Here is a 115,343-nt window from a genome sequence, read left to right as displayed (position 1 = left end):
CATGATGCCGGAGGACTGGAGGTGAAGGTGAACAAGATTATCGTGAAAAGCATACCTACGGCGGTAAATGTTCCGCTGGCTACGGGCGAGGCTGTCTTCTCCGGTTCCTCGGAAGTGATCCTTGAGCCTGCCGGCAACGCCACGGTAGGGGCATCAAATGTCGGTCCCATCGATCTGGGCTGCCTGTATCTGCCGCCTACACCCGATCCGGGCAATGTGAAAATAACGGTCGAGACTTCGATCGGTACCTTTACCGACGTATCCGTGAAGTTGGGTGATGAAATATCTGAGGATAATTTCAAGCCCGGTTTCTCTCACGTGATCACGTTGGATATCTACGATGCCTCTTTAGGTATCTCCTCCGTGGAGGTAGCCGAATGGACTCCCTCGTATGTCGATGGTAACCTAGACTTGATCCACTGACTGACTAAACGAATTGAACAATTAATAGAACGAATCAAAAAAAGTAATCATGAGAAAACTGATAAACTATAAACTACTCTTTCTTTCTCCCTTCTTCTTGGCTGCCTGTAGCAACGAGGACAATATCCCCTCCATCCTCCCTTCCAACCAGCCGGATGCCGTAGAGCTGGGGATTACGGCGGGGGTGACGCTTACGAAAAGCGTGATAAATTCGGGTACCCAAGCTAACGCTAGCAAAGATGATGTCATGAAAAGCGTGGCGGTGTACGCACGCTTAAAGGGGACAGTCGTATCGGGTGAAGATCCTTATACGAATGCGAAAAGCAATAATTACGCATTATATACTTATTCGACGACAGGAACCGCAGGTTGGAAAAGCGGAGATAAAAAGATCTATCTGACCTCCGAAGTGGCAAAGATATACGCTTATTATCCGGCTTATCAGCCCGGAACAAATCAAGAGTTAGCCACAACCACAGCTCTAGTATTATCTGATAATACCGCTACGGATAACTCCACGATCCCGGTAACGGTCTTTTTGGGAGAGACTGATGATGCGCATAGGGATTATCCCTCGACATTAATAGACAACTCTGAAACGACAAATACCAATAAGGCAAAGATTAATTCAGCGAAAGGTGAAATCGATTATATGTGGGCGGACCAAGGTAGCTCTGAGACGAATTGGATAACTGCCAGCAACACGAAAAAGGAAACCTCTATAGATGCCTCTGTTGATCTAACCATGAAGCATGCCTTGACTTTGGTTAGTTTCCGCATTTACAATGATGGAACTTATAAGAATAAAGGTGTGCTATCGAAGATACAGTTGAAGGATGTACCTAATCAAAAGGTAAGCGGTAATAGCAATCCTCTTGCTACGATGAATATTGATAAGGGAACCTTGGCTAATAATAGTTCCTTGACAACGGGATCTTATATCCGTGAGTTTGCTACTGGCGCTACTTATACCTTGAAAAAGAAAGGAGACTCTGGTTTATCAGACGATAATGCAGCTAAAGGGGCTTCATACCGATTCAGCATCTTGGCTTTGCCGATAACTAACCAAGCCCTAAATAATACCAAAGCCATCTTTACGATTGATGGAGCGGATTATGAGGTAGCGTTAGCTGATAATGCGACAGGAGTTACTTGGGAGCAGGGGAAAGAAAACATCTATACCGTAAAACTTAGCGGTAAGGAATTATCCATAGGCACCGTAACCGTAGCCGATTGGGGCACAGGAACCGGCAATGATGATTTGAAAGTTAATTAACCTACAGTCTAGGGTTGTAGAGACGGGGCGTGCCCCGTCTCTACAACAAAACACGAAACACGGAATACGAAACCCGTGTAGTAACAATCAGACCGGGTGGCAAATAATAAAACCGGGTGGCAAATAAACGAACAATATAAACAACGATAAATATGAAACCGTATAGATACCTATTATTAACAACAGTATCGCTTTCCCTTTTCGCCTGCGGCGGCGAGAATGGCGAAGACCCCATCGTACCCCCGGTTGATCCGGATACCCCTGTCGCCCTGTCCCCGCAGATCGCCAGCGTAGCCCTCACCAAGGCCACTGCCACATCCAGCGATATAGCGGCTATCGGCCTATACGCCGTAAATAACGTGGCAAGTGAAAACCATTACGGCATATTCCCCCAAGGTACATACGGCCAATACACTCTCCAAGAGGGTTTCTTAAAACCCGCTACGATAAACGGTAAGGATCAAACGATCTGGCTAAGCACCCAGCAAGCCATAGTCTACTCTTGCTATCCAGTCACGGATGCCACCACGATAACCGCGGCCGGAAATGCCTCTTCCCCAGTCTATACCATCCCGGTACGGGCTAATGCCATAGTCTATTCGAATACGGTAACGAATGCCTCCTCCTTGGATTTCACAGTTCCCGGTAACGATTATATGTATGGCGTAGCCTATAACATTACCGCAAAAACCTTTGGAACAACTCAACCCATAGCCGATAACGGCCACAGAGCCTCCGATTCAAAAGGCGAGAAGATAAACCTCGGCCTTAAGCACGCCTTTTGCTTGGTAAGCCTAAAGTTCAAGAAACACACGGACTACGTCGGTCCTTGCAACCTGACAAAAATAACCTATAGTCGCCCCATCCCGACACTACAAACGAATGGTACCACCACCATGAGCCTAAAGGACGGAGCCCTCGGCAACCTAACCGGAGCGAAGGCGGGTACACCGGTAAAGTACGAGTACACGGTAAATGGCGGCGTAACCGTTGCCGCTACCACAGACGGAATCGAGTTCATCAATTACGGCGTACCATTCCCCTCCGGCACTGCAAATGTTACCGCCGCTACCTTGACCGTCGTAGTAGATGGCAAGGAAATGAAACTAGACACCATTACCGACGGTGGCGAATGGTCCGCCGGAAATAAATATACATACACCATCTCCATCCACGGTACCGGCCTCAAGCTGGACGGCTTCAATGTGGTAGGGTGGACGAATGAATCATCCGACAATACAAGTACGACTATCTAAAAAAACTATACGACCTATGATACAGGATATTTACAAAAACGCACGTCCGCTACACCTCGGTGTAGGCCTGTTGGCGATACTGGCGCTCTTATCCGGCTGCTCCTCCGACGACTCCTTGCCGGAAGACACGACAGGGGCATTCTTACAACCCGTATTCCACATGAGCGGTGTCGAGACCCGCTCCATCATAAGCGGAACCTCCACGACGGAGGGTGAGGGAAGGATTAACGAGGTAAAACTCTTCGTTACTAAAGCAGAGGACGGCTATACTCCCTATGGCGGGGTTGGTACGGCGGGAAATGCTGGCCTTTCCACCTTCACCTATCAGTCGGTAGGTAGCGGCGGAAACGATTGGGTAGGCGATCCCACTGTGAATTTATCGAGTGTAAAGGCCCGGATCTATGCCTATAGCCCGGCGAATGCCATCTTGACAAAATCATCGACTAACACGGCGCATACTATAGCGACCACCCTTCCCGTTCACCAGAATTTCTATGGCGGCAAGGGATGGGATTCTGACGCTACCGATTATATGTACGGTTCCGCCAGCAACACGGTAGGAGAGGCTATCGCTATTACGGCCAGCAATACCACGCCGTCCGGCGGTTCCCCCTCAAGCGGTACTTATCAGCCGGAAATCTACTTGCAACATGCGCTGGCCCGCCTTTCCTTCACGATGCAATCCGCCACGGGACGTTCCGTGAATGCGACCTATGATTACGTGAAGAAGATAACGTTGAAAACATCCTCCAATGCGTTCACTACCGGCACGGGAACGATGCAGATCGCGGATGGAGCGCTTGGTGGAGGAACAAAGGTAGCCGAACTCACTTTTACCCCTAAAAACGATGCGTCGAGTAATACCACCGCCATACTTTGCGGTGCCGTGGGTGTTCCGGTGGAGGTAGGTTATGGGCTGGTGGCTCCTTTGGCATCGGTTGATATGACCCTTACGGTAGTGGTCGGCAAGCGGGATGACACTACGGATGACCGGACGTTATCCGCCAACCTAAGTCAGATCACTTGGAAAAGAGGACATACCCACAAAATACAAATAACCTTATCCAACCGGGCGATTACAGTGAACGCCGATATCCGCCCTTGGACAGAGAGCGGTTCAGCGGGAACGGGAGACGTTAAGCCCGGCGGCTATTAATTACGGCATAAAAAGAAAAATATGAATATGAATTACATGAACCTCAGTTTAGCATGGATGGGAGCCTTAAACATGGCGCTGGCTCTCTCCGGTTGCACGAACGGGATAGAGACGGGGCTTTCCGCTCCGGAGGAAATCCCGGTGACGGTACTTGCCGAGATCAGCCCTGTTACCAAAAGCGGCGAGGCGGTTAGCTCGGATAATAGTTTCGATAGGACATCCTTCCTTTCCGGCGATCAGATAAAGGTGACAAGGACAAAAAAGGCAAGTGGGACGGCGGCTCCCCAATCGGCCAGCTATCGGTATGACGGGACTTCCGCATGGACTGTGGTGGGAACCTCGCCTGTGACCTTGGAGCCTGCCGTTACGTATTCGGCGCAGTTTCCGGCGGATTACTCGGCCATCAACCAGTTTCAAACCACGAGCGCTGCTTATTTGGCCAGTAACCTGCTGAAAACGGGTGATGCCACATCCAGCGACGGTACGTTGGACTTTACGTCGAGCGGCAAGCCCTTTACGCACGTCAATTCGAAGTTGACCTTGATGTTTACCGTGAAGCGTGAGACCTCTATCGCCAATGATGCCGTTACGGTAGCGGCGACGGGGATACGTACGGCTGTATCTACGAACCAGACGATCACGCTATATCGGCCTTACCCGGGCGATGCATCCCGGAAATATGAATGGTGTGGTATCCTAAGGGCTGTAGGTGGTAGCGCGGGAACCTCCGCTACGGATCTAACGGTCTCTCTCACTTGCGATGGTGTTACCTACAAGGCTACCTTAACGGGTTGTGCCTTGCGGACCGGTTACCACTATACATATAATTTGACCTTGCATAACGACATGCTGATCCCGGAAAGTTGTACCATCGGCAAATGGACGGATGAGATCATGGCTGGAGGAAATTTAACTTAACAACTATATAGCATTATGATACATTATACTATGAATATACGACAAACCATGCTCCACCTGTCCGGAGGCTTATTGCTATTGCTCGCCCCCGCCTGTACCTCAGAGGTGGATCTGGAAGGTGGACAGCCCTTGGAGGTGACGGCGGAGATCGTTTCTTCTCTGTCTACCCGTGCGGTCGACGCTACGAACTATGATAAGAGTAGCTTTAGTACGGACGATGAGATACAGATTAATGGTGGGAGCCAGACCGTGACTTACCGAAAGGATGCCACGAACGGGTGGATTCCGAAAACGGCGGGAAGCTCGTTGACGGTTTCCGGATCATCTACGGCTTTTTCATTCTCGGCCTCATATCCGGCAGCTTTCACCGCTATTCTGCAAGACCAGAAATCATATCAGAATTTCTGGCAAAGTAATAAACTGGAGGCGAAAGGCGGCTCTAACGTTACCTTGAGTAGCAATAAGGTAAACTTTACCTTCATGCCGGTAGCGGCGAAGATCACGATCTCAATTAATTATGCCTCATCAGGGGGGACTACTACAAAATATAAGTATGTGACGGCTACCTTGGCAGGCAATGGCATCCGGACTGGTGCCTCTTCTTCTGAAACGATCGAGATGTTGCATACAGGGGATAATGCCGCAGCTAGCGATAAGCATACTTTCGTCTGTATCTTAAGACCGGGAGCGAATATGAGTTTCAAGCTAAGCGTTTCCCGTACGCTTGACGGTGCTTCAGGTCCAGAGGCTACACAACAAACATTTACTCAGCCGGCATACACATTTGGGGCTAGTAAGAACTATGTATATAACTTCACGTCATCCGATGAATTGATATTGACTTCTGTGGAAGTAATGGGGTTTACGGAGACAACGGTTCCCGACAATCCTATTAGCGCCACTTGATCCATTTAAAATCTATAAAGAATGAAGAATATGAGAAATTTATATAATCTAGGTTGGGGATTGGCCCTCTGTTCCCTGTTGGGAGCTTGCCAGTCAGACGGGATACCGGAGGTGGAGGCAGGTTCCACCCTTGAGCTGCGATCGGTCTCTTTGGCTGACGACGCTGTTACGAAGGCTGTGACTACCTCTGTGGATAACGTGAAATTGTATTTGAAGAACTCCAGTGATACATGGGTGAATCCGGTGTATTCCAAATCCGGAGTAACATGGGGATGTGAATCCGCGCCACTGCTGGGTAGTACCGCTACGGATGTGTATGCTTATTATCCTACGGAAGAAGAAGGTAAGGCCATTAACGTAACAGCCTCCTCCGGCGTGTACTCTGTCGAGGTCACGGTCCGGGATGCGGATACATTCGATGGTAAACAGATCGATTACCTTTATGCTACGCCGGTTCAGGCTTCCAAAACCTCAAAAATAATCAGCCTTCAATTGTTCCATGCCTTGACAAAGGTGAGTTTCTATATCTATAAGTCTGCGAATGCCAGCGATGAGATCTTAACGCTGAAAAAAATAGATATACGTAGTAACACCGGACGTCTGCAAATCGGTAAGGCGGACATGCGATTGAACGGGACAGGGGAGGAACTAGGGCGTCTGAATGGCCTAGCGGGGACATCCTCGATAGAGTTGACCGGTTCGAAAATATTGGAAACCTCGTTGACGCAACCGAACATATCTTGTCTCGTAGCCCCGATGGACGCTGCCGAGCAAGTATTGTCGTTCCGTTTGACAGTGGATGTAGATGGGGTGGAACGTGAGTTTGAAACTGCCTCTATTTCTTCCGAAAGCGGGGTGAAATGGTTGGCGGGTTATCATTATGTCTATAAGATACGTATTGATAAGATGGAAGGTACATTCGAGGGCGTAACCGTATACGATTGGCAAAATAGTACGGATCAGAATACGAGTGTGGGTATTTAAATAAGAAGGGAGGAGATATGAGATATGTATTAAGTTTTGTAAGTCTATGGCTTCTGGTCACGTTGGTGGGTTGCCAAAAGGAATCTTTTTTGGAAGAAGGGGAAGGTGATAAGGTTGCCTTGGAGTTCGATCTTTATCAAGCGAACGTAACCAAGGCTGCGGCCGTTTCAGCCTTGAATGATAAAGCGTTGATTAAAGTCTATGCTTTCAAGGTGGAGACTAAGACTGAGACCGGTACTAAGACTGGGACTGGTGAAACTGGTACTCCTTCGGCGGAAGGTACTTATGTGGTGGGTGCGGATGGAAAGGTCACCGCCCAATCGGGCAAGGCCCTATTTTTGTATCGCGGTGTATATAACCTTTATTTCACTTCCTACAATGAAGAGAATGCGCCGGAATTGGGTGATGGAAATCTGGTGACCGTGCAAAATGGGCAAGATTTTATGTATACGTTCATGAACGATATAACTGTCCAGCCCCAGAAAGCGGGACAAAACACGATGTCGGTTACCTTGACGAATCCGTTCACGCGGCTTTGCTCGCAAGTAGAGGTGTCGGTAAAAGCGGCTAGTGTATCTCCTGTTACTGTAAAAGGCTTGCGTGTAAACTTTATAACGATGAAAAACTTATCTGATTCAAGAACTTATCGGCTAGGGGATAATGCATGGTATTCGGATGGAGTTGCGAATGAAAACAACGGAGTGGATTTTAGCTCTTTCAATAATTCCGTAGCTGTAGGCCTGCCTCATACCTCAGATCCACGTAAAATCGTATTGCCTTTAAGCGGGTCGGAATTACAGTTTGTAATTGATTTAACGGTAGATTATGATAAAAATGGAAATGGTGGATCTGTGCCTGGTCATTTTGTATTCAATGCTACCGCTCGTAAGACTTTCTTGCCCGGTATGTCCTATAGCTTTGAATTTACCTTGAAGTTCTTTGGGGATTTTAAAGAAACAGAACTGACATTGGGTATATTGGAATTCACGGAAATAAAAAATGTGACGGATCCCGTTGGAGGGGAATAAGGAGGAACTGAAAATGAGAATAAGTTTATTTTGTATACTATGCTTGCTGCTAGGGGCGTGTAGTAATGAGGAAATGATACCATCAACATCCGAAGGAGGGGAGGAATGTGCTTTCCAGTTCCTGTTAAGGGTACCGGGTACGATTGATGTAGAGACGAAAGCGGGAACGGAAATTCTTAAATTGGGAGATACTAATATATATAACGTCTGGATTTTACAGTTTAAAGAGGATGGAACCGAGTTGTTGAAAGCTGTCTTTGCCGATAGGAATAGCATAACGGCTGTACCGGGAAGTGGTAGTACTGACTATAGCCAGTTATTGATTCAATTAACAAAGGATGATATGCGTTTCAAGAACGAGACTAGTGAGTTTTATATTATCGTAAATGCGGAGGAAATGAATGCGACGGAGGCAACCGCCAGTTTATTTGGTAATGATGGTACCAGTGGTATTCCTAAGACCCTTTCTGTAACAGATTTGATGGCTAAAACGAAAAATATTACTTATTCATCAGATGGTGCTCCAACAGGTACTAATATACTATCTTCGGGACCGACCGACTATACGAAGGATCCCTCTAGCTCAGAGGCTGACATGAGGTTGGTCGTATTATCCCGTATGTACAGGGCGTTCGCGAAAGTGACCGTGACCGTGAACTCTTCAGTGGCCTCTGGCAATTTTAAGTTAATTGATACGAAACCGGTTATTATGTCAAATGTACCTAAAGTAACCCGGCTATATGATGACGACTCGACATATCCAACGATTTCAAGTCCTTTATCTACTAATTTCTATACGGAGGAGATACCTGTATCAGGAATAACACTCGGTGATAAAGAAGGAGTTTTCTATATGGCGGAAAATATCCGGGGTACAGGTTTAGCTACCACGGCGCAAGAGAAGAATAAGAAGGATATGGGGCCGGGGACTGGCGGATCTTTGGAAGGATGCACTTATCTATTGGTAAGAGGGCAATATCAGTATCCTTTGGGTGGAGGAGCATACTCTTCGCCGATCGATGTAGAGTATAAATTCTATCTTGGGGGTGACTTGGTGACCGATTACAATATCTATCGGGATTATCATTATAAGCTGACGGTGAATATCGCCGGCCCTAATAGTGCCGACCTCCGTGTAACGATAACAAACGGCAACGTGGCTGTCTTTGATGATGTGGACAATGTCGAGAATACCGTTAATTTTGGTGAAGAGAAATAGTATCCATTCTAAGGGCTGTGCAGGAATGCCTTGACGAATCTACCCTTTGGCATTCCTGCATGAACTATCTTAAATAAATGAGAATAACTTAGAGGCAATCGAGGAAATGAGCTTCTTGCATTTCTTGCCGATTGTCTCTTTTATTTGTATAGGAGGATTGTCTCTTAAAGCCATCACCTTATTTTTACTTCTTTGCCGGGAGGAAGAGCCGCGAACCAAATTATTCAACATATTATCGGAGGCCCTGTCTATTTTAGATACTGATATCCGGCCAAGATAGATCTCGGTAGTCCGTAGGGACATATGTCCTAAGGATTGGCTGATAATGCCGATTTCCGAATTCGCCTCCAGCATCATGGAAGCCCAGCTATGCCGCATCACATAGGTAGTGAATGGCTGTTCGAAGTGTAATTGCTCTCCCATTTTCTTTAAGTGGCGGTTCACTCTCCGAAGCGCGGACTGGGCCGTGACTTCTCCCTCTCCGCTGATTTTCTCGTGTAAGAAAGGGAATATCCACGGATTATTGAAACGCCGATAAGAGAATATGATGTTCTTCATCTCGGGGGTGATCTTTACTTGCATCGCTACGCCAGTCTTGCTACGTACGTAGTGGATATAATCATCGTTTATATTGCTGTGTCGCAAATTAAAGACATCCACGAAGCACATACCTCTAGCGTAAAATAAGAAAAGAGCCAAGTGAAGGGCCGTACAGGCGTGTGGGTTCTTGGGCCGCTCAAGAGTCGCCAGATTTTGTAGGTCGAGGCTTGGCAAAGCCCTTTTCCGGGTGGGTGGGACCTTTATCTGCAGGCCGGAGAATGGGCTTTCTCTCGGAACATCCATTTGTTTATCTTGAGCGATCTTGTTGTACATTGTCTTTAGATTACGAATGTAGAAGTCCAAACTACCCGGTTTCAAGGGAGCCTGTTTCCCATCTTCCCCTTGCATCAACCATAAAAGATAGTGATGAAGAAAATCGGTCGTTAAGTCGACAAATGTAAACTCCGTTACTCTCGGACCTAAAAAGGTGGATAATTTATTCCATGCGCTTCGGTAATTCCCAGCGGTTCTTCCTTTCCCCTCATCGATTTTACTACTGATCAATTCTTCTATACATTCCTGTAGCAAAGGGGAGTTGTCTGTTGTTTCTATATTCATATGATTACTATTTATGGATATAGAATAACAAAAATAGAAAAGATTGGTTTTATCAAAACCTCCCCTTACCAATTGTGGTAGAGGAGGTTTTGTTTTATTTATAGTTTATTTGAAAGCTTTCTCACTAATTCCGTCTCCATCGAGCCTCAATCGCTCCATATAATCCGGAACGGTACGGCCTAACGCTTTATCTACGTATAGTTTAGCCAAGTATTGAGCGAGCATGAAGCCGTGACCTTGCAAACCGACGAATAGTCCGTTATCCGGATCGATAATGTAGCGAGGCTCTACATAATAACCGGACCATGTGGCTTGTACGGGTACTGTGGCTAACGATGGAATCCAATCGCAGAACACCTCGGAGATGATCTCCATGAAACGACGGGTATTAAACTTCAACTCATCAAAGTTGCTGATCTCCGCTTTAGCGTCGACAGCGGGGGAGGCGCAAGCGATAATCTGTCCGGTCTCGGCGAATTGCTGACCGTAGACAGCGGAGAAGTCGTTACGTTTCCGGCGGTCTATCAACATATCGAGGATATCCCCGTCTTTACCCAGATTCGGCAGGCGATGGGTAATCAACGCTTGGTGCTTGACCGGATAGAGGCCGGTGTAAAGGCCTAGCATGCGGGCGAAACGCTCGGCGCTATAACCGAGGGCGTTCACGAAATGATCGCATTCGTATTCGATGTATCGCTTATCATGCGTATATAATAAGACGTGATATTTTCCACCGTTTTTGTGTACTTCCACTAGGTGTGTGTCTTCCAAAACCTCACCTTGCCGCTCTTTGCCTTTGTTTCGTATAAAGTCTATCACACGCCCCGGGGTAGCTTGCCAACAATGCTGGGAGATTTGTGCGGCGAAATAGGTGTTTTGGTTCGTGTTGAAGTAGGGGGACACCTCTTTCTGGAAGTCTTTCTTGTCGATCAAATAAGCGTTGGACCAACCGCAGGAACGTTCCAGATCATTGTAGGTAGCCTCGTCGTGGGCGAACGTGATATAGCGTATCTCACGGTAATGGATATCGTATTCTTTTTGTGTCTCCTCGAATATCGTTTGGTTATTACGGGCGATCTCCGCTAATTCGGGGATCGAGAACGCTGGACGACCACCACCGATATTACGCCATGATGATCCTCGATCCGCATTAATAAGCACGGTCTTTTTACCGGCTTCCGCAAAATAACGGAATAATGCGCTACCACCTATACCTCCGCCGGCGATTAAGACTTCCGTCTTACGAACCTGCTTTCCGGAATCTACTTTATAGGTATCCGCTATCTGACGCTGCGGATACATTTCCCCTAGGACGAAGCGGGTAGATAGGGGAGCACGGGGGGTAGCGTCGCCTACCAGTTCGATACCTTTTTCCCTTAGTTTCATGCGTAGGCGGGGTATGCAGCGTTTTCCCCGGCATGGCCCCATTCCTAGGCGGGTGATATGTTTTACCTCGTCGACGGAGATATATTTACGATCCCCAATGGCGGAAAGTAGCTCGTCCAAAGATACGTCCTCGCAATGGCAAACATAGGTCTCCGACTCACACTCCGGCTCTTGCTTGAAGTCGATCTCCTCCGGATAGTTTTCTTTTACGATGAATCCTGTGATATTCAATAAGGCATCGTTTTCCATTCCTGCCGCTTTCACACGGGCCACGTTTGTTTTTGTCGGCTTCTTTAATACTTTCTCAATGATACCTTCGCCTTGTTTCTTCCCGTTATCATCAACGAGCCACACCTCAGCACCTTCTTCTACCTCGTATTCTACCGGTAAGAATAAGTTTTGCTTCCGGGTATCGTAGCCGAAAATAGCCAGCCCCGGACAATGGGATACGCATTGCATACAGCCGGTACATTTTTCGTAATCGATCTCGGGCGTTACGCTGGTGGAGCTTTTGGTGATCGCCTTTTGAGGACAAGCGAAAGAGCAAGGGTTACAAGCGAAACCGTATAGGCAATCCAAGCGAACGAAAGGGCGTTGGGCTTGACGCTCGGGAGTGGGCCTTGGGGACTCTTCCTTAATGCGGATCGGATGTTGCTGGGAGTCGATGTATTCCTTAGATATTTGTAAGTAATCGTTGTAGTTGAAACGTACGCCTAGCTCTTGGGCGATCTCATAAGCGGCTTGCTTTCCTCTTAGTACGGCGGTAGTACCTTCTCCGATTCGTACGGCATCACCTACGCCGGCACAACGTTTTCCAAATGTATATTGGCCTTTGGTTAGCAATTGGTTGTCGGGAATCAATCCTGTACATATATTAATAACATCAATACCATCAATCACTTTCTCTGTTCCCGGGATTGGCTTGAAGTTCTCGCATTCGCAGACAACCGCGCCGGTGATACCTGTCCGATCCTGGTTTGGAATGGCTTTCAAAAGCATATGAGAGGTATAAATAGGTATGCCAAGGCGGCGAATTCGATTCGCTTGTACCGGAAATCCACCTTCATGGGGCATCGCCTCTAAAATAGCCTTGACTTTCGCTCCGGCTTGCATCAATTGGTAAGACGTTAGGTAACCTATATTACCGGCGCCTACTGTCAATATGTTTTTGCCGAGTAACGTGAATTCAGCGTTCATCATTTTCTGTACGACTGCCGCTGTATAAACTCCGGGCACATCATCATTCTCGAAGGTCGGCATAAAAGGAACCGCACCAGTAGCGACTATCAAGGCTTGAGCTTCTACATAGAAATTTTTATGGTTAAGCATGTCTTTTACGGCGATACGCTTATTTTGTAGGATATCCCAGACCGTAGAATGTAAGAAAATACCAGAGTGGTCGTCTCCAGCTAAAGTTTTCGCTATATCGAAACCACGCATACCGCCAAAGCGCCACTCTTTCTCGAAAAAGAAAAATGCATGGGTTTGCATCAAGAATTGACCGCCAATCTTATCATTGCTATCGATTACGATGCTGTTCAAGCCTAGCTCTTTTAAGGTTTCCCTACAAGCTAATCCAGCGGGGCCGGCACCAATGATGGCCACATCGGTTCGATAGATCTCTACCGGTTCTTCTCTGGGTTCTATTTGGGAATCTGTCGTATAATTCTGTACTGTTATTTCCGATACTTCCTTTACATTGTCTACTTTCGTAATACAGATACGCTTTACTTCTCCGTCTACCAGCATTTCGCAGGCGCCACATTTACCGATACCGCAATTCAACGAACGGTTGCGGCCATTTACGCTATGACTGTGTACTGGATAGCCGGCCTGATGTAAGGCGGCGGCGATGGTAAAACCCTTCATTCCCGTTACGGGTTTGCCATTGAATAAAAAAGTGTGTTCTCCCTCTTGTGGAATTGTTAAAATAGGATGATTAACGATTCTTTCCATAATTGCTATTGATTTAATTGGGCTAAAATTACGGATATAATTGGATAAATGTCCTAATTTTACTTGAAATCTATTCATAAAAAAGCGATTATCCCTAAATATTTAGGAGTAATCGCCGTGTTTTACTTGAAATTTGTCGTTTTGGGTAACCGCTCCACCAACCATAGCGTCGGAAGCGCTTTCATTTAATGTTAATCCTAGTGCGCTAACGATAGGAACCGTTAGAAAAGTGTTCCTCATCCGCTTCCGCATTCATCCGGAAGGCAAAGAGCATTATCATAAACAATAATATAGAAAGTAACTTCTTAATCATGCCTCAAACCGATCAATCATCATTTTTATCTTTGTTTGTAAAACAATTTGCAGCTTGAAATGTTTTATATTCAAACAGTCGATAAAAAGAAAAGCTCTCAGCCTAAAAGAAATTACTGGTGAACCTTTTCAAACAATCTTCTGTTATACTATAAAATGACTCAGAAGTCACCTTGATAGTAGTCATCGTATAATAATTTGTTAGTAGTATTTGTTTTTTCATATAAGTAGAGTTTGTTATTTGTTTGGTCCGCATGTAGCTGTGAAGCTGGATGCGGATTTTTATTTGTTTCCGCATGGAATCCATATGTTAATGCTAAAATATAAGATGTTGTGTGTCATGATTATCTGTAGATAGGCGAAATTCGGCATATCCGTTGTTCTATATCTATTGATTACGTTAATATGAATAGATTGTTTAATTAAAAATCTTATCCGGGTTCAGCGATCCAAGAGGTATATGTTGCGGAAAAGACTGAAGGGAAACTCTTTAAGGTGATTTTGGTAATCGAGGGCAAGGAGGCTATCGCTATCTTTAATGAAAAGGGAGAAGAGATGAAGTAGTTATTAATGAATAGGATAATCCAAGATAGAAATAAACTCTATATTTGTCCCAATAACCGTATGCAATGAGCGTCTACCACTTTTCAGGTAGGCGTTTTTTTTTCTTCTATTCCCATTCTCCCTTCCAAATGGGAGATCATTGTACTTCGACACTACACTGGCGATTCAAGTCCAGATTTTTTTATTAGCTTGAGAAAGAGACTGTTTTTTGAATTTCGCTATTCATTTATTGTTTATCAATAAATATTTATTACATTTGCAACGTCGTTTAAAATTAACATCATACGTCATGAAAAGAATTTCAACAGCATTTCTTCAAACAGTTATTGTTCTTATCGGTATTGTGGCACTTATTATTTTGATTTGGTTTCCCTTAACTGAGGGACGAGCCACACACCTAGATTTATTTAGTACTTACGCTGATCCATTTATCTTATATGGATATGGAGCGTCAATCGCTTTTTTTGTTGCGTTGTACAATGCTTTTAGGTTGCTCGGTTATATTGGGCAAAATAAAGTGTTTTCAACAAACTCTGTAAAGACTTTGAAGAACATAAAGCATTGTGCGATCTTACTAAGTATTTTAATCGTGCTGGCAGGACTATTTATAAGGTTGACCCATAATACAGAAGATGACCCCGCAGGTTTTCTTGCCATTTGTATCGTAACTACTTTTGTCGCTATCGTAGTTGCGACAGCCGTGGCTGTATTTGAAAAATTATTGCAAAATGCGATAGATATGAAATCAGAGAATGACTTAACAGTTTAATTATGCCTATTATTGTAAACTTAGATGTAATGATGGCAAAGCGGAAGATTTCTTTGAACGAACTTTCTGAAAGAGTTGGTTTGACATTATCTAACCTTTCTATCTTAAAAACGGGAAAGGCGAAAGCAATTCGTTTTAGTACCCTAGAGGCAATTTGTAGAGCATTAGACTGTCAGCCAAGCGACATTTTGGAATATGTAAATGATGAGAAAAAAACAACATAAGGAATCAACACTTTGATGCGGTTCAGTCTGCTTATTAGTATAATACAACTTTATGTAGTGCCTAACTCTTGTAAGAGTTTGTTATTTTTGATCCGCATGTAGCAGTGACACTGGATGCGGATTTTTATTTTCTGTTTTATTTTGGCTATTGAAATTCATCAAAAGCATAAACATTATGATCTTTAATCTGGTTATAATAATATAAGGTATTAGTTTAAGGCAATATATCCACTTCCGCTTCACCTGTGAAGGCCGAGCGGTTTGGTTTTCTAACTTTACTTCATGGCGTTTAAATCCTGTTCATGCAAGACTTAAGCGCCATTTTTCTGTACTTTCCCTTGAAAACTTTATGGGATCTACTCGGTATCTTTATTTTCAGTCTCTAGTTCCTTGATCTCTTTATTCAGAAAGACAGACAGAACTGTTCTTAGCACGACTATTCCACCTAAAATGGCCAATTCATTAAGTGTTGGTTCCAATACTGTTTTTAAGATATCTGACGCTATCAAAAATTCTAGTCCGAGAAGTAAGTATGTACCGAATGCAGCTCTTAGTTTTCTTATGTTAGTAATGGAATAATTACCAATAAGTCGCTTAAGTTCATTTCTGAAAAATGAGATGACTCCGATTAATGCACCATAGGTGACGATCAGAAGGCTTGTCACACTTATTATTGTCGCTAAGGTATTTAAAAAACCAGTAAGCATAAATAGACCATTTTACAACCATAACATAAAAGGCCTATAGAATGTTTGTTGGAAGGCTCGCAGGTATGGTAGGTTTTCGGACTCACACTTTTACACGTATAGGATCAATCATGGATAAAAAACAACCCGGTAGTACAAAACTTGCCGGGTTGCTGTCTGTGTTATTCCAGAACGTCAAAAAATCCCCAATATTTTCACTTGCAACAAAATGCGCATCAAACATAATCTTTATTATTTGAATATCAAAACAAATCTATTAAATATTTTTCTTTTAAGCCTATTTTTATTGTTGTAGGACCATCTGATTTCTTTTTAAGGAAACTACTTCCTATCTAATGGCAATGAACTTCAATGATCTCATTTAGATTAGTGGTATATAATTTAGAGATGTGTTCATTTTCCATTTTTGCTATTTTATGTAAAAGAATTAAAGATGAAAATCTGTCTATATGATTTGTTTATTTGATTAAATATATTATATTTGTAGTAATAAAAATAAAGATTATGGAAGACCTTGAATTAATATCATTGTTGAATGAGTGTAATAAGATGAGTGTTCTTGAAGTGAGTAATTATCTTTTAGGAAAAATGGATTATTTGTCACGTATAAAAAGTGATAAGTCAAATAAGATACTAAAGTATATAGAGTCTTTTGTCTGGATGATAAATCACGCGGGTAACCGTAGGCCAAGTTATGTCTCTGATAAAGATTATGAATTGATGCAAAAATCATTTGCGATTATTTATAGGAATAGTATTATCCATTGAGTAGAATCGAAAGTCTTTTTTAACTTTAGGCAAATGACTCTAGGCTAAATTCTTTTGATTTAGCCTAGAGTCATTGATAGTGTCGTAGAATCTTTAATGATTACAAACCTTTGTAATATCTACCGTGAAACCATTTTCGACAGGCATGAATTTCCCCTTTTGTTTCAGAAATACGATTAACTCATCCGCATCCATATTTTCTGCCGAACAAGTATAGAAACGCTGATCCTCACCAAAAGTCTTAACGATCGCTTCTTTTAAAGAAGCTTCTGAATAACTATTACCCTCCATCATATGAAGGACTTCGTGTGCATGTAACTGTTCCATAAATCAAATTACTTAATTATCGGATACAAAAATAAGGGGTTTATCCGTATAAAGGTGTAACAAATGTGACATCCTTTCAACTTTAGGCTTTTCTAAACAAAAATTAATCAAACCTGTTTAAATGATAGGACGTCTTATTTTTTAATAACTAAAATATATCACAATATGAAACGTATATTCTTCATGACATTGTTTGTCGCATTAACGACAATCACATATAGTCAAACGGATGATAAAGGATATGAGGAAGGCAAATGGGTACTGAAAGGTGTGACAGGTTTGAACTTGTCGCAAACGGCGATGTCGAATTGGTCGGCTGGCGGTGAGAACTCTGTTGCCGGAAATGCGTATCTGAATGGGGCATTAACACATAAAAGCGGTGACTGGTTATGGGTAACCAATCTCGCTCTCGATTACGGATTATCAAAGACTAAATCGCAGGGAATGAGGAAAAGTACCGATAATATAACCCTGTCTACCCAATTAGGATATTCCACCAATAATGTATGGTATTATACGTTGATGGGAGATTTAAACACCCAGTTTGCCAAAGGATATAATTATCCGGATAAGACACATTATATATCGAACTTCTTTGCGCCGGCGTATTCGAATATCTCCGTAGGTATGGAATATCGTCCCAAAAGCAATTATTCGGTTTATCTTTCTCCGGCTTCCACGAAGATGACTTTCGTGGAGGATGATTACCTTTCCGAGTTAGGAGCTTTCGGGGTCGATCCGGGAGATCGCTTCAGAATGGAATGGGGAGCTTACCTGAAAGCTCGTGCGGAATTAACCGTGATGGAAAACGTGAACTTGATTACTACAGCTGACTTTTTTACTCCTTATAGCGATCAATTCGGAAATATCGATGTCAATTGGGATGTATTGATAAGCATGAAGATTAATAAATTCCTGTCCGCTACACTTAATACGACACTTAAATACGATAACGACGTGAAAACTTTTGAGGATAATGGAGAGAAACGGGGGGCGAAGGTCCAGTTCAAGGAAATATTAGGCATAGGTGTCGCCTATAATTTTTAAGTGGCATTTACTTGCAGAAAATTCATAGTTATGACTACTTTCACTCATAGCTATGAATTTTTTTATAACTATGACTTTTTCTTGTAGTAATGATAACGCTCCAACACTTCCCGCACGTAATTATATGTTTCTGAGCCACGCAAGTATCCATGCTTGCAAACAGGATCGTTATAATACTCGGGATCATTTTTCAAACGAATATATTCCGCTACATTATTATCCCATTTATTGGGATCTTTTCCATATTTTCGGGCCAATCGCTGCGCATCGTAAATATGTCCGATCCCAGCGTTGTAAGCCGCTAGGGTAAACTTGACTTTTTCTTCAGGATCCGTAATCTCAGAAAAACCTTGACGGAAGCGCCGTAAACAATCTACTCCCGTACGGATTCCCGTATCCGGATCTTTCAATTCATGCGGGGTGACACCTAATGCCTTCGCCGTATTTGGCATGATTCCCATAAGCCCCTCGGCACCGGCCCACGATACAACCGTAGGATTGAAATGAGACTCTTGATAGGAAATAGACGCCAGCAGCTGCCAATCCCATCCGATGTTTTTCGCATGTTTCTTGAATAAAGGGTCATACGGGGAAATATGTCCATTCTTTACCTCCGGAATATCTGCGGTAAAAGGTCGCTTGCTTAATTCAAAGTACCGCTTAGTAACTGCCTTGAAAGAATGTTTACCCGTTTTATCAGAAGCCCATTCATCGATGGCCTTCGCCAAGTCCGGACTACTTTTCCTTACCACCCATGAAGAGCGTTGGGGAAAACTAACCTTTAGGTCGACATTGATATTCCAATAATAAGTCTTGTTTAGGCGGGCGGTGTTATCATCGCTGATCGTATAGGGAATTTCGCCCAAGGAGACCATCTCGATAAGATCTTCGGTAGCAATGGAGTCATTTTCCACTTTTTGGATATGGATTCCTCCGCCGAGTTCCTCATCCAAGTTCTTCAGTCGTTCGGAGTATTTGGTGTTAGGCTTTACGTAAACATTCTTATCGATTAATTGAGTGACATCGGTAAGAAGCTTATCGCCTTTATTGGCCCGTTGTATCAATACTTGACTGGAGATATCTTCCCGGCCGCAATAAATGACCTCTTGTTTCAGCTTGTTATTGATTGGGATAGGGTAGGCTACAACATCGGCCTCACCGGCTTCAAGCATCTCGATCAGGCGGGCAGGATTCTCGGCGACCTTGATGTTTAATTTCAAACCTTGGCTCTTGGCAAAATCGTTTATCAGATCGTATTCGTAACCCATGGGTTGCATCTTATATTGGAAGTAGGAGGTAGAACTGTATAAAGTCACCGCCGTGATCTCGCCTTCCGCTTTCAGTTGCGGTAAATCCACGAAAACGGAAACGTCCTCTTTCTCCTCTTGTTTGTTACCGTTGCAACCATACAAGAAGAACAAAAAGAGCAGAAAGGGGACGTATTTCCTATACATTATATTATATGTTTATTTTTTCTCAAGCAAAACCACGTTCTCCACATGATGTGTATGAGGAAACATATCGACCGGACGGACTTTCTTGACGGAGTATTTCACGCTCAACAAACTCAAATCGCGGGCTTGCGTAGCAGGATTGCAGCTAACGTAAACGATACGTTCCGGCTCGGCGAAGAGAATAGTGTTGATCACATCATCATGCATACCGGCACGTGGTGGATCGGTAATAATAACATCCGGACGTCCGTGTTGGTTTATGAAATCCTGCGTAAGGATATCTTTCATATCACCGGCATAAAAAAGCGTGTTCTCTATATGGTTCAAGGCGGAATTCACTTTTGCGTCCTCGATAGCCTCCGGTACGTATTCGATGCCGATAACCTTCTTTGCTTGACGAGAGACGAAATTAGCGATCGTACCTGTCCCGGTATATAAATCGTACACCATCTCATTTCCGGTAAGACCCGCAAATTCTCTAGCCACTTTATATAGATTATAAGCCTGTTCACTGTTTGTCTGATAGAAAGACTTAGGACCTACCTTGAATTGAAGCCCCTCCATCTCCTCGATGATATGATCTTTTCCCTTGAATACGAGAACTTCTTGGTCGGTGATCGTGTCATTACATTTGCCGTTGATGACGTACATCAAGGACGTGATTTCCGGGAATCGTTCCGCCAGATGAGATAATAACGCTTCCCTGCGCTCTACATCCTCATGGAAGAAAACCAATACGACCATCAAATCCCCAGTGGATGCCGTACGGATCATCAACGTACGAACGAATCCCTCTTGGTTCCGTAAATCGAAGAAAGGATATCCCTCATGAGATAGGCAATATTCCTTGACGCAAAGACGGATCTTGTTCGATATATCATCTTGCAACCAACATTTATGGATGTCCAATACCTTATCGAACATCCCCGGTATATGAAACCCGACACCATTCATGCAATCGAAAGAAGCACCGGACTGGATCTCTTCCTCCGTAAGCCATTTCTTGTTTGAGAAAGTAAACTCAAGCTTGTTCCGGTAGAAAGTCGTGCGCTCGGAACCTAAGATCGGAAGTTTCTCTTCCATTTCGACTTTCCCGATGCGGGTAAGATTATCGTAGACCTGTTTTTGCTTATAGTAAAGTTGTTCCTCATAGGGAAGATGTTGCCACTTGCAACCTCCACAGACACCGAAGTGCTCACAAAACGGCTCCGCACGTTTGGCCGAGTACTCATGGAAATATACAGGTTTCCCCTCCGCATAACTATTCTTCTTACGGGTCAGTTGAATATCAACCACGTCTCCCGGAGCGACGAAGGGTACAAATACCACCATATCGTTCACTCTTGCGATAGCCTTGCCCTCGGCGGCTACGTCCGTAATGGTTACCTTTTCTAATATAGGCAACTGTTTCTTCTTTCTTGCCAATGTCGTTAAGTTTTAAATTCGCTTCGCGAAAATACTTACAATTCCGCTAAGAACAAAGAGCTTCGTTCTATATACTTAAATGAGTCCGGCAAACAGTTCTCGTTATTCTATCAAGATTGATGAAGATATGATTATGGACAGAAAGGGATGTATAGTATGTGTTTATAAATCAATATATTGCAGTTTCTTAAAATTTCTTATAAGGAAAACTTTTGTTTTTTCCTGTGAAACCAAGTATTTTTGAAAGATGTGCAAAGATAACGCAACTATGCTAAAAATCAAATAGTTATAAAACATATTTTTTAGTAAGGTCGGAAAAGAAAGTAAAGAAAAGCATATTTGGAAGGGAGTTACGTTACCAAATCGTAACTCACCTCCAAAAACTTTTAAATGGGACATAATATATTAATTTTCAATCGGTTGCCCGCTTTTGCATAACCTCAAATAACTCAACAGTAATTAAATTTGTAACTAAAAAAAGTTGAGTTATGAGAAGTACATTCAAAGTGTTATTTTACACAAAAAAGCAGTCAGTAAAAAACGGTAAGGCACCTGTGATGGGCCGTATCACCATTAACGGAACCCAGGCAGGTTTCAGTTGTAAGAAAGAAGTGTCCCTTACGTTGTGGGACGTCAAAGCGAACCGGGCAAAAGGTAAATCCGAAGAAGCCCGTACTCTCAATCAGGAACTTGATAATATCAAGGCCCAAATTACCAAGCACTATCAGTATATTTGCGACCATGACAGTTTTGTCACGGCTAAGAAGGTCTATAACCGTTACGTCGGTTTTGGAGAGGACTATCACACGCTTATGGCACTTTTCAAGGAACAACTTGAATCATATAAGGAAAAGATAGGTAAAGGAAAGGCGGAAAGCACTTACCGTGGACTGGTTGCCGACTATAAAAGTCTCCTGCTTTTCATGAAAACCAAAAAGGACATCGAAGATATAGCTATTGATGAACTTGAAAAACCGTTCATTGAAGATTATTACACATGGATGCTCGGAACGGCTGGAAATGCAAACGCTACGGCTTTTAACCGTGTCAACACCCTGAAATGGTTATTGTACATCGCACAGGAAAGAGGCTGGATAAGAGTCCATCCGTTTGTATCCTTCGAATGTGTGCCCGAATACAAAAGACGTTCCTTTCTTTCCGAAGAGGAACTGCAAAGAATAATTCATGTAGAACTGAAATACAAGCGTCAGCGTGCCATGCGCGATATGTTCCTATTCATGTGCTTCACCGGTCTTGCCTATGCCGACCTGAAAGCCATAACCTATGACAATATTCATACCGATTCCGATGGCGGCACATGGCTGATGGGAAACCGTATAAAGACAGGAGTTGCATACGTCGTAAAATTATTGCCGATTGCTATCGAACTGATTGAAAAATACAGAGGTGTGGATGAAAAGAAAGATTCCCCCGATTGTGTTTTCCCGGTAGGTGAATATAACACTATGTTCCTCAGTCTCAAAATCATAGGCAAGAAATGCGATTGCCGAACTGAAGTCACCCCACATATCGGACGCCACACATTTGCTGTTTTGGCCATCCTCAAAGGGATGCCACTGGAAACCCTGCAAAAGGTTTTAGGGCATAATTCCATTCTCTCCACCCAGATATATGCCGAACTTATTAACCCGAAAGTCAGTGAGGATACTGACAAACTGTGTGAGAAAATCGGCCACGTTTATAAACTTGCCATGTAACATGACAATAAAAAGAAACGTCCCCCCAAGCAATTGCCGGAAGGACGTTTCTTTTCTCTCTTTATTTCCTGAACCGTCTGAAATCTCTGTAGTTCTTGCTCAGCACTTCATATAGCTTGCTTTCGGGATAAAGCAACTTTCCGCCAATAGAGGTATAGGGCACCGCCTTTTCATCTCTCAGCGTTTGCAGCGTGCGCCGGGAGATGTGCAGCATGGCGCATACATCGTCCCCGGTCAGGTAATGTTCATCCGCAATCGTCGGGCGTATTCGTGCCGTGGCATCCTCCACCGCTTTTCCCGTTCTCCTGATCCATCCGGTCAAATCCTTAAACTCTTCCGAATCTTTTGTGATAATCTCTGCCATACCTTTATTTTCTTCTGGTTAGTCCACTTTCCAAAATCTCCTGAATATCCACTTCCCGGTAGAAGAACTTTCCTCCTACATTCGAGTAAGGGATAAGTCCGTTATCCCGATAGTTTTGCAGGCATCTTTTCGATATGCCCAATGCCAGACATACGTCCTGCGCATCCATTCATTTGTCCGGTGCGGACGGGGCAATCTTTTTTTGAAAGTCACCCATTTGTGCGGCCAGTGTACTGACCAGCTTTCTCAGCTCTTGATACGCGCTTGTTTCAATAATCGTCAGTTCCATACTAAAATCATTTTTAAGTTTCTGAATATGCGGCAAAATAAGGCACATCTTACATACCTTCCAAACCGCCGAAATCAAAGTCACCCGTTGGCGTGCATTGGCCTGATAAAACAAAAGCCCGTCCCTGCATCCACGCAGCAACGGGCCTTCCATCCTTTTACTTGTCTTTTGTTATTCTACATCTTTCTACCTTTACTCTTTTTCGGTATTTCTTTTTCAACCTTCATTTTCGGAATGGCATCTTCTTTCTGCCGTGTATCGGGAAAATGCTCATACAACAGTTTTCCGGCCAGTTTCTTCGCCTTCTCCTGCATCTCGTCATACACATCCCATCTGTCCCGACTCAGCAGCTTGTTTTCAATTCTTTCAAATTTCTCATGAAAACTGAAATTGTCCGGATACTCGTCTATCAGTCCGTCCCTCGGATAACCCTTGTCCATGATATACAGCAATGTCATCCGGTCATAGTTATCCACGCTTCGGGCTAAACCAAGCCCCTTCTCATTATCCGTCAGCCGGGCATAATTCTCCCATGTGGGTGAAAGGTCATACTCCTCTTTGTCCGTAACACTTTTCAAAGCCGATTTATCCAGAAAGGCATCTGCCGGAATCTTTTCCATTGGTAGCAGACTGTCATAATTATCATAACAGCGGTTTATTTTCCCCGCCATCAGCGAAGGCCATCCCCGAAGCTCATATACCGTCAGCGACTTGCCTTCAAAGTCCGGCTCAAAGAAACGCCTCTCGATATTCGCCTCCATAAAGGCTCCATATTGGTGGTTTCCCTTATAATCCCGGCTGAAAAGCAATACCCCCTTGTCTGTTTCAACACCCGTATAAAATTTGTTCCCGTGTTCCAAGTCATCCAACATATCCGCCACCGCTACGGGTGATGACTTTATTTCTTTCCACATTTTCGGCGTGAGCCAGCGGGTATAAGTCTCATCCTTCGAAAACGGGTCTATTTCATTTCACAGGCAATACACTACTTCCGACAGACGTTGGCATCTCTGTAAAATGATTCCATGCTCGTCCATCGCCTTTTCCAGCCTTTTCAGGTAATCCTCATTGTTTCCTTCCTGCAAGGGAGGTACGATACCCATATCGGGCACATTATAATACATCAGGCCCATAGCCGGCATTTCCTCGCTTTTCAATGCCTTTTCCACATCCTTCTGCATGAACTCTTGAAAACCTTCCTCACCCGTACCTTTCATGCTGATATGTACGGGGTTGAAAAATTTGTCCACAGTTATATATACGCTGCCGCCTTTTATCGTTCCGTTCTGTTCATTTTCCATATATTAAAGAATTAAATGTTTATACCCTGTCCTTTCTTTTTAAACGGTATCCTTGTTTTCACTTCCGTCTCCGGGAACCTTGCATTATCCGGTCGTGTAACCGGCAGCGAGACAATCCGTTCCTGTTCCTTTGAGAGTGGCGCACGCATCAGTTGCAAGTTTCTCAGCCGGTTAAAGTTTCTTAGTGTAGGTGCCATGTCGCACCGTTTCGTGCAAATCCCGTATCGGAGTATATCCGGCGAAGCTGTCTTGCAGTCCCCGATTTCCGCCCGAAATTCCGCATCCAACGGTGCCACCTCATGGAACCTCAATTCCTCCGGCTTTCGTTTCCCGTCGAAAAAGTATCCGGCCAAATCGTTCAGAAACTCTTCCAATGCCTTGTCCCCTTTGTCCGTTTTTCCCAGTAGCAACACCTTCTGTCCGTATTCTACTGCCGTACAAGTAGGAAAAACGGCCAGTCCGTTCCTTATCACGTCCCCGTTCATTCCAAAACGGTGCCCCAACCGCCTGTAGTCATCATTCTCCAATAAGACCGTATGTTCCGCCGATGACGACAGTTGTACGATACCCCTTTCCTCACAGAATGCCGCATCCCGCAGTCTTACCACACCCGAAGGATGAATCCTTTCCCGTTCCAATACCGGCGTGAGCCGTTCCAGATAATTCGCATTATCCGTTCCGAGTATGGGGGGAATCAGACTTTTGTCTCTGAAGTCGAAACGGAACATTCAGTGGTCGGGTACAAATTCCCTGCTTGCAGTATGAAACCGTACGTTGTTGCTGATATATCGGGAGAATCCTTCTTCTCCCTGTCCCCGCATACTTAAATAAACGGGGCGGTAAAAAGCATCCAGCGTCATATACAGACTGCCGCTTTCCACCGCTTGCATTTTCTTTTCTTCCATAAATTCTATATGATTAGTTGTTTCTTTTCCTTTTTATCCGGAGTAATGGAGGCTACATGCTTTGCCTGCCGTTGACCGTTACCCCGTTTCTGCGCAGGAACTTCCCGTATGGGGGCTGTATCGAATGATTTACCTGTCTTTTGTTCTTTAGAACGCTGATAAGAAGCTGTTTGCATTCTTTCTGTTTTTTCCGTCCGGTTGATACTTCCGCCCAACTTAAATTCCCCGTCCGTTATATGAAACTCCGATTGCAGAATATCCCTTGCCATTACCTTCGCTTCCGTCTGCAAGGCCGCATAGCCGAAATCATGTGACGACATTGGCGCCGATTGTCGTGCCTTGATGCTGTCACCCAACTTTTCAGCCAAATCTCGGAACTCATACTCATAACTGAACGGATGAAAATAGTCTGCCGTCACATGACCGGCATACCCGTTTTCCGAAATATAAAGCAGAGAGGCCACGTCATAATTACGTGGCGAAATACCCAGATTGAAGTCCTTCGTCAACTGGTCAAAGTTACTGTAATCCGGTCTTAAATCGTATTTGTCCGTGCAGACGGCACCTTCCAGCATTTCTTTTCCTGCCAGTTTCTCAGAAGTAAAGCTGAACTCCGATTTACGCAGTTGCGTATCGGCACTGCGCAAATCGCTTTTCGCCAGTTTGTCGATGCAGTTGTCCGCCAGTTCCGCCACTTGTCGGGAAGGTGTCTCTATCTCATACAGTTTCAATGTCTCCGCCCCTTTGGTCATATTGAAAAATCCGTCCGCCAGATATTGCAGATAGCTGTTGCGAGCTTTCATACCCTTTTCGTTGTCCGAGAAGAACAATACGCCCTCATCCGTCGCCACGGCATACACTCGCCACTTTTCGCCCGACAGTTTTTCATTGTTCCAGCCTTCCGCCTCGTTATGCCGGATAAACTCTTTATATTGCCTGTCTTTTTGCAGTGCTGTGGATGATGCCCGGCGGCTGAACAGTTTCAACCCTGTTTTCAGCGTATAGGCTGCATCCCTCAAAGGAATCCGCCTTCCCGTCACTGCCTTGTGTCTATGGATAGTCGGAACCAGAGTATGAAAATACCAGTTCGCCAGTTCTCCCCGTCGGGAAGGTATCTTCCCTTTATCTGCGAAATCCGCTTTTAGAATCGTTCATCCGGGTAGGTAGCCCCGTTTGTCGAAGCTCTTCACCATCTTCCCGATATAATCCTCATACGCTTTCGGTGTGGCATCACCCGTGTGTACATCCACCGGGGTATTTTTTTCGTCCAGCGTGATGAACACGCTCCCTGACCCTTCCGCTGTCCGCCCCGATAAACGGGTTATCCAGCGGGTCGTCCAATCTTTCAGTAATCCCATAATCTTGATTTGTTTACAGAAGTTTTATAGATGCAAAGAAAGCGCTTTGACCGTCAATCTGCAATACGGCGGACACACAAGTCACCTTTTGGCGGCTGTTGGCGTGCAAACTTTACGCCAGCCGTTCGTCCAACATCTTGATATAGCTTTTGCGAATAGAGTCAATAAAAGGAGTGGAAACCGTACAGCGGTCAAACACCTTTCCCCGCTTGGTGTATAAGGCATTTATTTTCAGGTTAAAAGCATCCTCGAATACTCTGATGACATCTACAACAGTAAGTTTCTTCCCTTCCGCGCAGTCCACAACCCTGGCGGCCATCAATGCGGCCACTAATTCTATCAGGTCATTATCCGTACCGTTCCAGCGAAGTGTTGATTTCCGTTTATTACCCTGCCGGTGAATTTCCATTTTCATACTGGTGCCACCTGCATGATAACGGAAATAATCTTTCGTTATTTCTATCTCCGTTTCCAATAATGAAAGAGTCTTGCTGATAAACACATCGTAGAGTATATGTCGTCCTCCTTCCATGACGTTACAAGTCTGTTGCATAAAAAGAAGTTCTATTTTTGTGTAGTTCAACCGTCTTAATAGTTTCATTCTATCCTCATCTTGCGATAGTTCGGCAAGCTGATTTGCGAAATCGTCATAGGCGGCAGGTAAATCTTCCGACATAAGTTCAGAGCCTGTCATGTAAGAGGTGAACATATTGAATAGAAGAGTATTTGTCAATGTTCTCATAGCGTTAAAATTTAAAGTTTAAAACTGTCTGGTTTTCACCGTCACTTGTCATAACCATAAAGGACAAGTGATATGCCACAGAAAAGCTAATATATTAATATATTGATAACTAATACATTAAAATTTGTCATTCCCAAAACGTGTCTGCATTTATTATCCCCATCAGACACAATGTGTTCAGAATTATGGACACATTCAGTTTAAACCGTATTTTTTCAGTTTCAAATAAAGCGTACTTCGGGATATGCCCAGCAACCGGGCGGCTGCTTTCTGGTCATTACCTGTAGTTTCCAATGCTTTCACTATCGCTTCCAATTCCGTACGCTCCATATCCAGCCGGTAATCATCCGATGGTTTTATCTTTACCGGAAGGTTGATGTCTTTAAGTGTAATCCATTCATCCTGCGCCAATACACACGCACGCCTCACCACGCTTTTCAGTTCACGGATATTGCCCGGCCATGAATAAGCCTTGAAAGCCTTTTTCACGTCCCGGTCAAATTCCTTTATCTCCTTGCCAAGTTCCTCATTTGCGAAGGAAAGAAAGAATCCGGCCAACGGAATAATATCATCCGTACACTCTCTCAATGACGGAACATGAAGCGGAAATTCGTTCAACCGATGGAACAAGTCTTCCCTGAACCGCCCCTCACTTATAGCCCGTTCTAAATCCTCATTGGTGGCTGTAAGCAGTCGTATGTCCGCTTGTATTTCTTTCTTTCCACCAAGAGGTCTATAACGTTTCTCTTGCAAGGCACGTAATAGTAATACCTGAGTTTCCATGTTCAGATTACCAATTTCATCCAGGAACAATGTCCCATGATTGGCGGCAGTAAACATACCGGTTTTATCTTCAGTTGCTCCCGTAAAAGTACCTTTTTTATGTCCAAACAATTCCGATGCGGCCAGCTCCCGTGGTAATGCCCCGCAATCCACCGCTACAAAGGGAGCGTCCGAACGTCTGCCAAGTGCATGTATCCGTCGCGCCACCCATTCCTTACCTGTGCCCGATGCGCCACGTATCAATACGGATAAGCTGTCTGCGGGAGCTATCAAACGAACCATCTCCTGAAGTTTTACTGCCAATGGACTTTTACAGACATAAAAAGCCTGCTCCGGATTTCTCCTTTTCTCCCTGCGTTCCAACAGTTCACGGATGACGTCAAGTACTTTTTCTGTTTGTACGGGTTTGGGGAGATAATTGTCGGCCCCTTTCTTTACAGCTTCGACAGCACCAGGTATATCTCCATATCCTGTCATGATTAGAAAAGGCATACGATACCCATGTGCCCTCATCCATTCAAGCAGTTCCACACCATTACAGTCACCAAGGCGGAAATCCGACAAGACCAGATCCACTTCGTGATCGCTAAGAAATTCTTTTGCGGAATTTACTGACAGCACGTAACGGGCATCCATCCCGTTTTTTACCAGCCAGTTGGCGGTAGTACGTGCATATATCCGGTCATCTTCTACTACCAATATGGTTTTCATCCGGTTCATACTTTAATTCTTTCGCTTTTTTTACGGCCAGTTCCACTGCTTCCATCAGTCTTTTAATACGGGCATCCAATTCCTTACACCATTTTTCACAGGATAGTGAAGCCATCTCTTCCAGTTCATTCAAGGGTACATTGATACGAATCATCCCCCATAATGGAGCAGCTTTATGTATGATATGCCTCAATTGCATATAATTTGCCGTTCCCAAAGCGTCCTGCATCTCAGAGAGTTCCTTTTCCGTGTCCTCTATGAACATATCCAACAGTTCCCTCGCATTTTCTTCCCCTTCCATGATAGTTGTAAAATTCGTCCTGTCTATACATGAAGTAACCGAAACTAATTCTCTTTGCGAGAAAGGCTTATACAGGCAGTCCGCAAAACCTGCATTCCTAAAATACTCCGGATTTTTGTCCGCTTGTGCGGTTACCGCCAATACGGGAAGTGTCTTTGCTTGTCCGATGTTGCTACTCCGGAGCAAGGTCAGTACCCCGTAACCGTCCATTTCTGACATTCTCATATCCGTCAACACCAGGTCATAACGATTGCGGCGTAATGCCTCAATCAGTTCACTTACATTCAGGCAACAATCACATTTCACCCCATGACGTACATACATCTTTTGGATTACTTCAAGTTGCATCCGGTCATCATCTATTGCCAGTATTCTCATTCCTGAAAGAACGCCACATGCCAAAGAAATCTTTGTAGTGCCGGTCTTTCCGTTTGTCTCACGCAAAGGCAGACATACCTCGAATGTGCTTCCATGTCCCGGCGTGCTTTGGACATGGATAGTTCCCTTCAGCAATGTCACCAATTTATATGTTATTGCCAGTCCCAGTCCGAAGCCTTCTTCCGCATTTGGCGCTTTACCTCGTTCAAAAGCGGTGAATATCTGTTCCTGACTTTCCTTATCAATGCCTATGCCCGTATCTCTAATGAAGAAGGATAGCTTTCCGACCCGGTATTGTGCGCCTACTTGTATATATCCGGCACTGGTAAACTTTACTGCATTTGAGATCAGATTATTGAGTATTTGCACCAACCGCCCGCAATCCCCCTCAACAAGTATATCAGAATCTATCACTTTTATTGCCAAGTCCAACCCTTTCTTTTCCGCTATCGGTAGGAATGAGCGGGCAGTATCTTCAATTATTCGCCCCAAATGAAAGATTTCTTTTTCCGGCTGTTCCTTTTCCGCTTCCAGCCTGTAATAATACAGCAGGTTATTTGCCAACCCAATGACATGGCGTGAGGCATGCAGGATATTCATTGCATACCCTTTGCTCTGTTCCGGACTTTTTTCATCTTGTAATAATTCTGCATATTCGCTGATAGTACCGAGCGGTACACGGAGGTCATGGCTTACTGTCAATATGAGGTTACGGCGCGCGGCCAGCAGTTCACGATTCCGGCAGTCAGACGCTTCCAGTTTCAGCCGATATTCCTGCCTCTTTCTTATGTCCTGATGGATAAAAAGGTAAAATATCACTATTAGCAGGATGGCGATAGCGGCTATAAACAGAATGATACGAAATGATTGCTTCCTTAATGCGGTAATTTCTTCTATTTCTTTTTCCGCTTGCTTGATAACTACTTGTTCAAACTCACCAATAAGTGTGTTTATTTGTGAGTTCAGTTCAGTGTTACGCCATTGCAAACTGTCGGAGTAAGTGGTCAGCTTATTCCAGTAGTCGGTATATTGTATAGACATTTCTTTTTGTAGGGAATAAAGTTCCTTGGTTATTTGCTGGGATGCGGACGGCTGTTTCGTTTTTTCCTTTTGGCGTGCATAGGCCGATTTTTCTTCTTTCTTTTTAAACAAACCAAGGAAACCGCTCCGTTTTTTCTTCTCCTTTTCTGATTTGCCCGGTAGCAATGGAATATGCATTTGTAAAGCGACAGCAGGTATTCTCCGTTGGAACAGACTGTCAGAGCGCAGTAAATCCGAAAGTGTATTCATCACTCCGAGCAACAGTGCCTCTTTTTCTTGTAAGAGCGAAGATATTGTGTCGATTTGTGCATGTTGTATGTCGGATGGATAGTATCGTTTCAGTTCGTTCAAAGCGGTGGTAGCCATTTCACGCTTCATCCGGTATTCATTGAATTTGTCCCTGTCACGTAATAGCAGGAAATCATCAGAAAAGGAGAAGTCAAGCAGTTTTTCAAAAGTTCGGTTCACGGCTTCTCTTTTTTGCCTGATAAGTAATTCGCCACTGTTCAACATTTCCATCTTCTGATGTTCCAGCCACACAAGAGAAACAATGATAGTAAGGAATATGAGTAACAACACATATCCGACAATAATTTTTAACCGGAGAGATACCGACGAGTTATTTATTTGCATTTGTTCTGTTTTCATTCTAATTATGCCATGATATGCGTTTTGTTTAAAGTAAAATCTGTGATTTTGACTATAGTTCCATTCTGGTATCAGATAAAATCAATACTCAAAGCGGAAAAATATTCTTTTTGGACAGCAAGGTCTTAGTACCATAGTTTGTATCCCTACATCAATTTTTATATTCTTATTTCCCTCCTAATGCATGATATAATTTAATCACTCCTTGTATCTTACCAAATATATTCTGCACTTGAGTCTGTTCGGCATCAAGAAGTGATTGCTGAACAGTAAGCACTTCCAAATAGGTTGCGCCGGAATGACACATCAGCAGTTCTGTCTTCCGTACAGCTTCGTTCAAAACAGAAACGTGACTTTCACCAATTTCAATTTGCGATTTTGCCGTCTGCCATGCGGTCAAAGCATCGTTTACCTCTTTTCCTGCATTCAGCAATGATTGCTGAAACAACAGTTTGGCTTCTTCCTGACGGCTTTTGGCTATCTTCAAGTTGGCGATATTCGCACCCCGGTTGAATAACGGCTGTGTCAGGGAACCGATGGCATTGAGCAACCATTGTCCGGGATTTACGATTACACCACCGCCATTATTAGTCCATCCAAGAGTCCCCGAGAGGGTAATATTGGGATAGAAGGCGGTACGGGCCGCATTGGTGGCGTAGAATGCCTGCACCAGTTCCATTTCAGCCTGACGCACGTCGGGACGGTTGGAAAGCAGTTGCAAAGGGACTCCGATAGAGACTGTATCGGGGCAAACTGCCTCGGCCAGATTACTTCGTCCAATCGAGTGTGACGGCATGGCAAGTATCGCAGACAGGGCGTTTTCTGTTTCGGAAATACTCTTGCGTATGGATAACAGGGATGCTTCGATTCGCATCACGTTCGCCTTTGCCTGCAATACGCCGGCTTCGTTTGATTTCCCCACTTTTTTCAACGCTTCAAGAGTACGTACGGTAGTCCGCCAGTTCTCCAAAGTCCGGTTACTTATTGCCATTTGTGCGTCAAGCATGGCAAGGGTGAAGTAACTGTCTGCAATAGTGGCGACAAGCTGTGTCTGTACGGCCTGCCGGTAGGCACGGCTTCCTTGTAATGCGGCGGCTGCGCCATGCTTTGCCGCCGTAAGTTTGCCGAAGATGTCCAGTTCCCAGCTTGCCGACGCTCCCACATTATATGTTTTTGCCGTTGCCCCGTCATGTTTATTGGCATTACCTTCGGCAGTCAGTCCCAGTGATGGAAGATATGATAGTCTGGCAGTCATCAGGACGGCTTCTGCCGCTTCCACGCGTAACCGTGCCACATTGAGGTCTGTGTTCCGTTCAAGTCCAGTTTCAATCAAGGACTGGAGTTTCGGGTCGGTAAACATTTCCCGCCACGACAGGGACGCGATGGTCGTTGTATCAATGTCCGCTGGTACGTCCCGATACAGATTCTCCGTTGAGAGGTCAGGACGATGATACCGGCTGTATGTGCCACAACCGGCAAACATCCATCCCGACAATATGATATATATTACTGTCTTCTTCATTTAACGTCTCTTCGGCCGGAAAGTCCGCTTCATTTCCCGGTATGCCTGCCCAATAGAGAGCCGGAAGGTCGGTCGTGTTATGGTGCGGAGTACATTCCATCAATGCCAGTGCGCTTCCCACATCGTTCTTCACCCTGCGGAGTTCGTCCCCGTTTTCCGCCCATGCGACGATGTTGCAATGGCAGCGCACGGATTGCAGTCCGTTGCTATGCGCCTCATTCAGGTATTCGTCCAGCCACTCCTTGTTGATCTGGTTGCTGCGGCTGTACCGGGAAAGCGACTGCATGTTCTTTGTCGCCTTCTCGAAACGGGAAAGGTTTTCGTTGCTGTCATCTATGAATATCCACTGGTTGTAGATATGGTCGCAGGGCAGCATCACGCCCACGGGGGCGGCATAGCTCAAACGGCAGTCCGAGCGGTCTGTCGAGAGGCGTTCGTACCGCCCGTCCGTCCTCACTTTTCCCGGCAGATAGTCAAGGTCGGAGAGCGTGTGCAGGCAGAGCCGCTTATCTCCGATACGCATCCCGTCCGGATTCAATTGCATGTCCTGCAACATGGTAGTTCCGTCTGCCGAGAGCGTAAGGTACCGTTCGATAATGCCCGGTTCGTTTTCCGTTCCCGTAATCTCTTCCGTGGTCAGCCGTTCCAGCCTGACAAGCCCGCTGTCATTGACGATACTTTCAAACTGTCCCACCGCTTCCATGAATCGCTCCACCGTTTCCTTGTCCCTGATTTCCTTCGGCACCAGAAAACCACGGCAGAGCGTGTTCCAGTTGCTTTGTTGCCGGGAGCGCTCTTTGGTGGTCTTGGTGAGGAACAGGTAGCAGGCGTGGTGCAGGTAGGGACGTTCGTTGAAGTGGCGTTCAAAACTGCGGGAGAGAAAGCTGAGTTCGTCCCGGCGGATGTCCGGCTCGTATTTCTCCGTGATGAAAATATTTCTTTAATTGGTGGTTGCTTTCCATCAATGCTTCATCGGGTGTCTGTGCGGTACTATATACCACGACTTTAACCGGAGGTTTCTTTTCTCTGTTGGCATCCGGCTTATGGATAAGTCGTTTGCTTAAAGGTAATCTGTTGGAGGATGTTTTCAACCGTGAGAACGAATCGTTCATGCAGGAAACCAAGTTAATGGAAAACGAGTATTCCGTTAATCTGCCGACTAAATTCTGGTATAGGGGAAAGGAATGGAAAGGCTGGATAAACGTAGTGAATCCTTTTAGGGCCAGTATGATTTTAGGTACACCGGGTAGTGGTAAATCGTATGCCGTGGTAAACAATTATATAAAACAGGCAATCGAGAAGTCTTATGCGCTTTACATATACGATTTTAAGTTTGACGACCTATCGGTCATCGCTTACAATCATCTGATCAAGTATCGGCATCGCTACAAGATACCGCCCAAGTTCTATGTGATAAACTTCGACAACCCACGCAAGAGCCATCGCTGTAATCCGCTGGCTCCGGAACTGATGACGGACATTTCGGATGCTTACGAATCAAGCTATACAATCATGCTTAACTTGAATAAAAGTTGGGTGCAAAAGCAGGGGGACTTTTTTGTAGAATCTCCTATAGTCTTATTTACTGCGATAATTTGGTTTTTGAAAATCTATGAAGGCGGCAAGTACTGTACGTTCCCACATGCTATTGAATTACTTAATAAAAGGTATGAAGATGTCTTTACTATCCTGACAAGTTATCCTGATTTGGAGAACTATCTAAGTCCGTTTATTGACGCATGGAAAGGAGGGGCGAGCGAGCAGCTCCAGGGCCAGATTGCAAGTGCTAAAATCCCACTGTCCAGACTGATAAGTCCTCAACTCTATTGGGTAATGTCCGGCAGTGACTTTACGCTGGATATTAATAATCCCAAAGAACCGAAAGTCTTATGTGTGGGTAACAACCCGGACAGAATTTCCATTTATGGCGCGGCATTGGGACTTTATAACTCCCGTATCGTTAAACTGATAAACAAGAAGAAACAACTGAAAAGTTGTGTGATTATTGACGAGCTACCAACCATCTTCTTTAAAGGGCTGGATAATCTGATTGCCACGGCACGAAGCAACAAAGTAGCGGTCGTCTTAGGTTTTCAGGATTTCAGTCAGTTAAAACGCGACTACGGAGACAAAGAGGCTGCTGTAATCATGTCAACTGTCGGCAATGTATTCAGCGGACAAGTAGTAGGCGAGACGGCTAAAACACTATCGGAAAGGTTCGGGAAAATCCTACAAAAACGGGAATCCATGAGCATCAATCGCAATGATACATCTACTTCTATCAACACCCAACTCGACAGTCTGATACCTGCCAGCAAAATAAGTACGTTATCGCAAGGTATGTTTGTTGGAGCCGTAGCTGACAATTTTGGTGAAACGATAGACCAAAAGATTTTCCATGCACAAATTGTAGTAGATAATGAAGCGGTCCAAAGGGAAACGGCGACCTATCAACCCATTCCTGAAATCAGCAGCTTTCTGGACGAGAACGACAATGATACAATGGAGCTGCAGATACAAGTGAACTACCGGCAAATCAAGCAGGATATTGTAGAACTAGTGGAAAATGAATTGATACGCATTGAGAATGATCCTGCACTCAAACATCTGTTAGAAAATAACGAAGAGGATTAAGTATAATTCTCAAAAATATTATACTATTGATTCCTTTAATATACTGCTATACTCTGTAGAAATCTACAACAAAGAGGCATTTTTGTAAACTTCAGGATTCAAGTATAAAAAACGAATCTTGAAGTTTACAAATTTATACAGAACACCGAACAGTGCCTTTTCAATATTGCTGCCCCAATAAAAAGATACTGTTTCCTTTCATGAACTATTTCCCAAAAGTTTTTATCCAACTTTTTTTGGGGGGGGCAGTTTATAATGTAGATTGTCTCCTTATATCTAAAACCAACTGGTTTAATCGAATTTCTCTGTTTGAACTGTTTTGTATCTCGCACTGCCATATAATAATAACCTTCCAACCTAAGTCTTGCAATTTTTGAACCACATCTTCATCTCTGCTTATATTTTGAGAAATTTTGCTTTCCCAGAATTGTCTATTTGAACTTGGCAAGTTACCTCTTCTACAAGAATGTCCATGCCAAAAACAGCCATGAATAAAAATCGCAATTTTATATTTAGGTAAAACAATATCTGGCTTACCAGGAAGTTCTTTGACATTCTTTCTGAATCTAAATCCTTTTGAAAATAAATACTTTCGCACTAAAATTTCCGGTTGTGTTCCTTTACTGGGAATTTTAGACATAATATCAGATCGTTTAGATTTTGAATATATATCAGACATTATTTTTTTCTTTAAATGAGACTTTTACCCTCCCTAACATCGTATTAGGATATCTGTTATAAAATGCAGAACAACCAAAAAGAAGTAGTAATAAATTCAATATTGAGTATCCTAACATATTCATTATTATTTTTATACAAAACTAAGACGAAAAGTATATAGTATATTTATTAGCAAGTTATGTAATATTCCATAAAATCCTCTATTACTTAGTAAAACATAAATATTATTTTATTCATTTTTAATATGTCTACATGTGTTGTTCTGAAATTTTTTACATGATTCAGATGCCTCCTTCTTAACAAAGGATATACCAACTCTAATAGGATTAGAAAAGGATTTATTGGTAATTCGCTGGCAATAATTCTCTTTCAAAGTACAACAATATCTAAAATCTACAACTTTATCTCCAAATACAATTGCTGTAGAAGTCGAAATATTACGTTGTTTCTCGCATACATGAAGAGTGAATGGTTTTAAATCCCATTCAATACAAATAATTTCTTCTTGACGATTTTGAATAAAAGAAATAAATCCACTATCAGCTAACTCTAGTCCTCTGTTTATTTTAGTTGTTTGTCCACAAACAAAATAATAAAATCCTTTTATTTTATTTGGTCTTAAACAGTCGCAGTGTGGAGTAATGCACAATATATATTGTTCTTTACTATCATCGCCTTGATCTATAATAAAGATATCTCCAAAACCAATATTCCTTTGAGACATTAGGATAGTATGATCAATGTTATAATAATAATTGAGCCTAGCCAAATCTTCATCTGATGGTTTAGCTTCTGCTTTATCTTTTTGGTAATCATCAATTGCTGCTAATAGACTGGATTTTTCTTTATATAGCCATGCCGTATTGTAATTCTCCCATAATTCAATCAAAAATTCGTCAAAAGCTTCATTGGGAACAATTGTTTGTTTATGATGAAAAAATGCGCTTTCATTAATTCGGCTTAATCCTTTACCTATCAGAGAGGACTTACTCATTAACTTATTTCGCATTTCCATACTCAGAAAGGTTAAGAATGCTTCATTTGCAGATGAAATTGCTTCTGAAAAATCATTATATAAATCATCTGGGTTTGTAGTCCCTTTTTTGAATACTGCAAAAAATGTATTGTTTATTTGCAAATAATTCCCCTTGCAATTTACATAAACTTTTTTAGGTTCACACCTATATATTTCGGTTTTTGCTAAATCAAATGCTAATTTAATAAAATAGTTAGACTGTTTTTCAGATGAATATTTACTCTTAACTAATGCTTCAAATTCATCATATCGTTCCTTAAATTCATTTCTTAGAAATGTTTTATAATCTTTTCTTGATATAACATTTAAAGTAAATTCTTTTGTCTTAGAAATTATTTTATTTATGATATCAATTGAATCTCCCCATCCATCTTCTTCTATAAAATCAATAATATCTTGATTGTTTTTCTCTAAAAGCTCAAGACTATTTCCTGAATAATATGCCAATATTTTATAAAATATATCTTCTCTATTGTCACCTTTGTGAGAGTAAATACATACAAAATGAAGATTATCTGTTTTTACAGCTTTATCTATTATTTCAAGAGTAGATTTGTATTTGGGTTCTACAAGATCTAGTTCCCAATCTAAAATTAGTAAATCTTTTCTATCAAATAGTAACTTATCTCTAATGCTTTCAAGATTACTAAATTTAGAAAAATCTACAGAACAATCTTTCATTTGAAAAGATTCGTACAAAGGTTTACATATCCCAGTTTTATCATCTTCTCCACTAAATAGCATAGGAATTTCATCATCAATAAATACTGCTGATTTTATTGACTCATTGATTATATTTTGAGCTACGCTCTTAAATGTATTATCCATAGTTATTCTTTTTTTAATGAGTTTCTTGGCATTGTGTCTATGACGAAACATGCACCTTGTAATCTGTTGTAGTCAGACTTATTACTGGCAGCAAATAAATCATAGCCAACCTCCATTAAAGTTTCCTTCGCAATATAAAGCCCAATTCCACGTCCATTTGGTTTTTGGGAATAAAAGAGCTTAAAAATATCTTCCAAATAAAAGTCATCAATAGGCTTTCCTGAATTAATAATCAATATTTTCGTGCCTTCAACAAAGTCTAATACAATCTGCTTATTTTCTGAAGACTTTAACCAATATATGGCATTATGAATGATATTCACAAAAGCTGGCAAAAGAATAGACTCATATGTTGTGAACGAAGCATTGTCAAACTCAAAAGTGCTTTGAAGAACGATACTTAACTCGTCAAATTGACGATAAAAAAATGAGCACAGATATTCTTTTATAAATTTTCCACTAATATTTTTTCTTATTTTACCTGTTGTACGATACAGTGGAGACATTAATTTATATTTGTCTTCTAGATGCTCAAAAGATGTCTTTAACGACTGATAATGTCGAAGCGTTTTCTCATCATTGGGTAGGTAATTTTTTATCTGCATAATAGCATATGCCACCTGAGAATACAAAGCATTAAACTGATGGTCAATAATTTCAATTGCTATCCCCATTTGGGCTAACTCTTTAGTTTGAGTCCACCTTTTTTCTATTTCTTCATATCTAATTTTGTAATAGCCAGTTAAAGCTTCTTCATCAACATCAAGGCTTATCCTGTCTAAATGCTGTAGAAATGGAGAAATTCTTTTATGAGCTTTATCAATCAGATCCTGATAAATATTATCAAGCAATGTTAATCCCGATAATATATCCAGTCTATTAATATTTCGCGGCTTTATTGAGGTATATTTTTCATCAATCTCTTTTAAAAAAACAGAAGATTTTTCTTCGGATATTTTTTCTTTCAATTTATTTACAGATAGGCTTAATGAAGATATTGCTTCATCAAAAATATTCGATATATGTACTCTGTATTGATGATATTTAGCTTCCAACTCCTTAAAGAGTTCAAAGTCCTCCATTTTTGTCCGAGCATTATTTATTACACTTTGAGACTCAGAAATTCCTTTTTCTGTAAATGAGTGAAATTTCTCCTGATAAGTGTATAAACTTTTCTTTTGATTTTCAGTTAAAGAAAAGCGTACAGGTTTATCAAGACTTAATTTACGAATCTTTAGTTTACACTCTTCTATTTGTTTTAAAATAAAATCAATATCTTCATAAAGCAAGACAGAGTCTTGCTGCTTCATTTTTAGTTCATCAATTAACTTTTGATAATTATGGATTGTAGCATCCAATAATTCAGGGTATTCTTTCAGTTTTTTAGCAAACTCTTTTCTTAAGGCCTTTTCTTTTTCATGTTCCTCTTTAGCACTTTTTGAAGCCTTTTCAATATCTGATTTTTGATTTTCTTTATAATTAAATTCAGCATCTGTCCCAAAAAATTTCTTTGCCAAATCTATGAAAAAAGCCTCTAAATCTGCTTTAAACTCTTTATATGCAACGTTATTTATAAAACCCTCTCGCCCTGCTTTATCTACCAATTTTTTATTATTAGTTCTTGATATCTCAATATATCCCAACATTCGTCTATGACTAAAGAAGTAGGAGCCTGCATGTTTGGATCGACGATTCTCAAATCGTAAAAAATCGGTCTCAGTTCTACCGTATGGAAGTACCCTAAAACCATCTCTATAAATATATAATCCACCAAAAAGTTTCAATTTCTCATCATATGCCCTAAATTGCTCTTCATTAAGCATAGATTCATTCTGATTGCCGACAATAACACCAACTTTTAAGTTAAAAGCTCCGTAAGCTGTATTACCTGGTTTACGAGAATTTCTAAAAGTATGATTGATATCATCTTTCTTATAAACCCTTATCTTTCCAGAAAATTGTCCGGAATCATCAAATCTTCCATCAATTAAATGATCGCAATTAATAAAGTCATGATAAGAAAAGAACTCCCTGCTAGAAATAAGATCACGTTCACCTTCATTAGTGACAACTATAAATTTAGTTGCAACCGCAATATTCTCTTTTTTGAAGACATTAAACAATCCATTAAGGCTACTTCTTATTTCGTTAACAGAATCTTCGTAATCAGTATTTATATCTTTTTGGTATGATTGAGATAATATAATGAGTTGTTCGTCTGGTTCAAAAATAACAAATTTTGTTCCGTGTATATCTGTTGATGTAGAGCACAATGGAACAATCATTTCTTGAGTGAAAAAAGAAGGCAATTTGATATTTTCTACACTTTTAATGATTTGTATTGCTAAAGTATATTGCTCATACCACTCATCTGCTAAATTCGATTCTGAAATGTGGCGTTCCAAATAAATCGGTTTATTTTTATCTTTTTTGAAATTATCTATAAATTCCTTTTTTAAGCTATCAAATATGTCAACAAAATTATTTGGTTCTGTAATGGATAGTAACGGAATATTGATGTTCTCAATATATAAATTGTAATTTTCCAAAATACGCCAATCAATAAATAGAGCTTGAAGAGGAGAACCTATTTTTTTTGTTAACATCAACATTGGGCTTCCCAAGTATGCAACAGATAACCGTCCTATACCTTTTTCTCCCATTTTAATACGAGGCTTTTTCCAAAGAGTATCTTCGCCTTCTACATCAAGCTCACATCTAGTTTTAGAATCGGTTCCCAATACAATCCACTTTTCAAGAATATCTTGACGTGACATTCCTTTTCCATCATCTGAAATAACAAAAAAAGGATGATTTACATCTACATAACTATCCATATAAAGATAAGCTTCAAGATTATCTCCATATGCATCATATCCATTTTTCCACAATTCAGATATTGCAGTAGGGAGATCTGATATTTGTCCTTTTCCTAATAAATCAATTGCTCTTGCTTTAGCTCTAAACTGTGGCATATGACTAGTTTTTTATTATTATTTCTCCTAATCTTCTTGCATATTCACAAGGGACAGCATTCCCTATTAGCTTTGCTGTAGCGGCAATACTGTTAGTTTTAAAAATATAGTTCTTAGGAAAGGTTTGAAGTGTTGCTCCTTCCCGTAAGGATATACCACGATCTTCTTCAGGATGTGCAAATCGACCGTTTGATATACTATAAAATTTAGTTGTAATAGTTGGAGCAGGACGATTCCACCACATTCTTCCGAATGTATCTTTAAAACTTTCGTCTTTATCTTTGAAACAGTTTAACTGTAATGTAGGATCGTCTTTCCAATCCAAGCGATTACCTCCGTCTTTCTTGGTTTTTGCCAGTCTTCTAAGATTGATGTCACTAAGTCCAGCTGTTGTATGATTTAAATCTGTAGAGTCTTTGTAACCAGCACTAATTTTTGCAAACCCATTCCATACCCCTATATAATCTGCTAGAATAGCCTGCTTTTTTTCTTTTACAGGAAGTGAAACGGTTCTAACACGTGAAGCTATCAAAGAAAATCGACGTCTACTCTGCGGGACACCATAATAACTCATATCGATTATATCTTTTTTAATATAAATATAACCATAATCTTTTAGAAACGAAAGAAATTCAGGCAGTACACTATATTTGTTTGTTATAATTCCTGGAACATTTTCAACGAGTACATATCCTGGATTATAATACTTAATAAATCTTTGGAATTCAAGCAATAAATCCTTGGAAGCTTTGGATTTCTCTCTTGATGTGTTAATAATACTATAAAATTGGCAAGGACTACATCCAACCAAAATAAGATTGTCATCATTTCTTTGAACTGATAATCTTTTTTCAAAATATTCCTCTTCCAGTTCTCTTATATTGGCTTCTACAAAAATACTTCCTGGATTATTAATCTCATAAGTATATTTTGCCTCTTTATCAAAATCAACTCCTGCAATAACATCAATTCCTGCTTGGCGAAGACCACATGTCATACCACCTCCACCACAAAAGAAATCAATAGCTGTATATTTATTATATTTCATTTTTACACTTTTCTTCTTGTTGGATTCAATAGTTGTCCCACATCTACATAAAATGTTCATACTATTATAACCAATGCTTCCAGAGATGGTTAAGACTCATTTTATACACCATCAAAAAAATGTAGTTTCATTCTTGCACAAGAATTGAACCAAGCATTTTCCCATTCTTAGCCTTTCGATAAGAATAACTTTGAGTCACTTATTTGTTTCCTTCTCGGAATAATTGATGTAATATGCAAAATTACAGATTTATAATAATATAACCAAGACAAATTGTATTTAGTTATCTTGCAATTTTGCATATTACACATTTGCAATTCTCTTATCATCTCGTTTCTCCTAGAAATACAAAAAATGACATACAAGATAGAATTGTGCATTACTTTCCTTGTCCAATAGATAAAGCAATCCGTACCGACCCGCCTTTCATATGCTTATCTAACAGTCTAATTACTTTCTATATTATAATATTGTTCACAAAATGAGAAAAATAATGTAAGGTCTTAGTACAGGCTACATCGTCATTTAACGCCATCTCCCGCCATCCATTCCCCATGTATTCACTCTTGTAACATATTATCAACTAATATCCTACATTCGCACTGACGGGCTAAAGTTTACCCGGTAATAATCATTATTGTATCATTTTAATTTTAGATTTTATGGCAAAGAAAAAGCAAGAACAAGAGCAGCAAGGTCAGGAAGAGCACGTAATGGCAGTCCTTGACAAAAGAACGAACAAGACCGCAGTCGTTTCCAAAATGAACGAGCAGGACGGCAGTCTCGAAATCGTACCACCCGACAAGAAGAACAACAACAGCTTTCTGAAGCTGGACCGCACATCACCGTTGGAACTCTTCTTTACTAATTTCAAGAACCAGTACAACAATCCCACAAGTTTCAGTTTCTTCCTTATTCCTCTCGCTGTATTGGAAAAGACCCTGAACGCCGTCATCCAGATCCGAAAGGGAGAAGACCCCGGACCGGAAGGCAAAAAACTGGTAGAGAACAGTGAACTGAACGATGAAGGGCGTATCGCCAAACTCGCCAGACGCTACAAGTTCGACGAGCACCAGCTTCCCTGGAAGGAACTCAGTGCGCTGGGAGTGGACAAGCAACTGTTGTTTGAAAACCATTGCATGGGTGAAATGCTCAAGGGCAGAATCACTTCTACCGCCTTCCCCATCAGCAAGGAAGTCAACGGCGTCAAGCAGGACATGGGTGAGGCCTGTTTCCTCTGTGTCAAGGGTGAGGACGGCAAGGTACAGCTGAAAACACTGAGCAGGCTTGACAAGCCGCAATATGACCTGCCCACCTATAAAGGCGTATTCACGGACGAGGAAAAGCAGAAACTCCAGGATACCGGAACACTGGAAGGAATAAAGGAGATGAAGGATACCTACACAGGAAAAGTATGCAACTGTTACGTGGCTTTCCATGAACCGAGCAACCGTATCATCACGATGCCCGTGGACGCCATCAAGATACCGGACTACATCTACGGGAAAAGACTGGACGACAAGCAGAAGCAGGTCCTCGCATCAGGCGGGCAACTTTCCATCAATGACATACAGCGCAAGAACGACACGCTTCTTTCTGGCGTGGCCTTTGTCGATCCGAGAATCATGGACATTGCATTCAAGCAGGCCGGAGAACAGCTGAAAGTAAACGACACCATCATGGGAGCCAGAATCACCCCCGAACAGAAAAAGATGCTGGAAAACCATGAAATGGTATATATCGAGAATATGCGCTACAAGGGCAGGACATTCTCCGATGACGTGCGCTTCAGCAACAAGAGCAACAACCTTCTCATAGGAAAGAACGCGAGGGAGTACAAGCCGAATCTTGAAAACCGGAAACAGGACCAGAAAAAGGAAAGCAAGCAGACGGCACGTCACGCCACATCCTTCACGCCCAAACCCAAGAAAAACAGCTTTTCCGTGGCATAGTCTTACGGAAACGGCCACACTTCACATATATACCCGATTACCACACCGATGGCTGTCGGGTATATATTTAATGAATACATGGAATCATCCAACGTAAAAACAAACCGATTATGCAACATAACAATACACCAGAGGGAGAACTGTCATACTTTGAAACGACTTTCCTTCTTCATTTACGAGAAAGCCATCCCCACATGGCCGGGAATCTGGATTTTATCAGGTCAAGAGCCGATGAAGCAGCCAATGTCTATGAACATTCCATACGTGACGATCTGACTGTCACGCAGGCATTGGAACAGTCGGATGCCGTGCTCTACTGGGACTTGCAGTTTTCCAAGTTCGACACCCTTTTTGAAGTGGTGTCGGAATGGTTCCCGGAAGTACCCCCTGAAAAGCGGAAGGATCTCTGCCTGGGATTACTGCCGTCCGCAGAAGACGTATTCAACAAATATCCCATAGACGACAGGTTTGAGGCTTCCCCTTCCTACCGTATCCTCACCATCGAACTGACAGGTTTCATCCAATCAAATATAGAACAATATGGCATATAACAAGCGACAACATCTGGCGGACAACATGGCCGCACTTGAATACCTGTTCATGCGCCCGGAGTTTTGTCTCACCGAAGAAGGGCGCAAAGTATTGAACGGCTACACCGGTTTCGGGGGACTGAAATGTATCCTCAATCCGGCAGAAAAAGACACAGACATCGGAAAGTGAACAACTGACAGGGAACTGTTCCCTCAGGTGAGGCTGCTACATGAACTGCTTCGGGAGTATTCCACGGACGAGAAACAGTACAAGGAGTATATACAAAGCCTTAAAAATTCCGTACTTACCGCATTCTATACCCCCGAAGCGGTGGCATCCGTCATACAGAGGACGTTGCAGGCGTCGGGGGTCGTCCCCGGACATTTTCTCGACCCTTCCGCAGGTACTGGAGTTTTCATCAGCCCTCTGAAGGACGTGCCTGAAATAACCTGCTTTGAGAAGGACAAGCTCACCGGAAGGATTCTCTCCGCGCTCTATCCGGACAGCAAGGTCATTATAGACGGCTTCCAGACCATACAACCTTATTATAATGGTTATTTCGATGTGGTATCCTCCAATATCCCGTTCGGAGATACCAGAGTATATGACCGTGACTTTGACCGCAGTGGCGATCCGGTACGCAAAGGGGCACTCAACGCCGTACACAACTATTTCTTTTTGAAAGGCATGGATACGCTGCGGGAAGGCGGCATAATGGCCTTCGTTACGACTTCGGGAGTCATGGACTCGCCCGGCAATCGTCCCATACGGGAATGGCTGGTGAACCACGCCGGACTGGTTTCCGCTGTCCGCCTGCCCAGCAACCTTTTCACCGATGCCGGAACCAAAGTGAGCAGCGACCTGATCGTATTGCAGAAGAATAGCCGGAAAAACGGACTGACCGAAGCGGAACGGAACTTCATCGAGACCCGCACACTGCCCGGAAACATCACCATCAACAACTGCTACAAGGAGCCGGACCACATTATCCATACCGCTGTCAAGACCGGTAAGAACATGTACGGGCAGCCCGCCATGAACTTCATCCATGACGGTAGCGTGGAGACCATTTCCGAAGAACTCGGTGAGTTGCTCTTGCGGGACATCGAAAGCCGTCTGAACCGGGAACTCTACACGGAGAACCTGTCCCGGCAGTCCGTTCCGTCCACAGCCATCCAACCGACAATCACCATAACGGAAGAGGACGAACGGCCACAAAAAAGCGAGCAGGTGAAACTGATCCTTTCCACCAGACCGTATGAACCCATGCTCAACCTTTTCGACACTTATGCCGAAGAAGAGACGGAAGTAGCGGAAAGCAGGATGCCGGAAAGAAAAGTTGTGACGGCATCCCGTAAAAAGAAGGACAACACGCCCGAAATGTTCAATCTTTTCTCGCAGGAGAACGCTTATGACGAAGCGGTCCCGGAAGAGGACCTTTCCCTAGCGCAGGCCGAGGCAGAAGCGGCATGGCAGGAACGCAGGAGGAAGATGGAGGAGGAACGCAAAAAAGAAATGGAACCAAGAGCGTTTGACGGGGAATTGAAGCCGGAATACAAGAACGGCTCCATTGTAAAATCGGGTGAACAATACGGCCACCTTCGGGGCATGAACACCCCTGAAGTACAATTCCACCCGCTCAGACTGACAGTAACCCAGCAATACCGGGCCTCTTATTATATCCCCCTTCGTGAGGCATACCATGAGCTTTACAGGACTGAAGCCGAGACGGAAACCGAACAGCCTGGCCTGCGTGAGGAACTCAACAGGCAGTATGACCGTTTCAGACGCATGTTCCGGGAACTCAACCACAAGGACAACGCCAAGTTCCTGCTGATGGATGCGGGAGGCAGGGAAATGCTCTCACTGGAAAGAAGTATCCGGGGCAAGATACAGAAAGCGGACATATTCACCGTCCCCGTATCATTCAATGCCAACGAGGTCAAACATGCGGACACCGCCCAGGAAGCGCTCGCGGCCTCACTGAACAAGTTCGGGGAGGTGAATCTGGAATATATGGAGAGCCTGAGCGACATCGGTAGGCGGGAACTGCTTGAACAGCTTGAAAGCCGTATCTTCTACAACCCCATGATGAAAAAATACGAGATAAGGGACCGTTTCATTGCGGGGAACGTCATCGCCAAAACGGAATGGATAGAGAAGCATCTCAAGGAATACCCCGATGACAAGGAAAGCGGGAGGTCGCTGGAAGCGCTGAAGGACGCCGCACCAGAACCCATCGGCTTCGAGCTGCTTGACTTCAACCTGGGTGAACGGTGGATACCCACATCCGTATATGAAGAGTTTGCGGAATACCTTTTCGGGGTAAAGACCCGCATCAGCTATACGGAAAGCATCGACGAGTTCGGCATAACCCTTGAAGGAAGCAACGCGAACATCACCGACAAATACTTCGTGAAAGGAGAAAAAAGGGGATATTACGGGAATGACCTGCTGAAACATGCCCTGCACAACACCGTGCCCGACATCACAAAAACCGTACAGGACAAGGACGGAAAAGACATAAAGGTGTGCGATGCCGACGCCATCCAGCTTGCCGACGCCAAAATCAACGAGATACGCAAGGAGTTCGTGAACTGGCTGAACGAGCAGCTCCCGCAGTTCAAGCAGGACCTTGCCGGCATGTACAACCGCAAGTTCAACTGTTATGTACGGCCAGACTACGACGGCTCCTGCCAGAACTTCCCTTTCCTTGACCTGAAAGGTCTTGATATCCCCGGCTTGTATGACAGCCAGAAAAATGCGGTATGGATGCTGAAACTCAACGGCGGGGGGATAATTGACCACGAGGTGGGCACCGGAAAGACGCTCATCATGTGTGTGGCCGCCTTCGAGATGAAGCGTCTCGGACTGGCGGACAAGCCCATGATTATAGGGTTGAAGAGCAACGTGCACGACATCGCCGACACATTCAAAAGGGCATATCCGAACGCGAAGGTACTGTATCCAGGAAAGGAGGATTTCACCCCCGAAAAACGTGTCGGGATATTCCATGACATCAAGAACAACAACTGGGACTGCATCATACTCACGCACGACCAGTTCGGAAAAATACCCCAGTCACCGGAGATACAGCAGGAGATATACAATAAGGAGATAGAAAGCATAGAGGAGAGCCTTGCCGTATTCGAGCAACAGGGAAACGAGGTCAGCGGCTGGATTATACGCGGGCTGGAAAAGAGGAAGGAGAATCTTCAGGCGAAACTTGAAAAACTGGAGGATATCATCAAGAGGCGGACGGATGATGTGGTTGATTTCAAACAGATGGGCATCGACCACTTGTTCGTGGACGAATCGCATAACTTCAAGAACCTGATGTTCAACACCCGCCACACAAGGGTTTCGGGACTTGGAAACCCGGAAGGAAGCATAAAGGCGATGAACCTGCTTTTTGCCATCCGTACCATTCAGGAACGCTCCGGCAGGGATCTGGGGGCCACCTTCCTGTCGGGTACGACCATCTCCAACAGTCTGACCGAGCTTTACCTGCTTTTCAAATATCTTCGCCCCAAAGAGATGGAAAGGCAGGGAATCACCTGCTTTGACGGTTGGGCCGCCGTATATGCCAAGAAAAGCACGGACTTTGAGTTCTCTGTGACCAACCAGATCGTGCAGAAGGAACGGTTCAGGTACTTTATCAAAGTGCCCGAACTTGCCAACTTCTACGCAGAGATAACCGACTACAAGACTGCGGAGGACGTGGGTGTGGACAGGCCGAGGCTCAACCAGCAGCTGTACCATCTACCGCCCACGCCCGACTAGGAGATGTTCATAGAGAAGCTGATAAAGTTTGCGGAGAGCGGGGACGCCACCCATATAGACCGCCTTCCGCTGTCCGATGCGGAAGAGAAGGCGAAAATGCTGATAGCCACCAACTACTCGAACAAGATGTCGCTTGACATGCGCCTCATCGACATGAAATATGGGGACAATCCGGGAAACAAGGCATCCCACTGTGCGGCTAGGATTGCGGAATACTACTACAAGTATCTCGACCAGAAGGGCACGCAATTCGTGTTTTCCGATCTGAGCACGTACAAGCCGGACGAATGGAACATTTACAGCGAAATCAGGCGCAAGCTTGTGGAAGACCACGACATTCCGGAAAAGCAGATCCGTTTCATTCAGGAGGCGAACAGCGACAACGCGCGTAAGGAACTGTTTGACGACATGAACTCCGGACGCATCCGCTTCCTTTTCGGCTCCACCCAGAAATTGGGAACGGGAGTCAACGCCCAACAGAGGGCCGTGGCCATCCATCACCTGGACATACCCTGAAGGCCTTCCGACCTTGAACAACGTAACGGAAGAGCGGTAAGAAAAGGGAATATCGTGGCCAAGGAACATGCTGGCAATACGGTGGACTGCTATATCTATGCGGTGGAAAAATCATTGGACAGTTACAAGTTCAACCTGCTTCATAACAAGCAGGTGTTCATCAACCAGTTAAAAAGCCATAATCTCGCTACACGGACCATTGATGAGGGAGCGATGGATGAAAACGGCGGGGTGAGTTTCAGTGAGTACGTGGCCATTCTTTCAGACAACAACGACCTGCTGGAAAAGGCTAAGCTGGAAAAGAAACTGGCGGTCCTTGAGAGCGAAAGACTGGCATACCACAGGAACAAGGGGAACGCCAAAGGGAAGCTGCACGAGAAGGTTTCAGTAATTGAAACGAACGGAACTTTCATAGAGCGTTTCACTCGGGATTGGGAATACCTGAACTGGGTTGCCCCTACGGATACGGCCACTGGATTGAGACCCAATCCGCTCAAACTGGACGGGGTGGAGTCCGACAACATCGAGATTCTGGCCGACAGGTTGTCCGCAATCAACCGGAATGCCCGGACTGAGGATGACTATATGAAAATAGGAACGCTGTTCGACTTCCGTATTCTGGTGCGTTCCGAAAAGGTCTGGGACGGAAACACGGAATCCTTGCAGAACAAGTTTATGGTCGAGGGACTGGACGGCATCAAATACACCTATAATAACGGGTATATCGCCAAAGACCCGAAGCTGGCCGTAATGAACTTCATCAATGCGCTGGAGCGTATTCCAGGTATGATAGAGAAACGGAAAAAGGACAATACGGAGTTGGAGAAAGACCTGCCGGTCCTGCGTGAGATAGTCTCCACGCTCTGGCCCAAAGAGGGGGAGATAAAGGAACTGACAGAGGAACTCGCCACGTTGAACCGGAGGATACAACTCACATTGAAACAGCCCGAACAGTACGGAAACGATGATATGACTGGGCAGGAAAAGGTCAGACCGGTCAGCGGCAGTGACATTGCACCCGACCAGCCACAACAGGCAAGGCATGTACCGTCCATGAAAATTATAATGCCGGCAAAGGAAAACCGAAAAATATCGTAATGTTTCCCACGGCACATTGCGGCAAACTGCAGAAGCTGCGCAGGCTCCACTTCCGCAGTTTGCCGCAAAGAGCCGTTTTCAGGAAAGGACAAAGGCACGGACGGCACCTGGATAAATCCGATTTGCCGTCCGTACCCTTGTCTGAAACGGGGATGTGCCACATCAGTCCGTTTCCTCGAATGAAAGTTCCTCTACCTGCCTGTTTATTCTCCTGCTGTCAATCGAATCCTTCAGGTTGATTATATCCACGATTGAGTAATGCCTTGTGCCGTTTTCCTCTTCCGCAAAGCGCAGACGTCCGTTCAGACGCTGTTTCTCTATCTCTGCCGGTTCAAGCCCTATCAGTTCACATACCTCATCCGGCAGCATGGATAATTCGACACTGTTGTCCTCGCATATATGTTGCAGTACGGCCAGCATATTGAGGGACTTCTTGTAACTTCTCACGAGCGCAGCGAATGAACTGCTTTCAATCTTGATCATCTTTCTCATAACCTTTTATTTTTAGAGTGTTCTTCCTTTTCCAGTAACATGGCACGCAGCACGTCCGAACGGCGGTAGTAAATCTTTCCCTTGTCGCGGTGAAAGGGCAGCGTGCCGTCATTTCGACGTCTCAAAAGTGTCCTGTCGGACATCTTAGTCAGCAGGCGGACTCCTTTTGAATCCAGAATCTCGCTGTCCGGCAGGTTTTCAATATTGGGTGAAAGCAACTGCTCAATCCTATTCACTTTGGCAAGGATGGTACTTAACATATGGGTAACTCCGACACCTGGTACGACTTTTCTGTTATTCATATTGACCTTGTTTTTATCGTTTATGGTGCAATATTACAAAGTTATTATGGGGCCATTGGTTACTCAACCGTTGAGCAATCGACAAAAAGGCACAAAAATAGCCAGAGGGTAATTCCAGCTATTCCAATGGGAAGAAATTCATGCATCGATATAAGTCAAGATGCTAATATCCAATATTATACACAAAATATATCTGAATAAATTTGGCTATATTGCAACTATTATCTATATTTGTACATAGTTATTTGAAATTATGCAAAGCAGTGTAACTGAAAGCAAGACTTTTGCAACCAAATCGTTACCTATATCTTTGAATACTTCTATAAATAAATAAAATTCAAGAAGTTACATTAAAATACTTTGTTTCGCTATAGAAAAACTTTAGTTCTTGCTGGGAGAAACTTTAGTTTCATGCTGTAGAAACTAAAGTTTCTTCAGCAAAAAACTCCTGAGTCTTCCTATTGGAAATAAATAGACAAATAAAAGAAAAAGATCATATATTATATGTAAGGGGCAAAGAGATAGGCGGGAAATCCGATGGGAAATGGAAGCGTCAACAAACTTCCGCACGCAAATGTAAGCATTTGCTGGATATAAATGGTAAAGAATAGTTGTAAAACATGTAAAAATCTTTAACGCTATTCGTGCTTGCAAAGTAGAAATAGCATATATTTGCAGCATTGCAAAGTTGAGATAGCAATATAACAGTTGAAATCAACAAAACTAGAATCTAAATTCAATACTGTCGAATATGGAAAGAAAAAGAGTTTACACGTTCGGAAATGGAAAAGCCGAAGGTAAGGCAGATATGAGAAATCTGCTGGGTGGTAAAGGCGCTAACCTTGCCGAGATGAATCTGATTGGTGTACCGGTTCCTCCGGGATTCACGATTACAACAGAAGTTTGTATAGAGTATTACGAGTTAGGCAAAGATAAAGTCGTAGAGTTGCTGAAAGCGGATGTTGAGAAGGCGATCGCTAATATCGAAACGTTAATGAACTCTAAGTTCGGTGATGTTGCCAATCCTCTGTTAGTTTCAGTTCGCTCCGGTGCCCGTGCGTCCATGCCGGGTATGATGGATACGATATTGAACCTTGGCTTGAACGACGAGGTAGTGGAAGGATTGTCTCGTAAGACGGGCAACGCTCGTTTCGCTTGGGACTCCTATCGTCGTTTTGTTCAAATGTACGGAGATGTCGTATTAGGCATGAAACCGACAAGCAAAGAGGATATCGATCCGTTTGAGGCGATCATCGAGGAAGTAAAGAAAGCGAAAGGCGTTAAGTTAGATAACGAGCTTGACGTTGAAGACTTGAAAACATTGGTCTCTAAATTTAAGGCAGCCGTTAAGGCCCAGACCGGACAGGATTTCCCGACTTGCGCTTATGAGCAATTGTGGGGCGCTATCTGTGCCGTGTTCAATAGCTGGATGAATGAGCGTGCTATCCTGTATCGTAAGATGGAAGGTATTCCAGACGAGTGGGGAACGGCGGTTAGCGTACAAGCCATGGTATTCGGTAATATGGGCGATACTTCCGCTACAGGCGTTTGTTTCTCTCGTGACGCGGGTAATGGTGAGGACTTGTTTAATGGCGAGTACTTGATTAACGCTCAAGGTGAGGATGTTGTAGCCGGTATCCGTACCCCGCAACAGATCACGAAGATCGGTTCACAACGTTGGGCTGAACGTGCCGGAATCTCAGAAGAAGAACGTATCGCTAAATATCCGTCCATGGAAGAAGCCATGCCGGAAATCTATAAGCAATTAGACGCTATCCAAGAGAAATTGGAAGATCATTATCGGGATATGCAAGATATGGAATTTACCGTACAAGAGGGTAAACTTTGGTTCTTGCAAACCCGTAACGGTAAACGTACCGGTGCCGCTATGGTGAAAATCGCAATCGACTTATTGCATCAAGGTATGATCGATGAGAAAACAGCGTTGAACCGTATCGAGCCGAATAAATTAGATGAGTTGCTTCACCCTGTATTCGATAAAAAAGCCGAGAAACTGGCGAAAGTGTGGGTAAAAGGTTTGCCGGCTTCACCGGGTGCCGCTACTGGACAGATCGTATTCTTCGCTGATGATGCCGCTAAATGGCATGCCGATGGCAAAAAGGTTGTCATGGTCCGTATCGAGACTTCTCCGGAAGACTTGGCCGGTATGGCTGTCGCCGAAGGTATCCTTACCGCTCGTGGAGGTATGACATCTCATGCCGCTGTTGTAGCTCGTGGTATGGGGAAGTGCTGCGTATCCGGTGCTGGTGCCTTGAACATCGATTATAAGAATAAGACTGTAGACGTTGATGGCGTGACTTTGAAAGAAGGTGATTATATCTCTATCAATGGTACGACCGGAGAAGTCTATGTCGGGCAGGTTGAGACAAAAGCCGCTGAGTTATCGGGTGATTTCGAGGAGTTAATGGCTTTAGCCGATAAATATACAAAATTGCAAGTTCGTACAAACGCTGATACGCCTCACGACGCTTCGATCGCTCGTAGCTTCGGTGCCGTTGGTATTGGCCTTTGCCGTACGGAGCATATGTTCTTCGAGGGTGAGAAGATCAAAGCTATGCGTGAGATGATCTTGGCCGAGGACGCTGAAGGTCGTAAGAAAGCGTTGGCGAAGATCCTTCCTTATCAGAAAGAGGACTTTAAGGGTATCTTCAAGGCTATGGCCGGATGTCCTGTTACCGTTCGTTTGCTCGATCCTCCTTTGCATGAGTTCGTTCCTCACGATTTGAAAGGTCAAGAGGAAATGGCTGAGACTATGGGCGTGTCCGTTAAGGAGATCCAAAAACGTGTGGAATCTCTTTGCGAGCATAACCCGATGTTGGGTCACCGTGGTTGCCGTCTAGGTAATACATATCCGGAAATTACGGAAATGCAGACTCGGGCCATTTTAGGTGCCGCTTTGGATTTGAAGAAAGAAGGTATTGAGGCTAAACCGGAAATCATGGTACCATTAACAGGTATCTTATATGAATTCAAGGAACAAGAGAAGGTGATCCGTACCGCGGCCGAAGAGCTATTCAAGGAAGTTGGCGATCGTATCGAATTCAAGGTAGGTACGATGATCGAGATTCCTCGTGCGGCATTGACAGCGGATCGTATCGCTTCCAGCGCTGAATTCTTCTCATTCGGAACGAATGACTTGACTCAGATGACATTTGGTTACTCTCGTGACGATATCGCTTCCTTCTTACCGGTTTACTTAGAGAAGAAGATTTTGAAGGTCGATCCGTTCCAAGTACTAGACCAAAATGGTGTAGGACAGCTGGTTCGTATGGCAACTGAGAAAGGTCGTGCCATCCGTCCGGATTTGAAATGTGGTATTTGCGGCGAGCATGGTGGTGAGCCTTCTTCCGTTAAGTTCTGCCATAAAGTTGGCTTGAATTACGTATCATGTTCACCTTTTAGAGTGCCCATCGCTCGTATCGCGGCGGCGCAAGCAGCTATAGAAGGATAGGCTGTTAAAAACTGCAAGTCTTAAATATCAATATATAAGGCTGATAGACGGGTTGAGTCTTGTTTATTAGCCTTATATTTTTATGTCATTATTAGCGTAAAATGATCTGAATGATATGTGATGTTTACACTTTGTTTGCTATATTTGCACATGGCGTTTACACCGTGTTTACACCATAAATTTAATGTATAAAGTGTTGATATATGGCAACTTTTAAGATTTGTGTTAGAAAGCAGCGTTCTGATGGCTTCTATCCTGTTTACATCAGAGTAACCCATAACCGTAAATCCTCTTATATAAAAATGGATAAAATGGTTGATAAAAAAGGGTTGACTCGCACGGGGGAGGTGAAAGATCCTTTTGTCGTATCCTTCTGTTCAGATGTAATCATGCGATATGTGGAGAGAGCAAACAAAGAGGATATATCGCAATGGGATGTAAAAACCCTAGTGGAATATCTGGAAAAAGCGGATGAGGATATCTGTTTTTCTGATTATGCGAGAAAGTATAAACGGGAAATGGAAACAGTTAGAGGCATGGCCCGTAACGCCAAGAATTATGAGTTGGCCTATTGTCATCTTGAGAGATTTGCGGGAACTAGCAAGTTGATGTTTTCCCGGTTTACCACGAAATTCATAAATGACTGGATAAAAACCTTATTACCAACGGCAAGGGCGAAAGAAATGTATCCTGTTAATGTTCGCCAGATTTTTAAAGCTGCAATAAATGAGTTCAACGATTACGATAGGGGCATAATCAGGATCAAGACTAATCCTTGGCTAAAGGTAAAAATCCCCAATGCGGACACCCCCGATCACAGGGCCTTGGATGCGGACTTCGTTCGTGAGTTTTTCGCGACACCCATACCTCCGACAAAGATGATATTATCACTTCCAGAGTTGGCTAGGGATGTAGCCTTGATGGTCTTTTGCTTGGCAGGAATTAATACCGTAGACCTTTTTAGGGCAAAGAAGTCCAATTTGAAAGGCTGGACATTCTGTTATAATAGGGCTAAGACCCAAAAATTCAGAAGGGATAAGGCGTATATGGAGATTATTGTTCCGGATATTCTCCGTCCTGTCATGGAAAAATACTTTACACCGGATGATGATGAGTTTTTGTTTAATTTCCATAAGACCTATCGTGATGACGATTCTTTCAACGCAAATATGAACTCTGGATTGAAACGTATTTGCAAACATGGCGGTCTCAATGCTATATGTATGTATAATTTCCGGCATTCATGGGGAACCATAGCGAGAAACGATATAAAAGCCTCAATGTATGACGTGGCTTTCTGCATGAATCATTCAAGCGCTCATAAGACTACAGAGATATATGTAAGACCGGATTACTCTATAGTCTCTGAGATAAACAATAAGGTTATTGATTTTGTATTTAACCAAAAAAAGGAAGAAATGGTATATGAGGATCCTGTGAAATATTACCCTGATGATCAGATGAAAATATCTTTTAGACAGATGATTAAAGGCAGTGTCATATATCAAGGCAAGGAGATATTCTCATTTACGGATATAGGATATAATAACATTGACGAAATAATAAAAAAGCTAGCGGGGCATGTCCCGTCGTTTGTTCCAGATGGAGCCAAGGTTGATTTTAGGATAGACAATTTAGATAAAGGCGAATACCGGATATTTATGAGACAAAAAGGAAAAGGCTTTTGATACTTATAAGACAAATAGACCAATAAAAAACGCCCGTGTCAGAAAAAACACGGGCGTTATACTTTTAGTATGCGACAAATAGGACTATTTTGTTCTTTCGACCAAAATCTTTGAAATTCGAACTTGCAGTTGCTGCAACTCGATATTATTCAGTTCTTCCAAATCAATGTTCGCTATTTTTACTTTCCGATTTTCGTCAAAGGAATTTTTCTTCTCCTCAAGAAGAGCGGTTGCTAACTCATCTATTTGATCTTTGATTTTCTCTCCTTTTAACTTGTAATCCGTTGTTCTTGCCATGATATTAGTTATTTAGTTAAACACTATACAAATTTAGGGAATATCCACGATGCAATGATTGTCATTCCTTATTTTCTTTCTCTTTCTCCTCCAGTACCTTTTTAAGCTGATATAGGCTCAAAATATCATACTCGAATGTGGGATTTTCCCAGTTTCTTCGGACAGAGTTTGTCTGTACAGCAATGAATTTATGGAGGTCAAATATGTATTGACACGGGCTTAGTCTGATTTCGTTAAATGTGATCTCGTAGTTGTCGAACCACTCCAAAAGTTGTTTTAGTTCCTCGTTCATGGTATTATATAATAAAATTTGTTCCCGCGAATATACCAATAATGCCTATATGACCGGACCTAACTATGTACGAATGATTCGTAGATGATAGAAAACAGTATAGAATAGTTGATTTTTTGGTGTCCGATGGGAGATAATGATCAAAGTAACAAACACGAGTCACTTTATTTATCTCTTTTGCGAGAAAACAGTAGATTATGATCGGAGCGATAGTTGGAGCCGCCAGTTCCTTGGCGAGTGGCATTGCCGGGGGAATAAAGGCAAGGAAGGCGGCTAGAAAAGCGAACGCCGTGTTGGATAAACAGGCAAAGGAGAATGAGGATTGGTTTAACCGTAGGTATAACGAGGATTATACCCAAAGCGCGGAGGCGCAAGCCGCCTTGACCAAGGCTAGGGAATTAGCGGATGAGCAGTACCGTAAGGCCTCCGGTACCGCCGCGGTCGTAGGAGCTACTGATGAGTCCGTAGCGCAGGCCAAGAAAGCGGCGGGCGAGGTGATATCCGATACCGCCAGTGGTATAGCCACTAACGCTACCGCACGGAAGGATGCTGTGGAATCCCAATATCTCAACACCAAGAATAATATCAGTAACCAAAGGCTGTCTATCTATAATCAACAGGCGGCAAACGCCACGCAAGCGGCTAATCAAGGATTACAGGCAGGGATGGGCCTCGTTGGGGCTGATGCGCAAGCCCATCTTGACAAGGGTAAGGGATTATTCGAGTCTATATTCAAAAGTAAACAACAATGACATTAGAGGAAAGATATAATAGGAAAAGGACTCCGGTCGTTCAAAGGCCGGAATTGTCCACTACGCCATTGGTTGAGCCGGAGGTTGCCGGAAGCCAGAACCCTATAGCTCCAACCGTGGATAATACGGATGAGACCGCTCCGCAAGCGAGCGTTGTCGAGCCTCAAATGAACGATTACCAATGGAACCAAAGGTTATATGAGACGCTTTTTCAAAAGCCGATAAGCCAAGAGGAGGAGGAGAGAAGAAAACGGGCCGCTTCCGTAGCTACTGGAATCGGGCATCTAGGCAATGTGTTGTCTTCCTTCTCCAATTTGGCATTCGCGGGAGAGGCACCTTCGCAGAAACTACCCACCGTAGCTGATCCTAAACTACAATCCTATTCTGACAGGTTGGAGGCTATCAGGCAAAGATACGGGGCCGGGTATCTGGCCGCAAGGCAAAACGACATCAATAATTATCAAAGGGCATTGCAGCTTTATAGACAGGATCAAGCGAGAAAAGCCCAGAATGATTTGGCAAAAGCCAAGATCGCGCAAAGTGCCGCTCAATTCGCAATAAAGAATGACAGGGAGGAGCGGAAGATGAAACAGGATGCCGCATATAAAGAGAGAGAGTTGGGTATAAGGCAATCCAATCTCCGTAGTCTTGAGCAATATCGTACCGCTAAAGCTAATGGCTCTGGGGCGGATAAGTCTATTGACATCATCGGCAGAAACGGTAAACGTTTCACTTTGTCCGGTAAGGATAAAGATGGGGTTATCGCTTATATGTATAAGAGGATGTTGGAGTATGCGGAAGATCATCCAAAAGAGAATAAGAGTATATCGGATATATCGTGGCAGTTTGGTGAAGGTGGAGACCAAAAGACCAAACAAGCCGCTATTGTCATGAGTAATATTCAGAATTTCCCGGAATTATACGATGAGTTTGATCAGATAATTGGATCGGGAGGTTCTTCTACTAGTACTAACAAGAAAAGTATAGGTTGGGATAATAATTCGAGTTCTAAAAATGTAGGTTGGTAAAATTATGGAAGTGAACAATACCAGAAAATTATATGACGCTTTAAAAAGCGATGGATATACTGATTTGGGCGATTTTTCCTCTTTTGAGGGGAAATTGAAAGACTCAGGTAAGCGTGAAATGCTTTATGATGTCTTGAAAAAAGATGGATGGCAAGATTTAGGAGATTTCTCCCAATTCGAGAGTAAATTAGGCTATGCTCCAATTAATAACGAGAATATTAAAGAGACAGACTATGTTTCCCAATCAAGTGTTAATCCTCCTCCTATATCCCTAAGACAAGAGGTTGATATTCCCAAATCAGATCAATCCGAGTATGTTAATCCATGGGATAATTCTGCCGATTATAATTTTGAGTCCTTGCGTAAAAAAGGAAAGATTGAGACCGCTACTCCTCCACCTCCTACGGAGTATGAGAAGGATTCTTCTTTCATGAATACTTGGGTAGGAGACGCTATACAGAAACTTAACGCAGGAGGAGCCGATCTTGGTGCCGGTATATTTGGGGTCTTGGATAAGGCGGCTAAAGGGTTGGAATCCGCAACGGGAGGACTGATCCCACGTGGCGGGGCATTCAAGGATATCTCAGATATATTTAAGGCTGATGCGGAGTTTTCCCGGGCAAGGTCAAACAGATACAATGGCAAGGATTTCACCGATCTTTGGAAAGAAGGGAATTATATGGGTGCCATAGGTGATATAGCCTTGCAAGGCGTAGAGTCGCTTCCGATGTCAATCGGGGCCATGGCCGCTACAATGGCCGGAGCTCCAGCGGCCGGACTCGCAGGTATAGGGTCAATAGTGGCTAGCCAGAAATATGATGATCTTGACCAGAATAACCCAAACATGGGAGAGTTCGCAAAGGTATCTAACGCTATTCTTACAGGTACGGCAGAATCCTTGTCTGAGATGCTGGGCGCTGGCGTATCCAAGGCTTGGATGTCAACCTTATTCAAGACGTTAGGAAAGGAAAAGGCGCAAGAGGCTATCAAGCGTGGCATAATGGGTAAGATGCAAGAGTTCTATAAAAAATTCGGTATGTTTTTCGAGCCTGTAAATGAAGGTATCGAAGAGGTATCTTCCACGCTAGCGGAGAATATAACGGATAAGATAACAGGCGCGGATCCGGAAAGGGATTTGACCGATGGTGTATTGCAGAGCTTTGTCTATGGTATGGGAGGCGGCGCTTATTTCACCGGGGCCGGAGCGTTGGCTAAAGGCGCGCAATACGTAGCGGATAAAATAGAAGGCAAACAGGCTCAGCAGCCTATCACCGATTCAAATGTAACAGATCAAGGCGTTGAAACTCCTCCTCTATTAACTAAGTCTAGGTTTGCCGAGGCAGAGGAGCAAGGACGCAATATGACTGATCCGGGCGATATACGGACGGCGAGCAAAAAGATGGAAGAGACAAGGCTTTCCCTATCTGGAATGGTTCCGGGTTTGGTTAGTACGATAGAAAGCTATGTGGATGATGGAGCTAGCGAGGCCCAAGTGATGAGCCTTCTTGATGGGGTTAATGCGGATGCCCGTCCGTTAGCCGAGGATTTCTACGCTGATTATCTCAGGATATCCGGTTTGCAGGATCGTATAGGAGAGGAAATAGACAATGAGGTTGAAACTTACGTTGCCAATAATATTACTCCTTATGTTACCACGAATCCTGATGGTCAGTCTATCGTTACCACGGCTACGCTTAGCGAGGGAAATGAGGAAAGACCTGTGTACGTTAGGAGTATCGAGGGAGATAAAGCCGTTATTTCCGATAACGGACAGGATCGGATGGTCTCGGTGAAAAGGTTGAGCGATATAGTAGAGCAAGATGCCGGTCATATGAGACGAACCTATGAGGATCAATTATTGGCTACCCGCCAGTCCGAGCTTGACATGACCATGCATCATAATCCCAAGACGCAATTACCAAAGCCGGGGTTGATCGTATGGAACGGGGATAATGCGTTTATCCTTCAAGGACAAGATGAGAACGGTGATTGGATCGCTCAACCTGCGGCTTATGATAGAGAAACCGGGCAGGTGACAGCCAAGAATGGCTCTTCTCCAGCAATGCCTATAACAGAGAATGAGATTCTTGATCTTCAAGATGCCATATATGACGCTCAACAAGTTAATGTGGTGTCGCCAGAGGATGATAATGTTGCAAGTGCTGATGCCGAGATAACCTCTGCACCTCCCGTGGAAGATGCGATCAACCAGCCAACGAGTGAGATTGAGACGGAAGGTGCCATTGATCAGATAGCACAACCTAGCAATGTAGAGAATCCTTCCATGGTCATGCGAGAAGATGGTACACCCGATTTCGTATCATCAGGAACGGATATGGCCTTGGATTTCCTCTATGATAAATATGGCGATAAGATGCCAAGGAAGATCGAGGTGACGAGAAAGTCTTTCGATGAAAGCCTTAAAAAAGCGTCTGATGCCTTGGAAAAGGCGCAAGAGGCATACGATGATGCCCCTATCGGAAAAGAGGATAAGCCTGAGGCCGCATTGATAAAAGCCCGACAAGAATATGAGGCGATCAAGGTCGAGGCTGATTTCTGGGCTAATCTTGATGATGATATCAAGGAGGCCAGCAAGAAGCCGGGTGATGTCATAGCGAAGGAGATCTCCGTGATAGGTGATCCTATGAGCGGAGAGGAGCTTGCGGCCATGATGCTGGCTAATGGGGCGATCAAATTGACACGTGACAGTTACAAGAAAGAGACCGGTGCCGGGAATAATGAGACAGCGAGGATGTTCGGACTGTTCGCCTCTCCGGAGAAAGGCGGTGTTAATATAGAGAGGGCGGGTGAGATATTGGAGCTTGCCGATAGGGAGAATGGCACTAACTTCTTCGATGAGAACGATACGAACGCCGGAAGGGACGCTATCATAGAGGTCTTGTCTTCCGCTCATACACGTGGAGACTTGATCGATTATGTCAAGAGGAACCGTGAGGCGATCGCTGAGCGTGAGAGACAGGCCGAGTACAACGCTTACGCTGAGTGGTGCGAGGAGAATTATCATATGTCCCCGGAAGAATACGAGGCGTATGAGGAAAGCATGGTACGTGATTTCTCGGAGAAACAATTGACTGATGAGGAGCGAGGCGAGCTTGATTCGCAAATCGTGGATGAAATACAGGCCATAATTGACGAACAAAATGAAATAGACGCTATCTTAGCGCAAAATAAACCGATAGAAAATGAAAACATTGAAGGAAATGACGAAAGCGGAGGCGATGGCTTACGCGAGGGAGGCGGCGAGGTACTGCCAAGAGAACAACTTGATCAGACCGGGGGAACTGGAGAGGTTGAGGGAAGAGAATCGGCTGGCCCCGACATTGATCGCACGGATGGAGCTACACAAGAAGGCTCATCAAGGGGACTAGTTCCTTTTGTCGCTCCTTCTCCAAAGGAGAATGAGACCCCATTGGACTATGCCGAGCGCATAGTTGAGGCTAAGAGATTGCACGAAGAGGAGCTAAAGGTTGATACCAATCCAACCGAGGCGCAGAAAGAGGCCGGCAATTACAAGAAAGGCCATATAAAGATAAACGGTTTTGATGTCACCATAGAGCAGCCCGCCGGTTCCGTCCGTTCCGGTAAGGACGCTAGCGGAAAGGAGTGGTCGCAGGTCATGAATAACACTTACGGTTACATTCGAGGTACTGAAAGTGTGGATGGTGATCATATAGACGTATTCCTAGGTCCGGATATGAATAGTGACATGGTGTATGTCGTGGATCAGGTGAATACTGATGGCTCATTCGATGAGCATAAGGTTATGATGGGATTCCCTTCCTTGGAAGACGCTAGGTCCGCTTACTTGTCAAACTATGAGGAGGGTTGGCAAGGGTTAGGCAACATTACCGGGGTCACGTTGGATGGGTTCAAGAAATGGATTGATTCCTCGACTCGCAAAACAAAGCCCTTCTATGAGTATAAGGGAATTAAACAGGAGGAAAGCGATATTTCTAAAAATAATGATTCTGATAATTATAGCATTGTTTCCTCCCAATATACTACCAAGAAAGGAAAAGTTCTTGATATGTGGCTATTGAAGTTCGGTAATGAATTATCGAAGGAACAGCAACGTGCCGCCAAAGAGCTAGCCAAGGCTGAAAAGGGTTGGTATGACAGGGAACAGCGAGGTTTCATGATGCGTAGCGATGAAAGCGCAAGGCGGTTGGCTGATACCATTCTTGGCGATACCGATGCCGTAAGCGATGCGCAACCTATTTCTCTTGAAGACACACGCAGGGTCGTAGAGCCTCAAAAGGTAAATGTAGAAAACCTTATTGGTGATATCAACGATAAGGGCAAAGCCAAATTGAGCGATCGTACCGTTACCCCTAGCGGTAACCGCCTTGTTACCGATGAACGGTATGCGGAACTCCGTGAGCGCATGCGCAAGAAACTAGGCGGTCAAATGAATATGGGTGTTGATCCTGAGATATTGGCGATAGGTACTGAAATGGCGGTTTATCATATAGAGAAAGGCTTGCGTAAGTTCTCTGATTACTCAAAGGCTATGATCGATGATCTAGGTGACGCTATACGACCGTATCTTAAATCATTCTACAATGGAGCGAGGGATTTACCGGAAGTAGGAGAGAACGGATGGGATAAGGATATGACCACTTATGAGGATGTCCGTTCGTTTGATGTAGCTAATTTTGATAAGCCAGTCCCGGATATAATGGATGCCGCTGAGACCGTGGTTAAAGAGACTGAGATTGCCGGACAAGCGAGTGCCGCGGAGAAAAAAATAAAAAATAGCCGGAAAAAGCGAACGGACAACAAGGACAAACCATTACCTTTGTATGGTAACGATTTATTCACTCCTAATAATATTAAAGACAATGAGCAAGGAAATTCAAGAGCGGATCAAGGCGTGGGAAGAAAAGCACGGGAAGAGGATCGAGGATCTGAACGCGGAGGAGACCGTGGAGGCGTGCATGGAAGTGATGTGCTTGACACGGAGCGAGGCCGAGGAATACCTATCAGCGACAGCGACAAGCGGCCTGTTGTAAGGAATCAAAACAATTTCAGCTTCCCGGAGAAAGGTATTGAGCTTCCTTCCGGTGATATATCCAAGCTAAAAGCCAATATTGAGGCGATAGAAACGCTGAAAGACGTAGAGGACGGCCAAGGAAAACCTACCCCGGAACAACAAGCCAAGATGTCAAGGTACGTTGGATGGGGAGGTTTGGCCGAAGCCTTGAACGAAGGCAAATACAACGCACGTGACAACAATTGGACTAAGGATCGAAATTGGAATGATAAGTATCTACGTTATTATGAGAAACTAAAATCCTTATTAAGTAAAGAAGAGTTCGACAGTGCCGTCCGTTCCACGACAACCTCTCATTATACCCCGTCCGAGGTCGTGGAAAGCTTATGGGGAATAACGGAGAAACTTGGATTCAAGGGTGGCAATATCAGTGAACCCGCTATGGGTATAGGCAACATAATCGGTATGATGCCTAGGTCTATATCTGAAAACTCAAGTATAAGTGGGTTCGAGATAGATAGTTTATCCGGTCGTATGGCAAAGGCTTTATATCCTGACGCTAATATAAAGGTACAAGGATATGAGAAAGCGTTTTCTCCAAACTCGAAAGACTTAGTTATCACCAACGTCCCATTCGGGAAAAACGCTCCATATGATAAGGTTTTAGATAAGCAATTCAGGAAGAAACTTGGTTCCTCTTATAATCTCCATAATTATTTTATCCTAAAGGGGCTTCTGGAATTGAAAGAAGGTGGTCTCGGCGTATTCGTCACGTCCTCGGCTACGATGGATGGGGCCGATAGTAAGTTCCGTGAGTACGTGAGTGGAAACGGCTATGATCTGGTCGGAGCTATCCGATTGCCTAATGACGCTTTCCAGAAAGGGGCCGGCACGAGTGTCACGGCTGACATCGTTATATTCCGTAAAAGAAAGTATGGGGAACCTTCGAATGGGATAGGGTTCACTACTACAACGCAAATAGGTGAAGGAACTTATATGGAGGACGGGGATAAAAGGAGCAAGCCTATCATGGTTAACGAGTATTTCTCAAATCATCCCGATATGATGTTAGGTGATATGATGACCGCTTATGACGCTGGTAGCGGAGGTCTATATAGTGGAGCGTCCCAGACATTGAAAGCCAAACCCGGGGCCGATTTAAGCAAGGAGCTACTTAACGCTATTGATAACTTACCAAAGAATATCCTATCAGGTGTTGTAGAGACTAAAGGGCCGGAGGTTGTGGATGACTCCACTTTGAAAGATGGTACTATTACCGTCCAGAATGGCAATGTCTTTGTTTTAGATGGGGACTCGTTAAAACCGATTAAGGCAAATCCTACGTTCGTTCATAATGGTAAGACCCGGAAAATAGCGGATGCGGTAAATGATTACAATGATATAAAGAAAAATCTATACGATCTTATCCATGATGAGCAAACAAAGGGTGTGGATCCCGAGCCCGCGAGGAAAAGGCTAAACAAAGTATATGATGCTTTCGTGTCCAAATATGGGACACTTAACAGGAACAAGGCTTTGGACGATATTTTCGCCGAGGATGTTGAGCATGGATTACCCTTCTCTTTGGAGACCGTTAGAAGGGTACCTTCCACGACCGGAAAATCCATGGTCTGGGAAGTCTCGAAAGCGGATGGTATCTTGAATAAGCGTGTAAGTTATCCATTCGAGCTACCGACAAAAGCGGATAATGTCTTGGATGCCGTCAATATAAGCAAGTCATATAAAGGTAATATTGATATACCTTATATCTCGGAGATAACGGGTATGGATGAGGTGAACGTGACAAACGAGATACTAGAGAAGGGAATTGCTTATAGGGATCCTGTTACCGGCAATATAATAGATAAGAGTGAATATCTCTCTGGAAACGTAAAAGATAAGTTGGTAGAGGCTAGGGCGGCCTTGGAAGATCATCCGGAGTTTCAAAAAAACGTGGATGACTTGGAAGCCGTACAGCCTGAACGTATACCCTATGGTGAGATAAGTTATCGACTGGGGACTACATGGATCCCGTCTGAGTTTATAAATAATTTCGCTGATAATGTACTGGGTATATCTTACGCCAACGCTAATTTTATCCCGGAGATCGGTGAGTATATTCTTGATAAGAGGGCGTTCATAACCGATTACGCTAAAGCCGGTCAATTCAAGACTGAGAGAATGGACGCTATAGACGTGTTCAAGGCCGCTCTTAACCAACGTAAACCCAAGGTTTATGACGAGATTAAATATTATGAGGACGGTAAGCAGAAAACGAGAAGGGTCGTAAACGAGCAGGAGACACAGGCCGTTGCCGAGAAAATATCCGACATGTCCGATAAGTTCGTGGAGTATATTGATTCTAAAACGATGTTCCATGGTCGTATTGAGGACGTGTATAATGATAAATATAACAACTATGTACTAAAAAAGTATGACAAACCGGTTTTTGAGCATTATCCTAACGCTAATAAGAATATAACACTTAGGGATCACCAGAGCAAGGCGGTGCAACGTTGTCTATCCGAGAGCACGTTACTCGCTCACCAAGTCGGTACGGGAAAGACCTTTACCATGATTACGTCCGCTATGGAAATGAGACGGCTAGGTATAGCGAAGAAACCCATGATCGTTGTCCAAAACGCTACCCTAGAGGATTTCGTCCGTGACTTTTATAAACTGTATCCTTCCGCTAAGATTCTATCTCCGACAAAGGAGGAGCGTAACGCCGATAATAGGACAAGGCTGTTCAATCTTATAGCTACCGGAGATTTTGACGCTATCGTTGTCCCACAGTCATTCATGGCGTTTATCCCGGATAGCGAGGAAAGGAAAAAGGCATATATCCAAAAGCGTATAGATGATTTTGAGGAGGCTATCGATCGCATAGAAGACAAGGCTTTACAGGAGAGATTAAAAAGGGAGGCCAAGAGTATGCGTGATTCTCTGGAAGGTATAAAGAAAGGGAAAAACGTAAAGGGCAAGGCAAAGACAGCGGAGACTATCACGGCCAAGACTGAGCGTATTCTTGACAGGCGGACTGATAACGTCATGACGTTTGAGCAAATGGGTGTTGACGCTTTGTTCATCGACGAGGCGCATAATTATAAGAAGATCGGGTTCCCAAGTAAGATGTCGAACGTTAAAGGTATCGATACGAGTGCGTCACAAAGGGCTAATAGTATGTTGCTAAAAGCCCAATGGATATCTGAGAATAATGGTGGTCGAAACGTGGTTCTGGCAACCGGTACCCCTATCACTAATACAATGGCAGAGGTCTGGACTATGATGAATTTCGTGGCACCCGATATCCTAGACGCATATAATATCAATAGCTTTGACGAGTTCGCTACCACTTTTGGAACGGTTGAGCCGTCATTGGAGTTTACCGCTACCGGTAACTTTAAGATAGCCGAGAGGTTCAAGAGCTATACGAATGTCCCGGAGCTTATAAAAGCGTTCAGGAGCCATACGGACGTTGTCTTGACCGAGGATGTCAAGGAGTTCAAGGAAGACAAGAATATCCCTAAGTTGAAAGACGATAAGATGACGAATGTCATTGTCGAGAAGAACGAGGACTTGGAGGATGTCATGCAAACCCTTATCAAGGAATTAGAGGATTATAACAAATTGACAGGAAAAGAGAAGAAGGATAAGAGTGCGCTACCCTTGGTCGTGTTCAGCAAGGCTAAGCAGGCGGCGATTGACCTTCGTTTGCTTAATCCGACATTTCCCGACAACCCTGATAGCAAGACAAACAAGGTGGTCGATAACGTATTGAGATTATACAAGGAGAGCGATAAGGATAAAGGCACGCAACTTATATTTTGCGATAGTTATCAATCCCCTTCTGAGACTCCAAAAATGGATTTATTCGATGTCGATTTATCTGTTCCTCAGTTTAATTTGTACAATGATATAAAGGAAAAGCTTATCAAGGGAGGTATTCCGTCTAATCAGATAGCTATCGTTGGCAATTATGAGGGAGAAAGGAGAAACGCCTTGTTCGATAAGGTCCGTAATGGGGATGTGCGCATTCTTATTGGAAGCACGGAGAAAATGGGAGTGGGTGTCAACGTGCAAGATCGTCTATTCGCCCTGCATCATATTGACGCTCCAATCAGGCCTATGGATTTTGAGCAACGCAACGGTCGTATCTTACGACAAGGAAACTTATACGCCACATGGGATAAACCGGTGAACATCGTCACATATGGCGTTAAAGGTACCCTTGACGCTACCGCCTATGACAGGCTTCGTATAAAACAAAACTTCATCAACCAGATGATGAAGGGCGATATATCGTCTCGTGTCATGGAGGAGCAAGACGATAGTGATCCGTCTGGAATGACATTTAGTGAGATGGCGGCGACGTTATCCGGAGATAAGACCGCCCAACTGCTGTTTGTGGCACAGAACAAGTTAAAGAAATTGCAAAACTCCAAGAGGAGCGATCTTAACAGTAAGTCTTCCATGCGTGACTCTATATCTAACTCCAAACTTAGGATACAAGAATACAACAGCCGGAAGGATATCATGGAAAGGAACGCCAATATCGTAAAAGAGAACTTCCCTGATGGGGTTGAGTCCGTGACTGTTAAAGGCAATACTTTCAGCGATGGTATATCGAATGAGCTTACGCCCATTATTGATGATTACTATGATAGATATACGCTTGACAGAAACACCCCTCCTCTGAAAATCAGTCTCAATGGAGGAAAAGGCGAGGCTATCGTGCATTTCAATGAAGGAATGATGGTCTATAGTTTATATTTAGGAAAGGAAAAACTGGTTGAGAATCGTGATTTTAGCGGCGGCAGGGGTTTGATGGCTAGCATTGACAGGCAGTTGGGGATTCCCGCTAAATCCGTCTCAGATATAGCCACTAAAATAAAGGCAGAGGAAAACAAGATAGCGGGATTAGAGGAAGCCGTTAAGAAACCGTGGGGAAAAGAGGATGAACTTAATGCGGCTCAGGCAGAGGTTAATGATCTGCAGAGACAATTAGTTGAAAAAGCTAAAGCTGAGGATATTCAGTTAGAATCAACTCTTGACGTTGATGGTACGTTGGTAAAAGAGGAAGGAGAGACTCGATTTCGATTCATGGGAGTAGATACAACTAATAATCAGGACAATGTAAGTTCTATTGAATCCTCAATCAACGATTGGTCAAACAAGCTTAATACCCCTGTCAGGGTAATCCATGACGTGGACGATATAACCGATACGGATGAGAATATGTTGGCCCGTAAGAGAGATTCCAAAGGCTGGTATGATACTTCTACCGGGGAGATAGTCATAGTATCACCTAATTCCACGTCCGTAGGTGACGCTCAAAGGACTTTCCTCCATGAGGTGGTAGGGCATCATGGGTTACGTGAGCTATTCGGGGATGATTTCGATACTTTCCTTGATAACGTGTATCGGAACGCCAACGAGGATATCCGGAAAAATATCATTGACCGGACTAAAGGCAATCCTCTTAACTTGCGTGAGGCTACAGAGGAATACATCGCTGAATTAGCGGAACGTGGTTTCGATAACAAGGCCGAGCGTTCGTTATGGGAAAAGATCAAGGACGCTTTTCTTGATATGTTGAGAAAGGCCGGTATTAGCCTTGATTTCAAGTTATCGGATAATGACCTCCGTTATATTCTCTGGAGAAGCTATAAGAACTTGGAGCAAGGAAACTTGATGGATGTGGCCGAGGATATCGTGATGAGAAATAGATTAAGTCTTAACAATATAAATTTGAACGAAAATGGATCAATCGCAAGAGATATTGAACCTGAAAAAGGAAAACAACCTTCTGAAACAAAAGGTACTGGAAGGGAACTCGAGACAATCGATGGCGTTGATGAGAACGGAAACGAAAGTGAACGAGACCATATCGACAAACCAAGGGGAGTTGAAAACGCTATTGACGGAACTGAAAACGCAACTGACCGAAATGGAAAAAAGACTGACGGCCAAGTTGACAACGATGGAGACCAACTTGGCGGAGGAGATACGGGCGATAGGAACGGAAGTGTCCGGGATGGAATCGGCGGTGATCGGACTGTCATCGGACGTGCAGGATCTGAAAACAAGGGTAGAGGCGTTGGAAAAAGCGTAAGGGAAAAGACGGATGATTTCGCTTTCGCAGAGAAAACAATCCGTTTTAGGGAGAACGCGCGGAATGAGTCGGTATTGTTCGCTGATAATGATATCCAAGTAGTAGAGAAACAGGTAGGTTCCGCCAAAGATCAATATGAGCGTACCCTATCTACATCATCCTATCAATTTCAGGAGGCGTTTCAGGATTCTATGCTAGGGCTTAAAACATTGCAGGATGCCGTGGCAAAGGCAACGAGGAGTCGTATATTGGATTATGAGAACGCTTATATGGCCGAGAATGCCCTTTCCTCTGTTAATGAAGCGGAGTTCAACGCTTATAGAAAAGCGGCTTTCGAGCCTATCTTAAAAGCGATGTCACGATTGGAAAAGATGGGATCCACCATTGATGAGATAAGGGATTACCTTATAACCAAGCATGGTATTGAGCGTAACAGGGAAATGGCCGTTAAACGAGCGTTGTCACAAAACTCGGAAACATATAAATCCCTGCTTGACGAGTATATCGGGAGAAGGAATGAGATACGTGAGAACGGTAGGTCTTGGGAAGAGCAGCAATCAGAAATGGATAGGCTTGCCGAGGAATACGGAGCTAATCTTTCTGATGATTTCAGCGGATTCACGTCCATGTATCCTAACGAGGATAACACGGGGTATGATCCGGATTCCGCAAGGAGATACGTATTGGATTACGAGTCAAGATATGATACATCGGAATTATCGGCCTCTGTCAAAAGAGCCACTGACGCTATATTGGCAAAGCAACGGGATAGCGGGCTTATGAGCCAAAATACGTTTGATTCGATCAGCGATATGTATCAGTTCTATGTGCCTTTGCGTGGATGGGAGGAGACTACGGCAGATGAGGTTTACGCTTATCTTACATCCGAAAGCCAGACGTTCAACGCCCCTATAAAGACTGTCGTTGGGCGAAAGAGCAAGGCTGACGATCCTATAGCGACGATCGCTAATATGGCAGAGAGCGGAATCATGCAAGGGAATAGGAACTTGATGAAGCAAAAGTTTTTGACAATGGTACAAAACCATAAGACGGATCTCGTGAGCGTAAGCGAAATGTGGGTTCGTCTTGACGAGGCTTCCGGTGAGTGGATCGCCGTTTTCCCGGATATACCATCTAACGCCAATCCGGAACAGGTGGAGTCTATCGTGGAATCTTTCAACAAACGCATGGAGGAGCTATCCAATGAAAAAGGATCTAATGTTAGGCGTTCAAGGGATGCTATAGGGATACCTTACAAGATATTGCCAAAGGACTTGAAGGAGCATCAAGTGATCGTAAAGAGAGCCGGCAAAGAATACGTGCTTACCATAAACGGGAACCCAAGGGCCGCTCAAGCGTTGAACGGGCTTACAAACCCGGATAATACGAAAGGATGGTTCGGTACCGTGGAGAGATACGCCGGATGGCTGAACCGTAACTTGGCCGCTAACTTCACGACACGTAACCCGAATTTCATGGTAAGTAACTTCCTACGTGACGCGCTTTATTCGAATACTACCGTATGGGTCAAGGAAAGTCCTGTTTACGCTTGGAAGTTCAATAAGAATTTCGCTAAGGTAACCCCGATCAATATGTATCGTCTGGTCAAGGGGTATGAGAACGGTACGTTGGATATGAGCGATCCCTTGAATAAGGCATATCATGATTTTGTGATGAGAGGAGGAGAGACTGGATACACCAATTTGAGAGACGTGGAAGCCAAGAAGAAGGCGATCCAAAAAGAGCTTCAATACTCCAAGCAAAAGGTATCTATCGGAAAGGCTTTGAAAATACTAGGTGAATGGATGGACTTGTTCAATAAGAGCGTAGAGAATTGCGCTAGGTTCACCGCGTTCCTTACTTCTAGGGAAATAGGGCGGAGCATGGATAAATCTATTTATGACGCTAAGGAGATATCCGTAAACTTCAATAAGAAAGGGGCGGGTTCAAAATTCTTGAATACTGAGGGGCAGACCAAGATAGGTAACGCTAGCGCTTTCACGTCCGGATTGTCAAGATCCATGTATGTGTTTTGGAACGCTGGTGTACAAGGTATGTATAATTTCGGAAGGCTGGCCAAGGATAATCCCAAGAAATTCTTGGGGTTAGCGTCCTCTTTCTATTTACTTGGCACTATCATGCCTATGATCGCTGCCGCTTTTGGGGATGATGAAGATGATGATTACTACGATCTTCCGGAATACGTGAGACGTAATAATATCTGTTTCCGTAACGGTGGAGGAAATTGGATTACAATTCCTATGCCCATAGAGTTAAGGGCTATATATGGACTAGGAGAAATGTCTTCTGGAATAGTTTCCGGAAAGGAGAAGTATACCGATAAAAAGATGGCCATGAAGATAGCGGAGCAAATGTCACAGGTTCTCCCTTTGAACATGATGGAGGGAGGTGGAGGATTCTCCGCTTTCGTCCCAAGCTCGGTAAAGCCATTGATTGAGGCCGGAGATAACAAGGATTGGACAGGTTTGCCTTTATATAAGGATAACGACTTCAACAAGGGTATGCCGGAATGGACAAAGGCTTTTAAGAGCGTGGATCCCGCTATATTGGCAATGACTAAATATGCCAATGAACTGACCGGAGGAGATAAATACACTACGGGTACCGTTAACCTAAACCCAGCCATTATAGAACATATATTGGACGGCTATTTCGGAGGTATTGAGGCTACACGTTCCCAGATGGTCAAATCCGCTGAAACCGCTTGGGGTAGTCGTGATTTTGACTGGAGGAATATCCCTGTCGGGAACCGTCTTATAAAAAGTGGTGATGAGCGGACTAAAAAGAAAGCCATAGATAACGCTTATTATGAGAATTTGGAAGAAATGGATAAGATCGGACAAAAATTGAGAGGATATCGTAAAGAATTGTCTAATCCACAGAACGATAGTTTTGATATAGCAGAGTATCAGAAAAAATTGAATAATCTTATGATGAGCGATGAATATCGTGGATATGTAGAGTTTAATAATCTTAACAAATTGTATCAATCAATGGGTGAGTATTTGAAGAAGGTAGATGATGAAAGATTGGAAATGGAGTTATACGATTTGAAAGCTATGATGAATGAGATAGCTAATGGTAAATAGGAGAAGTGGCGGGTGACGTTGGTGTCACCCGCTATATGTTATCAAACAGATTGTATAATATACTTCATGTAAAATAATGAAGTACTTTTGTGAAACCTAAATCTATTTTACCATGGAAGAAAATATTGATATGCCTATTGAGCAAGATGTGACTATAGAGCTGATATTGTCTGTATTTAAAAATTATTCAGACTCGAAGCGGATGAAAGAAATAAAAGACATAATAGTTTCATTAATTCATCCTGATGAATTAATAGTTGACTCTGAAGAGAGAAGTCGTATAGAAAATAAAGTGGTTGAACTTATATCCATAGATAAGAGAAGAGGGGACGAATCCGAGCTCAAATATTCTAACGGTAAATATAGTAAGAGAAAAAAAAGATCAGATCCTAAACCTATAGTGGATCTATTGCCCAGCGTGGAGTATACAGGCACCGCCGGAGAATGCGCCGTGATATCAGAGCTGTTGTTTTCCGGTTACAATGCAAATAGGATGATGGTCGATGAGGGCGTAGATATAATAGCGGTAAAGGATAATATCTATTATTATGTACAGGTAAAGACTACGACCATAAAGGATGGGCGTGTTTATGCGCAGATAAAAACAGATAGGTTCAACCAATTTATGTCCGCACAAATAAGATATATTATTGTAGCAAGGTATGATGATCATGGGATTTCCCGTAATATGTTCTTCTCTTTCACTCCACAGCAAATAGATCAGGCGGCTTATGAAGGATGTATAAAGAAGAATGAAAACACGGTAAGTATAAAGATAAAGTTTAATGATAAAACCGGGAAGCCTTATCTTTATGATAACAATGAGTGTAGTTGTGCTTGGAATTGGAACAAGAAGGATCTTTTAGGATAAAATTTTAAGACTATGCCAAATATAAAGAAGAAATATATTCCTTTTTTTGTTCCCGCTTTGCTTTCAGTGATAGCGTTTTTTTATATTCCATCTCCATCCGAATTTAGCGATGAGAATCATGTGTATGTAAAAGCTTTTGATACTTATATGGAAGTTCTTAGCGTATCTACATGGCTTTGGGTCATTATACCGTTCTTTTTGTACTATATAGGAACTGTATATGAATTTTCTAAGAAAAGAGGAGATAGCGCTTTCCGGCTTTCATTATATTCAACATTGGCATTCATATCGCTATGGTTGTTCTGCATTCAATTATCAACGGAATTTCATACACCTTGTTTATTACTCTTGTTCGCTTCGGTTTATACGTTCTTTTTCCCTTGGATAGGTAATAAAGTTAATTTGTTTTAGAACCGTACTTGCTCTGCTAACGAAGTATATTTCCTATGGGATGAAGCTATTGATCGTTTTGAGGTATCTAAAATAGAAAACTCCCCAAATCCTCACGGACAAGGGAGTTTTTATTATTTAACTATAATCTATATGAATGGTTTTCAGCCAACCTTAAACGATCCGATTCTCACGAACGAGAGCGTTTGTAATATCTAAATCCATATCTAAACAAAGACATACTTAATCATCATTGCCGATCCTCCCGGAATAGCAACGGTGGGTATATCCGTCTTAAAATGCTTCCCAATACCACCCAAGGGAAGCGGGAAATATTTATTCAAACTATATTTTATGCCATAAGGAAAGGAGTGTGCCCCCATCCTCCAAAGCTATCCCCTTGACATAAATATACCTCTGGTTCTCACGAAAGAGCGGTATGACATTGATAAAATTATTTTATGAATACAACCTAGTGTAATATCTTTAAGTAATGACTCCGGTCCATCACGGATGAGAGCCATAAGGGGTTATAAATATATAACATACCATATACGCATAAAAAAACGTGGCGCCGTCGCAACTACCAAGACCCGGCGTCCCCACGCCAACATAACAGGTAGTAAGCAACGGCCCACGTCTTATATATAGATTATATATACAAATAACGTGGGCGTATTGTTGCTATCGGCTCCCTGTTATGTTTATAAATTTGGGGAATTTAGGTCTTTATAGGAGACGATATCTTTAACGCCACAATGTGTGTCACGTCTTACATTCTAATCAGTGACTACGCGAATATACTCTATTTATTTTATATTAGTAAAAAATAAGTCGTATTTTATTTATCTAATATTGATTTTTACAGGGGAAACGTTCATGCGCACGCTATAAACTCGACTCATTTTTGGGATATGAATCAAGATATCCCGTTGATTCTTCTTTGATTATAGAAGGCTTAGGCATATCCTCTGATATGAGCGCTCCTATCATGTCTGTCATCAATATATCGTCGTGATTGCCACGACCGGGAATATTACCGTAACTACCGTCCGGACGTTGCTCGTATTTTGACGCTTCCTTGTACATACGCTCATCCGGGTCTATAAACATATCGTCCTCGAACGCCACTATGAAATTATCCACCATGTCCTGCTTGGTCTTCTTGTTGGTCTGGAAGCCTATCTTCTTGTATATGCCGTTCCTTATGTCCTCGGGATCCGTCGCCGCTCGCATGTAAAGATTAGGGTAGATATCCTCTATCTTTTTCAGTATGCCACGAATATGATCGCCTTCCTCCACGAACTCTGACGCCTCTGATTTTTTCTTATCAAACGTATTGCTCTCGAAGGCGAGAAGGGCGTTCTTGTAGTATCTGGCGATCTTGACGGCTTTGTAGGCGAGCCAATCGTATCGTATATGACCGTGCCATCTAGCTACCACCTCCGGCTTTCCTCCGCTAAATCGTAAATTCCATCTGTTTATCACTGTTATACATGAGGGGTCTGAGTTCTTGCTACGTCCACCGACATCGACGATGACAAGATACTCGTTGGATGTCCTTGTATCATCGGGCCTCTTCCAGATTCTCAACAGGCCGTTCGGATTCTTGGTGAGAATTATCCTCTTGGTCTTCTCAGATTGGGATATGTCGCCAATGAACTCCGGTGGTGATACGTATCTTTCCCGCATCACCTCGATCGTATAGATATTGAACACGAGATTACCGGAATACTTAAAGCACTCGACATCGTCGGATGGTGCCTCGGATGCCATCGAGGCGTGATCATGGAACGAGGCCCTTTTCTTGATATACCATTTGATGTGCTCCAGCGTAGCTCCTTTTTCCCATAGAGACCATAGATACTGTCCCGGCTCGCTATTGTCATTAGGGGAGGTCGTGACATCCCTTCCCTCTAATAGATCCAGTATGAAAAGCCGGGTCTCTTTCTTGTCCTTGAATCTTATCATGTCGTTCTCGATAAAGAAGAACGGTATGAATAGTGCCTTACGGGATGACGTGCCCTCCTTGGCCATTTGGTACTCATCATAGAAATAACCGGCCATGCCATTAGCCGTAGACTCGGAGATCTCCATGGTCAACGGTCTCTCCAATATATTCGAGTCTATGTTTGTTATAACCTGCTCCGCCGATTTGCCATCCGTTGTTTTCCAGTAGGCTACCTCCGAGAAGTGGGCCATGGCATAGTCCATACCACGTGTTGACTCGAAATTCTCATAAGATGCCACGGTTATCACGTTATCACGTACCTTGTTCCCGGACGGGTCGGTGATTATGGAGTCGGACGCCGAATGCTCGTAAGGGGCGAATTGTAGCTTGTCAACACCATATATAAATCCCGGGATGTTATCGAGAACCTTTTTATACATGGCCTTGATACGTTTGGCGGTATCTTTCGTCTGGGCTATAATTACGGAATACCATCCTTCCATGACGAATAGCTGTATCCACGCCATATAAAGCTGTACCAAGGTGGAACCTCCCCATTGCCGGGCTTTCAATAATATTATACGGATCGGGACTCCCTTATGCCTCATTTCCTCCAGAACGGATAGCACGTAACGTTGGGCGTAATTAAGCTCGAAGGGGATCATTTCTCCCGCCTCTTTCGACTTGATCTTAAATAACGAGAAAAAGGCGAAGGACGGGTCTCTCGAGCAACGAGCCCAAAATAGCATGTTGGCCACGTCCTCCTCATTTATCCCATCTGAATCCGGGTACAGCTCGTTGAACCTTATCGTGTAGTCCTTTATGGAACCAGCTTTCAGAACATCTTGATACAGATCGTTCTTGAAAACCTCCTCGGTAAGCCACTGCACCCTTATGGGGTAATCATCTATGACAACCCTATGGCTATGCCCCTCCATTCCACGCCCCGTGAATTGGTCGTGCGTGCCGAATATATTTTTCAGCCTCTTGTTATTCTCGGCCAATATAGACTCAACCTCTTCCGTGAACGCTAATTTTCTGTATGACTCCATAGATGATATAGGCTATTAGGAATGACAGCAAGTGTATCCTCCAGTTGAATAAGGGGATAAACGCCATGACGATATTGCTCAATATTATTCTCCAAAGGCTTAGTTTATAGGCGTGATATCTGCGGGCGTAACATCCCATGATAAATCCGGACATGCCGCATGTAGGAACCGGCAATGAGGCTAGTGGTACGAACGAGGCCAAGACGCAAGACACGTAACCGATCAGGCATGTTTTCACACGAGGCTTAAACTGGAATAAGGCGATAAGATTTAATGATAAATGAAAGATGTTTGCGTGGGTGAACGTGTAAAGGAAATGGTCGTATGGTATGGAATTGGTATCGAAATAGAAATGTTTACCTGCGAGTTGGAGTATGACGCTTGTCAAGGCGATTATTAATGAAGGAATCAGTCTTTTTAGCTTACCTTCCATTTTTCCTTTCCCGGTTGATGCGTTGTATTATCGCCAACGCCCGTGAATAGGATATGTAAAAACAGGGGGCCGTTTGATAGACCGCGAAAGAGGTGATGAAATAAACGGAGCTTCCCTTGAATTCTCTCTTTTTCTCCAGCTCTTTGTAAATCTCATAAATGTCATCGATCATCTTGTTCCTGATCGATCGACCCTTTTCCTTGGTCTTCCCTTTCCTGATCAGCAGGATTCCCCTATACGCTTGAAGGGTGGAGATCCAGAACCTAGAGGCATGTGAGGATATAGCCCTCATTACCGCCTCTCGGTGGGATTTCACTTCCCTCATCTTCAAAGCACGTCTATAAGCTTCGTAAAGCTCCATGTCCCGCTCTGGGATGAAATCTACGCCATTAACCATAAAGAACGCTTGTTTTGGTGAACATCACAAAGATAAAAAATAGATTCACATGTTTGATTATTCTTAGGGTTCATGGGTTAAATAAAATAATCAAAATAACAAAACGGATATACCTTATTATTTTCCTTTGCCTAAAACATAATCGATTAAGGTATGGCAGATATATCTAACAAAGAGAGATTCAGACAGAGATACGCCAAACGGAATCCGGATCTTAACATGGATGACGAGGAGGCTTACTACGGCTCGGTCAACCAGTTCATGGACGAGTATGAGGGTTATGAGGGAAACTCTAAGAAAATGCGGGAGAACCTATCGAAGAGTCCAGCTTTCGCCGAGTTGATGGTAGCCGCTAGGGATCAGGATGATTTCGATCCCGTGGTGTGGATGGTACAGAATAAGGGGCTTGACTTAAAAGCCTTGGCCGATGATCCCGATTATTCGCAAAAGCTGGCCGACGCTCATAACGCTTACTTGGAGAAACTGGCGAAACAGGACGAGATCGAGAAACAAATGTCGGAGAATATGCCGGCTAGCGTGGAAGCGATTAGGGCGAAAGCCTCGGAGATGGGCCTTTCCGATGATCAAGCGGAGGAGGTTATAGGCAAGATGTATCAAGTCATGGATGACTTGATCGTCGGTAAATTGGACCCGTCTATTTTCGAGATGATGGCCAAGGGAATGAATTATAACCAAGACGTGGAGGCCACTCGGGAGGAAGGCGTTGCGGAAGGGATCAACAAGAAAGTTACCGACAAGTTAAAGGATCTTAGCGGTAAGCAGGAAAGGCCGAGAGGAAGACAAGGAGCACGGCAGGAGAAGCCGGTTACGCAAGACGTGAACAATCCTTTTTTATAATAAGAATAATAACAATTAATACTTTTGCGATGAATAAATTATTTAAAGACAAGATGTTTTGGGTCAAGGCTTTGTTCTTTGTCTTGGCGGTATTGACTGGTGGAGCGGCTATGGCCGTGGAGATCGGGGAGAATGGAAGTGATACGGATCCCAATGATGGCAAGCCGTTGGAGAACGCGACCCCGGACGCGGCGGGTAAGGGTATTGACCAGCAGGGGCAGGGGGCTACCGGATCCGCGGTCACCGACGCTGATCTGGCCGAGAACAAGGTAGAGGATTACGTCAGTAAATTCCAGGCGTACAAATATCCCATGCACACGGATTTCCTCAAGCTCGCCAAGCAAGTCCATGTCAACACGAAGGAACCGGAGCATTACAATATTGGCGAGGCTATAATGGATTGCGTTACCAAGGCGGCTGTGACCAACACGGACAAGGACGCTGAGGTAAAGCTTAGCTTGTACAAGAATGACGAGAAGTTATTCGCCGAGTGCAACACCGTCTTGGTGGACGGGGTGACCGGATATGATGAGGCGGGCAATTCAGACGGAAGTCCGTTGGTTCTCTATGTCGTATCGGCGGATAAGGCTAACGGTATTATGGTTGCCGCCCTTAACGGCCCGTTGGATGATAGCGGGAACATGTATGTGCCGGACTTGAAAGCGGGCACCGGATTGCATATCATGGCACCGGCAATGAGCGAGAGCGAGGTTGAGATCGCCCCGGATTCCGCTTATCCCAAGAAAGAGATCGCCTACTTGCAGAAGAAGGTATGCCCGATCACGTGGACGGAATTCTTCGAGCGTATCAACAAGAAGGCGAAGTGGAACGTGCAAGACTTGAAGGATTGGACTTTGTCTAATTTCCGCAAGAAATGCACGCGCACGATGTTGATCGGCGTAGGAACTAAGTCCTTGAAGTATGGCTCCAAGAAAACAGGTACAGAATACGTGTATTTCCAAAAAGGAGTGTTGAGACAATTACGGCTGGGTTACCAGATCGGTTCGACATTGGAGTTCGCCGACCTTATCGGTATCACCCGTATGCTTTTCGGGAAGTACTCGAACACGAACGAGATGGACGTGTATTGCGGTACCAAGTTCATCGAGAAGTTGCTGAACATCGATTTCACGAAACATAAGGATATCTCATTCGTCAAGAAACAGAATATCGGTATCGATATCTCCTCTTTCGAGACCACTTTCGGAAAGCTGAACTTCAAGGTCGAGCACGCCCTTGACGATCTTGGATATGAGGAATGCGCCGTCGCTTTCCCGATGTCCGAGGCCAAGCGTTATTACTACCAGAAAGGAAAGACTCTTACCGTGGATCATTCCAAGGGGGAAGGCGGTGAGGTGCGGGAGGCCAAATCCCAATATTATATTCAGGATGACTGCTTGATGCTTACGGGTTATAACTCGATGCTGATCGGTCCGGACGTGACAGTGAGCGGATATAAGCTGTCTATGCTTGACACGGTCGTTTCCAGCGTGGCTTCCCTGAGTTCCGTATCTACACCGAAAAAGGACGATGTGGTTTACTTGACCGTAGCGGACGATACGCACGCCGTCGGATTATATGTATATGACGGTACGGCATGGAAACCATACAAGGGAGAGATCAACGTGTAAACTGTAATATTGTCAAACAAGACCCACCGGAGCAAACGCACGGTGGGTCTAATAAAATCAATCGAATGATCACGAAAACATATGAGTTGGTAGGCAAGGATAATTGCATGCTCCGTACTATATACTGCGGCACAAGGGTCAGCATGGAGTTCAAGGGCGGTAATTTCATCAATGGTAAGAACGCCTTACTACGGACTAGCAACCCTTTCGTACAAGACGCTATCGAGAATGATTGCCGATTTGGTACGTCTATCCGGCTCGTCTCTACGTTAAAAGACGATGATGTGTCTGGTGTCTCGGTCATGAGGAACTCGAGAGGCCGGGAAAAACAAGTGAAAGAGGTCAAGACCGTAAAGAACGTGAATGATGCTATTGACTATTTCGCCAAGATGGGCTATAAAGTGGAGAACGATGATATGCTTGAGGAGTTAAAGGATAAATTAAGTGTCTCGTTCCCGAACATGAAATGATATGGATATTAGCGTGAGCGACATAGTGAGTGAGGTCAAGATCTGCATAGACGAGATCGGGCTTAATGACGCTGAGTTCCTAGGAACGCAGGATAACGAGGAAATGGACTCGATTATCAAGTCCAAGATATCGGAGGCGTTGCGCTTCGTGAACGGTAACGCAGACTGGAGCCTGTTGGAACCGAACAAGATAATAACGGACGGAACCATAGAGGAAGATCTTGTCGCTCATGTAAGCTTGCCGGAGAACTACTCTCGGATTTGTTACGCTAGGCTATCATCATGGCCTTTATTTATTTCAGATCCTATCTGTTGGAACGATAAGGAATACGCCACGCTGTCGGATCCATACGCAACGGGGACATGGGAAAGACCTAAACTGGCGTTGACCATGAGGCCGGGTAAGACATTGGAGCTATATAAGGCGAAGGATAAATCCGACACGTTCGAGATCGGGATCATAACAGACGAGGATATAACGGATAGCTTGGAGGTAAGCCCCAAGCTGAAAAAGGCGCTGATCTATTATATATCCGGTCTCACGTTGCTTACTTACAGGGATCAGCACGCGGACAGTATGTTTAATCAAGCGTTGGTTCTTATGGGTGTCAATCCATCCGGGGCCAACTCCAATCAATAACAAGACTATAGAATCATGGTATACATATTCAAGGACAGGTTAATTCGGGTAGAGTGGACTATTTACAAGGGGATAAGCCCGGTGAAAGAGGATTTCTCCCGATCTAATGTAAAGGTTTTTCTATTAGGCAACCGGGAGAAATATCTACTTCAAGCGAGAGCGGACAAAGGCACGCTTTATGTAGACATTCCTTCAGGGTTGGAAGAAGGAACTTACTCTATCGAGGCGATATGGGTCAAGAATATGGACCATGTCTTTGATACACGAAGCGTATGTCGCTCCAAGAAAGAGGATCTTTTCTCTATTACCGAATTTGAGGACGAGGCTACGAATATCGGAGAAGGCGTCGTCGTGCTGAAAGTAAAGACCTCTACGGCCACTTATGGCTATGATGGCTTGTCCTCATACGAGCTGGCCGTATTACGTGGGGACTGGAGCGGTACGGAAGGAGAGTGGCTGAAGCATGAGCGTTACGTAAGCGTACTCGATTCCCGTGGTGATAGCGAGGTTGATACCATGAGCCAAAAGGCCATTACCGATGAGTTGGAGGCACAAGACAATGCCATAGAGGATATTCGGGAAGATACGGGAAAACTTGGTGAGCGTGTGGAGGAAGCGGAGGAAAAGGTTAATAATATGGGGGATGTCGTTGATGAGATCAAGAGCCACGCCCCGGTATCAGCCCGTCCCGCTGGTTTCAAGCCGGACATAGACCTTACCCCGGAGATCATGGTAGACCGTGCTTGGAGAGACCATGAGGGTAACGTTATCCGTGATACGTATATCACCCGGAGGGGATTGAGGAACGAGATAATCGACATCACCAACCAGCAGGTAACGGACTTGAAGCCCGGCTCTGTCGATCCGGACGATCTTTCCGAGGCTACCAAGCAATTGATCGGTAACAAGAGCATAACCAACCTTCCGGACGAGGAGGATATAACCGTTACGGATAACCAGACCTTAAAATTAAAAGACAAGGAATACGCCCCGAAGGATTACTCCGGCATGGGACGTGTGTACCTTCGGAAGCATTACGTGAACGGCGTGAACACGCTCACGCAACACATGATGAGAAAACCGAACACCATTTATATCATCCAATATGACTACTGTTTAGCCGGGCAGACGATCGAGGTGCCGGAGAATTGCGTGCTGGAGTTCCAAGGGGGGAGTTTTAGAAACGGTAATTTAGTTTTGAATGGAAGCTATATTCGTGGAGCATTTGAATCCTTCAAAAGTTCACTTACTGTAAGTGGTTCTGTAAAGAACGATAAAGTATTTACAGAATGGTGGGAAATGCCAGAAAAGGATTGTTATAGCCAATTTAAAGATATAATTAGAATATCTAACAACTCACTTGTTCCAATATTTTTTAGAAAAGGCAAATATGTATTTAAGAATGACAACAAACACGAAACAATTACTCAGTCAATAGATTTTAATGATTCTACTATTACTCTAGACACTAATGGATTTGAGCATTTTCAGTTGAAAATATCTAATTCAAAATATGAAGATGTAGACAGTGAAGATTTAGAAGAGTTATCAAATGCAATATCTAATTATGACAAATCAAATCCAATATTTCGAAAATACAAAAATTCTTTTTTAGATGTTAAATCAAATGAAGTGGAACTCATGAGATTTCATCCATTGGTATCAGATCCTATACTAAAAGAAGAAATCTTATATATTGATATAAATGGTTTTTTATATAATGAACCTTATAATGATACTTTTACTGCAACTAGCGCAAAGTTTATAAATTGTGATACTTCTTCATATTTTAAGAATCTCTTATTAAAAATAAAAGATACTTTTAATGATAATCAAAGTGGAGGGTATAGATATATAGGTTTTCTTTTTATATACAATGCTAATTTGATTATTGATAATATACAATTATCTGATCCAAATATAGAAAATTACAGATTGTCTATATTTAATATAAGATATGGTTATAATTATCAAATGACAAACTGTAATATTACTAATACAAGAAACAATCAAATCCTTATAAATAATGATAAATCTGCATATTCTATTGATGGTGAAAAAATTATTAAATGGACAATGTCTAATTTGTCAATAGGTAATTTGGATGGTAATGCTTGGGGAGCTACTGGATGTAACTATATTACTGATTGGATCATAAAAAAATCATCATTATCTAGAGTCGATGTTCATCATAGGTTGAATAATTTGTCGATATTTGATTCTGTAATAGGTAACAAGGGAATTACTTACACAGGATTTGGTAAAATTATGGTTGAAAATAGTAAGTTTAATTCTAATATATTGTTTTCTCCAAGAGCTGATTATGGTGGTTATTTTGATGGGGATATAATTATTAAAGATTGTACTTGGGATTATTCTAATACTAATGACATCTTTATGTTATATCTAAGTGTATATAATTTTAATTTTCAACAAGCTAGTAAAAGGACTGATTATTTATTTGCTAGAAATTTTATAGTAGATGGATTACGACTAATAGGAAAGAATGTGAAAGCTATTAATTCTATTAGAACTGTTTATCAAAACAATAATAATGATATTCTTATTATTCGTAAAAGAAATTTCCCTAAGTTGACAATTTCTGACATTAGATCTAATGATACTTGTATTATTAAAATAATTGATGTTTTTTATCATCATTGCGAAGTGTATAAGAAAGACACCGTTACAATAGATGTTTCTAATTGTGATTTTTCAGCAAATAATGATATAACAGGACTTAATGTTTTTTATTTGCAAGGACACACATATGATGAATACCTTGATAGAAAAGACGATATTGGATGTTTTGTAATTAATCTAAGTAATTGTAAAATGACTCCAATGATTAGCTGGACATTAAACACAAAAGTAAATATTAATAGTGGCACAGTTGGTTTAACTGCTGGTAAGGCAAGATTAAATAACAAGTTTTATACAGATAATACTAGATACAATATTAATAATGCTACTATTACTCCAAACCTGTTGCTCTATCCATCAATGTCATCTGCAATATGTGAAAATTTAATTGTTTTTAATAACTGCGTTTTCTCTTTTTTAGAGGGGTCTGATATAAGTACTGTAATCAATTATTATTCATTTTCTAATTATAGAATATTTTCGAATAGAAATAACATAAAATGTATAGAATGTACAATTGATAAAAAACTAAGTGATTTATTAGGTGTAAATAAAAATTTTACACCTAATACAATGTATGATTCTTTACGTAATATCCCATATTATGTGAGACCTATAGAAGATGGAGAAAACTTTTACTTAAAAGAATATCTTGATCAAAATATTAATAAATTTAGAATAAATTGTGTTGGTAAAAGGTTAAATATAATTATTCCAGATAGCACAAAATTAAACAATAATCAAGTATATTTTCAGATTGAAAATGCTAATCCTTCTATTAACTTCATATCAGAAGTAGAAGATCAGGTTTTTGTTGGAATACCTAGATCTATAGGTGTTGATTTTAATGGACAGGAACTAGTATTAAATTTTAATGATTCTGGCGCAGGTATGGTAATAAAGCCACAAATACTTAGCGGATCTTCTGACAATAGAGCTACTTTGTATAATAGTCCATTATTAAATGGTACATTCTATTTTGATACCACATTAAACAAGCCTATCTGGTGGACAGGCACAAACTGGGTCGATGCCACCGGAGCTACCGTATAACCATTAAAACATTATAATCATGAGACAATTCATATACACGATCATCAGAAAGATATTCAAGCTTGTATTCAGTATCTACAAGCCGAAGGTAAGGACATTGTACAAAGGCCGTAAGAACATCGATCTTACGGAGAACGGCGATCAGCGCATAAGGGTAGGTAAGCCTTTCTATCTGGCCGGGAATACCTATAAATTAGATCAGTTGGATAATACGAGCGTATTCAAGCTGGCCCTTTACAAGAAGGAAGGCGAGGATTGGTCAAAGGCTAACGACCTTGATTTGATCTTGAGACTTAACGCCGGCTACAACATATTTTACGTATAACGAATTAAAGCACGATACATCATGGAAGAGCGAAAAGATATTTGTGAGGGTTACGAGAGGGATAGCGTACAGCAGCTAGACAAGCTGGCCAAGGATAAGAACGAGCGTTTTCCTATCTATCCGTTGACATACATTCAGGCCGTATATGACGCTAGGACGAAAGAGAGGCTTGATTCCATATTGTGGAAATGCAACAACGTGTATTTGCCTTGGATGGGATCGGCGGGGGATACCCGTATACAATTGCCTTTCTGGATGAGAAGGAAGGGTATCATAATCACTTACAAGAACCTTGACGATGAGACGATAACGGAGAAACTCACCTATGATCTTTGTATCGCCGATGATTTCTTCCGTCTTGACTCCTCTTGGACTAGGATAACGGACGCCCTCCCGGTCGGAGGTAACATAACCATAGGCTCTAACGGAAATTGGTTTCAGGATGGCGTTGATACCGGCTTCAAGGCACAGGGACCTAAAGGGGACAACGGGCTTACTCCCATGCTTCGCACGGTTAATAACAAGCTTCAATACTCGTATGATGGAGAGGTATGGAATGAGATCTCTGAGTATATCGCCGCTTGGTTCCGCTATCAAGACAATAAGATCCAGATATCACGGGATCAGAAAACATGGTCTGACCTGTCAAAGCCGTTCACTCAAGACCTGTATATAAAGGGGTATGTCGCTACCTCGTCAGCCCTGCCCTCTACGGGCGTGAAACAGGGTGATATCTACATGGTAGGCCCTACGTACGCGGCTGAGGACACGGAACATAAGAATCCTATATACCGGATGTACGTGTATAACGATTCAGGATGGGTAGATAACGGGGTTTTCCAAAGCATAGCCGCCGGGGTGGTTCAGACGATCGGGAATAGCGAGACGGAGGTCATGAGCCAAAAGGCTGTTTCATCCATCGTCGGCCTAGACACGTACCCAGTCTTCTCCGATACCAAGCCCTACGTAAAAGGCGAGATCGTTAATTACGGCGGTCTCTTGTACGAGTTCACGGCTGATCATGAGGCGAGGGAGTGGATTGGCACGGACGCAAGGGAGACTAGCTTGAGGAGGGAAATTGTAAACCTTGGTATTAAACATGATTCTTACTCAGGTTATTTGCCCGTTGATTACGGACATTTATACAGTTATAACGGGGGAAATGGTAGTTATGTTGCAAATAACCTTTGGGATGCCGTAACGTTTAGAATTTATAACCCAACGGGAAGATTGGAAGTTACGGGCGCAAACGTGGCTTTCTTTATATTCTTTGATGAAACCCGAATTAAAGATACATATTTGGATAGTAATACAACCGGAATAATTCCGGCGGGCGCAAAACTTTGTGTTTTGGATATGCGTAAATCCGACAACCCCAACGGATATGCCAATTTAAGAATACGCCAATATGGAAGCGGAGCCGACAAAGGCGAATTATCACTTTTGAATGAAAGTGCATTGCAAGTTTTTAGCGATGTTTACAATATGGCGGTAAAGTTTGACGACGAAGATATTACGCCGGAAGCAATAGCGGGGCAATACTTTAATCCCAACGTTTCGGGTTTGGTCGCAAACGAAAATTTTAAATGCTACAAATTGGACGTTTCCGGCTATGTGGGTAAGGTATTGCACGGATATACATACACGTCCGGGACAATGTGGAGTTGTTCAATGACAGACGAAAATAACGTTGTTTTGGCAAAGTTTAATTATCGCACTAGGGACGACAGACAAAGCAATATAATTGACCGAATGTTTTATATTGGTAGCGGCGTAAAGTATCTGTATATTAATTGTGCGGTTTCTTATATGGGGGCTTTCATAAAAACGACGAAACGGGAATTGAATACGAATAAAGTAGATATTTTCCCCGTTAATATGAAGATGCGGGACGTTGCGACCTATATAGGCGAACCGTTTGTTATACCGAACCATTACGGCGAATTGTCCGGCGATGCATCCGATAACGGAAACATTAAACCGTCGGCAAATTTTGATTTGGTTGTTATTAAATTGTTATCCCGCAAACCAATTATCGTAGAGGGTGCAACGTGTAAGTTTTATTTGTTCTATAATTCCGGCGACCTCAAAAACGAAACGTATTTAGGAAATAATAGGACCGGAGATTATATTGCAGGCGCACAATATGCGGCATTGTTGTTTGAAAAATCGACGGGTTCCAAAGGCTTAAATTACAATCAAATCCGAATTGTACAAGACGGAACCGTTATAAAGCATGATGATGTATTGCGGCAACATAATATTGAAACATTAACCCCGGATGAAGTTGTACACGGTTATTTTATCATGCCGGACGGTTCAACACAGGCAAACGCAAGTTTTAGGTATGAACGTTATAATTTGCCAAACGTTTTTTATGATACGTTGTTGTTTAGCGCACAATATGGCAGTCATACCAATATTGCCGCAATATTTTATTTTGATAAAGACGATAATTTAATTAGTAAAGAATATGACTTTAATACTAGTACAACCGGGGGCATTATATTTAATAATGCGCCTTTGCATATACCCGATAATGCGGCATATATATTATTTAATATAAGAGAGTCTTCCGGCGGTACAATGTATATGAAAACGGTGGGCGAATATTACGATTTGGGACAAATGGAAACCGATATTGAAAATATCAAAGGCGGTAAAAAGTTAATCAAATTGCACGTTTACGACACGGAACCCGGAAGAAATGAAAATGCGTTCTATGTACGTGCGAAATACAACGATACAAAGGATATATTGTTGTTGTATTACATTAACCTCAATACTTTATTGTCGCCTAAAACGGCATATATTGGGGCAAACACTTTGAGCGATGCGGATTTGATGGCGTCGGCAAACATTGTTTCTAATCATTCGGATAGTACCGCCCCGTTGTTCCAAAGTTCATTATATTGGCATTTGTACGCCCAACATGGGTACGTTATCCCGGTCGTGCCAAATACCGTGGGATTGACAACCGCCGATATTGGGGCGTTGTGGAAAGACCAATTAGACCGTCAATATAATATCGGCAACGTTATTGGTTCCTCAATCTATTTGTTGCCCGTTATCACACGGGGAGCCGAGGGCAACGATACAAGGGGATGGAAAACACCAAATAACCCAGCTATTACTGCATTAACGCACGTAAGCGGGGGAACGGTTACGACCCCAATAACCGTGGCGTCGCAATCGACAACGCAATTGCGCCCGATTATGAAGCATGAGAACCGCAAATTTTATATCGACGGGCGGGAATTAACCGAACCCGGAGATTACGAGGGCGACGATTTCACGGTATCAGAAAGCCAAACGGGTTACGACCCCGCAAGTATTGAAACATGGTTCCCGACGCCGGGGGTTATCGGTACGCCCGATTTAACCGGAGCCGTCGAAATGGCACGTTTTACATGGTCGTATAATTTCCGGGGTGCGCAATGTTGTGTTAATACAACGATTGACATACGCCGCAAAGTTGAATGCCAAAGTTACGGGGCAACCCAACAACAAACGTTCGTCGATACGGGCAATTATAAGGCTATGTTTATGATACCTAAAGCCGCACCACAAGGGGGAACAGAATTAGATAAGCCGTTTAATTCCCCGGCGTTGACGTCGGGCGGTTATTCGTTCTTTAGAAATACGACGTATTTAAAAGACGTTGACAAACCGATTGACCGTTTGATTGCCATGTTGCACAACCCGAACGATAACACGTATTTGGTAGGTATGGCGGCGGGGTTATCGCTTGTAAGCGGGGAAACAATCCCGGCAAAGCGTAACGCCAACATTCCAATTGCACCCAACGCCAACGATGTGCATTATAGGTTAGGAAGTTTTAGCCCGTCGAATAACAATAAATTTTATATTGCTGCAATCAATACGTCGCCGTTTGCGGATGATGGGTACAATTTGCCTAATACCTATTTCAAGGAAATAAACTATTATATTTCTTACTTTGACCCGGCAGCAAATCCGGGACAATTGTATTGGTATAAGGACGGCAATAGTTATATTATCTATTCGCATTGCCAAAGTGTACAAAGTCGGGTTCCATTGACGTTGCCCGATTTCATGGAGGGTTTGAACGTGGAAATTGTGGAACAAACAGACAACGCCGTATTGTTGACCGATACCGTACAAAACGGAAAGTTATTTGTAAGTTACAACACGGACGAGTCAAATTACATCGTACTAAAAACAAAATAAAACATATGTACCGTTACCTCTCCTACATATCAGACCTAGCAAATTGGGCCAAGTCCATCGCCATAGCCGCCGTTGTCACGGCGATGGACTTCGTTTCGCCGATCGAGAATTTCTTGGTGGTGATCCTGTCGCTGGCCTTCATCGATACGTTCTGGGGGTTGGCTGCGGATCACGGGGATTTCCGGAAGAGCAAGTTCATCCGTAGCTGGGTGTACATGCTAATCTATTTCCTGATCATAATTATCTCATTCTGGGTAGGTGTGATGATGGATATATCGGAGGATAACGCCAAGGCTTTCGTGTCTTGGATCACGTGGGCGATGATATGGTTTTACGGGACCAATGTCTTGAAGAACATGGGTAAGGTATTCCCGGATAACAAGGTGATAGCCTTCTTGTATTGGGTTGCCGCCGTTAAGTTTATCAGCAAGGTCAACTTCTTGGATGAGTATAACAAGACAAAGAATAAAAAAGGCTCCCCTGATCCAAAAGGATAGGGGAGCTGGATGTAAAAACGCCTCTGTCACGCCTGTCACAGGTTATGATAGAGGAACAAGGTTAACAAAGCGTCACAAATATACGAATAAAATCAAATAACAATGGCAGAGAAAAAAATACCTAGAGGTTTGAGAAACAACAACCCGGGAAACATCCGGATCAACGGAGACTTGTTCCAAGGCGAGATACGACCTAGCAAGGACAAGTCATTTAAACAATTCGAAACGATGGCTTATGGCTATCGTGCCATATTCCGGATTTTGTCAAATTATTACAAGAACTACAAACTGGACACGATCCACAAGATGATCGGTCGCTGGGCACCGGAAAACGAGAACGATACGGACGCTTACGTTAAGGCCGTATCCGATTACGCCGGTATCCCGGCTGATGATCCTATCAACATCAACGATCGTGAGCAGATGATCCGGATCGTGGCCGGGATGAGCAAGGTTGAGAATGGCAGAGAGGCTGATATGTCGGATGTTATAGCTGGGTGGAATTTACTTTAATAATATAAGACCTAACGCTGTAAAGGTAAGCGTAAAATAAGATGAAAAAATATATTGGAACAAAACAGATTGAAGCAGAACCTATGACAATGGGCGAAGCTTTTGAGAAAGGATTGCTTAAAGCGGGAAGAGTACCTAACGAAAGCGAGAAGTCAAATGCTGGATATCATGTGAAGTATCAAGACGGTTACGAGTCATGGAGTCCAGCAGAGCCATTTGAGGAGGCGTATAAACTTACTGAAACTCCTTTGAATAGGATGAAAATTGAATCAGATGAGCTATGCAAGAAATTTAGCGGGCTTGCTTCGTTTATTGAAAGCGATAAATTCAATGAATTTGATAGCGTTATGCAAGGTATGCTTAAAGTCCAATACAGAATGATGTGCAATTATTGGCAGATCCTAAATCAAAGAGCTACAAAGATGGAAACAGGCATCGGAGGAAGTTGTAGCCTTAATTTTGGTCAAGCTATTGAATACCTAAAAGCTGGATTAGCTATTAGGCGTGATGGCTGGAACGGCAAAGGCTTGATGGTATTCAAGCAAGTTCCTGCACATATCGAAAGCGAAATCATTCATAAGATGCAATCGCTTCCACAATCTGCAAAAGACCTTATTCTGAAAGGCAAAGGGTTCATTGACTATACCAATCAATGCCTTATCTATAACGAGAACACTGGATGTGCGGATTCATGGGTTCCGTCTATCAGCGATGTGTTTGCTGAAGATTGGGGGATTGTAGCATGAATTTGTTTCATGATATCCTAGAAAAACTATTCGGGGATTGGGCGGAGTTTAAATTTATAGTAGTCTTGTTTACAATTTTAATGATAATCATTTTAGGAACAGGTTAATAATATAGCTATGAAACCTTGGCAAGTAATATTAATACTAGTGTGCTTGGTAGCCAGTTTCACGGCTGGCTACCATATCCGGGGGGATGTGGCCAGTGATTCGATATCCAAGACCGACACGTTCACCAAGGTGGATACGATACATGACAGCATCCCGTACCCGGTTTATGAGACACTGGTACGAACAATACCTGAGCCGTTCCCTGTTTATATCACGTTGGACGGTGACACGGTAAAGGAACCTGTATATGTTCCGGTACCGATAACTCAAAAGGAGTACAAGACGGATGATTACCGTCTGTCGATATCCGGCTATAAGCCTAATCTTGATTACATCGAGGTTTATAGAAGGACTGAGTATATAACCAAGACGATCACCCCCCGTAGATGGGGAATAGGTGTTATTGCCGGTTATGGGATCGGGAAACATGGACTATCACCTTACGTTGGATTGGGTGGATTCTGCAGGATTTGGTGAGGCCTCCATGACTCACGTCCGGGAAGCCCCTATTAACTAGTAATAATAATTCGTCATATGAATAACAAGGGTTGACGTTTTTTTGTTCATGGTTAATTTAATATTAGTTTGATGGTGACTTCGTGAGAACGAACCGGAAAGGGAAGATGAAGAAAAAAGAATCTTCCCTAAATAATCGGATCGGAAGTTTGATTATTTTTTCATGCCACGCACGACGGGAAGATTCTTATATGTCTTTCTGCCGTGCATTTTTTGTGCCCGGCTTTGATAGTAAAACAAACCACGAAATAAAAAGTTTATGAATAAGGTGGAAATTTTTTACAAAAAAGTGATAGAGGCTGTCTGCAAGGAGTGCGGAACCGATCCGGTAATGATGTTTAGCAACAATAAGGAGAGGAACGTTGACGCTAGGGGAGTGGCTATAACCATACTGGCCGATCGCAAGTTGAGCGACAATATCATATCCGATCTGACGGGGATGACGAGGCAGGCGGTCAACAGGATGCGTAACTTGTACCCGGACAGAATAAGGAGAAGTTACTACCTGAGGAGGACGGTGGAGAGCGTTAAAGATAACATAAATGAATAGTTATGATTATATTACAACTTTTTCAAAGTTCAAATGTTATACTAATGATAGAAAAAAAGTTACCGAAAACATTGTAGGTGATAGAAAAATAGTTATCTTTGTGCGTTCATTCATCCAAGATGATGATTTTATTAACCAAAAGGATTAGCACATGGTAAGAAAGATCAAGGCTGTTATGGCCTTATTGGAAGCGAATGGATGGGCGCACATAAGAACTAGAGGAGATCACAGGATATTCAGGAAAGACGGAGAACCCCGTTCTATTCCTATTCCGGGGAGTCCTAGTGACGATCTAGCAATCGGTACGCTAAAATCAATATTAAAACAAGCCGGGCTAAGCGAGTCTGACTTTGATAAAATTTGATTAACATCCAATGGATAGCAGGACATATAGCCAGTCCTGCTTTCATTTTGGATGAGTGATAAATTTGCAAACATGAACCTAAAAAAAATATCAAGATGAAAACGTTGACTGTTATAATCGAGAGAACCGAGAATAATTACTCGGCATATCTGCAAGAAGTGGATGGCATCGTGGCAACAGGTAAAAGCGTGGAAGAAATAAAAAAATGTATAATTGATTCTATTAACGTGCTAATAGATGAATGTAATGAGTTTGGCGATACCATTCCAGAGGCGCTTAAGGGTGAGTATTGTTTGGCGTTTAAAATGGATGTTAAATCTCTTTTGGATTTCTATTCAAAGATATTCACCAAAGCAGGATTAGAGCGTATTACGGGCATAAACCAAAAACAATTATGGCATTATGCGTCAGGTTTGCGTAACCCACGCCCAGAACAAACCGTTAAATTAGAAAATGCCCTTCATAAACTAGGAGAAGAATTATTGGCTATAAATTTATAATTAACCGCTATCCTTATGCTTCCTATGGCCCCCAAAAATCTGGGGGCTTTTTTTGTCTCATTCCCTTCCGCAAAGAACTAGCAACAACCTCGCAACAAGCTAGCAAGGAGATATTTATTTAGCAAGGCACTTCTCTGGATTTTTGTGGTGTCCGGGATAACCCGGAATAACCATAAAATTCATGATATATGGAAGCAGAGAAAATTATTAAGGAGAAAGAGATCGTCCATGAGGATGAGCACAAGGATTACGCAAGCAAGGGCGTGGGTAACGCCGGCTTGACATTGGGTATCATTGGTACGGCTCTTGGAGCTTGGGCGGTGTCACGTAACCGTGGCGGCTTGTTCGGCGGTGGCTGGGGAGCCGGTATGCCAGAGAACGTTAACATCAACACGACCACAGGAGGCGGTGGTGGTTCCGGGGTAGGCGCTCCGACTGCGTTCATGGCTTGGGAAAAGGGCTGTGAGGAGGCGTTATCGCTTACAAACGCAATGTGGGGATTGAAAGTCTCAGGTATGCAAGCCGATTACGATCACCGCCAGACGGATATCGCCGAGAAATTCGCCTTGTGGAAGTCACAGGTAGACGCTGATTTCGGATTGTACAAGTCACAGGTAGACGCTGATTTTGGTCTATACAAGAACCAAAGAGACCAGTTCGATGTCTTGAAGGCTCAGATCGATGAATTGAGGTGTCAGGTGGCTGTAGGTTCGGCGATTCGTCCTTACCAAGACAAGTTGCTTCAATGCGAGATCGAGAAGGCGTTCACGGCTAGTGTCAATTACACCGATCGTAGAACCAGCCGTATGATCACGGGAGAATTGGTATTGCCAAATACCCCTACGGTAACAGGCTATCCTAGCTACAATCCGTGCTCATGCCCGGCATCCGCTCCGGCACCTACGGCTTAAGGTAAAGTTAGTGGCTTGTGCTCCCTAGGGGGCGCTTGCCGCTTTCCTTTTTTTAACCACTAACAGTATTATCATGCAGACAAATGTTTTTTTAGGGGGGAGTGACCCTGTATTAGGTAGCAACCCTTATAATCCGAATATAAGCGAGATAGAAGCAAACATTCAGCGTCTCCAGCAAGCGCAGCAACAGATGGAGATTCAGAAGCAACGTATGCTTAACCCTTCTGCGCAACAGGCCCAAAGCCGTAATCCGGTGTGGGACGAGATAGATAAGCTCGTTAGCGAGATGTCGGATAGCGAGTTCGAAATGGTCAATAACAATCCTGAGTATCAACAGTCCTACCAGAAGGTAATGGCTATCCTTAACCGTGAATACATGCGCGTCATGCGTCCGTTGGTGGAGGAGAGCAAGGATGGCAAGGCCGCCTTGGAGGAATTGTTGGGAATGGCCAAGAAGATAAAGAAATCGGCCTCAGAGGAGGTTAACAAGAACATGGCGTTGTTCGCTGAGTACACGGCCAAATACGCCGATATGCCATACGCCGACTTCCTTAAATTGAAGAATAGCGGAAAAGGAGGTAAGAAATGACACGTGAGGAAGGTATGCTTATCGAATTGATCGATAAGGTCAAGAGACAAGGGTATGCTATCAATACCTTGAGAGAGGAAGTGGAACAATTAAAGAAAGAGTCATATGGAACTAAAGCAACAAGCTCTAGAGCTAAAAAGCAGGCTAATTAACTCGGTTGAGATATGGGCGGAGGAAAGGGTTGACTCTTTCGTCTCCGGGAACACGGCATTCAAGCCCCTTGGCAAGTATCTGAAAAGGGGTGTCCATAACATCATTGTACAAAAGGACAAGGAGATCACGGAGAAGGTGGAGGGATTCATGTTGTTCGTGGCCGACGAGAACGGAAACTACGATAAGGAAGAGCTATTCGATGACGCCATGAACGTATTCAAGAGCATGAAGCCGTATAAGTTTGAGCAAGGATTTATCAAGGGTACGATCGGGGAAGGCTCCATCTTGATAGAGCTTCCAGATAACGGACTCATGAATTTTATCCTTGGTGACACTAACGCTATCCGTATAACGGAAGCGGATTTTTTGGAGTTGAAATCAATATTTACCGAATAATAATATGAGATATGAGATACAAGGAACAGATAAGGGAGTACCAAGCCAAGGGACTAGGCTCCGAGAAGAAGATGTGGGCCTCCATAGACGTGATGGAGGAGGCTATGGAAAAGTTAAGGGAGAAAGACCCGGAAGCGTATGACGAGGCTATGCGTGATTTACATGAGGTTTTTTGTGGGCCTCATTATAATGAGTGCTTTGCTAGGATGGACGTGGCGGCAATGCGTCATAAAGGCAAGGCGGGAGAACATAAAGGTGAGCACTGGAATATGGAGCAGGTGGCTACCGCTATAAAAGGCATGAGCATACCGGGAAATACCAACATATGGGACGTGTACGTTGCTCTTAACGCGAACTGGCATGACAAGGAGATTAAATTCACGGAATGGTTTGACCATGACGCTGAAAAGAAAATCATCGAGGACGCTATAAATTTCTATTTCCTTGACGATGACGCTCCTGAAGGCAAGGTTTGGATTTATATGTGTGCCATGGATGACTAAGACACGATCACATAACAAGAAAAGAAACGATTCTGTAAGACGGGAGATAGACCGCCTTATAGAATCGTTGTCGTTCGAGCCTATAAACTTTCATGAGATTAAGGCTAGGATAAGGCACCTAATGAGCATAGAAGGGAAAAGAAAGTGATATTACACTTTATCCTCTATGCTGACATCAAGGCTTGTCGTGCCTTATTGAGCGCATCTTGATTAACCTGTCCGTTGATTGCGTTCATTTGATCAGCTGGGACACCTTGGATATTACCACCTTGCTCAACCACTTGTTTGTTGGATTGAATGGACTGAAGTATCTGGTCTGATCCGGGGTAATATGATAGTGATAACATTTGCTCCGCAGAAATGGCTCCGGCCATCCATAATTCCTTCACCAAGTCGTTTAACATCATTCTCGCTACCGGAGATTCAGCGGATTCCTTGATATTGACCTTGAAATCTATATCTTGGACTGTCTTCGGGTCATACTCATTATAAGTGGCATAACCCGCTGATCTCTCCATCGATATGTTCCTTGGGGATTGATAATATTGATGGATCGTTTTCATCTTTTTACGAGCGATCTCGGCCTCGAACGTGGAGAACTTGGTTAGTAACGTAGCGATAGATGTAGTGGAGTTCTGTGTTTCCATGGCATATCTGCTTGCCGCTGTTGATCCCGACGGGGTTTTCCCTTGCAAGGCTTCCGACACGGACGTTATATCGTTTATGAAACTCAATTGTAATTGCAATAGCTCCGTGGTACCGATATTGGTAGAGTTCGATGTTATGACTTCCGGTTTGTTCCCGCTCTTGGACGGCTCATAAAAAATAAATGATCCGATCTCAACGAATTGCTCGGCGAACTCACGATTGGACATCCCGTCCGGAACGGAGTCTTTAGGGATCATCTTTACTCCCTTTACCGCTGATTGGATAGCCAAGTCGTTAAGCATGATCAGCCGGTTGATGTATCGTTGCTGATCTATGATAACGGAAATAAAAGGAACTGTCCGTCCATTCACCAAATAGTGTAGCTTGTAAATATAGGGGTGAGACTTATATTCATAAGGCGTGTCATACTCGGTAAGTACACGTCCGTCCGGTGATAGCATTTGGAAATGCCAATATTGATCTATTATATAGGTGTATTCTATCAATGGGATCTCCTCCGGAGGTAATCCCTGTGACATTCCCATACGCATACGATCCTCGTTCTCTCTCTTGATGACAGGAAGATCGCTAAGCTCTATCCTGTATATAGGATCATCGGTGTCCATGATATCCACGCAACGGTATCTAGGCTTGTTCTCCAGTGTCCAAACATGGTAGGTCCGGCACAGGTCGGCGGCGGGAGGCGTGTCGAAAGACTCGTCCATGAAACGATCCGTCTGCTGGGTTCCCAGATTTTCCATACGATTGAGCCAAGGTGAGTAAATCTCCTCCAATTGCCTGTAATCATACTCGGACTCCGCTAATACCGAGGCCAGCTCGCCTAATGTATAGTCACGGATCTCCCCGATCAAGGAATCATCCCAGTGCCTTGGATCATTGGCTTTCGACTCATAGAAGAAATAGGAAGGGTTGACCACGTAGGTGTAGCTGTCCTCTATATCGTCATGGCTAGACCATTCTTCCGTTACCACGGCGCATCCACCGCAAATAAACTCTATCATCTCAGAGGTGAGGACATCTTTCATAAGGTTATTTTCCCAGTTGGTCTGTAAAGCGTCCGTCATCATCTGTGACTTGGTATCCGCGTCTTTCTGCCGGGCGAAACATACGGGAAGGGTAGCGGTCTTTGCGTATAACCCCGCCAAAGTATTTACGATCTTGAAAAGATGATTGTTCTGCAAAGCGACCCCTCCCGTACGCCTCGCTATCCTATCGCGTTCCTTCACCCTTTCCCCGTCCTTGTCCACCACGATATCACCCCATTGGTCACCGAACACGTAACGGAAATTACGAAGACGGGTGGCCCTGAAATCGCTAAGGTTTTCCCAAGCGTTTTGGCACCTAGACAGTAAAGGTATGTTGGTCTTGTCCGTGCCTGATATCTTGATGCGGTGTTTGACGCTGTCAACCGTCGTGGGGCGTCGGGAAAACCGAGATTTAGGAATAAGTCGTTTCATGATTGGTCTTTTTAATCGCAAATAAATCGAATAAAAGGACTTGGTTTTGTCAGAATAACCAAAATAACAAAATAATCATACCTAAAGCCCTATTTTTGCCAGAAAAGGATCACAAATGACATATGAGTTTGAATATATAAAGGCGATAGATAAATGCGAGATGCTATCCAGCTTCGAGGGACGTGATCTCGTCGGGGATAGCGGGGAAAGCCTATATCTAAAGATAAAGATAACGGAACAGGACAGGCCTCTTATAAGGACATATATGGAACAGGCGGCGAGGTCGCTGGAGGAAGGTATGTCCAAAATCATAACCTCTTCCGCTTATTCGGAAAAAGGGTTCGTATGGGAGGTCAGGACGGAGGATACACGTTGGAATGTCAACAGGAAATTGGACGAGAACCTGTTGGACGCTCTGGTAGGTTATTCCATGATGAGTTGGCTTTCCGATCGGAAGCCTGATAGGATAGGGGTTTATAAATCTTTGTGGGAGGATATGTCCGTTATGTGCGTGAAGAATATATACAGGAAGAATCCCCCGCTATTAAAAAAAGCATGATATGGACATAAATCTAGGTTGGACATATTTAAAGCATGACATAGACCAGTGGACGTGGAGGCTGGGAGATATGAGAAAGGAGGATCCCGGTAAAAGATTCTCCTCGCAGTCCGATGATAACGAGGCCGATGATACTTTTATAAGACGCAAGATAGAGGAGGCGGTGGCGACCTTAAAGGTTTCCTTGTCCGGTATCTTGGAGGATATGCCCGGCGATTCGGAAGACTCATTGGATACCGATGCCGTGAATTGGGTGTTGCGCATGAAGGATCGTCGTGGAGGATATGATGGCGAGTCGTTGGCGACCTTGGCCCATAAATACGTGGTGTGGTTCGTCCTTTGGAATTGGTGCCTGATTTACTTTGAGGAACTAGCCGGAAAGCTAGAGGAGGAGTTAAAGGGAATAGCGTCCATGATAGAGGAAACCGCCTATTCAAGGAAAGCCCCGCGAAAGTGCAAGAGGAAGCCGTTTAAGGATATCGATGATGTCATTGTTGATGATGTCATTATAGAAACAGGAGAAATATGAGAGACAGGAAAATCATACAGCCACGTGTCGATATGCGTGGATTTGAGTTAACGATAACGCTATTGAGGTGCGAGATTGAGTATGACGTGGATTTCGAGACATGGAAGGTAGGGGATGTATCGGGCCTTCCCGGAAAGGAAAGAGCTGGGCTGGAGACCTCAGAGGAAACGGCGGATTGGATGTTTCGTCAAGTGAATGACGCGTTGTCGGAGGCTACCGGCCATTTACGGGCGTTTTCACCTTGGGTTCAGAGCCGTGCCGTAACGGACGAGGTGAAGGATGATAGGGAATGGATCATAAACTTGGTGATGGAAAGAGGATGGCGTGGGGATCCGAGGAGATTGGCCGTTTATATCCACCGTTTCGTGGTTGATAGCGTATTGTCTTTTTGGTATAGGATGGTAGATCCATCTAGGGTACAGATGTACGCCTCTCAAAAGGAGGTGGATAGAAGAAATATCATAAACGAGGCAAGGGAGACACAGGTTAAGGATGTTTATTTCAGATTATAGATCATGAGAAAAGGTTTTGAGAATGGTCACATGAAGATGGGAGGAAGGGAGAAGGGAACCCGGAATAAGAACACGGAGATAAAGAATTTTTTCCGTGATTTCGTAATCGACAATCAGGAAGAGTTCAAGAAAGCTTTCCTCAAGCTAAAGGATAAGGATAAATGCGCTGTTTATTTAAAGGCTAGTGAGTTCGTGGTACCAAAGGTATCCTCTATAAAGTTCGAGGACGCTAAAAACACTAATTCCGCTATTGAGTTGTTGAAGGTAGCGGCCAGTTACAAGCAAAAAAAATGACATATACCCTCGGCTAGGCCGAGGGGTACTTTAACGCATCCTCCAATCCCTTCTAGTCTCGAATCTTACTCTGGTTCCTGATAATGTATCTAAATCATATAGGTTTGAGAAATAAACGAGCCGATAGTATTTAAAAGCCCTTTGCCTAAGAGATTTAAGCCGAGACCAATTTTTCCTATCCGCGCTTACGAATACCGCTATCTTGATTTTTGAGGACTCATCCTTTCGTAAACCCAACGTCCTAAGATCGACTAGTACCTTCAAAGAGAAAGGATCTCCTAACGTCAAGGCACGTGTGATCGCTATGCCTTTTCTGGTCTCTTCCGAGACATATTTTTCCAGTGAGTACAAGGCGTTACCTATTTGCACTACCGAGCTTGGATAATCTTGAGCCATGGCCTTGACCTCTTCCCCTACGAAAGTGGAGAATTCCCCGGTGTCCAAAGAATATACATAATGCTTTCTAGTCCCTTTGGGATAAATATGCAATAGGGAATTCGTATAATCATAGGCAATCTTACAAGCTCGCAATGTCTCTACGAAAGTTCCCGTGTCCGGGATGAACAGATCGCTAAAATCCGGGTTGACATTAAAGAATGTCTCATCAATATTTGCTCCTTCCAAGGATGACGATAAAAGGCTGATATCGGAGCCTTGCAATAATTTAAGGCCACGCTCGGTACTGAATACTATCGAGGAATCCAGTTGCGTGATACTATCCGGATTATTGCAAACATCCCTGCTTATAGGTTGGATGGAGGAATACAATCCCGCGTCCGATAATTGCAAGGCCCATATCCCATCGGAAGAGAAAGCGTATAAGGGAAACTGCCCGAATTGCCCTTGGGACAGCGCTTTCGTGGTGGATCGGATACCTACGATCTCACCGGTTCCCACCGTGTTTATTCCCGCCAACGGGAAATAAAACGGGTTATTGACCTCGGACGTATATATCTTGTTTGGCATATTGACCGACTTGTCCGTTGATATTGGTGTGCTATCGCTGCCCGGTTTAAATATGATCGGGGCGTATGAGTCGAAATAGTAAGCCCCGTTCAGCGTGTTATGCGGAGAGAGGGTAACGATCGCTTGGTATCCGTCCGAATTCCGTGTTATCACCATCTTGTATGCGTTAGCGTTGGGGTAATATAGGTAATGCAAATTGATACCAAGGTTATATGAGGAGGATGTTTGAACGACGATATCTTTTTCTCCTTCTCTTATGAAAACCTTTATGCTCAACGTGCTGCTACCGTCGTTGTACGTTACCATGGACTCCGGAGGATAACCATCAAATAGTATCCTTTTTATATTAGCTATATTTAACCGCTGGTTATAAGTATAGGAATAATCAGGTATTAGCCAATCTAAATTCTGGTACCCGTCCGCGTCAACAAGTTGCTCTCGATTTTGCAACGATCCCAGCACATTATCCTCTAACGTGAGAGAACGTCTTTCACCCCCGTTATAACCGCACAAGTCCTCATACGTTATGCTTGCTACTTTGTAAAACAATGAATTATCCGGCACCTTATTATCCATGGACTTTCCGGGTAAGACGAATTGATCGGTATAACCTGATCCCGGCAGGGCTATGGACAAGGCTTCCTCGAATGTATGCCTGTTGTAATATCCTCCACCTATAGAGTACACCCCGAAACCGTTATCGTCTGATATCTTTTGCGCCCCATTAATCTCCCCATAATAATCAAAGGTGTATATTGGCGGCGTTATGAATATATCAAGGCTTTTAACTATGTCCTTCCACCATTCCCTTTGATTCCCCATTCCGCTGACTTTGTAATTAATGGAGCATACCACTGAGGATATAATGAAGTTTACAATGATCTTTGCGTCAAAATCTTCTGTGTCCACGTCAATAGTAAACGGAACGTGAGGGGTTACTCCGGACGATGGTATCATCAGTATCGGGGCTGATTGCATGTAAGACGTTCCGTCATATAGTCTATAAGCGTAACGAATAAAGAACGGATATATAAACATGCCTCTATCCACGCTTCTCTCCCTGATAAATTTTGAGACATATCCCATCACGGAATTACTGATAGTTGATAGTTGATCTTCCGTAAAGGCTCCATCATAGGGAGGATCAACGGATACGGACAATTGTTCGGTCTTATCCAATGATCCTACCAATCCGAATGACAGGATAGGGAAGGGGGGCTTATCTCCTAATTCCTTATAAAACTCTCCATCCCAAAGTAAATATCTTGTAGGATCTTCGCTTATTACAATCAAGGTGTTTCCTATGGACGTGATAGCTTTGGGAATTTTGTCATATTGGTTCGCTCCAATAAGATGGGTCGTTCCGTCCGTATCCGCATAACGTAAAACATTCGTCTGGAAAAAGATATAGTGAAGGAAATCCTTTGTCCGATGCACGTACATAAGTATCGATCCTTCCGGAAGGGTTATGCCTAATTCTTTCGGAGGCTGTATATTCACCAACTCACCATTCTTGGGTATCAAATTTACGCATTCTGATAATTCCCCCTCGTTTCCGATAGATGGAGAACGGTGTATCCCGTAGGATAATGAAATATCTTGCTGTTCCATTTTTTGCGATAAAATTAAAGGATATAAGTAATAGGTTTTGACATATTGATCAAAACCTATTGCTTTTAGGTAGCCTTGATGTGTTTTATTCCTTAGCTATTAAGAAATGTCTCTATCTTATAGGCCAAGGTTATGAGTATATCTGATTGAAGCTCATTGAACTCCTTGCAGAATCTCATGTCATCTTTATGCTTCTCTTCCGGAGACCGATCATCGCCTACGCTGCAATATCCGGCGAAAGAGTTTACCGGTAAGGGCCTCATAGCCTCTATAGCTAGTTTTATCGATTTCTCTTTGATGTTTTCTTCCATGATTTCTAATTGTTTATTTTAAATACTTATCTATATAATATTCACGAGGTTTGCATTTTACAATGTGATAATCTATCTGATATGTATTACACGCTAAAGAGTTATTGAAAGCAATTTCTTTGTTTTGATACACCATATCAATACATGTTTTGGGGAATGGATGTCCTTTTATCCACTCTTCAATGTCATCATACCAAATTGGTATGAGGGCATGAGGATCAAAGATGTTCTTGCTTATTCCTATGAGTTTATTTCTCCTCTTATCGAGGATGTCAATTCTATGATGGTAACAACTAATTTGCAGGTCAATATCTCTCCTAATACGTTCTATTCGATCTGTTTTATTCATATTCTTCTTAGTTGACAATTAAAAAGGTTCGTCACCAGTCCTAAATTCACGACATTGTGAGTGTAATCGCCCTGTCTGATATAAAGGGTCATATCTAACCCCTATTTCCTTAGCAACCCAAAGCGGGATAGTTCCTAACACGAACCCATAATCAATATGATATGCCAGTTTGCATTTTGCTTTTTCCTCTGATTCGGATTGGTTCTCATACTTGATACACTTATCACAATTACATTCGTGCCACGATTGCGCTTCCGTCCCATTCGAGAACGGAGTGACGGGCGTGTCTTTGGCAAATGGATTATCGTTAAATACGTCCATGATTTTCAACTGTATTTACATTATAATGTTATTACTTGCTCGTAGGTGAGCGTCCCCTTATAACCTCTAGATTTCAACTCTTCAATGAGTTCCCTCGGCTTGATCGTGGCCAGATCCGGGTTCGTGAACACCCGGGTCATTTTACCCCCCCTATATTGTTCTTCTTAAAGGCATTATAGGCTTTTATACAAGCCTTGCAGTAGCAGCGAAGCCCATCCTCCGCTGATCTGTCCTTATAAAAGTTATCTATCGACAATTCCTTGCCACATTTTCTACATATCTTAGTCTCCATGATTAGATGTTTTAATTTGAAATTAAATGCGTTGTTTTCTCGTATGCGGCTTTAACCGCTTCTTTAGAGACCTTTTCAAAAAGACTGTCAGCCTTTTGAAAAGAGGAAGTATATCTATTTGCAAGAGGCTTTACCGGAGCGGAATAAACCGGTACCGAATTTGTATCTATAAGATATACATTGTACGTTCTACAACTACAGAACATTAACAGAAACATGATGAGCAATACAACTTTCTTTGCTTTAACTATATAATCATACATTTCCTTCGCTGTCCAAAACCTGTAATCATCAGATATATCCATGATATGTTTATCCTTTCCTTTGCATATACGGATTATCTTTCGAGCTAATTCTTTACGCTTTCGACTATTCTTAGCACGTCCTAATAACGTACGATACGCAAGCATGAGCCAGTAATCACAGGCATGCTCCTTTTCTTTTTGTCTTATGTATCCTATATTCATATCTTTTTAATTATGAGCCTTCCCATGAAGGCTCGGTTAATACTATTCCTCAAGATCGGGTATAGGCATCCAATGGGTAATCTCCCCGAATACCTTATAAGCGTCCTCCCCGTAAACGATAAAGCCGCTATACTCACCATGTAAATAAGCGGTGGCTTTGCCTCCGTACTCACCTCTAACCAAGACTATGTCTTGATTTTCAGGCAATCGTTCCTTCACGCTTACCCACGGGGATTGATTTGCCTGCCATTCGGCACCGGCTTTAAATCCAGCTTTAAAATCAAACTCGCATATATGGTAGGCTAGTTTATCACCTTCCTCCCATGGGAACTGGCTTAAATATTCTTTTGCCGCTTCCTCTATCGTCTGTCTCATATCAATATCTCTTTCCATTGTTAATACTTACTGTTTAAATTCCCAAAACGAAAGCTTGCCTTTCACACCTGTTATCGGCTTGTCAAACATTACAGGGTTTGCAAGTACCCAATTCCAAACATCCTTTTCAGCCCATGGCGATGGGTGGTTCTGGACACAATCCACAATCTCAACGCTACCAATGATTGCGCTAAAAGTATAATTGCTCCAATCTGTACCACTTTTTGAAATTTCTCTAAGAAACTCATCTACCTTATTACATATGGTCATAGATGCAGACCAATGATTATCAGCTTTCATTCCAGCGTGTATTAGGACACGCCCTCGGTAGCTTGTTTTCCAATTCCTATTTTCTATGTCTTTCAGTCCATAAACGATAAGGCTTGCCCAAGGCTGTTTAATAGTTATTGCTTTCATTTTTTTCACCTCCTTTCAGCAGTTCGGGATTGTCATAAACATTTCCAATAACACATCCTTGGCACACCTCAAAGTCCAGCAGTTCACATGGATTAACCCCATCTAGGGATATGCACCATCCTGTATGTTCGTATATGTCAATTACTTTGAAAAATTCTCTTTTCTCTTCATATTTCCATGTTGAGAAAATAACGGCATAAATACGTCCGCTTGGAGCTTTTATTAAATCCCCCTCGTAAATCTCCTTTCCGCTCTTGTCTTTTAAGCCTGTGAACTGGCCTACGGTGTCTTTATGAATGTAATCCCATTCCATAAAAAACGGAGAGGCAGAGCCTTCATTGAATACTCCTTCCTTTTTTATGATTATCATATCTTGCTTTTCTGCCCCTAAATCCTTTAGTGTCGTAAGCATACCATGTACCCATTTCCCGCTTGTCGTACTTTTTCCTCTGAATTTAATCTCACGCATTTGACTCTCCTTTCTCTAAAATATCCTTACAAGCCTTGCTATCGCACCTTACCGGTTTTTGATGGAAAGCGCACCAAGCGTTTCCGTTAGCGTCTTCATCCTCGATAAGTCGGCAATCGCCGCATTTATCTGTTAGGAATTTCTTGTCAAGGTGTCCTTCCTTGATGAGCCATTCGATGCAATCAATTATACCATCAAATAGGTTTTCGTAACCTTTAATGTAAAGATAGTCAAGTCTATCGCAAAAATTAGTCATTGAATATTCTACCCCTTTATTTTCGAAGTCTACACTCAAAATATATCCATTAATATTTGTAGGTAACATCTCTATCATCTTAGATAGAGACCAAGCCGGGAATGCCATATCTTGACCCACATGCTTTTCAACCCTGCCATATTCAAATGCGACCGGCAATTCAAACTCATCCAAATACATGTCTGCTGTCTCCGGTCTTATCCCGGCCTCTAATAGCCGGGATGATTGTTCTTTATTCGTACAAATTTGATTCATATTATAATTCGTTGTTAAAATATTTCTTATTATCTATATCTTCCCTCAATTTTTCGATGTAAGAAAAATACCATTCACGTGTTTTCTCCTTGTCATTCCCTACGTATAATAAACCAAAAGGGTCGTACTCTATAAACTCCTCGGTCTTGCAGAAAGGGCAGGGGACATCCCCGCCTATGGTCAATCCCCCAACCTCGCTATCATATGAGTCAAGATCCCATAGATAGCCGTCACAGCATATTGCGTCTGGATAAGATGCGCCGAAAAAGGGGAACTCGGGACATTGTTTTATTTTCTCTTCCATATTTACCCCTCCTGAATAATTACACATTCTATCTCTTCGTCCCATGTGACATCCACCGGATCGTACTCATACTCTCCATCGGACGTGCGGATCATTACCTCCGCTTCCGGGTCTTGCTCTTGGAGAAGAGCTATTAGTTCTTTATTTCTCATGACTTATTTATCGAATTTGATTTGGTACAGGTGGAAACAATTCTCATGTAGGTTGACAAATTCATTACGTGGAGGGAATATCTGCGCCACCTGCATGTTGTCCGGCATGAACTTGTATCGTATCTCTTTCAGCTCGTAATATCCGAGCGTGTGATTGGCGGATACGGACAGATGCCATTCACCCATTTCCTTATTTATGAGGATGTCCTTTCCTTTGTAGGTGAACATACCCGTCTCGTAAACTCCGTGCTCATCCTCGATATGCTCATATATGAAATCGATCGGAAGCATCGTAAATGCCATTGGTAATGGCCGTTTATATTTCTTCAATTCCTCATTTGTCATTTTCTCTGTTTTTTTATTTATCTCATCATAGATGAATGCATCTTTCAACTATGATGAATGTCTTTCTTTAGAAAACTAAGTATATGTCGTATAACCTTGATAGTCCATCCATTGCCTAACAAACGGTATATCTGCGTATCAGAGCAATCCCATTTGTACCAATCAGGAACGGTTTGTAGCCTAGAGCACTCGATCGGGGTCAATCTCCGGATAGATGATGTCTCTACTAGGGTCATCCCGTTGGCTTGCGATCCCTTATATGAGGTTGCCAATAACGAGTTCGCCTTCTCCCCTTGATCTTTCAGGTTTCGTTCTTGCCGCTCACTCATTATGGATCTCCCGGTCGAACTTCTTTGGCATGGTGCCTTCCCGTTTACCGAGATAAAGGTTCCGGTGTTATTGCATGTGCCAACGGCCATCAAGGAGACCGCTTTATCCCCGTCGATCTGGGTGAATCGTTTCTCCATACGTTTATCGTTTGAGATATACCTGATGGCCTTCTCGCTCAAGTAATATTTCTCGTCAACCTCTTCCTCCAAGATATCCCTTAACAATATACCCTCGTCCTTTGGCTGCGGTATGTCGGAGTGGATCTCCCCGAACAGTCCGACCTTCTTTGTCCTTATGTTCGTCCAATACCACCGGTTCCGGTTCTGGGCCGACACCAAATTTGAGTTTATGTTGACTGGATGAACACCGCAATACTCAGTAATTACCCGCATGTGCTCTTTCTTCATGTTTACGTTCTCAAGCAAGAAGAACACATCCGGGTTCAATGCCTTCACGTGGCTCAGTATGTCCACGAATACGAAGAAGAGCTTGCTTCTAGGATCATCGAAAGCCAGTTGTTTGCCGGCGAAAGAGAATCCTTGGCAAGGACTTCCTGCCAGTATGAGATCTATCGTTCCCCAATCTATCTCCCATTCCCTCCACTTAGTCACGTCCCCTAAATGTATCGTGTCCGGGAAGTTCAGCCTCGTTTGGGATATGGCGAACTTGTCGATCTCGCTCGCATAATAATGCTCCGGTTCAATCCCGAGTTCTCTTAATGCGATCCTACCACAAGACATTCCGTCAAATAAGGATAAAACATTCATGTCTCTCTCGTTTTAGCAAAAACTACGCTCTCGTGATCCGGCCTCAGATGGGCCATGCAAGCAGATGAGTATTCGCAGAATCTCGCTCCCTCGTCCCGAAAGACGCATCCCCTGCACGGGATCTTGTTCTGCCCGTTGTAGTAAGGCCTGTACTTTTCCACGACAATTTTCATGTCTCCTACCAACACGATCAACCCGGTAGGGGTGTTTCTCAATCTCTCTGTTATTTCCATGTTATCTTCTCCTGCTTTCTCCGTTTAGGATTATCACGTTAAAACTCTTGAACCTGTCCACCAGTCTAGTTCCGAACCGATTCTTGAAATCCGTGACGGACAGGTTGGAAGTGATATGATACTTCTTCTGATGGGACTGGTATATCTCGTACCTCGCGTATAGGAACTCGTCTATTACGCTGTTAAGGCTGGTGCCGTAGCTTTTCTGGTTCTCCGTCTCAAGACCGATATCGTTAAGGCAGATATCGAACGGGTTCCCTTCCATGCTCCCTTTCCCGGCCTCCTCGTTGTACGTGAACCTGTCTATGTGACCATGGATCTTGTAATAGTTCATCATCTGGGTCACGGATAGGTTCACGAAGCGTTTGGGGTTATCCGTCAATTTCAGGTAATCGGCGAATATCTGCATCATGAGCGTTTTGCCCGTTCCCGGATCTCCCACGATAAGGAGGTTCTTGTGCAGCTTATAGTTCTCCTCCGGGAATACGGACTCGGCCAACGGGCAATCGTTGAAATAATACAACAGGAATCTCAAAACCTTGTCATTCCCCCTGTCTGTCTCGAATTGCCGCCTCTCGATCCCTAGGTAATTACAACCGAGCGCCTTTATCATCCGGGCGTGGCTGATGTACTCCGTATCGTCCGAGAGATCGTACCTAGAAACGTTCTGTATAGTCCTTGCGTGCTTCTTCACTAGGTTGAACACCTGTTTTTGCTGGAGCCTCTCTTTTTCCGTAGGCCCCCGCATGGCTTGTATAGCCTCCGAAAGTTTCTTTTCTTGTTCCTCCATTATGTCTTTGATTATAAGCCCTTAGTCCTGTTCCTTGCCACCAATAGGTGAATCGTCTCTTAACGTCATCTATCGTTTTTAGCGTATCGCCCTCCCCGGTGGATACCATCCAAGCTAGGAAGTTATCCAGCTCGCCGGGAATGAGGTCATTGAAAGCGACGCTCAATCCCGATATCTGGCAAGCGTATCTGCGCCATTCCTCGTTCCCCAATAACTCATTCTTGAAATTCTCGAAAAGCGTCTCACGCGTATTAAGACTCTCTCTATTTTTATTTCCTTTCCTTTCCTTTCCTTTTCTTGTTACAATTTCATCCGTTTTTGTTATAACATTGTTATCGTTGCTTTGCGGATTTGTTATAACATTGTTATTTCCCCATCTTTTAGCCATGCCTAACTTCCCGGCTTCTGATCGTTTTCTTGATTTATCGTCCTTGAATCCCATCCTTTGCTTGAAACTCTCGGAGTAGAAGTACTTACCGTCCTCGGTAAAGACAAATAACCCGAAATCCTCAATGACGGATTTTATTAAGGATGCGTCCTCACGAAGGTCAAAGGCTATCATGTTATAATCTTTGACACTCATATAGTTTGGCTCCTCTCTAAGACGTTCTAATATCATGAAGAAAACACCATATCCGGCGGCTTTATGCCTCATTCGTAAACGAATCAGCTTATCTGAGTTTCTGGCATTGCTATCGTGCGGAAAATAGCTTGTCAGCTCTTTCCTTGTATCCATACGCTAATTCTCCATAAGCATGTTTTTTATATCATGTAATCATAATTTCCTTTTGAATACATCGCAAAACCTAAGACTATTAGCTACTCTTCCGGTATTTAGCACTATGCACCATACAGCTAGTCCCTTGTGAGGCTTACCGTTCACGCAATCGACGCATCTGATACGCTCGGGTTGCTTGGTAGGTTTCTTCGCCATTTCAATCCTTTATGCCTTTCTGATCCCTCAAATCCTTTATTCGTTTCTTGTAATCTTCGATCATCAATTGGTAATCGAATGCCGAGAGTTTGGAGATAGAGTGCTTTTTCACCTCAAGCTCGTTAATTACTTTTACGCCATACTTATTTATCAAGCCCTTGGCATAACCGATGTTGTTGCCCTCGTCGAAACGGTTGCAAGACCTGCATTGAGCGTTGCAGTTTCTCTCGCAGTATCTGGTACCCATATGTGACCGGTTGACGAAATGTCCGCAATCTGCCTCTTTCCAATGCACGATCTTCCCACAGCTTATGCAACGGCAATAACCGTTGCCGTCAGCATCCCTTATTCTTATAAATACAGAGAATATACGGTCTAGTCTGCTCTTTAAAGAGGTTATGTTCTTTACTTTTCCCATGGATGTTTTCTTTTTTCGTTTATTAATAAGAATCCTGCCAAGATCACTGCTATAAGTCCTAGTATCGCGGTGATGAGGTATATAGCCATTACCAAATGATCTAAATTCTGTATTGTTTCCATAATTAGATTTGTTATTTGTGGTGGTAGCGGGACTCGAACCCGCACGAGCTACATTTTAGATAGTCTAGCTATCCTATTCCATTAATGGAATAATATCCGTTCATTACAACCCAGTACCTTACGGCATACGACACTACTTAGCTGGTATTGATCTAGTTCTTATAACGGTTTGCTATCAAACTTGCGTCTACCAATTTCGCCATACCACCGTGTTTGCCCCGCATATCCTCACGGACGGCGGGGATAATCATTAACTAACCTAAATCAAATACTATGGAAAACACACTCTAATATTAATTAGCTTCTTGATTTAATGACTCATTGTATAAAGGCATGATTAATCCGATACTGCTTACGTTTTCTACCATGCTGTCAAAAATGATGGCATCGTTAACGCCCTTGAAAGTAGCCGTGCATCGATCGCATTCATATAAAGCTTTCCTCATTATGTCGAACAAGCCCATGTTAAAGGATATTTGAGGAAGCGGAACACTGGGTTTTGCCAGATAATTTTGTATCACTTTCTCTGCGTCTGGATATTTTAAGTTCTCATCCGCGAAATAGAAGAATGCCTTATCATTTTTCTTATGACACTCTATCCCGTCACCAGAGATAAGGATGTCATCATATTTCAACATGTCCTTAAAAAATAGACTATGCAGTAATTTGCCGTCTAACGCCTGTATCATGGCTTCGTCAAGGTTTGAGCATTCGGATATCCTGTTTTTAACGATAATATATCCGTCACTGGCGTAGGCCCAATCTCCCTTGAAATATACGCATTCCATAGCGGGTCGGTTATCGTCTTTTGCGCAAGCCAAAAACATTTGTACGTTCTTGTCAAAGTTGTAAGAACCTTCTTTTCTCTTTCCCATATCATTAATATTTAATGTTGTATTTTCTTCTCTCGTATTGTGGGACATACCCTTTGCAAGGAGTATTCCCGTCAAGTAAGGCCGATTCCGGCCTCACAGTTTCCCCTTCTTTTTTAGACGGGTCTGTCCAATGCCTCTGCCGTTGATGGCAAAGGCAATGTCTTTTAGAACATGCCTCATTGAGGCATAATATCAGTTCTTTCATCTTGGATTATTTTCTCGAGTTTCTTTAGATCCTTTTTGGCTAATCTTACGGTATCAGCTATCCTTGGTCTTCCCTTGGAATCCACGTGTTCTAGGATAACTGATAGATGGCGGGACAGTGTTTTAATGAAAGACTCGGATAGCTGGTACCTTTTAACCATGGCCGTTATTTTTTATAAAAACCTTGGAACCTCACGATACCTAGATACTCGGGAGATTTCATTAGTCCGTCCCCCATGCCGCCCAACGTCTCGGCTCCCGGCTCGTCAAGGACAACCTTGGAATCAATCTCCTTGGGTACACGGAAGCAAATCTGTACGGGGAAATTCACCTTAGCGTCTCCCGTGATCACGTTAACCGACGCTCTTTGCGTAGCCGCCATGATCCGGAACCCAAGCGATCGTCCCTTTTGTAGCAACATCTTCAGATTCTCCTCCAATGACTTCTCACGGCCAACCGTACGTAGTTCCATTTTAGGCTCGAGGAAACCGAAAGCGTTCTTTCGCTGGCCAACCTCGACCATTTCCTTTATGTCAAGTTCCGTTCCCGAACGGGAGGACGCTACTGCGTCGGCGAACTCATCGAACACCACCAGCGTTTTCCATGATGCCCTCGATTTAGCCCTTTCCTGCATATCCTGTACGAGCTCTTTCATCTTGGCCTCTATTTCTTCTATATCATTATAGACCTTTATGTATTTCTCGGAGGAATAATTACAGAACTCGTATTTCGGATCGAAAATTACGATGTCCCGGATACCGGCTAAGCGGGCATATTCTATCGTGGATATGATACACACGGATTTACCGCTACCGGTAGCTCCGCAAATCAAGGCGTGAGGCGTGGAGTTGTTATCGAGATCCCACACCACGAGCCTTCCGAAGTTATCCGTTCCTATGGGAATCCTCATGCCGTCGATATACTTCTTGTCCCAGTACAAGGACTTGGTTCTTTTCTTCGGTGATTCTATGGAGAGGTAGGATTTTCCCTCATACACCATAAGCTCGTTACCCATCCTTATGGATGGCACGTCCAGAGCGTTCGCTATGTCTAGCTTGTATTTCATCACTGTCGTGATCTTTGTCCCAGCGGATACCTCTAGCAGATACGTGTCTGACGAGTACCCGTTAATCTCCTTGGACACGTTCACGATCACCCCGAATGTCCGTAGGATATGCTCTATTTTCTCGCTGTTTGTCATATTACTATTGGATAAATCATATTGAATGAATGAGGAAGCGTTCCTCTTGAACTCGGATATTACCTTGGGGTTTACCGATCCAAGGGAAGCGTCCCGTATTTTTTTCTGTCTCTTCGATATCAATTCCTTCTTTGACTCGGGCACGTTGAAATCATCGACCTCCGCTATCAGCGTCTTGGCCCAGAAATTATAAAGCTCGGCCCTGTCCACGAAGTTGTCGCTATCGTTGATCATGTACACGTAATCCGGATCGGACACGGCCTCTATCATCCTTTTTAGCGGCTCGTACAATATGGCCTCGTAAAGCTTCCTCGTGTCGTTATCGAGATTGATCACGAATTTCTTCAACTGGGAGGAGCCGTCCTTGTTTTTCGAGATCTTGTTCTCCACGAACCATACCTCGTCAACATTCTCCCCGAAGCGGGACTCATAGCACTTGACGTAGGTCATTGCCTGTTTCCCGCAGGTAAACGTTAGCTCCTCGTCATCGGTGAACTTGGCCCTTGACTTATGGTCTATGATGACCGTACGACCGCTTTCCGTCCTTATCGCCAAGTCTAGCCTAGCGTGGCAGGGCAGGGGGATGTCCACCCCGTTTATCGTTACCCATTCCTCGCACCTTGATTCCACGGCGATTATCTCCTTGATACCGGAAAGATAGATATCCTTCTCCCCGTAGAAGTTATTGATAAGCCTCGTGGCGCTCTTGGTGGCCTCGATCTTGCATTCCTCTACGGTAGGTGTCGTTTTCTGTATCTTCCAATCATTCGGGTGTACCTCCTCTATGTATGAGAACGCTACCCTCTCCATTTCCGTGATCGGTATTATCTGCCCCTTGCGCTGTAGCTCCATGAAGAAATACTCCAAGGCCGAATGATAGGCGTTACCCGCTACCGTGCTGGAGGATGATCTGGATCTTTCCCGGTAAATCTCCCGTTTCTCGAACTCCTTCTCGTTCCGGGAGAAAGAGGCTACCTTGCTGTAACTCCAAGAGTCAATAAGGTAGTTTGATAAATGCTCCTCCAGCTCGGCGTTGGTATAGGATGAGTACTTGTTCATGGCATGTCCTCTTTGTTTTTGCCTTTAGACTGTCTCATCGTCTCCTTTTTTTGATCGACATCTTTCTTTGTCTCGCGAATTGGAAGGATTAGATCGTTTACCGTGGTATCCCCGTCCTTTAACGCTTGTATGATCCCGATCAGCATGGCGATCTCGTCGGGGCCTATCTGATTGCTGGTCTGTTTGCCGCATAGTTTAATGACCTCCTCTTCCGTTATGGCGTACTCGTTCTTGAACTTGTTGATGATATTAGTTCTCGTTTTTAATATCTTGTCAGCGTCGGACAGATCCCCCGTGATGAATTTCTGGGCGGCTTGGTAGACCCTGTCCACTATGGCCTTGGGGATAACGGCGAATACCGAATTGCGATAAGCTATGGAGTTGGCGGCGTTACCGGTGACGGTAATCATGTCGTCTGAGTAACGTTTCCCCTTGCTATCCACTATGCTCCTACGAACCTCGAACGCGGACGCTACGTTTGTCTCCAGATCCCAGCATGTACCCCTGCTGATGATCTGCTTGTCCGTTATTTGGATAACTTTGGCCTCCGTCCTGATATTACCCCAATTAGATACGATTATCTTGGCGAGGTGTACGGATGGGCCAGTAATAGGTTTCCCTCCTCTTGGCAAGGCGTAACTGCATGACCTTGCCGTGTCTTGATTCATCGTGGCCATTACCACGGAATTATCAATACTCCTTCTGATATCCCTAGGATATCTTTTTGCGGTCGCAACTTGTGAGTCCACGTTTGCTCTCTCAACCGCATCTGCCTGTAAAATTTGTACTTCATGGCTTTCTACTGGAAGTACCTCGTAACTGCTTGATTCCATGATTATTTATTTTGAATGATTTTCTTTACCAATATAAAGTGCTGGTTTCCCAATCTTGTTGATACCGATCGTCCTCGGATTCTGTTTCCTCCTCCCCGTCGTACTCCGGTTCGCCGTCGGGGTCTTTGATGTAGATGTCTCTCATGCGATCCTCCGATAAGCAATGCCTTGGGACTATTGTATTTCTTTAAATACCCCTCCATCTAATTTGTAATATGTATCCGCCTTTATCTTCTCCCCATCAACAAATTCCGTTTTTACGCAAACGGGGATATATCTTTGCTTTTTATCAGAATAAGACCATTCGGATAGTGTTATCCATGATCCTTTTGAGGCTTTTGCTACTGAGTTAATACCTGCGCACATGATGACACAGTCTTCGCCAGTGCTGTCAATCTGGGCACCGTTGCCGGACGAACCAATCTGGGCA

Annotated in this window: 103 protein-coding genes and 3 pseudogenes (1 of these 106 running past the window's edge); 50 read left to right on the top strand and 56 right to left on the bottom strand. The window is 43.4% G+C overall.

Going from position 1 to position 115,343, the window contains the following annotated elements; all coding sequences use genetic code 11:
- The 9 genes from D7V92_RS04690 to D7V92_RS04650 form a co-directional block, all read left to right on the top strand.
- A protein-coding gene (locus D7V92_RS04690; RefSeq protein ID WP_121772393.1) for a fimbrillin family protein crosses the window boundary here: on the top strand, positions 1 to 423 show its 3' portion. 636 nt of this gene lie to the left of the window's left edge; the window shows 423 of its 1,059 coding nt (coding positions 637-1,059); its start codon lies beyond the left edge, outside the window; its stop codon occupies positions 421 to 423.
- A 49-nt stretch (positions 424 to 472) separates the two neighbouring features.
- Positions 473 to 1,699: a fimbrillin family protein gene (locus tag D7V92_RS04685; RefSeq protein ID WP_121772392.1), complete on the top strand. Its 1,227-nt coding sequence runs from the start codon at positions 473 to 475 to the stop codon at positions 1,697 to 1,699.
- Positions 1,700 to 1,851: 152 nt separating this feature from the next.
- Entirely contained in the window at positions 1,852 to 2,955 is a 1,104-nt protein-coding gene (locus tag D7V92_RS04680) for a fimbrillin family protein (RefSeq protein WP_008772211.1), read from the top strand.
- A gap of 16 nt (positions 2,956 to 2,971) precedes the next feature.
- Entirely contained in the window at positions 2,972 to 4,111 is a 1,140-nt protein-coding gene (locus D7V92_RS04675; protein WP_233572796.1) for a fimbrillin family protein, read from the top strand.
- A 21-nt stretch (positions 4,112 to 4,132) separates the two neighbouring features.
- A complete protein-coding gene (locus D7V92_RS04670) occupies positions 4,133 to 5,029 on the top strand; it encodes a fimbrillin family protein (RefSeq protein WP_230319838.1) in 897 nt (298 codons plus the stop codon).
- Positions 5,030 to 5,059: 30 nt separating this feature from the next.
- The gene (locus tag D7V92_RS04665) at positions 5,060 to 5,935 is read left to right on the top strand and encodes a hypothetical protein (protein WP_233572795.1); all 876 of its coding nucleotides are present in this window, start codon (positions 5,060 to 5,062) and stop codon (positions 5,933 to 5,935) included.
- Positions 5,936 to 5,965: 30 nt separating this feature from the next.
- A complete protein-coding gene (locus D7V92_RS04660; RefSeq protein WP_227806139.1) occupies positions 5,966 to 6,919 on the top strand; it encodes a fimbrillin family protein in 954 nt (317 codons plus the stop codon).
- Between the two features lie 17 nt (positions 6,920 to 6,936).
- Entirely contained in the window at positions 6,937 to 7,947 is a 1,011-nt protein-coding gene (locus tag D7V92_RS04655) for a fimbrillin family protein (RefSeq protein ID WP_229033058.1), read from the top strand.
- Positions 7,948 to 8,020: 73 nt separating this feature from the next.
- Positions 8,021 to 9,166: a DUF4906 domain-containing protein gene (locus tag D7V92_RS04650; RefSeq protein ID WP_227806143.1), complete on the top strand. Its 1,146-nt coding sequence runs from the start codon at positions 8,021 to 8,023 to the stop codon at positions 9,164 to 9,166.
- A gap of 69 nt (positions 9,167 to 9,235) precedes the next feature.
- Here the strand turns inward: D7V92_RS04650 and D7V92_RS04645 are convergent, their stop codons facing one another.
- The 3 genes from D7V92_RS04645 to D7V92_RS22030 form a co-directional block, all read right to left on the bottom strand.
- On the bottom strand, positions 9,236 to 10,324 hold the full coding sequence (locus D7V92_RS04645; RefSeq protein WP_048927273.1) for a phage integrase SAM-like domain-containing protein: 1,089 nt from the start codon (positions 10,322 to 10,324) through the stop codon (positions 9,236 to 9,238).
- A gap of 105 nt (positions 10,325 to 10,429) precedes the next feature.
- Positions 10,430 to 13,666 carry an FAD-dependent oxidoreductase gene (locus D7V92_RS04640; RefSeq protein WP_121772391.1) on the bottom strand — a complete coding sequence of 1,079 codons (3,237 nt, stop codon included), beginning with the start codon at positions 13,664 to 13,666 and terminating at the stop codon, positions 10,430 to 10,432.
- A gap of 102 nt (positions 13,667 to 13,768) precedes the next feature.
- Positions 13,769 to 13,906 (bottom strand): hypothetical protein, encoded by a 138-nt coding sequence (locus tag D7V92_RS22030; protein ID WP_008772202.1) that lies wholly within the window; start codon positions 13,904 to 13,906, stop codon positions 13,769 to 13,771.
- A 925-nt stretch (positions 13,907 to 14,831) separates the two neighbouring features.
- Between D7V92_RS22030 and D7V92_RS04630 the strand changes: the two genes are divergently transcribed.
- On the top strand, positions 14,832 to 15,311 hold the full coding sequence (locus D7V92_RS04630; protein ID WP_087344632.1) for a DUF2975 domain-containing protein: 480 nt from the start codon (positions 14,832 to 14,834) through the stop codon (positions 15,309 to 15,311).
- Between the two features lie 2 nt (positions 15,312 to 15,313).
- Positions 15,314 to 15,535 (top strand): helix-turn-helix transcriptional regulator, encoded by a 222-nt coding sequence (locus D7V92_RS04625; RefSeq protein WP_005862373.1) that lies wholly within the window; start codon positions 15,314 to 15,316, stop codon positions 15,533 to 15,535.
- A gap of 356 nt (positions 15,536 to 15,891) precedes the next feature.
- On the opposite strand, the gene D7V92_RS04620 is transcribed toward D7V92_RS04625, so the two are convergent.
- Positions 15,892 to 16,242, bottom strand: coding sequence for a DUF1622 domain-containing protein (locus D7V92_RS04620; protein WP_121772390.1), 351 nt, complete (start codon positions 16,240 to 16,242; stop codon positions 15,892 to 15,894).
- Positions 16,243 to 16,574: 332 nt separating this feature from the next.
- Positions 16,575 to 16,646, bottom strand: a complete 72-nt coding sequence (locus tag D7V92_RS22705; protein ID WP_350453580.1) for a hypothetical protein — start codon at positions 16,644 to 16,646, stop codon at positions 16,575 to 16,577.
- Positions 16,647 to 16,746: 100 nt separating this feature from the next.
- Here D7V92_RS22705 and D7V92_RS04615 point away from each other — a divergent pair, with 100 nt between their 5' ends.
- Positions 16,747 to 17,010, top strand: a complete 264-nt coding sequence (locus D7V92_RS04615) for a hypothetical protein (protein WP_005862371.1) — start codon at positions 16,747 to 16,749, stop codon at positions 17,008 to 17,010.
- Between the two features lie 93 nt (positions 17,011 to 17,103).
- On the opposite strand, the gene D7V92_RS04610 is transcribed toward D7V92_RS04615, so the two are convergent.
- Positions 17,104 to 17,337 carry a YecH family metal-binding protein gene (locus D7V92_RS04610; RefSeq protein ID WP_005862370.1) on the bottom strand — a complete coding sequence of 78 codons (234 nt, stop codon included), beginning with the start codon at positions 17,335 to 17,337 and terminating at the stop codon, positions 17,104 to 17,106.
- A gap of 165 nt (positions 17,338 to 17,502) precedes the next feature.
- Between D7V92_RS04610 and D7V92_RS04605 the strand changes: the two genes are divergently transcribed.
- Positions 17,503 to 18,384, top strand: a complete 882-nt coding sequence (locus tag D7V92_RS04605; protein WP_011966289.1) for a DUF3078 domain-containing protein — start codon at positions 17,503 to 17,505, stop codon at positions 18,382 to 18,384.
- A 68-nt stretch (positions 18,385 to 18,452) separates the two neighbouring features.
- Here the strand turns inward: D7V92_RS04605 and D7V92_RS04600 are convergent, their stop codons facing one another.
- Both D7V92_RS04600 and rlmD read right to left on the bottom strand, forming a co-directional pair.
- Positions 18,453 to 19,838, bottom strand: coding sequence for a transglycosylase SLT domain-containing protein (locus D7V92_RS04600; RefSeq protein WP_008772197.1), 1,386 nt, complete (start codon positions 19,836 to 19,838; stop codon positions 18,453 to 18,455).
- 12 nt (positions 19,839 to 19,850) lie between these two features.
- Positions 19,851 to 21,263, bottom strand: coding sequence for a 23S rRNA (uracil(1939)-C(5))-methyltransferase RlmD (gene rlmD / locus D7V92_RS04595; protein ID WP_005857064.1), 1,413 nt, complete (start codon positions 21,261 to 21,263; stop codon positions 19,851 to 19,853).
- 488 nt (positions 21,264 to 21,751) lie between these two features.
- On the opposite strand from rlmD, the gene D7V92_RS04590 reads away from it, so the two are divergent.
- Positions 21,752 to 22,981 (top strand): site-specific integrase, encoded by a 1,230-nt coding sequence (locus D7V92_RS04590; protein ID WP_121772389.1) that lies wholly within the window; start codon positions 21,752 to 21,754, stop codon positions 22,979 to 22,981.
- A 61-nt stretch (positions 22,982 to 23,042) separates the two neighbouring features.
- On the opposite strand, the gene D7V92_RS04585 is transcribed toward D7V92_RS04590, so the two are convergent.
- The 14 genes and pseudogenes from D7V92_RS04585 to D7V92_RS04525 form a co-directional block, all read right to left on the bottom strand.
- Positions 23,043 to 23,345, bottom strand: coding sequence for a helix-turn-helix domain-containing protein (locus D7V92_RS04585; RefSeq protein WP_121772388.1), 303 nt, complete (start codon positions 23,343 to 23,345; stop codon positions 23,043 to 23,045).
- Between the two features lie 4 nt (positions 23,346 to 23,349).
- Entirely contained in the window at positions 23,350 to 23,514 is a 165-nt protein-coding gene (locus D7V92_RS04580) for a helix-turn-helix domain-containing protein (RefSeq protein WP_044245270.1), read from the bottom strand.
- A complete protein-coding gene (locus tag D7V92_RS22180; RefSeq protein ID WP_171032097.1) occupies positions 23,515 to 23,787 on the bottom strand; it encodes a hypothetical protein in 273 nt (90 codons plus the stop codon). It lies immediately after the preceding gene.
- A gap of 23 nt (positions 23,788 to 23,810) precedes the next feature.
- A complete protein-coding gene (locus D7V92_RS04570; protein ID WP_199718898.1) occupies positions 23,811 to 24,548 on the bottom strand; it encodes a DUF6047 family protein in 738 nt (245 codons plus the stop codon).
- A 57-nt stretch (positions 24,549 to 24,605) separates the two neighbouring features.
- Positions 24,606 to 24,935: a hypothetical protein gene (locus D7V92_RS04565; RefSeq protein ID WP_121772386.1), complete on the bottom strand. Its 330-nt coding sequence runs from the start codon at positions 24,933 to 24,935 to the stop codon at positions 24,606 to 24,608.
- An 11-nt stretch (positions 24,936 to 24,946) separates the two neighbouring features.
- Positions 24,947 to 25,663 carry a DUF6047 family protein gene (locus D7V92_RS04560; RefSeq protein WP_121772385.1) on the bottom strand — a complete coding sequence of 239 codons (717 nt, stop codon included), beginning with the start codon at positions 25,661 to 25,663 and terminating at the stop codon, positions 24,947 to 24,949.
- Positions 25,664 to 25,840 (bottom strand): hypothetical protein, encoded by a 177-nt coding sequence (locus D7V92_RS22175; RefSeq protein WP_009860284.1) that lies wholly within the window; start codon positions 25,838 to 25,840, stop codon positions 25,664 to 25,666.
- Positions 25,841 to 25,845: 5 nt separating this feature from the next.
- On the bottom strand, positions 25,846 to 26,880 hold the full coding sequence (locus tag D7V92_RS04555; RefSeq protein ID WP_121772384.1) for a DUF6047 family protein: 1,035 nt from the start codon (positions 26,878 to 26,880) through the stop codon (positions 25,846 to 25,848).
- A 111-nt stretch (positions 26,881 to 26,991) separates the two neighbouring features.
- A complete protein-coding gene (locus D7V92_RS04550; protein WP_121772383.1) occupies positions 26,992 to 27,198 on the bottom strand; it encodes a hypothetical protein in 207 nt (68 codons plus the stop codon).
- A gap of 112 nt (positions 27,199 to 27,310) precedes the next feature.
- Complete coding sequence (locus tag D7V92_RS04545; protein WP_121772382.1) at positions 27,311 to 27,940, bottom strand: RteC domain-containing protein; 630 nt, start codon at positions 27,938 to 27,940, stop codon at positions 27,311 to 27,313.
- Positions 27,941 to 28,135: 195 nt separating this feature from the next.
- Positions 28,136 to 29,434, bottom strand: a complete 1,299-nt coding sequence (locus D7V92_RS04540; RefSeq protein WP_121772439.1) for a sigma-54 dependent transcriptional regulator — start codon at positions 29,432 to 29,434, stop codon at positions 28,136 to 28,138.
- The gene (locus tag D7V92_RS04535) at positions 29,406 to 31,787 is read right to left on the bottom strand and encodes a hybrid sensor histidine kinase/response regulator (protein ID WP_121772440.1); all 2,382 of its coding nucleotides are present in this window, start codon (positions 31,785 to 31,787) and stop codon (positions 29,406 to 29,408) included. The genes D7V92_RS04540 and D7V92_RS04535 overlap by 29 nt, the downstream gene beginning before the upstream one ends.
- A 181-nt stretch (positions 31,788 to 31,968) precedes the next feature.
- Positions 31,969 to 33,324 carry an efflux transporter outer membrane subunit gene (locus D7V92_RS04530; RefSeq protein WP_121772381.1) on the bottom strand — a complete coding sequence of 452 codons (1,356 nt, stop codon included), beginning with the start codon at positions 33,322 to 33,324 and terminating at the stop codon, positions 31,969 to 31,971.
- A gap of 4 nt (positions 33,325 to 33,328) precedes the next feature.
- Positions 33,329 to 34,258: pseudogene (locus tag D7V92_RS04525) on the bottom strand (TraG family conjugative transposon ATPase); the annotation flags it as partial.
- On the opposite strand from D7V92_RS04525, the pseudogene mobC reads away from it, so the two are divergent.
- Positions 34,258 to 35,958 (top strand): annotated as a pseudogene (gene mobC, locus D7V92_RS04520) (conjugal transfer protein MobC); the annotation flags it as partial. The pseudogenes D7V92_RS04525 and mobC overlap by 1 nt on opposite strands.
- Before the next feature lie 250 nt (positions 35,959 to 36,208).
- Here mobC and D7V92_RS04515 read toward each other — a convergent pair.
- From D7V92_RS04515 to D7V92_RS04500, 4 genes are all read right to left on the bottom strand, one after another.
- A complete protein-coding gene (locus tag D7V92_RS04515) occupies positions 36,209 to 36,637 on the bottom strand; it encodes a very short patch repair endonuclease (protein ID WP_121772379.1) in 429 nt (142 codons plus the stop codon).
- Between the two features lie 231 nt (positions 36,638 to 36,868).
- Positions 36,869 to 38,503, bottom strand: a complete 1,635-nt coding sequence (locus tag D7V92_RS04510) for a response regulator receiver domain (protein ID WP_121772378.1) — start codon at positions 38,501 to 38,503, stop codon at positions 36,869 to 36,871.
- A gap of 2 nt (positions 38,504 to 38,505) precedes the next feature.
- Complete coding sequence (locus D7V92_RS04505) at positions 38,506 to 41,478, bottom strand: ATP-binding protein (protein ID WP_121772377.1); 2,973 nt, start codon at positions 41,476 to 41,478, stop codon at positions 38,506 to 38,508.
- Positions 41,479 to 41,482: 4 nt separating this feature from the next.
- Positions 41,483 to 42,526, bottom strand: a complete 1,044-nt coding sequence (locus tag D7V92_RS04500) for a DNA cytosine methyltransferase (RefSeq protein ID WP_087375278.1) — start codon at positions 42,524 to 42,526, stop codon at positions 41,483 to 41,485.
- A gap of 662 nt (positions 42,527 to 43,188) precedes the next feature.
- On the opposite strand from D7V92_RS04500, the gene D7V92_RS04495 reads away from it, so the two are divergent.
- The 6 genes from D7V92_RS04495 to D7V92_RS04475 all read left to right on the top strand — a co-directional run bounded on the left by D7V92_RS04495 (position 43,189) and on the right by D7V92_RS04475 (position 50,406).
- The gene (locus D7V92_RS04495) at positions 43,189 to 44,478 is read left to right on the top strand and encodes a DUF3945 domain-containing protein (RefSeq protein ID WP_121772376.1); all 1,290 of its coding nucleotides are present in this window, start codon (positions 43,189 to 43,191) and stop codon (positions 44,476 to 44,478) included.
- A 110-nt stretch (positions 44,479 to 44,588) separates the two neighbouring features.
- Complete coding sequence (locus D7V92_RS04490; RefSeq protein ID WP_121772375.1) at positions 44,589 to 45,029, top strand: DUF1896 domain-containing protein; 441 nt, start codon at positions 44,589 to 44,591, stop codon at positions 45,027 to 45,029.
- The gene (locus tag D7V92_RS04485; RefSeq protein WP_007482326.1) at positions 45,019 to 45,198 is read left to right on the top strand and encodes a hypothetical protein; all 180 of its coding nucleotides are present in this window, start codon (positions 45,019 to 45,021) and stop codon (positions 45,196 to 45,198) included. Before D7V92_RS04490 ends, D7V92_RS04485 begins: the two co-directional genes overlap by 11 nt.
- Before the next feature lie 153 nt (positions 45,199 to 45,351).
- Positions 45,352 to 48,792, top strand: a complete 3,441-nt coding sequence (locus tag D7V92_RS04480; RefSeq protein WP_370035964.1) for an N-6 DNA methylase — start codon at positions 45,352 to 45,354, stop codon at positions 48,790 to 48,792.
- Between the two features lie 3 nt (positions 48,793 to 48,795).
- Positions 48,796 to 49,308, top strand: coding sequence for a hypothetical protein (locus D7V92_RS22410; protein ID WP_233572792.1), 513 nt, complete (start codon positions 48,796 to 48,798; stop codon positions 49,306 to 49,308).
- Positions 49,309 to 49,389: 81 nt separating this feature from the next.
- Positions 49,390 to 50,406, top strand: a complete 1,017-nt coding sequence (locus D7V92_RS04475) for a hypothetical protein (RefSeq protein ID WP_121772438.1) — start codon at positions 49,390 to 49,392, stop codon at positions 50,404 to 50,406.
- Between the two features lie 162 nt (positions 50,407 to 50,568).
- Here D7V92_RS04475 and D7V92_RS04470 read toward each other — a convergent pair whose 3' ends face one another.
- Both D7V92_RS04470 and D7V92_RS04465 read right to left on the bottom strand, forming a co-directional pair.
- Positions 50,569 to 50,898: a hypothetical protein gene (locus D7V92_RS04470; protein WP_007482332.1), complete on the bottom strand. Its 330-nt coding sequence runs from the start codon at positions 50,896 to 50,898 to the stop codon at positions 50,569 to 50,571.
- A complete protein-coding gene (locus tag D7V92_RS04465) occupies positions 50,895 to 51,200 on the bottom strand; it encodes a DNA-binding protein (RefSeq protein ID WP_199718897.1) in 306 nt (101 codons plus the stop codon). Before D7V92_RS04465 ends, D7V92_RS04470 begins: the two co-directional genes overlap by 4 nt.
- A 751-nt stretch (positions 51,201 to 51,951) precedes the next feature.
- On the opposite strand from D7V92_RS04465, the gene ppdK reads away from it, so the two are divergent.
- Positions 51,952 to 54,672, top strand: coding sequence for a pyruvate, phosphate dikinase (gene ppdK / locus D7V92_RS04460; RefSeq protein WP_121772374.1), 2,721 nt, complete (start codon positions 51,952 to 51,954; stop codon positions 54,670 to 54,672).
- A 389-nt stretch (positions 54,673 to 55,061) separates the two neighbouring features.
- Positions 55,062 to 56,360 (top strand): site-specific integrase, encoded by a 1,299-nt coding sequence (locus D7V92_RS04455; RefSeq protein ID WP_233572791.1) that lies wholly within the window; start codon positions 55,062 to 55,064, stop codon positions 56,358 to 56,360.
- 84 nt (positions 56,361 to 56,444) lie between these two features.
- Here D7V92_RS04455 and D7V92_RS04450 read toward each other — a convergent pair whose 3' ends face one another.
- Both D7V92_RS04450 and D7V92_RS04445 read right to left on the bottom strand, forming a co-directional pair.
- Positions 56,445 to 56,657, bottom strand: a complete 213-nt coding sequence (locus tag D7V92_RS04450) for a hypothetical protein (protein WP_121772372.1) — start codon at positions 56,655 to 56,657, stop codon at positions 56,445 to 56,447.
- 61 nt (positions 56,658 to 56,718) lie between these two features.
- Positions 56,719 to 56,949, bottom strand: coding sequence for a hypothetical protein (locus D7V92_RS04445; RefSeq protein WP_121772371.1), 231 nt, complete (start codon positions 56,947 to 56,949; stop codon positions 56,719 to 56,721).
- Between the two features lie 197 nt (positions 56,950 to 57,146).
- On the opposite strand from D7V92_RS04445, the gene D7V92_RS04440 reads away from it, so the two are divergent.
- From D7V92_RS04440 to D7V92_RS04425, 4 genes are all read left to right on the top strand, one after another.
- Positions 57,147 to 57,701 carry a hypothetical protein gene (locus tag D7V92_RS04440; RefSeq protein WP_121772370.1) on the top strand — a complete coding sequence of 185 codons (555 nt, stop codon included), beginning with the start codon at positions 57,147 to 57,149 and terminating at the stop codon, positions 57,699 to 57,701.
- Entirely contained in the window at positions 57,698 to 58,729 is a 1,032-nt protein-coding gene (locus D7V92_RS04435; RefSeq protein WP_121772369.1) for a hypothetical protein, read from the top strand. The genes D7V92_RS04440 and D7V92_RS04435 overlap by 4 nt, the downstream gene beginning before the upstream one ends.
- A 4-nt stretch (positions 58,730 to 58,733) precedes the next feature.
- Positions 58,734 to 72,968 (top strand): LPD38 domain-containing protein, encoded by a 14,235-nt coding sequence (locus D7V92_RS04430; RefSeq protein ID WP_121772368.1) that lies wholly within the window; start codon positions 58,734 to 58,736, stop codon positions 72,966 to 72,968.
- 112 nt (positions 72,969 to 73,080) lie between these two features.
- Positions 73,081 to 73,839, top strand: coding sequence for a hypothetical protein (locus D7V92_RS04425; protein WP_121772367.1), 759 nt, complete (start codon positions 73,081 to 73,083; stop codon positions 73,837 to 73,839).
- 1,278 nt (positions 73,840 to 75,117) lie between these two features.
- On the opposite strand, the gene D7V92_RS04415 is transcribed toward D7V92_RS04425, so the two are convergent.
- Genes D7V92_RS04415 through D7V92_RS04410 form a run of 3 tightly spaced genes read right to left on the bottom strand, consistent with a single transcriptional unit; the run spans position 75,118 to position 78,062 of the window.
- A complete protein-coding gene (locus D7V92_RS04415; RefSeq protein WP_121772365.1) occupies positions 75,118 to 77,232 on the bottom strand; it encodes a terminase in 2,115 nt (704 codons plus the stop codon).
- Positions 77,192 to 77,665, bottom strand: a complete 474-nt coding sequence (locus D7V92_RS21960) for a hypothetical protein (RefSeq protein WP_134820286.1) — start codon at positions 77,663 to 77,665, stop codon at positions 77,192 to 77,194. Before D7V92_RS21960 ends, D7V92_RS04415 begins: the two co-directional genes overlap by 41 nt.
- Positions 77,655 to 78,062: a hypothetical protein gene (locus D7V92_RS04410; RefSeq protein WP_057319697.1), complete on the bottom strand. Its 408-nt coding sequence runs from the start codon at positions 78,060 to 78,062 to the stop codon at positions 77,655 to 77,657. Before D7V92_RS04410 ends, D7V92_RS21960 begins: the two co-directional genes overlap by 11 nt.
- A gap of 153 nt (positions 78,063 to 78,215) precedes the next feature.
- Between D7V92_RS04410 and D7V92_RS04405 the strand changes: the two genes are divergently transcribed.
- The 19 genes from D7V92_RS04405 to D7V92_RS04320 all read left to right on the top strand — a co-directional run bounded on the left by D7V92_RS04405 (position 78,216) and on the right by D7V92_RS04320 (position 96,237).
- Positions 78,216 to 78,920: a hypothetical protein gene (locus D7V92_RS04405; protein ID WP_121772364.1), complete on the top strand. Its 705-nt coding sequence runs from the start codon at positions 78,216 to 78,218 to the stop codon at positions 78,918 to 78,920.
- A 29-nt stretch (positions 78,921 to 78,949) separates the two neighbouring features.
- Positions 78,950 to 80,551 carry a hypothetical protein gene (locus D7V92_RS04400; protein ID WP_121772363.1) on the top strand — a complete coding sequence of 534 codons (1,602 nt, stop codon included), beginning with the start codon at positions 78,950 to 78,952 and terminating at the stop codon, positions 80,549 to 80,551.
- 65 nt (positions 80,552 to 80,616) lie between these two features.
- Positions 80,617 to 81,021 carry a hypothetical protein gene (locus D7V92_RS04395; RefSeq protein WP_057319700.1) on the top strand — a complete coding sequence of 135 codons (405 nt, stop codon included), beginning with the start codon at positions 80,617 to 80,619 and terminating at the stop codon, positions 81,019 to 81,021.
- A 1-nt stretch (position 81,022) separates the two neighbouring features.
- Positions 81,023 to 81,661 carry a hypothetical protein gene (locus tag D7V92_RS04390; RefSeq protein WP_121772362.1) on the top strand — a complete coding sequence of 213 codons (639 nt, stop codon included), beginning with the start codon at positions 81,023 to 81,025 and terminating at the stop codon, positions 81,659 to 81,661.
- A gap of 15 nt (positions 81,662 to 81,676) precedes the next feature.
- Entirely contained in the window at positions 81,677 to 85,357 is a 3,681-nt protein-coding gene (locus tag D7V92_RS22170; RefSeq protein ID WP_199718896.1) for a hypothetical protein, read from the top strand.
- 19 nt (positions 85,358 to 85,376) lie between these two features.
- Positions 85,377 to 85,682, top strand: coding sequence for a hypothetical protein (locus tag D7V92_RS04380; RefSeq protein WP_121772361.1), 306 nt, complete (start codon positions 85,377 to 85,379; stop codon positions 85,680 to 85,682).
- Positions 85,683 to 85,703: 21 nt separating this feature from the next.
- Positions 85,704 to 89,891 (top strand): hypothetical protein, encoded by a 4,188-nt coding sequence (locus tag D7V92_RS04375; RefSeq protein ID WP_121772360.1) that lies wholly within the window; start codon positions 85,704 to 85,706, stop codon positions 89,889 to 89,891.
- Positions 89,892 to 89,896: 5 nt separating this feature from the next.
- Entirely contained in the window at positions 89,897 to 90,388 is a 492-nt protein-coding gene (locus D7V92_RS04370) for a hypothetical protein (protein WP_121772359.1), read from the top strand.
- Positions 90,389 to 90,490: 102 nt separating this feature from the next.
- Positions 90,491 to 90,901: a structural protein P5 gene (locus D7V92_RS04365; RefSeq protein WP_121772358.1), complete on the top strand. Its 411-nt coding sequence runs from the start codon at positions 90,491 to 90,493 to the stop codon at positions 90,899 to 90,901.
- 41 nt (positions 90,902 to 90,942) lie between these two features.
- On the top strand, positions 90,943 to 91,647 hold the full coding sequence (locus D7V92_RS22165) for a DUF2829 domain-containing protein (protein ID WP_199718895.1): 705 nt from the start codon (positions 90,943 to 90,945) through the stop codon (positions 91,645 to 91,647).
- Between the two features lie 117 nt (positions 91,648 to 91,764).
- Positions 91,765 to 92,232 (top strand): DUF6808 domain-containing protein, encoded by a 468-nt coding sequence (locus D7V92_RS04355; RefSeq protein WP_121772357.1) that lies wholly within the window; start codon positions 91,765 to 91,767, stop codon positions 92,230 to 92,232.
- Between the two features lie 298 nt (positions 92,233 to 92,530).
- Complete coding sequence (locus D7V92_RS04350; protein WP_121772356.1) at positions 92,531 to 92,821, top strand: hypothetical protein; 291 nt, start codon at positions 92,531 to 92,533, stop codon at positions 92,819 to 92,821.
- Positions 92,822 to 92,972: 151 nt separating this feature from the next.
- On the top strand, positions 92,973 to 93,185 hold the full coding sequence (locus tag D7V92_RS22700) for a type II toxin-antitoxin system HicA family toxin (RefSeq protein WP_121772355.1): 213 nt from the start codon (positions 92,973 to 92,975) through the stop codon (positions 93,183 to 93,185).
- Positions 93,186 to 93,280: 95 nt separating this feature from the next.
- Positions 93,281 to 93,685, top strand: a complete 405-nt coding sequence (locus D7V92_RS04340) for a type II toxin-antitoxin system HicB family antitoxin (protein WP_121772354.1) — start codon at positions 93,281 to 93,283, stop codon at positions 93,683 to 93,685.
- Positions 93,686 to 93,873: 188 nt separating this feature from the next.
- Positions 93,874 to 94,596 carry a hypothetical protein gene (locus tag D7V92_RS04335; RefSeq protein ID WP_121772353.1) on the top strand — a complete coding sequence of 241 codons (723 nt, stop codon included), beginning with the start codon at positions 93,874 to 93,876 and terminating at the stop codon, positions 94,594 to 94,596.
- 73 nt (positions 94,597 to 94,669) lie between these two features.
- A complete protein-coding gene (locus tag D7V92_RS04330; RefSeq protein WP_121772352.1) occupies positions 94,670 to 95,185 on the top strand; it encodes a hypothetical protein in 516 nt (171 codons plus the stop codon).
- Positions 95,182 to 95,337: a hypothetical protein gene (locus D7V92_RS22025; RefSeq protein WP_158598878.1), complete on the top strand. Its 156-nt coding sequence runs from the start codon at positions 95,182 to 95,184 to the stop codon at positions 95,335 to 95,337. Before D7V92_RS04330 ends, D7V92_RS22025 begins: the two co-directional genes overlap by 4 nt.
- Positions 95,291 to 95,734 (top strand): hypothetical protein, encoded by a 444-nt coding sequence (locus D7V92_RS04325; protein ID WP_121772351.1) that lies wholly within the window; start codon positions 95,291 to 95,293, stop codon positions 95,732 to 95,734. Before D7V92_RS22025 ends, D7V92_RS04325 begins: the two co-directional genes overlap by 47 nt.
- 11 nt (positions 95,735 to 95,745) lie before the next feature.
- Positions 95,746 to 96,237 carry a hypothetical protein gene (locus D7V92_RS04320; RefSeq protein ID WP_121772350.1) on the top strand — a complete coding sequence of 164 codons (492 nt, stop codon included), beginning with the start codon at positions 95,746 to 95,748 and terminating at the stop codon, positions 96,235 to 96,237.
- 164 nt (positions 96,238 to 96,401) lie between these two features.
- Here the strand turns inward: D7V92_RS04320 and D7V92_RS04315 are convergent, their stop codons facing one another.
- Positions 96,402 to 98,363, bottom strand: a complete 1,962-nt coding sequence (locus tag D7V92_RS04315) for a hypothetical protein (protein ID WP_121772349.1) — start codon at positions 98,361 to 98,363, stop codon at positions 96,402 to 96,404.
- 115 nt (positions 98,364 to 98,478) lie between these two features.
- Here D7V92_RS04315 and D7V92_RS04310 point away from each other — a divergent pair, with 115 nt between their 5' ends.
- Genes D7V92_RS04310 through D7V92_RS04295 form a run of 4 tightly spaced genes read left to right on the top strand, consistent with a single transcriptional unit; the run spans position 98,479 to position 100,257 of the window.
- The gene (locus tag D7V92_RS04310; RefSeq protein ID WP_121772348.1) at positions 98,479 to 98,922 is read left to right on the top strand and encodes a hypothetical protein; all 444 of its coding nucleotides are present in this window, start codon (positions 98,479 to 98,481) and stop codon (positions 98,920 to 98,922) included.
- A 1-nt stretch (position 98,923) separates the two neighbouring features.
- Positions 98,924 to 99,451, top strand: a complete 528-nt coding sequence (locus D7V92_RS04305; RefSeq protein ID WP_121772347.1) for a hypothetical protein — start codon at positions 98,924 to 98,926, stop codon at positions 99,449 to 99,451.
- Positions 99,448 to 99,963 (top strand): hypothetical protein, encoded by a 516-nt coding sequence (locus D7V92_RS04300; RefSeq protein WP_121772346.1) that lies wholly within the window; start codon positions 99,448 to 99,450, stop codon positions 99,961 to 99,963. Before D7V92_RS04305 ends, D7V92_RS04300 begins: the two co-directional genes overlap by 4 nt.
- A 3-nt stretch (positions 99,964 to 99,966) precedes the next feature.
- The gene (locus tag D7V92_RS04295) at positions 99,967 to 100,257 is read left to right on the top strand and encodes a hypothetical protein (RefSeq protein ID WP_147441512.1); all 291 of its coding nucleotides are present in this window, start codon (positions 99,967 to 99,969) and stop codon (positions 100,255 to 100,257) included.
- A 30-nt stretch (positions 100,258 to 100,287) separates the two neighbouring features.
- Here D7V92_RS04295 and D7V92_RS04290 read toward each other — a convergent pair whose 3' ends face one another.
- The 22 genes and pseudogenes from D7V92_RS04290 to D7V92_RS22015 all read right to left on the bottom strand — a co-directional run.
- Positions 100,288 to 102,834 carry a hypothetical protein gene (locus D7V92_RS04290; protein WP_121772344.1) on the bottom strand — a complete coding sequence of 849 codons (2,547 nt, stop codon included), beginning with the start codon at positions 102,832 to 102,834 and terminating at the stop codon, positions 100,288 to 100,290.
- 92 nt (positions 102,835 to 102,926) lie between these two features.
- On the bottom strand, positions 102,927 to 103,145 hold the full coding sequence (locus D7V92_RS04285) for a hypothetical protein (RefSeq protein WP_121772343.1): 219 nt from the start codon (positions 103,143 to 103,145) through the stop codon (positions 102,927 to 102,929).
- 13 nt (positions 103,146 to 103,158) lie between these two features.
- Positions 103,159 to 103,494 carry a hypothetical protein gene (locus D7V92_RS04280; RefSeq protein WP_121772342.1) on the bottom strand — a complete coding sequence of 112 codons (336 nt, stop codon included), beginning with the start codon at positions 103,492 to 103,494 and terminating at the stop codon, positions 103,159 to 103,161.
- Between the two features lie 18 nt (positions 103,495 to 103,512).
- On the bottom strand, positions 103,513 to 103,815 hold the full coding sequence (locus D7V92_RS04275) for a hypothetical protein (RefSeq protein ID WP_121772341.1): 303 nt from the start codon (positions 103,813 to 103,815) through the stop codon (positions 103,513 to 103,515).
- Positions 103,816 to 103,951: 136 nt separating this feature from the next.
- Entirely contained in the window at positions 103,952 to 104,107 is a 156-nt protein-coding gene (locus D7V92_RS22160) for a hypothetical protein (protein WP_199718894.1), read from the bottom strand.
- A gap of 11 nt (positions 104,108 to 104,118) precedes the next feature.
- Complete coding sequence (locus D7V92_RS04265) at positions 104,119 to 104,574, bottom strand: hypothetical protein (protein WP_121772340.1); 456 nt, start codon at positions 104,572 to 104,574, stop codon at positions 104,119 to 104,121.
- A gap of 42 nt (positions 104,575 to 104,616) precedes the next feature.
- Positions 104,617 to 104,949 (bottom strand): DUF551 domain-containing protein, encoded by a 333-nt coding sequence (locus tag D7V92_RS04260; protein WP_233572790.1) that lies wholly within the window; start codon positions 104,947 to 104,949, stop codon positions 104,617 to 104,619.
- A gap of 27 nt (positions 104,950 to 104,976) precedes the next feature.
- Positions 104,977 to 105,366 (bottom strand): ASCH domain-containing protein, encoded by a 390-nt coding sequence (locus D7V92_RS04255; RefSeq protein WP_121772339.1) that lies wholly within the window; start codon positions 105,364 to 105,366, stop codon positions 104,977 to 104,979.
- A complete protein-coding gene (locus tag D7V92_RS04250; protein WP_233572789.1) occupies positions 105,347 to 105,778 on the bottom strand; it encodes a YopX family protein in 432 nt (143 codons plus the stop codon). The genes D7V92_RS04255 and D7V92_RS04250 overlap by 20 nt, the downstream gene beginning before the upstream one ends.
- Before the next feature lie 49 nt (positions 105,779 to 105,827).
- The gene (locus tag D7V92_RS04245) at positions 105,828 to 106,346 is read right to left on the bottom strand and encodes a hypothetical protein (protein ID WP_121772337.1); all 519 of its coding nucleotides are present in this window, start codon (positions 106,344 to 106,346) and stop codon (positions 105,828 to 105,830) included.
- A 1-nt stretch (position 106,347) separates the two neighbouring features.
- Complete coding sequence (locus D7V92_RS04240; protein WP_121772336.1) at positions 106,348 to 106,650, bottom strand: hypothetical protein; 303 nt, start codon at positions 106,648 to 106,650, stop codon at positions 106,348 to 106,350.
- Positions 106,651 to 106,652: 2 nt separating this feature from the next.
- Positions 106,653 to 106,802: a hypothetical protein gene (locus tag D7V92_RS22020; RefSeq protein WP_158598877.1), complete on the bottom strand. Its 150-nt coding sequence runs from the start codon at positions 106,800 to 106,802 to the stop codon at positions 106,653 to 106,655.
- Positions 106,803 to 106,805: 3 nt separating this feature from the next.
- Positions 106,806 to 107,147: a hypothetical protein gene (locus D7V92_RS04235; protein WP_147441511.1), complete on the bottom strand. Its 342-nt coding sequence runs from the start codon at positions 107,145 to 107,147 to the stop codon at positions 106,806 to 106,808.
- A 44-nt stretch (positions 107,148 to 107,191) separates the two neighbouring features.
- The gene (dcm, locus tag D7V92_RS04230; protein ID WP_121772334.1) at positions 107,192 to 108,244 is read right to left on the bottom strand and encodes a DNA (cytosine-5-)-methyltransferase; all 1,053 of its coding nucleotides are present in this window, start codon (positions 108,242 to 108,244) and stop codon (positions 107,192 to 107,194) included.
- A complete protein-coding gene (locus tag D7V92_RS04225) occupies positions 108,241 to 108,477 on the bottom strand; it encodes a DUF3678 domain-containing protein (RefSeq protein WP_121772333.1) in 237 nt (78 codons plus the stop codon). Before D7V92_RS04225 ends, dcm begins: the two co-directional genes overlap by 4 nt.
- A 1-nt stretch (position 108,478) precedes the next feature.
- Positions 108,479 to 109,171 carry an AAA family ATPase gene (locus D7V92_RS04220; RefSeq protein WP_227211201.1) on the bottom strand — a complete coding sequence of 231 codons (693 nt, stop codon included), beginning with the start codon at positions 109,169 to 109,171 and terminating at the stop codon, positions 108,479 to 108,481.
- The gene (locus D7V92_RS22405) at positions 109,134 to 110,003 is read right to left on the bottom strand and encodes a Lin1244/Lin1753 domain-containing protein (protein WP_233572788.1); all 870 of its coding nucleotides are present in this window, start codon (positions 110,001 to 110,003) and stop codon (positions 109,134 to 109,136) included. The genes D7V92_RS04220 and D7V92_RS22405 overlap by 38 nt, the downstream gene beginning before the upstream one ends.
- Positions 110,004 to 110,202: 199 nt before the next feature.
- Positions 110,203 to 110,646: a recombination protein NinG gene (locus tag D7V92_RS04210; protein ID WP_255420293.1), complete on the bottom strand. Its 444-nt coding sequence runs from the start codon at positions 110,644 to 110,646 to the stop codon at positions 110,203 to 110,205.
- A 388-nt stretch (positions 110,647 to 111,034) separates the two neighbouring features.
- Positions 111,035 to 111,616, bottom strand: a complete 582-nt coding sequence (locus D7V92_RS04205; protein WP_233572787.1) for a hypothetical protein — start codon at positions 111,614 to 111,616, stop codon at positions 111,035 to 111,037.
- Positions 111,617 to 111,986: 370 nt separating this feature from the next.
- Entirely contained in the window at positions 111,987 to 114,080 is a 2,094-nt protein-coding gene (locus tag D7V92_RS04195; RefSeq protein ID WP_121772329.1) for a DNA translocase FtsK, read from the bottom strand.
- Positions 114,077 to 114,913, bottom strand: coding sequence for a hypothetical protein (locus D7V92_RS04190; protein WP_121772328.1), 837 nt, complete (start codon positions 114,911 to 114,913; stop codon positions 114,077 to 114,079). Before D7V92_RS04190 ends, D7V92_RS04195 begins: the two co-directional genes overlap by 4 nt.
- Positions 114,914 to 115,087: 174 nt before the next feature.
- Positions 115,088 to 115,343 (bottom strand): annotated as a pseudogene (locus D7V92_RS22015) (hypothetical protein); the annotation flags it as partial.

Origin of the sequence: Parabacteroides sp. CH2-D42-20, from assembly GCF_003670185.1 — a bacterium.
Classification (GTDB): Bacteria; Bacteroidota; Bacteroidia; order Bacteroidales; family Tannerellaceae; genus Parabacteroides; species Parabacteroides distasonis.
This window is presented reverse-complemented; position numbering and strand designations above follow the sequence as displayed.

Excerpts from the sequence above, each read along its gene's own strand:
- D7V92_RS04685 (WP_121772392.1), top strand. The coding sequence starts at position 473 with ATGAGAAAACTGATAAACTATAAACTACTCTTTCTTTCTCCCTTCTTC.
- D7V92_RS04680 (WP_008772211.1), top strand. The coding sequence starts at position 1,852 with ATGAAACCGTATAGATACCTATTATTAACAACAGTATCGCTTTCCCTT.
- D7V92_RS04675 (WP_233572796.1), top strand. The coding sequence starts at position 2,972 with ATGATACAGGATATTTACAAAAACGCACGTCCGCTACACCTCGGTGTA.
- D7V92_RS04670 (WP_230319838.1), top strand. The coding sequence starts at position 4,133 with ATGAATATGAATTACATGAACCTCAGTTTAGCATGGATGGGAGCCTTA.
- D7V92_RS04665 (WP_233572795.1), top strand. The coding sequence starts at position 5,060 with ATGAATATACGACAAACCATGCTCCACCTGTCCGGAGGCTTATTGCTA.
- D7V92_RS04660 (WP_227806139.1), top strand. The coding sequence starts at position 5,966 with ATGAGAAATTTATATAATCTAGGTTGGGGATTGGCCCTCTGTTCCCTG.
- D7V92_RS04655 (WP_229033058.1), top strand. The coding sequence starts at position 6,937 with ATGAGATATGTATTAAGTTTTGTAAGTCTATGGCTTCTGGTCACGTTG.
- D7V92_RS04650 (WP_227806143.1), top strand. The coding sequence starts at position 8,021 with ATGATACCATCAACATCCGAAGGAGGGGAGGAATGTGCTTTCCAGTTC.
- D7V92_RS04645 (WP_048927273.1), bottom strand. The coding sequence starts at position 10,324 with ATGAATATAGAAACAACAGACAACTCCCCTTTGCTACAGGAATGTATA.
- D7V92_RS04640 (WP_121772391.1), bottom strand. The coding sequence starts at position 13,666 with ATGGAAAGAATCGTTAATCATCCTATTTTAACAATTCCACAAGAGGGA.
- D7V92_RS22030 (WP_008772202.1), bottom strand. The coding sequence starts at position 13,906 with ATGAGGAACACTTTTCTAACGGTTCCTATCGTTAGCGCACTAGGATTA.
- D7V92_RS04630 (WP_087344632.1), top strand. The coding sequence starts at position 14,832 with ATGAAAAGAATTTCAACAGCATTTCTTCAAACAGTTATTGTTCTTATC.
- D7V92_RS04625 (WP_005862373.1), top strand. The coding sequence starts at position 15,314 with ATGCCTATTATTGTAAACTTAGATGTAATGATGGCAAAGCGGAAGATT.
- D7V92_RS04620 (WP_121772390.1), bottom strand. The coding sequence starts at position 16,242 with ATGCTTACTGGTTTTTTAAATACCTTAGCGACAATAATAAGTGTGACA.
- D7V92_RS04615 (WP_005862371.1), top strand. The coding sequence starts at position 16,747 with ATGGAAGACCTTGAATTAATATCATTGTTGAATGAGTGTAATAAGATG.
- D7V92_RS04610 (WP_005862370.1), bottom strand. The coding sequence starts at position 17,337 with ATGGAACAGTTACATGCACACGAAGTCCTTCATATGATGGAGGGTAAT.
- D7V92_RS04605 (WP_011966289.1), top strand. The coding sequence starts at position 17,503 with ATGAAACGTATATTCTTCATGACATTGTTTGTCGCATTAACGACAATC.
- D7V92_RS04600 (WP_008772197.1), bottom strand. The coding sequence starts at position 19,838 with ATGTATAGGAAATACGTCCCCTTTCTGCTCTTTTTGTTCTTCTTGTAT.
- D7V92_RS04590 (WP_121772389.1), top strand. The coding sequence starts at position 21,752 with ATGAGAAGTACATTCAAAGTGTTATTTTACACAAAAAAGCAGTCAGTA.
- D7V92_RS04585 (WP_121772388.1), bottom strand. The coding sequence starts at position 23,345 with ATGGCAGAGATTATCACAAAAGATTCGGAAGAGTTTAAGGATTTGACC.
- D7V92_RS04580 (WP_044245270.1), bottom strand. The coding sequence starts at position 23,514 with ATGGATGCGCAGGACGTATGTCTGGCATTGGGCATATCGAAAAGATGC.
- D7V92_RS22180 (WP_171032097.1), bottom strand. The coding sequence starts at position 23,787 with ATGGAAGGCCCGTTGCTGCGTGGATGCAGGGACGGGCTTTTGTTTTAT.
- D7V92_RS04570 (WP_199718898.1), bottom strand. The coding sequence starts at position 24,548 with ATGTGGAAAGAAATAAAGTCATCACCCGTAGCGGTGGCGGATATGTTG.
- D7V92_RS04565 (WP_121772386.1), bottom strand. The coding sequence starts at position 24,935 with ATGGAAAATGAACAGAACGGAACGATAAAAGGCGGCAGCGTATATATA.
- D7V92_RS04560 (WP_121772385.1), bottom strand. The coding sequence starts at position 25,663 with ATGTTCCGTTTCGACTTCAGAGACAAAAGTCTGATTCCCCCCATACTC.
- D7V92_RS22175 (WP_009860284.1), bottom strand. The coding sequence starts at position 25,840 with ATGGAAGAAAAGAAAATGCAAGCGGTGGAAAGCGGCAGTCTGTATATG.
- D7V92_RS04550 (WP_121772383.1), bottom strand. The coding sequence starts at position 27,198 with ATGGGATTACTGAAAGATTGGACGACCCGCTGGATAACCCGTTTATCG.
- D7V92_RS04545 (WP_121772382.1), bottom strand. The coding sequence starts at position 27,940 with ATGAGAACATTGACAAATACTCTTCTATTCAATATGTTCACCTCTTAC.
- D7V92_RS04540 (WP_121772439.1), bottom strand. The coding sequence starts at position 29,434 with ATGAAAACCATATTGGTAGTAGAAGATGACCGGATATATGCACGTACT.
- D7V92_RS04535 (WP_121772440.1), bottom strand. The coding sequence starts at position 31,787 with ATGCAAATAAATAACTCGTCGGTATCTCTCCGGTTAAAAATTATTGTC.
- D7V92_RS04530 (WP_121772381.1), bottom strand. The coding sequence starts at position 33,324 with ATGAAGAAGACAGTAATATATATCATATTGTCGGGATGGATGTTTGCC.
- D7V92_RS04515 (WP_121772379.1), bottom strand. The coding sequence starts at position 36,637 with ATGTCTGATATATATTCAAAATCTAAACGATCTGATATTATGTCTAAA.
- D7V92_RS04510 (WP_121772378.1), bottom strand. The coding sequence starts at position 38,503 with ATGGATAATACATTTAAGAGCGTAGCTCAAAATATAATCAATGAGTCA.
- D7V92_RS04505 (WP_121772377.1), bottom strand. The coding sequence starts at position 41,478 with ATGCCACAGTTTAGAGCTAAAGCAAGAGCAATTGATTTATTAGGAAAA.
- D7V92_RS04500 (WP_087375278.1), bottom strand. The coding sequence starts at position 42,526 with ATGAAATATAATAAATATACAGCTATTGATTTCTTTTGTGGTGGAGGT.
- D7V92_RS04495 (WP_121772376.1), top strand. The coding sequence starts at position 43,189 with ATGGCAAAGAAAAAGCAAGAACAAGAGCAGCAAGGTCAGGAAGAGCAC.
- D7V92_RS04490 (WP_121772375.1), top strand. The coding sequence starts at position 44,589 with ATGCAACATAACAATACACCAGAGGGAGAACTGTCATACTTTGAAACG.
- D7V92_RS04485 (WP_007482326.1), top strand. The coding sequence starts at position 45,019 with ATGGCATATAACAAGCGACAACATCTGGCGGACAACATGGCCGCACTT.
- D7V92_RS22410 (WP_233572792.1), top strand. The coding sequence starts at position 48,796 with ATGTTCATAGAGAAGCTGATAAAGTTTGCGGAGAGCGGGGACGCCACC.
- D7V92_RS04470 (WP_007482332.1), bottom strand. The coding sequence starts at position 50,898 with ATGAGAAAGATGATCAAGATTGAAAGCAGTTCATTCGCTGCGCTCGTG.
- D7V92_RS04465 (WP_199718897.1), bottom strand. The coding sequence starts at position 51,200 with ATGAATAACAGAAAAGTCGTACCAGGTGTCGGAGTTACCCATATGTTA.
- ppdK (WP_121772374.1), top strand. The coding sequence starts at position 51,952 with ATGGAAAGAAAAAGAGTTTACACGTTCGGAAATGGAAAAGCCGAAGGT.
- D7V92_RS04455 (WP_233572791.1), top strand. The coding sequence starts at position 55,062 with ATGCGATATGTGGAGAGAGCAAACAAAGAGGATATATCGCAATGGGAT.
- D7V92_RS04450 (WP_121772372.1), bottom strand. The coding sequence starts at position 56,657 with ATGGCAAGAACAACGGATTACAAGTTAAAAGGAGAGAAAATCAAAGAT.
- D7V92_RS04445 (WP_121772371.1), bottom strand. The coding sequence starts at position 56,949 with ATGAACGAGGAACTAAAACAACTTTTGGAGTGGTTCGACAACTACGAG.
- D7V92_RS04440 (WP_121772370.1), top strand. The coding sequence starts at position 57,147 with ATGATCGGAGCGATAGTTGGAGCCGCCAGTTCCTTGGCGAGTGGCATT.
- D7V92_RS04435 (WP_121772369.1), top strand. The coding sequence starts at position 57,698 with ATGACATTAGAGGAAAGATATAATAGGAAAAGGACTCCGGTCGTTCAA.
- D7V92_RS04430 (WP_121772368.1), top strand. The coding sequence starts at position 58,734 with ATGGAAGTGAACAATACCAGAAAATTATATGACGCTTTAAAAAGCGAT.
- D7V92_RS04425 (WP_121772367.1), top strand. The coding sequence starts at position 73,081 with ATGGAAGAAAATATTGATATGCCTATTGAGCAAGATGTGACTATAGAG.
- D7V92_RS04415 (WP_121772365.1), bottom strand. The coding sequence starts at position 77,232 with ATGGAGTCATACAGAAAATTAGCGTTCACGGAAGAGGTTGAGTCTATA.
- D7V92_RS21960 (WP_134820286.1), bottom strand. The coding sequence starts at position 77,665 with ATGGAAGGTAAGCTAAAAAGACTGATTCCTTCATTAATAATCGCCTTG.
- D7V92_RS04410 (WP_057319697.1), bottom strand. The coding sequence starts at position 78,062 with ATGGTTAATGGCGTAGATTTCATCCCAGAGCGGGACATGGAGCTTTAC.
- D7V92_RS04405 (WP_121772364.1), top strand. The coding sequence starts at position 78,216 with ATGGCAGATATATCTAACAAAGAGAGATTCAGACAGAGATACGCCAAA.
- D7V92_RS04400 (WP_121772363.1), top strand. The coding sequence starts at position 78,950 with ATGAATAAATTATTTAAAGACAAGATGTTTTGGGTCAAGGCTTTGTTC.
- D7V92_RS04395 (WP_057319700.1), top strand. The coding sequence starts at position 80,617 with ATGATCACGAAAACATATGAGTTGGTAGGCAAGGATAATTGCATGCTC.
- D7V92_RS04390 (WP_121772362.1), top strand. The coding sequence starts at position 81,023 with ATGGATATTAGCGTGAGCGACATAGTGAGTGAGGTCAAGATCTGCATA.
- D7V92_RS22170 (WP_199718896.1), top strand. The coding sequence starts at position 81,677 with ATGGTATACATATTCAAGGACAGGTTAATTCGGGTAGAGTGGACTATT.
- D7V92_RS04380 (WP_121772361.1), top strand. The coding sequence starts at position 85,377 with ATGAGACAATTCATATACACGATCATCAGAAAGATATTCAAGCTTGTA.
- D7V92_RS04375 (WP_121772360.1), top strand. The coding sequence starts at position 85,704 with ATGGAAGAGCGAAAAGATATTTGTGAGGGTTACGAGAGGGATAGCGTA.
- D7V92_RS04370 (WP_121772359.1), top strand. The coding sequence starts at position 89,897 with ATGTACCGTTACCTCTCCTACATATCAGACCTAGCAAATTGGGCCAAG.
- D7V92_RS04365 (WP_121772358.1), top strand. The coding sequence starts at position 90,491 with ATGGCAGAGAAAAAAATACCTAGAGGTTTGAGAAACAACAACCCGGGA.
- D7V92_RS22165 (WP_199718895.1), top strand. The coding sequence starts at position 90,943 with ATGAAAAAATATATTGGAACAAAACAGATTGAAGCAGAACCTATGACA.
- D7V92_RS04355 (WP_121772357.1), top strand. The coding sequence starts at position 91,765 with ATGAAACCTTGGCAAGTAATATTAATACTAGTGTGCTTGGTAGCCAGT.
- D7V92_RS04350 (WP_121772356.1), top strand. The coding sequence starts at position 92,531 with ATGAATAAGGTGGAAATTTTTTACAAAAAAGTGATAGAGGCTGTCTGC.
- D7V92_RS22700 (WP_121772355.1), top strand. The coding sequence starts at position 92,973 with ATGGTAAGAAAGATCAAGGCTGTTATGGCCTTATTGGAAGCGAATGGA.
- D7V92_RS04340 (WP_121772354.1), top strand. The coding sequence starts at position 93,281 with ATGAAAACGTTGACTGTTATAATCGAGAGAACCGAGAATAATTACTCG.
- D7V92_RS04335 (WP_121772353.1), top strand. The coding sequence starts at position 93,874 with ATGGAAGCAGAGAAAATTATTAAGGAGAAAGAGATCGTCCATGAGGAT.
- D7V92_RS04330 (WP_121772352.1), top strand. The coding sequence starts at position 94,670 with ATGCAGACAAATGTTTTTTTAGGGGGGAGTGACCCTGTATTAGGTAGC.
- D7V92_RS22025 (WP_158598878.1), top strand. The coding sequence starts at position 95,182 with ATGACACGTGAGGAAGGTATGCTTATCGAATTGATCGATAAGGTCAAG.
- D7V92_RS04325 (WP_121772351.1), top strand. The coding sequence starts at position 95,291 with ATGGAACTAAAGCAACAAGCTCTAGAGCTAAAAAGCAGGCTAATTAAC.
- D7V92_RS04320 (WP_121772350.1), top strand. The coding sequence starts at position 95,746 with ATGAGATACAAGGAACAGATAAGGGAGTACCAAGCCAAGGGACTAGGC.
- D7V92_RS04315 (WP_121772349.1), bottom strand. The coding sequence starts at position 98,363 with ATGAAACGACTTATTCCTAAATCTCGGTTTTCCCGACGCCCCACGACG.
- D7V92_RS04310 (WP_121772348.1), top strand. The coding sequence starts at position 98,479 with ATGACATATGAGTTTGAATATATAAAGGCGATAGATAAATGCGAGATG.
- D7V92_RS04305 (WP_121772347.1), top strand. The coding sequence starts at position 98,924 with ATGGACATAAATCTAGGTTGGACATATTTAAAGCATGACATAGACCAG.
- D7V92_RS04300 (WP_121772346.1), top strand. The coding sequence starts at position 99,448 with ATGAGAGACAGGAAAATCATACAGCCACGTGTCGATATGCGTGGATTT.
- D7V92_RS04295 (WP_147441512.1), top strand. The coding sequence starts at position 99,967 with ATGAGAAAAGGTTTTGAGAATGGTCACATGAAGATGGGAGGAAGGGAG.
- D7V92_RS04290 (WP_121772344.1), bottom strand. The coding sequence starts at position 102,834 with ATGGAACAGCAAGATATTTCATTATCCTACGGGATACACCGTTCTCCA.
- D7V92_RS04285 (WP_121772343.1), bottom strand. The coding sequence starts at position 103,145 with ATGGAAGAAAACATCAAAGAGAAATCGATAAAACTAGCTATAGAGGCT.
- D7V92_RS04280 (WP_121772342.1), bottom strand. The coding sequence starts at position 103,494 with ATGAATAAAACAGATCGAATAGAACGTATTAGGAGAGATATTGACCTG.
- D7V92_RS04275 (WP_121772341.1), bottom strand. The coding sequence starts at position 103,815 with ATGGACGTATTTAACGATAATCCATTTGCCAAAGACACGCCCGTCACT.
- D7V92_RS22160 (WP_199718894.1), bottom strand. The coding sequence starts at position 104,107 with ATGGAGACTAAGATATGTAGAAAATGTGGCAAGGAATTGTCGATAGAT.
- D7V92_RS04265 (WP_121772340.1), bottom strand. The coding sequence starts at position 104,574 with ATGAATATAGGATACATAAGACAAAAAGAAAAGGAGCATGCCTGTGAT.
- D7V92_RS04260 (WP_233572790.1), bottom strand. The coding sequence starts at position 104,949 with ATGAGACAGACGATAGAGGAAGCGGCAAAAGAATATTTAAGCCAGTTC.
- D7V92_RS04255 (WP_121772339.1), bottom strand. The coding sequence starts at position 105,366 with ATGAAAGCAATAACTATTAAACAGCCTTGGGCAAGCCTTATCGTTTAT.
- D7V92_RS04250 (WP_233572789.1), bottom strand. The coding sequence starts at position 105,778 with ATGCTTACGACACTAAAGGATTTAGGGGCAGAAAAGCAAGATATGATA.
- D7V92_RS04245 (WP_121772337.1), bottom strand. The coding sequence starts at position 106,346 with ATGAATCAAATTTGTACGAATAAAGAACAATCATCCCGGCTATTAGAG.
- D7V92_RS04240 (WP_121772336.1), bottom strand. The coding sequence starts at position 106,650 with ATGGAAGAGAAAATAAAACAATGTCCCGAGTTCCCCTTTTTCGGCGCA.
- D7V92_RS22020 (WP_158598877.1), bottom strand. The coding sequence starts at position 106,802 with ATGAGAAATAAAGAACTAATAGCTCTTCTCCAAGAGCAAGACCCGGAA.
- D7V92_RS04235 (WP_147441511.1), bottom strand. The coding sequence starts at position 107,147 with ATGACAAATGAGGAATTGAAGAAATATAAACGGCCATTACCAATGGCA.
- dcm (WP_121772334.1), bottom strand. The coding sequence starts at position 108,244 with ATGAATGTTTTATCCTTATTTGACGGAATGTCTTGTGGTAGGATCGCA.
- D7V92_RS04225 (WP_121772333.1), bottom strand. The coding sequence starts at position 108,477 with ATGGAAATAACAGAGAGATTGAGAAACACCCCTACCGGGTTGATCGTG.
- D7V92_RS22405 (WP_233572788.1), bottom strand. The coding sequence starts at position 110,003 with ATGGATACAAGGAAAGAGCTGACAAGCTATTTTCCGCACGATAGCAAT.
- D7V92_RS04205 (WP_233572787.1), bottom strand. The coding sequence starts at position 111,616 with ATGGGAAAGAGAAAAGAAGGTTCTTACAACTTTGACAAGAACGTACAA.
- D7V92_RS04195 (WP_121772329.1), bottom strand. The coding sequence starts at position 114,080 with ATGAACAAGTACTCATCCTATACCAACGCCGAGCTGGAGGAGCATTTA.
- D7V92_RS04190 (WP_121772328.1), bottom strand. The coding sequence starts at position 114,913 with ATGGAATCAAGCAGTTACGAGGTACTTCCAGTAGAAAGCCATGAAGTA.